The 112,484-nt window shown below is 69.1% G+C and carries 104 protein-coding genes, 15 tRNA genes and 4 pseudogenes (2 of these 123 only partly in view); 63 read left to right on the top strand and 60 right to left on the bottom strand.

Features of this window, described 5'->3' with window-relative positions; all coding sequences use genetic code 11:
* A protein-coding gene (locus HS104_27790; protein ID MBE7483753.1) for a hypothetical protein crosses the window boundary here: on the top strand, window positions 1–748 show its 3' portion. Its footprint begins 191 nt before the window's first position; the window shows 748 of its 939 coding nt (coding positions 192–939); its start codon lies off the left edge, out of view; the stop codon is at window positions 746–748.
* A 6-nt stretch (window positions 749–754) separates the two neighbouring features.
* Here the strand turns inward: HS104_27790 and HS104_27785 are convergent, their stop codons facing one another.
* Window positions 755–1,702 carry a YihY/virulence factor BrkB family protein gene (locus HS104_27785; protein MBE7483752.1) on the bottom strand — a complete coding sequence of 316 codons (948 nt, stop codon included), beginning with the start codon at window positions 1,700–1,702 and terminating at the stop codon, window positions 755–757.
* Window positions 1,703–1,747: 45 nt separating this feature from the next.
* Between HS104_27785 and HS104_27780 the strand changes: the two genes are divergently transcribed.
* Genes HS104_27780 through HS104_27760 form a run of 5 tightly spaced genes read left to right on the top strand, consistent with a single transcriptional unit; the run spans window position 1,748 to window position 5,982 of the window.
* Window positions 1,748–2,164, top strand: coding sequence for a YjbQ family protein (locus HS104_27780; GenBank protein MBE7483751.1), 417 nt, complete (start codon window positions 1,748–1,750; stop codon window positions 2,162–2,164).
* Window positions 2,164–2,655 (top strand): hypothetical protein, encoded by a 492-nt coding sequence (locus HS104_27775; GenBank protein ID MBE7483750.1) that lies wholly within the window; start codon window positions 2,164–2,166, stop codon window positions 2,653–2,655. The genes HS104_27780 and HS104_27775 overlap by 1 nt, the downstream gene beginning before the upstream one ends.
* A 16-nt stretch (window positions 2,656–2,671) precedes the next feature.
* Window positions 2,672–3,721, top strand: coding sequence for an alpha/beta hydrolase (locus HS104_27770; GenBank protein ID MBE7483749.1), 1,050 nt, complete (start codon window positions 2,672–2,674; stop codon window positions 3,719–3,721).
* On the top strand, window positions 3,718–5,172 hold the full coding sequence (locus HS104_27765) for a cyclic nucleotide-binding domain-containing protein (protein MBE7483748.1): 1,455 nt from the start codon (window positions 3,718–3,720) through the stop codon (window positions 5,170–5,172). Before HS104_27770 ends, HS104_27765 begins: the two co-directional genes overlap by 4 nt.
* Window positions 5,173–5,211: 39 nt before the next feature.
* Window positions 5,212–5,982: a class I SAM-dependent methyltransferase gene (locus HS104_27760; protein MBE7483747.1), complete on the top strand. Its 771-nt coding sequence runs from the start codon at window positions 5,212–5,214 to the stop codon at window positions 5,980–5,982.
* A 10-nt stretch (window positions 5,983–5,992) separates the two neighbouring features.
* On the opposite strand, the gene HS104_27755 is transcribed toward HS104_27760, so the two are convergent.
* Both HS104_27755 and HS104_27750 read right to left on the bottom strand, forming a co-directional pair.
* Complete coding sequence (locus tag HS104_27755) at window positions 5,993–6,868, bottom strand: radical SAM protein (GenBank protein ID MBE7483746.1); 876 nt, start codon at window positions 6,866–6,868, stop codon at window positions 5,993–5,995.
* Between the two features lie 218 nt (window positions 6,869–7,086).
* Window positions 7,087–7,233 (bottom strand): annotated as a pseudogene (locus HS104_27750) (peptidoglycan endopeptidase).
* A 28-nt stretch (window positions 7,234–7,261) separates the two neighbouring features.
* Here HS104_27750 and HS104_27745 point away from each other — a divergent pair.
* The 9 genes and pseudogenes from HS104_27745 to HS104_27705 all read left to right on the top strand — a co-directional run bounded on the left by HS104_27745 (window position 7,262) and on the right by HS104_27705 (window position 21,694).
* Entirely contained in the window at window positions 7,262–7,618 is a 357-nt protein-coding gene (locus HS104_27745) for a hypothetical protein (GenBank protein ID MBE7483745.1), read from the top strand.
* The gene (locus tag HS104_27740) at window positions 7,615–8,892 is read left to right on the top strand and encodes a PQQ-binding-like beta-propeller repeat protein (protein MBE7483744.1); all 1,278 of its coding nucleotides are present in this window, start codon (window positions 7,615–7,617) and stop codon (window positions 8,890–8,892) included. Before HS104_27745 ends, HS104_27740 begins: the two co-directional genes overlap by 4 nt.
* Before the next feature lie 125 nt (window positions 8,893–9,017).
* Window positions 9,018–10,817 carry a hypothetical protein gene (locus HS104_27735; GenBank protein MBE7483743.1) on the top strand — a complete coding sequence of 600 codons (1,800 nt, stop codon included), beginning with the start codon at window positions 9,018–9,020 and terminating at the stop codon, window positions 10,815–10,817.
* 107 nt (window positions 10,818–10,924) lie between these two features.
* Window positions 10,925–13,669: a protein kinase gene (locus HS104_27730; GenBank protein MBE7483742.1), complete on the top strand. Its 2,745-nt coding sequence runs from the start codon at window positions 10,925–10,927 to the stop codon at window positions 13,667–13,669.
* Between the two features lie 1,795 nt (window positions 13,670–15,464).
* Window positions 15,465–17,012, top strand: a pseudogene (locus tag HS104_27725) (hypothetical protein).
* A 112-nt stretch (window positions 17,013–17,124) separates the two neighbouring features.
* A complete protein-coding gene (locus tag HS104_27720) occupies window positions 17,125–17,628 on the top strand; it encodes a hypothetical protein (protein MBE7483741.1) in 504 nt (167 codons plus the stop codon).
* 138 nt (window positions 17,629–17,766) lie between these two features.
* Window positions 17,767–19,251 carry a hypothetical protein gene (locus HS104_27715; protein ID MBE7483740.1) on the top strand — a complete coding sequence of 495 codons (1,485 nt, stop codon included), beginning with the start codon at window positions 17,767–17,769 and terminating at the stop codon, window positions 19,249–19,251.
* A gap of 38 nt (window positions 19,252–19,289) precedes the next feature.
* Window positions 19,290–20,900, top strand: coding sequence for a DUF2254 domain-containing protein (locus HS104_27710; GenBank protein ID MBE7483739.1), 1,611 nt, complete (start codon window positions 19,290–19,292; stop codon window positions 20,898–20,900).
* A gap of 59 nt (window positions 20,901–20,959) precedes the next feature.
* The gene (locus HS104_27705; protein MBE7483738.1) at window positions 20,960–21,694 is read left to right on the top strand and encodes a hypothetical protein; all 735 of its coding nucleotides are present in this window, start codon (window positions 20,960–20,962) and stop codon (window positions 21,692–21,694) included.
* 1 nt (window position 21,695) lies between these two features.
* On the opposite strand, the gene HS104_27700 is transcribed toward HS104_27705, so the two are convergent.
* From HS104_27700 to HS104_27685, 4 genes are read right to left on the bottom strand one after another with little or no spacing between them, the layout of a single operon-like run.
* Complete coding sequence (locus HS104_27700) at window positions 21,696–22,346, bottom strand: HAD-IA family hydrolase (GenBank protein MBE7483737.1); 651 nt, start codon at window positions 22,344–22,346, stop codon at window positions 21,696–21,698.
* Entirely contained in the window at window positions 22,346–23,515 is a 1,170-nt protein-coding gene (locus tag HS104_27695) for a GNAT family N-acetyltransferase (GenBank protein MBE7483736.1), read from the bottom strand. The genes HS104_27700 and HS104_27695 overlap by 1 nt, the downstream gene beginning before the upstream one ends.
* Entirely contained in the window at window positions 23,512–25,029 is a 1,518-nt protein-coding gene (locus tag HS104_27690) for a DUF362 domain-containing protein (GenBank protein ID MBE7483735.1), read from the bottom strand. The genes HS104_27695 and HS104_27690 overlap by 4 nt, the downstream gene beginning before the upstream one ends.
* Window positions 25,030–25,059: 30 nt before the next feature.
* Window positions 25,060–26,511 carry an NADH:flavin oxidoreductase gene (locus tag HS104_27685; GenBank protein ID MBE7483734.1) on the bottom strand — a complete coding sequence of 484 codons (1,452 nt, stop codon included), beginning with the start codon at window positions 26,509–26,511 and terminating at the stop codon, window positions 25,060–25,062.
* Window positions 26,512–26,542: 31 nt separating this feature from the next.
* Between HS104_27685 and HS104_27680 the strand changes: the two genes are divergently transcribed.
* Window positions 26,543–27,397, top strand: a complete 855-nt coding sequence (locus HS104_27680) for a phosphate/phosphite/phosphonate ABC transporter substrate-binding protein (GenBank protein ID MBE7483733.1) — start codon at window positions 26,543–26,545, stop codon at window positions 27,395–27,397.
* 6 nt (window positions 27,398–27,403) lie between these two features.
* Here the strand turns inward: HS104_27680 and HS104_27675 are convergent, their stop codons facing one another.
* The 5 genes from HS104_27675 to HS104_27655 all read right to left on the bottom strand — a co-directional run bounded on the left by HS104_27675 (window position 27,404) and on the right by HS104_27655 (window position 32,746).
* Complete coding sequence (locus tag HS104_27675; GenBank protein MBE7483732.1) at window positions 27,404–29,503, bottom strand: sulfatase; 2,100 nt, start codon at window positions 29,501–29,503, stop codon at window positions 27,404–27,406.
* 88 nt (window positions 29,504–29,591) lie between these two features.
* On the bottom strand, window positions 29,592–30,746 hold the full coding sequence (locus HS104_27670; protein MBE7483731.1) for an acyl-CoA dehydrogenase family protein: 1,155 nt from the start codon (window positions 30,744–30,746) through the stop codon (window positions 29,592–29,594).
* A 13-nt stretch (window positions 30,747–30,759) separates the two neighbouring features.
* The gene (locus HS104_27665; GenBank protein MBE7483730.1) at window positions 30,760–31,560 is read right to left on the bottom strand and encodes an enoyl-CoA hydratase family protein; all 801 of its coding nucleotides are present in this window, start codon (window positions 31,558–31,560) and stop codon (window positions 30,760–30,762) included.
* Between the two features lie 14 nt (window positions 31,561–31,574).
* Window positions 31,575–31,979, bottom strand: coding sequence for a RidA family protein (locus HS104_27660; GenBank protein ID MBE7483729.1), 405 nt, complete (start codon window positions 31,977–31,979; stop codon window positions 31,575–31,577).
* Complete coding sequence (locus HS104_27655) at window positions 31,976–32,746, bottom strand: SDR family oxidoreductase (GenBank protein ID MBE7483728.1); 771 nt, start codon at window positions 32,744–32,746, stop codon at window positions 31,976–31,978. Before HS104_27655 ends, HS104_27660 begins: the two co-directional genes overlap by 4 nt.
* Window positions 32,747–32,917: 171 nt before the next feature.
* Between HS104_27655 and HS104_27650 the strand changes: the two genes are divergently transcribed.
* From HS104_27650 to HS104_27615, 8 genes and pseudogenes are all read left to right on the top strand, one after another.
* Window positions 32,918–33,850 (top strand): hypothetical protein, encoded by a 933-nt coding sequence (locus tag HS104_27650; protein ID MBE7483727.1) that lies wholly within the window; start codon window positions 32,918–32,920, stop codon window positions 33,848–33,850.
* A gap of 221 nt (window positions 33,851–34,071) precedes the next feature.
* Window positions 34,072–34,584 (top strand): annotated as a pseudogene (locus tag HS104_27645) (cytochrome c).
* Entirely contained in the window at window positions 34,522–36,132 is a 1,611-nt protein-coding gene (locus HS104_27640; protein ID MBE7483726.1) for a c-type cytochrome, read from the top strand. The pseudogene HS104_27645 and the gene HS104_27640 overlap by 63 nt, the downstream one beginning before the upstream one ends.
* Before the next feature lie 130 nt (window positions 36,133–36,262).
* On the top strand, window positions 36,263–37,453 hold the full coding sequence (locus HS104_27635) for a radical SAM protein (GenBank protein ID MBE7483725.1): 1,191 nt from the start codon (window positions 36,263–36,265) through the stop codon (window positions 37,451–37,453).
* A complete protein-coding gene (locus tag HS104_27630) occupies window positions 37,450–38,700 on the top strand; it encodes a protein nirF (GenBank protein MBE7483724.1) in 1,251 nt (416 codons plus the stop codon). The genes HS104_27635 and HS104_27630 overlap by 4 nt, the downstream gene beginning before the upstream one ends.
* Window positions 38,700–39,740: a hypothetical protein gene (locus HS104_27625; protein ID MBE7483723.1), complete on the top strand. Its 1,041-nt coding sequence runs from the start codon at window positions 38,700–38,702 to the stop codon at window positions 39,738–39,740. Before HS104_27630 ends, HS104_27625 begins: the two co-directional genes overlap by 1 nt.
* A 63-nt stretch (window positions 39,741–39,803) precedes the next feature.
* Window positions 39,804–41,390, top strand: a complete 1,587-nt coding sequence (locus HS104_27620; protein ID MBE7483722.1) for a hypothetical protein — start codon at window positions 39,804–39,806, stop codon at window positions 41,388–41,390.
* Window positions 41,391–41,487: 97 nt separating this feature from the next.
* Window positions 41,488–42,900: a sigma-54-dependent Fis family transcriptional regulator gene (locus HS104_27615; GenBank protein ID MBE7483721.1), complete on the top strand. Its 1,413-nt coding sequence runs from the start codon at window positions 41,488–41,490 to the stop codon at window positions 42,898–42,900.
* A gap of 25 nt (window positions 42,901–42,925) precedes the next feature.
* Here HS104_27615 and HS104_27610 read toward each other — a convergent pair whose 3' ends face one another.
* Window positions 42,926–44,329, bottom strand: coding sequence for a protein kinase (locus tag HS104_27610; protein ID MBE7483720.1), 1,404 nt, complete (start codon window positions 44,327–44,329; stop codon window positions 42,926–42,928).
* A gap of 75 nt (window positions 44,330–44,404) precedes the next feature.
* Here HS104_27610 and HS104_27605 point away from each other — a divergent pair, with 75 nt between their 5' ends.
* Both HS104_27605 and HS104_27600 read left to right on the top strand, forming a co-directional pair.
* Window positions 44,405–46,126, top strand: a complete 1,722-nt coding sequence (locus HS104_27605) for a hypothetical protein (protein MBE7483719.1) — start codon at window positions 44,405–44,407, stop codon at window positions 46,124–46,126.
* A 66-nt stretch (window positions 46,127–46,192) separates the two neighbouring features.
* A complete protein-coding gene (locus HS104_27600; protein MBE7483718.1) occupies window positions 46,193–46,849 on the top strand; it encodes a hypothetical protein in 657 nt (218 codons plus the stop codon).
* 1 nt (window position 46,850) lies between these two features.
* Here the strand turns inward: HS104_27600 and HS104_27595 are convergent, their stop codons facing one another.
* Together HS104_27595 and HS104_27590 are read right to left on the bottom strand one after the other, a co-directional pair.
* Window positions 46,851–47,432, bottom strand: a complete 582-nt coding sequence (locus tag HS104_27595; protein ID MBE7483717.1) for a DUF4126 domain-containing protein — start codon at window positions 47,430–47,432, stop codon at window positions 46,851–46,853.
* 49 nt (window positions 47,433–47,481) lie between these two features.
* Window positions 47,482–48,429 (bottom strand): hypothetical protein, encoded by a 948-nt coding sequence (locus HS104_27590; protein MBE7483716.1) that lies wholly within the window; start codon window positions 48,427–48,429, stop codon window positions 47,482–47,484.
* 187 nt (window positions 48,430–48,616) lie between these two features.
* Here HS104_27590 and HS104_27585 point away from each other — a divergent pair, with 187 nt between their 5' ends.
* The gene (locus HS104_27585) at window positions 48,617–50,104 is read left to right on the top strand and encodes a tetratricopeptide repeat protein (GenBank protein MBE7483715.1); all 1,488 of its coding nucleotides are present in this window, start codon (window positions 48,617–48,619) and stop codon (window positions 50,102–50,104) included.
* A gap of 261 nt (window positions 50,105–50,365) precedes the next feature.
* Here the strand turns inward: HS104_27585 and HS104_27580 are convergent, their stop codons facing one another.
* Together HS104_27580 and HS104_27575 are read right to left on the bottom strand one after the other, a co-directional pair.
* Window positions 50,366–51,538, bottom strand: a complete 1,173-nt coding sequence (locus HS104_27580; GenBank protein ID MBE7483714.1) for a hypothetical protein — start codon at window positions 51,536–51,538, stop codon at window positions 50,366–50,368.
* The gene (locus HS104_27575; protein ID MBE7483713.1) at window positions 51,535–52,185 is read right to left on the bottom strand and encodes a sigma-70 family RNA polymerase sigma factor; all 651 of its coding nucleotides are present in this window, start codon (window positions 52,183–52,185) and stop codon (window positions 51,535–51,537) included. The genes HS104_27580 and HS104_27575 overlap by 4 nt, the downstream gene beginning before the upstream one ends.
* 295 nt (window positions 52,186–52,480) lie before the next feature.
* On the opposite strand from HS104_27575, the gene HS104_27570 reads away from it, so the two are divergent.
* Window positions 52,481–53,428: a polysaccharide deacetylase family protein gene (locus HS104_27570; GenBank protein ID MBE7483712.1), complete on the top strand. Its 948-nt coding sequence runs from the start codon at window positions 52,481–52,483 to the stop codon at window positions 53,426–53,428.
* Between the two features lie 78 nt (window positions 53,429–53,506).
* Here HS104_27570 and HS104_27565 read toward each other — a convergent pair whose 3' ends face one another.
* Window positions 53,507–54,460 carry an SDR family oxidoreductase gene (locus tag HS104_27565; protein MBE7483711.1) on the bottom strand — a complete coding sequence of 318 codons (954 nt, stop codon included), beginning with the start codon at window positions 54,458–54,460 and terminating at the stop codon, window positions 53,507–53,509.
* Window positions 54,457–56,211 (bottom strand): thiamine pyrophosphate-binding protein, encoded by a 1,755-nt coding sequence (locus HS104_27560; protein ID MBE7483710.1) that lies wholly within the window; start codon window positions 56,209–56,211, stop codon window positions 54,457–54,459. Before HS104_27560 ends, HS104_27565 begins: the two co-directional genes overlap by 4 nt.
* 98 nt (window positions 56,212–56,309) lie before the next feature.
* Here HS104_27560 and HS104_27555 point away from each other — a divergent pair, with 98 nt between their 5' ends.
* Genes HS104_27555 through HS104_27545 form a run of 3 tightly spaced genes read left to right on the top strand, consistent with a single transcriptional unit; the run spans window position 56,310 to window position 58,805 of the window.
* Entirely contained in the window at window positions 56,310–57,182 is an 873-nt protein-coding gene (locus HS104_27555; protein ID MBE7483709.1) for a hypothetical protein, read from the top strand.
* Window positions 57,183–57,236: 54 nt separating this feature from the next.
* Window positions 57,237–58,307, top strand: coding sequence for a hypothetical protein (locus HS104_27550; GenBank protein ID MBE7483708.1), 1,071 nt, complete (start codon window positions 57,237–57,239; stop codon window positions 58,305–58,307).
* A 15-nt stretch (window positions 58,308–58,322) separates the two neighbouring features.
* The gene (locus HS104_27545) at window positions 58,323–58,805 is read left to right on the top strand and encodes a GreA/GreB family elongation factor (GenBank protein MBE7483707.1); all 483 of its coding nucleotides are present in this window, start codon (window positions 58,323–58,325) and stop codon (window positions 58,803–58,805) included.
* Between the two features lie 9 nt (window positions 58,806–58,814).
* On the opposite strand, the gene HS104_27540 is transcribed toward HS104_27545, so the two are convergent.
* Window positions 58,815–59,858, bottom strand: a complete 1,044-nt coding sequence (locus HS104_27540) for an NAD-binding protein (protein ID MBE7483706.1) — start codon at window positions 59,856–59,858, stop codon at window positions 58,815–58,817.
* On the bottom strand, window positions 59,855–60,433 hold the full coding sequence (locus HS104_27535) for a thermonuclease family protein (protein MBE7483705.1): 579 nt from the start codon (window positions 60,431–60,433) through the stop codon (window positions 59,855–59,857). The genes HS104_27540 and HS104_27535 overlap by 4 nt, the downstream gene beginning before the upstream one ends.
* Window positions 60,434–60,900: 467 nt before the next feature.
* Between HS104_27535 and HS104_27530 the strand changes: the two genes are divergently transcribed.
* On the top strand, window positions 60,901–61,266 hold the full coding sequence (locus tag HS104_27530) for a hypothetical protein (protein MBE7483704.1): 366 nt from the start codon (window positions 60,901–60,903) through the stop codon (window positions 61,264–61,266).
* Window positions 61,267–61,380: 114 nt separating this feature from the next.
* A complete protein-coding gene (locus HS104_27525; protein MBE7483703.1) occupies window positions 61,381–61,998 on the top strand; it encodes a hypothetical protein in 618 nt (205 codons plus the stop codon).
* Between the two features lie 43 nt (window positions 61,999–62,041).
* Here the strand turns inward: HS104_27525 and HS104_27520 are convergent, their stop codons facing one another.
* A complete protein-coding gene (locus tag HS104_27520; protein MBE7483702.1) occupies window positions 62,042–62,836 on the bottom strand; it encodes a fibro-slime domain-containing protein in 795 nt (264 codons plus the stop codon).
* A gap of 321 nt (window positions 62,837–63,157) precedes the next feature.
* Between HS104_27520 and HS104_27515 the strand changes: the two genes are divergently transcribed.
* The 3 genes from HS104_27515 (at window position 63,158) to HS104_27505 (ending at window position 67,897) form a co-directional block, all read left to right on the top strand.
* Window positions 63,158–65,047 (top strand): molybdopterin-dependent oxidoreductase, encoded by a 1,890-nt coding sequence (locus HS104_27515; GenBank protein ID MBE7483701.1) that lies wholly within the window; start codon window positions 63,158–63,160, stop codon window positions 65,045–65,047.
* A gap of 214 nt (window positions 65,048–65,261) precedes the next feature.
* Window positions 65,262–67,046: an NAD(P)H-dependent oxidoreductase subunit E gene (locus tag HS104_27510; GenBank protein MBE7483700.1), complete on the top strand. Its 1,785-nt coding sequence runs from the start codon at window positions 65,262–65,264 to the stop codon at window positions 67,044–67,046.
* A 2-nt stretch (window positions 67,047–67,048) separates the two neighbouring features.
* Entirely contained in the window at window positions 67,049–67,897 is an 849-nt protein-coding gene (locus HS104_27505) for a (2Fe-2S)-binding protein (GenBank protein MBE7483699.1), read from the top strand.
* Here the strand turns inward: HS104_27505 and HS104_27500 are convergent.
* Both HS104_27500 and HS104_27495 read right to left on the bottom strand, forming a co-directional pair.
* A complete protein-coding gene (locus HS104_27500) occupies window positions 67,894–68,691 on the bottom strand; it encodes a MerR family transcriptional regulator (GenBank protein ID MBE7483698.1) in 798 nt (265 codons plus the stop codon). The two genes, HS104_27505 and HS104_27500, sit on opposite strands and share 4 nt — an antisense overlap.
* Window positions 68,691–69,836: an acyl-CoA desaturase gene (locus HS104_27495; GenBank protein MBE7483697.1), complete on the bottom strand. Its 1,146-nt coding sequence runs from the start codon at window positions 69,834–69,836 to the stop codon at window positions 68,691–68,693. Before HS104_27495 ends, HS104_27500 begins: the two co-directional genes overlap by 1 nt.
* Before the next feature lie 175 nt (window positions 69,837–70,011).
* On the opposite strand from HS104_27495, the gene HS104_27490 reads away from it, so the two are divergent.
* Window positions 70,012–70,776 (top strand): autotransporter domain-containing protein, encoded by a 765-nt coding sequence (locus HS104_27490; protein ID MBE7483696.1) that lies wholly within the window; start codon window positions 70,012–70,014, stop codon window positions 70,774–70,776.
* A gap of 15 nt (window positions 70,777–70,791) precedes the next feature.
* Entirely contained in the window at window positions 70,792–71,802 is a 1,011-nt protein-coding gene (locus tag HS104_27485; GenBank protein ID MBE7483695.1) for a pirin family protein, read from the top strand.
* A gap of 220 nt (window positions 71,803–72,022) precedes the next feature.
* On the opposite strand, the gene HS104_27480 is transcribed toward HS104_27485, so the two are convergent.
* The 25 genes from HS104_27480 to HS104_27360 form a co-directional block, all read right to left on the bottom strand.
* On the bottom strand, window positions 72,023–72,718 hold the full coding sequence (locus HS104_27480; protein MBE7483694.1) for a hypothetical protein: 696 nt from the start codon (window positions 72,716–72,718) through the stop codon (window positions 72,023–72,025).
* Window positions 72,719–72,810: 92 nt separating this feature from the next.
* Window positions 72,811–73,719: a slipin family protein gene (locus HS104_27475; GenBank protein MBE7483693.1), complete on the bottom strand. Its 909-nt coding sequence runs from the start codon at window positions 73,717–73,719 to the stop codon at window positions 72,811–72,813.
* 181 nt (window positions 73,720–73,900) lie between these two features.
* Window positions 73,901–73,972: transfer RNA gene (locus tag HS104_27470), tRNA-Cys, on the bottom strand.
* Between the two features lie 364 nt (window positions 73,973–74,336).
* Window positions 74,337–74,423: transfer RNA gene (locus HS104_27465), tRNA-Leu, on the bottom strand.
* A 103-nt stretch (window positions 74,424–74,526) separates the two neighbouring features.
* Window positions 74,527–74,598: transfer RNA gene (locus HS104_27460), tRNA-Gln, on the bottom strand.
* Window positions 74,599–74,752: 154 nt separating this feature from the next.
* A tRNA-Val gene (locus HS104_27455) sits at window positions 74,753–74,826 on the bottom strand.
* Between the two features lies 1 nt (window position 74,827).
* A tRNA-Arg gene (locus HS104_27450) sits at window positions 74,828–74,901 on the bottom strand.
* A 97-nt stretch (window positions 74,902–74,998) separates the two neighbouring features.
* Complete coding sequence (locus HS104_27445; GenBank protein MBE7483692.1) at window positions 74,999–75,283, bottom strand: hypothetical protein; 285 nt, start codon at window positions 75,281–75,283, stop codon at window positions 74,999–75,001.
* Window positions 75,284–75,376: 93 nt separating this feature from the next.
* Window positions 75,377–75,445 (bottom strand) — tRNA-Trp (locus HS104_27440).
* A 4-nt stretch (window positions 75,446–75,449) separates the two neighbouring features.
* Window positions 75,450–75,520: transfer RNA gene (locus HS104_27435), tRNA-Ala, on the bottom strand.
* Between the two features lie 16 nt (window positions 75,521–75,536).
* A tRNA-His gene (locus HS104_27430) sits at window positions 75,537–75,609 on the bottom strand.
* A gap of 2 nt (window positions 75,610–75,611) precedes the next feature.
* A tRNA-Phe gene (locus tag HS104_27425) sits at window positions 75,612–75,684 on the bottom strand.
* Between the two features lie 9 nt (window positions 75,685–75,693).
* Window positions 75,694–75,765 (bottom strand) — tRNA-Glu (locus HS104_27420).
* A 5-nt stretch (window positions 75,766–75,770) separates the two neighbouring features.
* A tRNA-Thr gene (locus HS104_27415) sits at window positions 75,771–75,841 on the bottom strand.
* 5 nt (window positions 75,842–75,846) lie between these two features.
* Window positions 75,847–75,921 (bottom strand) — tRNA-Asn (locus HS104_27410).
* A gap of 169 nt (window positions 75,922–76,090) precedes the next feature.
* A tRNA-Pro gene (locus tag HS104_27405) sits at window positions 76,091–76,165 on the bottom strand.
* Window positions 76,166–76,282: 117 nt separating this feature from the next.
* Entirely contained in the window at window positions 76,283–76,855 is a 573-nt protein-coding gene (locus tag HS104_27400) for a ThiF family adenylyltransferase (GenBank protein ID MBE7483691.1), read from the bottom strand.
* Between the two features lie 14 nt (window positions 76,856–76,869).
* Window positions 76,870–77,121: a hypothetical protein gene (locus HS104_27395; protein ID MBE7483690.1), complete on the bottom strand. Its 252-nt coding sequence runs from the start codon at window positions 77,119–77,121 to the stop codon at window positions 76,870–76,872.
* Window position 77,122: 1 nt separating this feature from the next.
* On the bottom strand, window positions 77,123–77,494 hold the full coding sequence (locus HS104_27390; protein MBE7483689.1) for a hypothetical protein: 372 nt from the start codon (window positions 77,492–77,494) through the stop codon (window positions 77,123–77,125).
* 2 nt (window positions 77,495–77,496) lie between these two features.
* Complete coding sequence (locus HS104_27385) at window positions 77,497–78,450, bottom strand: hypothetical protein (GenBank protein MBE7483688.1); 954 nt, start codon at window positions 78,448–78,450, stop codon at window positions 77,497–77,499.
* A complete protein-coding gene (locus HS104_27380; protein MBE7483687.1) occupies window positions 78,447–80,207 on the bottom strand; it encodes a VWA domain-containing protein in 1,761 nt (586 codons plus the stop codon). The genes HS104_27385 and HS104_27380 overlap by 4 nt, the downstream gene beginning before the upstream one ends.
* Window positions 80,208–80,901: 694 nt before the next feature.
* A complete protein-coding gene (locus HS104_27375) occupies window positions 80,902–81,432 on the bottom strand; it encodes an HNH endonuclease (GenBank protein ID MBE7483686.1) in 531 nt (176 codons plus the stop codon).
* A 362-nt stretch (window positions 81,433–81,794) separates the two neighbouring features.
* Window positions 81,795–81,866, bottom strand: a tRNA-Asp gene (locus HS104_27370).
* 157 nt (window positions 81,867–82,023) lie between these two features.
* Window positions 82,024–82,094 (bottom strand) — tRNA-Lys (locus tag HS104_27365).
* 626 nt (window positions 82,095–82,720) lie between these two features.
* Complete coding sequence (locus tag HS104_27360; protein MBE7483685.1) at window positions 82,721–83,290, bottom strand: hypothetical protein; 570 nt, start codon at window positions 83,288–83,290, stop codon at window positions 82,721–82,723.
* A 74-nt stretch (window positions 83,291–83,364) separates the two neighbouring features.
* Here HS104_27360 and HS104_27355 point away from each other — a divergent pair, with 74 nt between their 5' ends.
* Window positions 83,365–84,861, top strand: coding sequence for a hypothetical protein (locus HS104_27355; GenBank protein ID MBE7483684.1), 1,497 nt, complete (start codon window positions 83,365–83,367; stop codon window positions 84,859–84,861).
* Window positions 84,862–84,929: 68 nt separating this feature from the next.
* Window positions 84,930–85,445 carry a hypothetical protein gene (locus HS104_27350; GenBank protein ID MBE7483683.1) on the top strand — a complete coding sequence of 172 codons (516 nt, stop codon included), beginning with the start codon at window positions 84,930–84,932 and terminating at the stop codon, window positions 85,443–85,445.
* On the opposite strand, the gene HS104_27345 is transcribed toward HS104_27350, so the two are convergent.
* Both HS104_27345 and HS104_27340 read right to left on the bottom strand, forming a co-directional pair.
* A complete protein-coding gene (locus HS104_27345) occupies window positions 85,442–86,155 on the bottom strand; it encodes a hypothetical protein (protein MBE7483682.1) in 714 nt (237 codons plus the stop codon). The genes HS104_27350 and HS104_27345 overlap by 4 nt on opposite strands.
* Window positions 86,156–86,158: 3 nt before the next feature.
* Window positions 86,159–87,304, bottom strand: a complete 1,146-nt coding sequence (locus HS104_27340; protein MBE7483681.1) for a hypothetical protein — start codon at window positions 87,302–87,304, stop codon at window positions 86,159–86,161.
* 85 nt (window positions 87,305–87,389) lie between these two features.
* Between HS104_27340 and HS104_27335 the strand changes: the two genes are divergently transcribed.
* Window positions 87,390–88,550, top strand: coding sequence for a glycosyl hydrolase (locus HS104_27335; GenBank protein ID MBE7483680.1), 1,161 nt, complete (start codon window positions 87,390–87,392; stop codon window positions 88,548–88,550).
* A complete protein-coding gene (locus HS104_27330) occupies window positions 88,547–88,804 on the top strand; it encodes a MoaD/ThiS family protein (protein ID MBE7483679.1) in 258 nt (85 codons plus the stop codon). Before HS104_27335 ends, HS104_27330 begins: the two co-directional genes overlap by 4 nt.
* A gap of 3 nt (window positions 88,805–88,807) precedes the next feature.
* On the opposite strand, the gene bla is transcribed toward HS104_27330, so the two are convergent.
* Window positions 88,808–89,698, bottom strand: a complete 891-nt coding sequence (gene bla, locus HS104_27325; protein MBE7483678.1) for a class A beta-lactamase — start codon at window positions 89,696–89,698, stop codon at window positions 88,808–88,810.
* A gap of 33 nt (window positions 89,699–89,731) precedes the next feature.
* Between bla and crcB the strand changes: the two genes are divergently transcribed.
* The 4 genes from crcB to HS104_27305 all read left to right on the top strand — a co-directional run bounded on the left by crcB (window position 89,732) and on the right by HS104_27305 (window position 91,860).
* Entirely contained in the window at window positions 89,732–90,115 is a 384-nt protein-coding gene (crcB, locus tag HS104_27320) for a fluoride efflux transporter CrcB (protein MBE7483677.1), read from the top strand.
* Window positions 90,116–90,126: 11 nt separating this feature from the next.
* The gene (locus tag HS104_27315) at window positions 90,127–90,483 is read left to right on the top strand and encodes a DUF190 domain-containing protein (protein MBE7483676.1); all 357 of its coding nucleotides are present in this window, start codon (window positions 90,127–90,129) and stop codon (window positions 90,481–90,483) included.
* A 90-nt stretch (window positions 90,484–90,573) separates the two neighbouring features.
* Window positions 90,574–91,410, top strand: coding sequence for a hypothetical protein (locus tag HS104_27310; protein MBE7483675.1), 837 nt, complete (start codon window positions 90,574–90,576; stop codon window positions 91,408–91,410).
* A gap of 270 nt (window positions 91,411–91,680) precedes the next feature.
* The gene (locus HS104_27305; protein MBE7483674.1) at window positions 91,681–91,860 is read left to right on the top strand and encodes a hypothetical protein; all 180 of its coding nucleotides are present in this window, start codon (window positions 91,681–91,683) and stop codon (window positions 91,858–91,860) included.
* 19 nt (window positions 91,861–91,879) lie between these two features.
* Here the strand turns inward: HS104_27305 and HS104_27300 are convergent, their stop codons facing one another.
* Both HS104_27300 and HS104_27295 read right to left on the bottom strand, forming a co-directional pair.
* Complete coding sequence (locus tag HS104_27300; GenBank protein MBE7483673.1) at window positions 91,880–92,170, bottom strand: hypothetical protein; 291 nt, start codon at window positions 92,168–92,170, stop codon at window positions 91,880–91,882.
* Between the two features lie 107 nt (window positions 92,171–92,277).
* Window positions 92,278–93,126 carry an SDR family oxidoreductase gene (locus tag HS104_27295; protein MBE7483672.1) on the bottom strand — a complete coding sequence of 283 codons (849 nt, stop codon included), beginning with the start codon at window positions 93,124–93,126 and terminating at the stop codon, window positions 92,278–92,280.
* A gap of 189 nt (window positions 93,127–93,315) precedes the next feature.
* Between HS104_27295 and HS104_27290 the strand changes: the two genes are divergently transcribed.
* From HS104_27290 to HS104_27250, 9 genes are all read left to right on the top strand, one after another.
* On the top strand, window positions 93,316–93,459 hold the full coding sequence (locus HS104_27290) for a type II toxin-antitoxin system RelE/ParE family toxin (GenBank protein MBE7483671.1): 144 nt from the start codon (window positions 93,316–93,318) through the stop codon (window positions 93,457–93,459).
* Between the two features lie 91 nt (window positions 93,460–93,550).
* Entirely contained in the window at window positions 93,551–93,943 is a 393-nt protein-coding gene (locus HS104_27285) for a winged helix-turn-helix transcriptional regulator (protein ID MBE7483670.1), read from the top strand.
* Window positions 93,940–95,112: a DUF4346 domain-containing protein gene (locus HS104_27280; GenBank protein ID MBE7483669.1), complete on the top strand. Its 1,173-nt coding sequence runs from the start codon at window positions 93,940–93,942 to the stop codon at window positions 95,110–95,112. The genes HS104_27285 and HS104_27280 overlap by 4 nt, the downstream gene beginning before the upstream one ends.
* Window positions 95,070–95,519: a hypothetical protein gene (locus HS104_27275; protein ID MBE7483668.1), complete on the top strand. Its 450-nt coding sequence runs from the start codon at window positions 95,070–95,072 to the stop codon at window positions 95,517–95,519. Before HS104_27280 ends, HS104_27275 begins: the two co-directional genes overlap by 43 nt.
* Before the next feature lie 3 nt (window positions 95,520–95,522).
* Window positions 95,523–96,188 carry a sulfite exporter TauE/SafE family protein gene (locus HS104_27270; protein ID MBE7483667.1) on the top strand — a complete coding sequence of 222 codons (666 nt, stop codon included), beginning with the start codon at window positions 95,523–95,525 and terminating at the stop codon, window positions 96,186–96,188.
* Between the two features lie 648 nt (window positions 96,189–96,836).
* The gene (locus tag HS104_27265; protein ID MBE7483666.1) at window positions 96,837–97,355 is read left to right on the top strand and encodes a hypothetical protein; all 519 of its coding nucleotides are present in this window, start codon (window positions 96,837–96,839) and stop codon (window positions 97,353–97,355) included.
* Complete coding sequence (locus HS104_27260; GenBank protein ID MBE7483665.1) at window positions 97,333–98,172, top strand: IS4 family transposase; 840 nt, start codon at window positions 97,333–97,335, stop codon at window positions 98,170–98,172. Before HS104_27265 ends, HS104_27260 begins: the two co-directional genes overlap by 23 nt.
* Before the next feature lie 610 nt (window positions 98,173–98,782).
* Window positions 98,783–99,034, top strand: a complete 252-nt coding sequence (locus tag HS104_27255; GenBank protein ID MBE7483664.1) for a type II toxin-antitoxin system ParD family antitoxin — start codon at window positions 98,783–98,785, stop codon at window positions 99,032–99,034.
* A gap of 7 nt (window positions 99,035–99,041) precedes the next feature.
* The gene (locus HS104_27250; protein MBE7483663.1) at window positions 99,042–99,350 is read left to right on the top strand and encodes a type II toxin-antitoxin system RelE/ParE family toxin; all 309 of its coding nucleotides are present in this window, start codon (window positions 99,042–99,044) and stop codon (window positions 99,348–99,350) included.
* Window positions 99,351–99,576: 226 nt separating this feature from the next.
* Here the strand turns inward: HS104_27250 and HS104_27245 are convergent, their stop codons facing one another.
* A complete protein-coding gene (locus HS104_27245) occupies window positions 99,577–100,698 on the bottom strand; it encodes an alpha/beta hydrolase (protein MBE7483662.1) in 1,122 nt (373 codons plus the stop codon).
* Window positions 100,699–100,839: 141 nt separating this feature from the next.
* Window positions 100,840–101,769, bottom strand: a complete 930-nt coding sequence (locus tag HS104_27240) for a LysR family transcriptional regulator (protein MBE7483661.1) — start codon at window positions 101,767–101,769, stop codon at window positions 100,840–100,842.
* A gap of 187 nt (window positions 101,770–101,956) precedes the next feature.
* On the opposite strand from HS104_27240, the gene HS104_27235 reads away from it, so the two are divergent.
* The 3 genes from HS104_27235 to HS104_27225 are packed head-to-tail and all read left to right on the top strand — an operon-like array spanning window position 101,957 to window position 103,790.
* Window positions 101,957–102,358 (top strand): cupin domain-containing protein, encoded by a 402-nt coding sequence (locus HS104_27235; GenBank protein ID MBE7483660.1) that lies wholly within the window; start codon window positions 101,957–101,959, stop codon window positions 102,356–102,358.
* 1 nt (window position 102,359) lies between these two features.
* Window positions 102,360–103,394: a zinc-dependent alcohol dehydrogenase family protein gene (locus HS104_27230; GenBank protein MBE7483659.1), complete on the top strand. Its 1,035-nt coding sequence runs from the start codon at window positions 102,360–102,362 to the stop codon at window positions 103,392–103,394.
* 9 nt (window positions 103,395–103,403) lie between these two features.
* Window positions 103,404–103,790, top strand: coding sequence for a DUF2255 family protein (locus HS104_27225; protein MBE7483658.1), 387 nt, complete (start codon window positions 103,404–103,406; stop codon window positions 103,788–103,790).
* Between the two features lie 66 nt (window positions 103,791–103,856).
* Here the strand turns inward: HS104_27225 and HS104_27220 are convergent, their stop codons facing one another.
* Window positions 103,857–104,033 carry a hypothetical protein gene (locus HS104_27220; protein ID MBE7483657.1) on the bottom strand — a complete coding sequence of 59 codons (177 nt, stop codon included), beginning with the start codon at window positions 104,031–104,033 and terminating at the stop codon, window positions 103,857–103,859.
* A 289-nt stretch (window positions 104,034–104,322) separates the two neighbouring features.
* On the opposite strand from HS104_27220, the gene HS104_27215 reads away from it, so the two are divergent.
* A complete protein-coding gene (locus tag HS104_27215; GenBank protein ID MBE7483656.1) occupies window positions 104,323–105,312 on the top strand; it encodes a hypothetical protein in 990 nt (329 codons plus the stop codon).
* A 56-nt stretch (window positions 105,313–105,368) separates the two neighbouring features.
* Here HS104_27215 and HS104_27210 read toward each other — a convergent pair whose 3' ends face one another.
* Window positions 105,369–105,620, bottom strand: coding sequence for a DUF433 domain-containing protein (locus HS104_27210; protein MBE7483655.1), 252 nt, complete (start codon window positions 105,618–105,620; stop codon window positions 105,369–105,371).
* A 438-nt stretch (window positions 105,621–106,058) separates the two neighbouring features.
* Between HS104_27210 and HS104_27205 the strand changes: the two genes are divergently transcribed.
* Window positions 106,059–106,460, top strand: coding sequence for a PIN domain-containing protein (locus HS104_27205; GenBank protein ID MBE7483654.1), 402 nt, complete (start codon window positions 106,059–106,061; stop codon window positions 106,458–106,460).
* A gap of 195 nt (window positions 106,461–106,655) precedes the next feature.
* Here the strand turns inward: HS104_27205 and HS104_27200 are convergent, their stop codons facing one another.
* Entirely contained in the window at window positions 106,656–108,428 is a 1,773-nt protein-coding gene (locus HS104_27200) for a DEAD/DEAH box helicase family protein (GenBank protein MBE7483653.1), read from the bottom strand.
* Window positions 108,429–108,446: 18 nt separating this feature from the next.
* Between HS104_27200 and HS104_27195 the strand changes: the two genes are divergently transcribed.
* The 3 genes and pseudogenes from HS104_27195 to HS104_27185 all read left to right on the top strand — a co-directional run bounded on the left by HS104_27195 (window position 108,447) and on the right by HS104_27185 (window position 110,741).
* Entirely contained in the window at window positions 108,447–109,136 is a 690-nt protein-coding gene (locus HS104_27195; protein MBE7483652.1) for a hypothetical protein, read from the top strand.
* A 139-nt stretch (window positions 109,137–109,275) separates the two neighbouring features.
* On the top strand, window positions 109,276–110,412 hold the full coding sequence (locus HS104_27190) for a hypothetical protein (protein ID MBE7483651.1): 1,137 nt from the start codon (window positions 109,276–109,278) through the stop codon (window positions 110,410–110,412).
* A gap of 236 nt (window positions 110,413–110,648) precedes the next feature.
* A pseudogene (locus tag HS104_27185) lies at window positions 110,649–110,741 on the top strand (RNA-binding protein).
* A gap of 1,328 nt (window positions 110,742–112,069) precedes the next feature.
* Here HS104_27185 and HS104_27180 read toward each other — a convergent pair.
* On the bottom strand, window positions 112,070–112,484 hold the end of the coding sequence (locus HS104_27180) for a PEGA domain-containing protein (protein ID MBE7483650.1). The gene runs 614 nt beyond the window's last position; only the last 415 of its 1,029 coding nucleotides appear in the window; its start codon lies off the right edge, out of view — the gene reads right to left on this strand; the stop codon is at window positions 112,070–112,072.

The raw sequence follows: 112,484 nt of genomic DNA, 5'->3' as shown, positions 1-112,484 counted from the left end.
CGCTCCAGACGCCAAGCCTTCGAGCGTGAGCCCGCTGTGCGGAAGCGGGTGCCTGCCCGACGACGCGGATGCTCCGGAGTGCGCCGCGAGCCCCGGTGAGGAGCCTCCGAGCGGCGACGACGCGGGCGACGCCGACCCCAGCGACCCCGACGCCGCGCTGACTCCGCCGGCGAAATACGCCTGCGTCGTGAAGAGCGTGAACGGCAAGCCGAGCGCCGAGTGCGCGCTCGCCGGAAGCGGCGAGAACGGAGCCCCGTGCGTGACCGAGGAGAGCTGCGCTCCTGGCCTCGCCTGCGTCAGCGACGGCACCACGGCCGCATGCCGTCAGTATTGCTGCGAGCAGACGACGACCTGCGCGACTGGGGCCTTCTGTGCCGAGCGCCCGCTGGCCGCTACGGCGGGGCAGCCGGCGCTGTCAGTTCCGGTGTGTGTGCCTGCGGACGATTGCAGCCTGGACGAGCCCTATCCCTGTCCGACGGGCAAGCAGTGCAAGTGCAAGAGTGGGACGGCCTGCGCCATCGTCAAGGAAGACGGCACCACCAGCTGCGTCGTGCCGGGCGCCGGACGCGCCGGCGAAGCCTGCCCCTGCGCCGCCGGCTACGTGTGCTCCAAGTCCACCAACACCTGCCTCAAGCTGTGCTCGACCACCGCGGTCAAGACCGAGTGCGGCACCGGCAAGTGCCTCAGCGTGGCGGGGCTACCGACTGGGTTCGGCGTGTGCGGGCTGGGCAGCCTCGACGGCGGCTGAGCTCAGTCAGACCTGGCTCGCCCGCTTCGCCGCCCTCACGGCCAGTCGCACGGTGCTGGGCGGTGCGATGCGCTCGCCGCCTTCGAGCTGCGCGTTCAGCTCCGCTCCCAAGAGCAGCGCGGCGCACCAGATCCAGAGCCAGGCCAGCGCGATGGCCACCGCCGCGAGGCTGCCGTAGAAGACCGCGAAGCTCTGCAGGGTCCGCGCGTAGTAGCCGAATGCGCTCGACGCCAGGCCACCGATGGCCACGGTCACCACCGTACCGGGCCAGATGCGCCGATTCAGCCCCGGACGATCGACCGCGATGCGGAAGAACGCGGCGAGTGCCAAGGTGGCGCCGAGCAGCGCCACCACGATGCTCACGAGCCGCTCCGCCGGCCCCACCAGCTGCTCGCCGGTGCGCAAGAAGCCGAGCATCTTGGAGGGGCCTCCGGCGATGGCCACGGCCAGCACGGTGATCCCGGCGAACAAGAGATTGGTCACCAGCACGCAGGCGACGGCGATCAGTCGCTTCTTCCACCACGCGCGGCGCTTCGCGCGCACCGCGCGCTCGAACACGCTCATCAGCATGTAGAAGGCGTTCGAGGCCATCCACAGCGAGCCCAGCACGGCGAACGGGGCCACGGCCCCGCCGGAGAAGCGTTGGAAGTTCTTCTGCACGATCTCGTGGATCTCCAGCGGAGTCAGGTTCATGTACAAGGACATGATGTCCAGGGCGTCTCGGCTCTGGCCCAGAAGGTTGGCCGCGAGCCACCCCGCCAGCGCCAGCATGGGGATGGCGGCCAGGAACAGGTTGAACGCCATCGCGCTGGCGACGCGCCCGGCGCTGTGGCGCGCCATGCCCTTCCAGAGCGAATACAGCCCACGTCGCGCCGGCCCCCGGTCGCAGAAATCGACCACGGCTTGCTCGGCGCGCCGCACCAGTTCGTCGGTCTTCGAGCTCAGGCGTTTCATGGCTCGGGGCTTGCTCGGTCGGGAATCATCGCATACGAAGCCCCCGTGGCGGTACATCAGGAGACGATCGAGGTTCGCACGACTGGCCGCGGCTTTTCCGACCTGACCCGCTCGGTGCAGGCGGTCGTGGATGCCAGCAAGGTCCAGCTGGGGTTGTGCACGGTGTTCGTGCAGCACACCTCGGCCAGCCTGGTGATCCAGGAGAACGCCGACCCCGACGTGCTCGTGGACCTCGGGGCGTGGCTGAGCGAGCTCGCGCCGGAGTCGCGCCGCTGGGTCCACGACGCCGAGGGCTCGGATGACATGCCGGCTCACGCGCGCTCCGCCGTCACCAAGACCTCGGAGAGCATCCCGGTGCGCGATGGCCGGCTGGCCTTCGGCACCTGGCAAGCGCTCTACCTGTGGGAACACCGCTCCCGTCCCCACACGCGGCGCCTCGTAGTCCACGTCGCGGGGGAGTGATGCAGACACCTCCGACCCCTGCTGCCTTCGAGCCCGAGTTCCTGGCGGACCTCCCCTACGACCCGACGGTGCTGCTGTTCGATCGGCTCTTGGCGGTGGACGCCGAGCAGAATCGAGTGATCTGCCGCATGCCGACGGATCGGCCGATCCCGTTCATGGTCGACCAGCGCGCCCACCCCGAGAGACACCCGCGTCACGTGGCGGGCGCGGCGATGATCCATGCCACGGGCATGCTGGGCTTCGTACACGCCTACTACCTGCTCGGCCTCCGGCACCGGGAGGGCTGGATCGGCTATGGCACCCACATCCACGGCGCGACCTTCCGCAAGCTGGTCCCGCCAGGCGCTCCCATCGAGTGCTCCTGCACCGCCACGAAGGTCCGCCTCGGGCGCTCGCGCCACATCGTGCGCTACCTGTTCGAATTCGTGCACGACGGCGACGTCTGTTACACCGGCGACCAGAGCGCGGTGTGGTCGCGGGTCAGCGGCTGACGTAGACTCCCGCGCCGTGCGACCCAAGCGCCCGCCGCAACGCCTGCCGACCCGCCTGCGCCGCAACGCCGGCGCATTCCTCGTGGACAACTTCTTCCGCGGGCTCTCCCGCGTCGGGAAGCTCCATCCGCAGGCCAAGCCGGAGCGCCACGACGTCGAGGTGATTCGCGACGTCCCCTACGACGACACGGGCCTGCCCGAGCACCGGCTCGACGTCTACCGGCCCGGCGGGCTGTCGCGCGGGGAGCTCGAGCAGGTCCCCGTGGTGCTCTACGTGCACGGCGGAGGCTTCCGCATCCTCAGCAAGGACACCCACTGGATCATGGGCCTCGCGTTCGCGCGTCGCGGCTATCTGGTGTTCAACATCAGCTATCGCCTCGCGCCCAAGCACCCGTTCCCCGCCGCAGTGCGCGACGCCGCGGCGGCGCTGGATTGGGTGCGAAAGAACGCCGGGCGCTACGGCGGCGATCTGGAGCGGCTCGCCTTCGCCGGCGAGAGCGCGGGAGCGAACCTGGTCACCTCGCTGGCCATGATGACCAGCTATCGCCGGCCCGAGCCTTGGGCAACTCGGGTCTTCGACAGCGGCGTTCGCCCCAGGGCGGTGGTCGCCGCCTGCGGCATCTACCACGTGAGCGACGTCGAGCGCTTCCGGCGCCGCTGGCCTCACATGAGCGGCTTCATCCACGATCGACTGAGCGAAGTGAGCGAGTCGTACCTGGGCGACGTGCAGCGCCACGAGCCCGGGCACCTCGAGCTGGCCGACCCGCTGACCGTGCTGGAGCGCGGCGACGAGCCGGCGCGCCCGCTGCCGGCGTTCTTCGCGCCGTGTGGCACGGCCGATCCGCTGATCGACGACACGCAGCGCCTGAGCAATGCCCTCGGAAAGCTCGGCGTGGAGTGCGAGGCCCGCTACTACCGAGGCGAGCTGCACGCCTTCCACGCTTTGGTGTTCACGCCCAACGCTCGTCGCTGCTGGGGCCACACCTATTCCTTCTTGGATCGCCACCTGGGTACGCCCGGGCCCGGCCTGGAGGTGCCGGTGGTCCGCTTCCGAGGTGGTCCGTGAGCGACGACGCGGCGACGCGTCCCACGGGCAAGCCCCGGCCGGAGCGCACGCTGGAGCTCGCGCGGGAGCCCGCGGGCTCCGGGGCCGACTTCGATACGCTGGTGCTCGACGCCGACGGCGCCGAGAGCGTGCGGGTGCACGGCGCCGAGGAGGTCCCGAGCACGCAGCGCTCCGCGGTCGTCCCGGTGCTCCCGTCGGAGCGCTTCGAGGACCAAGGCGAGATCGGGCGCGGCGGCATGGGCAGCGTGCACCGGGTCTTCGACCGCGCGATCCTCCGGACCGTGGCGGAAAAGCGCCTCCACGACTCCGTGCGACTCCTGCCGGGCGCAGCGGCTCGCTTCCTCGAGGAAGCGCAGATCACCGGTCAGCTCGACCACCCGAACATCGTCCCGGTCCACGACATCGGCGTGGACGAGACCGGCTCGGTGACGAGCTTCAGCATGAAGCTCGTCAAGGGCAGGACGCTGAAGGAGCTCGTGGCCCAAGCCCACGCGGAGCGGCTGAGCGGAGCGCACATCGAGGCGCTCTTGCAGGTCTTCTTGAAGCTCTGCGACGCGGTCGCGTTTGCGCACAGCCGTGGGGTGATCCACCGCGATCTGAAGCCCGACAACGTCATGGTGGGCAGCCACGGCCAGGTCTACCTGATGGACTGGGGCATCGCGCGCCTGACCGGCGGCTCGCGTCCGTCGGACTTGAGCGTCGATGCCGGAGTGCTCGGCGGCCGCGAGCCGGCGTCCCCGGAGCGCTCCAGGGCCGTGGTCGGGACTCCGGCCTACATGGCGCCGGAACAGGCGGAGGGTCGCGTCGCCGACATCGACGAGCGCACCGACGTGTTCGGCCTCGGCGCCATCCTGTATCGAATCCTCACCAACCGCGCGCCGCACTCGGCGGAGAGCTCCGACCAGGCCATCGAGAAGAGCATTCGCGGTCAGATCGAGCCTCCGGAGCGGGTGGTGGGAGATTTGCGCCTGCCGCCCGGCCTGTGTCGCATCACGCTGAAAGCGCTGTCACGGGAGCCGTCCGAGCGCTACTCGAGCGTGGACGAGCTCAGGCTCGCGGTCTCGGACTTCTTGCGCGGGGGCGGCTGGTTCCGCAGCATCGAGCTGCGAGCTGGGACGGTGATCGTGCGGGAAGGGGAGAGCCCCGACGCCGCCTACATCATCAACAGCGGGCGCTGCGAGGCGTATCAAGTCGTGGACGGCCAGCGGCGGTCGCTCCGGATCATGGGGCCCGGCGAGGCCTTCGGCGAGACCAGCATCTTCGCCGACCAGCCGCGCGCCGCCAGCGTGGTCGCGCTGGACGACGTCGTCGTGATGGAGATCACGCTCGACGCCCTGGAGCAAGAGTGCGGCCAGCGCTCGTGGATGCGGACGTTCGTCACCGCGCTGGCCCAGCGCTTTCTGGACGTGAACCGCGAGCTCGACGAGCTCCGGCAGAAGTCGGGCGGGTGAGCCTGCGCACGGCCGCGGCCCGTGCTATCGCCTGCCGACATGAAGTCTCCCCTCCTGCTCGCCCTCGCCAGCCTGATCCTGGTCCAGTGCGGACCGCCCCCGTCGCCGCTGCCGGCAGCAGGCGGCGAGAAGGAGCCCGCCGCAGCGCCGCCAGCGCACGCCGGGCACCACGCCGAGCAGCACCACGCCGGCGCGGGGGAGCACCCCCACGGCGGACACTCCGCCCCGACGGCAAACCATCGCTTCGACGACGCCGAGCGCTGGTCGAAGGTGTTCGACGATCCGAAGCGCGACGCCTGGCAGAAGCCGGACGAGGTCGTCAAGGAGCTGGGCCTCGCGCCCGCCGACGTGGTGGCCGACCTCGGGGCCGGCACCGGCTACTTCAGCGGACGCCTCGCGCGCGCGGTGCCAAAGGGCAAGGTCTTCGCCATCGACATCGAGCCCAGCCTGGTCGAGCACATGAAGAAGCGCGCGGAGCGCGAGGGCACCGCCAATGTGGAGCCAGTGCTCGGCACCGCGTCCGATCCCAAGCTGCCGCCCGGCGTGAACGTGGTGCTGGTGGTGGACACGTACCACCACATCGGCGAGCGCCCGGACTACTTCCGGCGCGTGCGCGAGCGGCTGGCCAGCGGCGGACGCGTGGTGGTGGTGGACTTCAAGTTGGGGAAGTTCCCGGTGGGCCCGCCGGACGACCACAAGCTCGCGCCGGAGGTCGTGATCAAGGAGATGGGCGGGGCGGGCTACCAGAAGTGCAAGGCCTTCGACGGTCTGCCTTACCAGTACATGTTGACCTTCGCCGAGAAGTGCTGAGTAGGCTCAGTCACAGCCCGCGCATCCACTCCGGCTTGAGCCGCGACTCGTCGCCCTCCGCGATCACCGCCTCCAGGATCTGCACCAGCTCCCGCTTGTCTCTCGGCAGCTCCGCCCGCACCGGCAGGTAGTTGCTGGCGTGGTTGGAGGAGAACCGGCACTTCGAAAGACTGCTGTCCCGCACCAGCGTGAGCAGCTCGCCGAGCAGGCCGAACTTGCCCGGCAGGGTGAAGTCGCCGCGCTCCTCGGCGCGCGCGAGGGGCGTGCCGGGCACCACGGTGGTGGTCAGCGCCCCCACGTAGGGCGGGTCCATGGCGGTGAGCAAGCTCGCCGTGTCCCGGGCGTGCGCCGCGGAGAGCCGCGTGCCGCCGATGCCGAGCAGCACGATGACCGAGTGGACGATGCCGGCGTCGCGGAGCTTGTCCGCTGTCGTGACGCACTCGGCGGAGGTTCCACCCTTGTCGATGAAGGTCAAGACCTCGTCGTTGCCGCTCTCGACCCCGTGGTACACGATGCCGAGGCCCGCCGCGCGAAGCTCGGCGAGCTCCGCCGGGCTCTTCCGGCCGACGCTGCGCGTGTCGCCGTAGCAGCCGACGCGCTCGACCCACGGGAGCTTCTCGCGCACGGCGCCGAGGATCTGGAGCAGGCGATCGGTCGAGAGGATCAGCGCGTCCCCGTCGCACAGGAACACACGCGAGAACCTGGGGCCGAGTCCCTCGGCCTCGGCGAGATCTCTCGCCACGCTCTCCCAGGGCTTCGGGCGGAACTGCTTGTCACGGTACATGTCGCAGTACGCGCAGCGGTTGTGGCTGCAGCCGATGGTGACCTGGAGCAGCAGGCTCTGGGCCTCGCTCGGTGGGCGAAAGATGCGACCGACGTAGTCCACGCGCGGGAGTGTACAGCTCGAGTTGCCCCGGAGCAGGGTTCGCGCCACTATTGTCGGGCGATGGCGGTCCTCGCGCGTCCGTGCCTCTTGGCAATCGGCGTTGCGCTCGCGGCTTGCGGCGGCGGCGACGAGGGCGGGTTGTTCGGTAAGGGCAGCGGCGGCGCCGCGGGCGCGAGCGCCAGCGGCGGCACGAGCGGGGGCAGCGGTGGGGCGCCGAGCGGGGGCAGCGCCGGGGCCGGACAAGGTGGCACGTCGAGCGGAGGCGCCTCGGGGTCGGCCGGGGCGAGCGGCGGCGCGCCGAGCGACGGTGGCGGCGCGACGGACGCCGGCGCGAGCGGCGGAACGGGCGGCGCTGGTGGAGCGAGCGGCGTCGGCACCGGTCACTGTGGCGCGTTGACCTGCGCGTTCAGTGCCGGCGACGCCTGCTGCAAGCCCGAAGGCGCTGCCCTGTATTGTTCGAACGCGGCGCTCTCGAACCCCTGCAAGTGCAGCGGCATTCTCTGCGACGCTCTGGAGATCAAGTGCGACGGCCCCGAGGACTGCCCGTCCGGCAAGATCTGCTGCGCCGAGCGCGGGCTGACCAGCTCGACCTGGGATGTGGTCGAATGCCGCGAGAAGTGCACGAGCGATCCCATCGTCGGCTCGACGCGCCGGGAGGTCTGCCACCCCGGGGGCCAGCCGTGCGCCAGCGGAGCAGCGTGCCAGAGCGACGCCGGCCTGCCGTCGGGGTACGCGACCTGCGCGCAGTGACCCGCGCTGCGTTCGGTCTAGCGCTCCTCCTGGTGACCAGCGGCTGCGAAGCGGAGCGCGTGAAGACGGCGGAGCGCGGCAAGGCCCTGGCGCACGCAGCCGAGATCGCCAGCGGGGTTGCGAGCAGCCTGCGCTGCGTGGACGACGCCTGGCCCGTCTACGCCCACGATGAGCAGCGCAGCGGCGCGAGCAGCGGCTGCTGCAAGGGCCCGCTCTCGCCGCTGTGGCGCTTCGAGCCGCCGCCGAAGCCGCCTCGGAACGCACGCACTTTTCACGCAGTGGTGACCCGAGACGCGGTCTACGTCAGTGGAGTCATCGGCGAGTCGCCCAGTGTGTTCGCGCTCGACCTCGAGGGGAAGCCACTCTGGACGTTCGACAGTCACGTGGACATCACTCGCCACGAGTGGCCCTCCTTCGTGCTCGACCGAGTCGTCCTGAACGACGACGGGCTCTACATCCTCGACTCACGGAGCGGCGAGCAAGAGGTCAACCGCGGGCTCGACTCCTGGGGTCAGGTGATCACCAACGGCAGGAATCTCTTGGCGGTGAACACCTGGTACATCGCCGGCCCCAAGACCTTTGTCGGTGCGCTGGAGGTCGGCGGCGCGCCGTTGTGGAAGAAGCACGAGTACGGCTTGGTGCGAGAGGACGTCCTCGATCGCCTGGGGGGCATCGCGCTCGCCGGCGAGCGCGTGCTGTTCGCGCCGAACTACGCGCCTTCGCCTGGCGCCGGCGTGTACGCCTGCGCGGCGGGAGACGGCGCCGAGCTCTGGCGCGCGGAGACGATCCCGAAGAGCCACCTCTCCGTCGCCGGAGAGAGCGCGTACCTGTTCGAGCGCCCCGACGGCGAGCCCATGCCCACCCTCGTCGCGCGTGACGTCGAGCACGGCAAGCGGCGCTGGACCTTCCAGGCCGAGTCGAGCGAGGCCACAGCGCCGCTCGCCGCCGGGAGCCGGATCCTGTTCCGCGAGCGGGGCGGCGGCGTGGTCGCGGTGCGTCGCGGCGAGGGCACGCTGGCGTGGCGCGCGCAGCTCTCGCTCCCCGAAGCGTCCGACGTCGCCTGGGCTACTTCGCAGGCGGCAGCCCTGGGCAGCGGCACGCTGGTGGCCGTGGACGGCACGGAGCTGGTCGTGCTCTCCCTCGCTGACGGCAGCGTAGAGTGGCGCGGACGCCCGAGCTCGCTCTCGGGCGCTGTCCACAGCCCGGTCGTCGCAGGGGGCCGGGTCTATGTGGTCGACCGGGCGGGCGTCGCAGCGCTCGGGTGCGCGCCGTGAGCCCCAGGACTGTCGCAGCCGCGGCACACGGCGCGAGCGGAACCGGCGTTCACGCCGGTCACCGCGAGTCCACGCCGAACCGCCAAAAACGGGCGCGGCACGATCGTTGCTGGGACCAGTGGCCGATGCTTCGCCGCTTGGCCTTGCCCCTGGCCCTCCTGGCCTGCTCGCTCCCCGCCCGGGAGTCGCACGCCGGCGGCAGGGTGCTCAGGGCGGCCGACTCGCCGCTCTTCGTGAGTGGGGTGCGCGTGGCGCAGGCCCGGGCACCCAAGTGGACGACGGCGTGGCTCTCCCTCGACGTGGACGGCGGCCCGGGGCGCTTCGTGTTGGTATTGCCGGTCCTCCCGGGCACGAAGCTCGATCCCGCGCTCGACGCCTTCTTCTCCGCCCTCGACACCTCCACGGCACCGCGCATCCGGCCGCCCAAGCCGGTGCTCGCTTGCGGCGCGACCCACGAGAGCTCCCTGGAAGACACCAGCGAGAGCGCCTCCCACACCCTCTCTCCCGCGACGCTCGCCGTTCTCGACAGCCTCTCCGCCGTCGACTCGTTCGCCGTGCAGCAAGGGGTGGCGTTCGACGCCCAGGACGCCGCCAAGCTGGGCAGCGTGAGCTCGTCGGGCTTCGTCGCCATCGTGTACGACCTGGGGCAAGGCGTGGGCACGACCGAGACCATTCGGGTCAGCCTGCCCGCACCCGCGAGTCACCTGGGCCTCGGGCTCCTCGCCAGCGACACCGCGCCGGAGGTGAGCGTGTTTTCCATCGCCGAAGGCAGAGCAGCCTTCACTGCCGGCATCGACGAGCTCGGGGCGTCCGCGCTCGGCACGGAGTGGCAGGTGCTCGCCGGCACCAGCAGCTACGCGGAGGACCGCCGGAGCACGCTGCTCGCCGCGCTCGGTGGCGTCGCCGTGATCGAGAGCAGCGGCAGCACGCCGCTCTTCGGCTGGAACGTGCTCCCGGGCGGCGCCGGTGCGCTGGCCCCCGGTGTGAAGACCTACTTCGAACGAGCCAAGAAGGAAGGCGCCGGCATCGCGTCGCCGGATCTGTGCGTCGAGCCGGTGTGGGGCGCCATCTCGGCCGGCAAGGGCGGGGCTCGGCTGTCGCGCGTGTGCGCGGCGGGCTCGCTGGTCGCCGTAGCGGGCGGTCAACCTTGCGACGAGCTCCCGGCGCCGGGTGAGATCTCCGGCGCCGCGCTGCGCTGCGGGGCCGCGGACGACGTCGCGTTCGCGTTGTCGGGCTTGCGCGCCGACGCCGTGCGGATCACTCGGCACGCCACCGTGGCCGGACCCGCGACTCCGACCCTCGCGGACGTCGGTGTGGGGGACGGGCCGGCGGTCTCGCTCGTGGTGACCGCCGCCTCCGCCGACACGACCGGATGCGTGGGTGGCGGCGGTGCTTCCGGCTCGGGAGGAACCACCGGCGGCGCCGGCTATGCAGGCTACGGCGGCGGCGGCGGGTACGGCGCGAGCACCGGGTACGATCCGGATCCCATCGTCGAGCCGGAGCCGCACGTCGACGTCAGCTGCTGGGTCCAGGTCGCCGATTCCTGCGGGAGCAGCGGTTCGGACGGCTCGGGCGAAGACTCGTGCTCGGGCGACTCGAGCGGCGACGCCGAGGGCGACACCTGCTCCGGCGACTCGTCCGGCTCGGACGCGGAAGGGGACACCTGCAGCGGTGACTCGTCGGGGAGCGCGGAGGGCGACACTTGCGGCGGCGACTCGGCGTCCGGGGCAGAGGGCGACACCTGCTCCGGCGGGGACACCGGCGGCGGCGGAGACAGCTGCAGCTCCGGCTCGAGCTCGAGCGGCGGCGACTGCTCCGTGCCGCGACGCCCCCGCCGCCTGCGCGTCAGCGCGCTTTTCCTGCTGTTTGCGGCGATCGCGCTGCCGCTCCGGCGCGCGAGCCGACAGCGCTACCGGCGGGCCTGAACGGGCGTGCCCCCCGGGCCCCGGAAAGCCCAGGACAATCCGCGGCCCCGCCGCTCTTGCCTCGCCCGGTGGCGCTTCTATGATGATCCGTCCCCTCAGGGCCACCCATGGCGGCAGAGCAGCCGGTTCAAGACGAGCTGAGCCTCGCCAAGCAGCGCATCGGGGCGGTGGTCGCGGGCAAATGGCCGATCGAGAAGCTGATCGGTCTCGGCGGCATGGCCGCGGTGTACCTGAGCCACGACCCGAACGGGGCCCCGGTCGCGATCAAGATCCTGCACAGCGAGTTCTCGACCAACGACGGGGTCCGCCAGCGCTTCATTCGCGAGGCGAAGCTCACGCAGGCCGTCGATCACTCCGGACGCGTCGAGGTCTACGACGAAGGCTCGAGCGAAGACGGCGACCCCTACTTCGTGATGGAGATGCTCGAGGGGGTCACCCTCGACAAGCTCTGGAAGCGCCACAACCGCGTCCTGCCCCTGGAGTACGCCCTCGAGATCATCGACCGCGTCTTGGACTTCCTGGCGGTCTGCCACGGGCAGAGCATCGTCCACCGCGATCTCAAGCCGGCGAACATCTTCGTCACGGACTCCGGGTACGTGAAGGTGCTCGACTTCGGCGTCGCGCGGCTGCGCGAAGCAGGCGTGGACCCGACTCTCGCCGGGACGGCCCTCGGCACGCCCGCGTACATGGCGCCCGAGCAGGCGCTGGGCTCGAACGATCGTATCGACGCGCGGACGGATCTGTTCTCGATCGGCGCCGTCCTTCACGCTCTGGTCAGCGGCAAGCGCCTGCACGAGGGACGCTCGCACCAGGAGGCCTTCGTGCTCGCCGCGACCCGCCCCGCGCCCAGCGTGGCCCGCGCCAAGCCGGATCTGCCGCCGGACGTCGTGGCCCTGGTGGACCGCGCGTTGCAGTGGGACCCGCGCAATCGCTTCCAGAATGCCCAGGAAATGCGCGACGAGATCGCGCGCGTCCTGGGGGTGCTCCAGGGCGCTCCGGCTGCGCCCCCCGCTGGCGCCGAGCCGGAGAAGAAAGCGGAGGTCGCGAGCCAGCTGGCCGCGCTCGCCGAGCAGGAACAAGAGGTCAAGAAAGAGGAGCCGCTCAGCCCAGAGGAACAGCAGGCCATCGCGGCGCTCCAGGAGGCGTTTCGTCAGATCGAGCGCGCGCTCACCGCCGTCCGCCAGTACACCTGGGATCACCCCGTCACTACCCAGCAGATCGACGCCACCACCCAGGTCTTGGCCCAGGTGCTGGCGCGGCACCCCGAGGACTTCGTCTTCGACGTGAAGCCGCACTCGTTCACCAAGCGCGGCGCCGTGCTGTGGGAGCCGCTGCACCCTTTCGACGAGATCCCGTACAACCTGTTCGCGAGCGGCTTCCGAAAGTTCACGTTCCTTCCCGGGCTCGACGCCGAGGAGCTGCGCGCCTGGCTCGAGCTTGTGCGCAAGGACCCGTATCGAGATTTCTCGCCCGAAGACGACATGGCCACGGCGTTCTGGGAGCGTGGCTTCGCGCACATCCGCTACATCGTGGTGATGTCGTTCCTGGCGCTGAACGCCTCGGACGACGTGGCACGACAATACGAGGCGCTGCTGGAAGACGGCCACCGAATCCTGGCGGAGATGAACCGCAAGCGGGGCGAGAACGCGGAGCCCGACGAGGCCATGGACCTCGAGGAGAAGGCGGCGGCCATCGCTGCTCGCCAGGTGGCGCTGCGAGCCGTCCGTGCCTCCGGCGCACTGGCTCTCGACGAGCGCTCCAGGGCGGCCATCGCCGCGGCCATGGACATGCCCGAGCACGAGTGGGAGGCGCGCTTCGTGGACGTCCTGGCCGACGCAGCCGGCGACGCGGTGGCCTTCGGCAACCTGATGCTCGCCGCCGTCCCGCTGAGCGGCGCGTTGCACGAGAACGCCGCCACGCAGACCCTGGAGTTCGCGCTTCGCATGGTCGTGAGCGTGGCGGAGAGCGTCACCCTCAGAGGCGGGCGCGAGGTGCGGCAAGAGCTGATCCGCAGCGTCTTCGACGCCGATACCATGGCACTCGTGGTCAAGGAGCTGACGCGCAAGGTGCCCGACGCGGAGAAACCGCGTCTCCAGCGCTGCGCGCCGTACCTCGCGGTCCTGCTCGAGGACGTCGGACCGGAGGCGTTCGACTCGGTGCTGGCGGCGATGGCGCGTGCCGAAATCGAGGACGTCCGGAACGCTCTCGTGCGCTACCTGGAGCGCCACGCCGTCGGTCGGGAGGAGAGCATCGGCGAGCTGCTCAACGACGCCGACTTGGCTCGTGGTCGCGTCATCCTCGCCATCCTGGGGCGGCTGAAGACCGAGGCCGCGGCCCTCGCTCTGCGCAAGGCGGAGACCAGCCCCCACCCCGAGCTCCGCGTCGAAGCCGTGGCGATGCGCGCGGCCGCGAACATGGAAGGACTGCGCGACGAGCTGGGCAAGCTGATGACCGATCCGGACCAAGCGGTGCGCATGGCAGCGCTGCGCACCCTGGTCCGCTACAAGGTCAAGGAGGCCGGCCCGCCGCTGGCGCTGCACATCCAGAGTCAGGCCTTTCACAAACTGGCGGTGGAGGAGCGCCAGCTCTTCTTCGAGACGTTGTGCGAGCTCTCACCCGCGCGCGGCGAGGCTGTGCTCAAGGATCTGGTCTCGAAGACCGGCATGTTCACCCGCGAAGACGTGGACGACACGCGCATCTTGGCCATGAACTTCCTGGCCAAGATGAGCCGCTCGCGAGACGTGTTGGAGGTGCTGGATCAGGCGGCGGGCAAGTGGGGTAACTCGGCGGCGGTGAAGAATGCCGCGCAACAGGCCGCGACGCAGCTCAGAGCGCGGTTGGTGGCGCGATGAGCGACGAGGTCCAGACGATTCAGACGGCGGACGAGGCCCAACAGAACGCCTACCTCCGCAACGTCGCCGAGCTGGCCCAGGCTCATCAGCAGCGCGAGCTCGGCGCGGCGCTGGCCTTGCAGATCTTCCGGCTCCTGAAGATCGTCCAGTTGCACGCCATCGACAACATGGCGGTGCTCCAGCAAATCGATCAGACCGTCGAGGCATTGCGTGGCTTCGGCGCCGCGACCGGGGAGCCGCTCACGCTGCTCTTCGCGAAGAGCACCGTGTTCGTGGCCGGTCACCTGCTCAAGGCGTCGCGCGGCGAGTACGAGAACGCGCTCGAGCTGGGCAACATGGTCCGCAAGCTCGGCGTCTCCGAGATCATGATCGAGACGGACGCGTCGCGCGCCGACCTGACGGCGCTGGCCCGCCTGTTCCAGTCGGGGGAGGGCGCGCGCACCGAAGCAGGCTTGATCGAGCCTTCGCCCCGCATCCGACTGCGCTACGTCAACCCGGCCCGCATGGGCGAAGGCGAGGAGGATCTCTCCGTCGAGGAGCAGATCGTTCGGACCTACGCCACCAGCGTGGTGGTGATGCGCCGCATCTTCGAGAACCTGACCAACGGGCGCTACCAGCTGCCACACCACGCCAAGCGCCTCGCGCAACGACTGGTGATGCTCTCCGAGGGAGACACGCCGGCGTTCCTCGGCATCACGGCGATGCGGAACCTGAACCACGACGCGGCGGGAAGGGCCGTGAACCGCAGCATCCTCGCGGTGTCCATGGCGCGCCAGCTCACGACCGACCTCGGCGCGCTGGCGCGCATCGCGATGAGCGCGTTGTTCTTCGACGTGGCGCACCCGTTGGTCACCGGCATCGTGGGTCGCGGCAACGAAGTCGTGGTGATGCGCATGACGGAGGACGCAGAGCGGCGCCTCCCGGCGGCGACGGCGCTGGTGCTCACGGCGCTCGGCCAGCTCCGCCCTGCTTCGATGGTGCGCACGGTAATCGGCTACGAGTCGCACTGGCTGCGCCAAGCGGAGCACCTGGGACAGCTGTACAACGGCGTCCGGCGCGCGATGGTCGCGCCGCGCATCGTCACCGCGGCCAATCGCTTCAACGAGCTGCTCGAGCCGGATCTGGCCGCCAGCACCACGCCCACCCCCGACGAAGCCCTCGAACAGATGCGGTTCGAAGCCAAGGACGCGACCGACCGCGCGCTCCTGGCGCTCCTGGTCGGCGCCCTGGGCATCTTCCCCCGCGGCACACCGGTCCAGTTGAACACCGGTGAGCGCGGAGTAGTGGTCAAGACCTCGGCCGAGCCCGCCGACTACGTGAACCCGACGGTGCGGTTGGTCTACGACGCGCACGGGCAGCTGCTGCGCGCGCGCATCGCCCTCGACCTGGCGAACGATCCGGCGCGCCAGGTCATCGGCGTCGTGGCCGCCGAAGGAGCGCTCGCCGAAGCGCGGGCCAAGGTGCTCGAGGCGGTCGCTGCCACCCGCAAGCAGCCCGAGCGCGCGCCCTCGGAACCGCCCGACAGCTTCGAGCCCGACAACGCGGTCCCGACGGTGCCGCCTGCCCCGCGCGCGCCGGAGCCGCAGCCCATCGCGCTCAGCCCGGATGTCGTGCCCACGAATCCGCCTCCGGCGCCTGCTCCGCGTTCGACGCCTGCGCCGCGTCCGCCGCCTGCGCCGCGTTCGCCGCCGGAGGTGAACAGTGCGCTGCCCTACGAGCCGGACCTGCCGGACGTGTTCCCAGATCTCGAGCCCGAGCCCGAGCCCGAGCCCGAGCCCGAGCCGATCGCGCTCGCGCCGGAGCCGGAGCCGATCGCGCTCGCGCCGGAGCCGGAGCCGATCGCGCTCGCGCCGGAGCCGGAGCCGATCGCGCTCGCGCCGGAGCCGGAGCCGGAGCTGCTCTCGCCCGACCTGGTCTCGGAGCTCTCGCCCGACCTGGTCTCGGAGCTCTCGCCCGACCCATTTGCCGACGTCCTGCCGGACGTCTTGCCGGAGCCCGAACCCGCGCCCCCGCCGCCGATGGCGCCGGTCGCCGCGGCGCCGCGGGTCCAGCGCCCGCTCAGCCCGGGAGTCACCCCCGTGGCGCCCCCGCGCCGCGTGCGAACGCCGAGCTCGGAGGACGCGACCGTGATCCACGACGCCTCGGATCTACGCAGCGCGGAGATGAAGAGCGCCGAGATGCGCAGCGTCGAGGTCACCTCACCGTCGTATCCGTCGGCACCGTCCATGCCGTCCGCGCCTTCCGTTCCGTCCACACCTTCCGCTCGGCTCAAGCGCTCGAGCATGGCGCCGCCGTCGATCGGACCGCCGCGCAAGTCCGGTGGCACGTTGCCCGGCATCGACGAGACGCCGAGCAAGAGTGGCTCGCTGCGCAATGCGCCACCGCAGAGCGGCCCTCCCGTGGTGCGGCGCGGCTCGGCGGCGGTCGCGCCGCCGAAGGCCGGCGTGAGCATCGACGAGCACAGCCTCGACCCCCACGAGATCTCCGAGGTGGAGCCGTCCGCCCCGTCGGCGCACTGGCGGCGGGCGCCCAAGACCATCCCTCCCAACGAGCACGGCGAGCGCGGCTTCGATCAGGTCCATGCCCCCAGCGCCAGCGGCTCTTTCGAGCGCACTCCGTTCTCGCACATCTTGCTCTACCTGCTCGACCGGACGCTCAGCGGCACGCTGATCTTCACCGAGCCCGTCGAGCGCAAGGAGGACTCTCCGGTCGAGCACGCGGCCTACTTCCAGGACGGGATCCCCACCAAGCTCAATACCGGCGTGCGGGTCGCGCCCCTCGGGGCGCTCCTGGTCGCGCACGGCGTGCTCGACCAGGCCCAGCTCGAGAGCGGTCCGATCTCGCAGCCGCCGACGCACGAGGCCACCCTCGAGGCCGAGCTCCTGGAGTTCGGGCTGGCGCGGCCGGAGCAGATCGCGGCGGTTCGCAACGACCAGCTGGGCGAGCGACTGATCTACCTGTTCGGCCTGCCGTCGGGCACGAAGTACTCCTTCTACAACGGTCTCGATCTGCTCGAGGCCATCTGGGGCAACATCCCTGGCCTGGCCGCGCCGATGGACATCCTGACGCGTGGCCTGCGCCAGCACCCGGAGGAGGCCTCCATGGACCGCGTGCTGACCCGAGTGGCCGGCAGCGCGCTGCACCTGCACCCGGAGTCCGATCTAGAGGCGTTCGGGTTCGACGAGGCGGAGCGCACCGTGGCCGATGCCATCGGCATGACGGAGGCGTCGCTGCCGGATCTGGTGGAGGCGGGGCACGATCCGGACGTCATCCGCCGCGTGGTCTATTTGCTCATGGTCACGCGCTGCATCGCGCCGGTTGCTGCGCCGGCGTCCTCGCGTGAGGCCTCGACCGTACGCAGGTCCGGCGCTCCTGCCAGCGCGGGGCGGCGCCCGAAGAAGCAGCCCTGACGCTGCCCGTTGGGGCGCGCGAGAAAATGCCCTATCGTCCCGGGGATGGGAGAGTCCACCTGGAAGGTCTGCTCGACATGCAAGCGCTCGATCGGCTTCGAGCAGAAGTACTGGGTGTGCAGCGTGTCGACCTGCAACCGGAAGCGTATCGGTCTGTTCTTCTGCTCGGTGCCCTGCTGGGACGCGCACGTCCCCGAAGCCAGGCACCGAGACGCATGGGCGGAAGAGCGTAGGGCCCCGACCGCGCTCGAGTGGCAGCGCCAGCGCGAGGCGGAGGAGCGCGAAGCCGAGCCGCGCGACGAGGCGGTCGAGGCGCCGAGGCGCCGGATCGTCAGCGGTGGGGGCGAGGACGAGCTGCCGAAGGACGTGCTGATCGTCGTCTCCAAGCTGAAGGCCTACGTTCGCGCGCGCTCCGGCATGAACACCTCCGATTCGGTGACCGCAGTCTTGTCGGAGCACCTGCGCAAGCTGTGCAACGAAGCGATCCGGAACGCAGCTCGCGACGGACGCAAGACCGTGCTCGACCGCGACTTCGAGCCGCTGCTCTGAAAGCGCCTGGTCGCACGCGCCGCCAGCGCGGAGCATTTGCTCGGGAGTCTCGTGACTTGCCGGGCGAGCACGCGCCGGGCTTGCACCGGCGCCTACATTGTGCCACATCGGCGCCCTAACAACGACATGGTGGGTGCGATGAGACAACACAGCGTTTTCCTCGGACTTTCTGCAACGATCATCGCAGCAGCCGTCGCCGGCTGTTCCTCCAGCGGCGGCGGCGGCGGGCAAGCCAGCGGCGGTACCCCCGGCTCGGGTGGCACCACGGGCGTCGGTGGCGCGGGCAGTGGTGGCGCCAACCTCGGCGGCGCGAGCGGTGGCGGTGCGGCCGGTGCCGGCGCGACCGGCGGCGGCGGTGGCGGCCCCGCGGCAGGCTCGATCGGCGCGCCCTGCACGGGTGCCGGCGACTGCACCGGCGGTGCCTGCATCACCGAGGACCAGGGCTGGCCCAACGGCTACTGCGCCGTCGAAGGCTGCTCGGCGGGCAGCTGCCCGGACGGCAGCGACTGCTTCGAGATGACCAGCGGCAAGACCTTCTGCCTCAAGACCTGCGGCGACAGCAGCGAGTGCGCCAGCGCGTACGCCTGTCACCCGACGGCGGGCGCCTGCGTTCCAGGCTGCACGGGCGACAGCGACTGCGAGTCGACGGAGGTCTGTAACCCGAAGACGCTGAGCTGCGAGCCCAAGCCCTGCACCACCGGCAGCTGTGGCTCGGGTCTGGTCTGCGACACGGCCTCCGGCAAGTGCATCCCCGACGCCGGCTCGAGCCCGGGTCCGGGCCCTGGCCCAGATTGCACCGGCAAGCTGCCGGTGCGCGACTGCACCGGCACCCTCAGCTACTGCGGTGAGCTCCTGCCGTTCGAGCCCGATCTGGGCCCCGGCTACGAGGACTATCCGCTGAACGGCGAGACTCAGTCGAACCAGTATCGGAGCTACCTGCGCCGCGACGCGCAGATGTTGGTGAAGTACGCCGCGGCCTACGTGGAGTGCAAAGCCAAGAGCTGGAACACCGGCAACGGCGGGTTGATCGGGCTCGGTGACATGAGCGAGTCGAACGGCGCCATCCCCGGCACGTCCATCGGCCAGCCCGGTCACCCCCAGGGCACGCACGTCAACGGCCACGACATCGACATCGCCTATTGGCAGGCCGGCACCGCCGACAACAAGCTGCGCCCCATCTGCTCCCACACTTCGGGCGGCAAGGACCAGTACCACTGCGTCTCCGCACCCGACAAGCTCGACATCTGGCGCACCTCGCTCTTCCTGGGTGCGATGTTCACCAGCGAGATCGTGCGCGTGATCGGCGTCGACGGGCAGGTCGGCTCGCTGGTCGAGAACGCGATGCCCGCGCTGTGCTCGACCGGCTGGCTCCCCGCCAAGGCGTGCACGGCCATGAATTCGAAGCTGGCCTACGAGGTCACCGACACCGGCAAGGGCTGGTACCTGTTCCACCACCACCACCTGCACCTGTCGGTCACCGGCAAGCTGCCGACGAACCCCAACACGATCGCGCCGGATTTCGGCGTCGGCAAGCTCCTGGTCCCCGGCCAGGAGACACACGCCAGCTCTCTCATGTCCCTGGCGAACGTGCCGGGTCACGCCCTCGTGACGCGTCGCAATTGAAGTAGTCCCGCCGGGCCAAGTAGACTGGGCGGCCGCCCATGCCGACCCGAGAGAGCCCGAGCACGCCGAATTTTCGGCGCCAGTGGCTGTTTCCGATCGCGCTCCTGACCTCGGCGGCGCTGGCCATCTTCTGGGCCTTCTACGCCATCGACTTCTTCCAGGTGCCGCAGGCAGCGGGGGGGCCGGAGGGGGGCCCGCTCGATCGCTATCTGCGCTTCGATCCCGAGCACATCAGCGACGCGGTCAGCTCGCTGGCGGGCATGACGGCGGCCGTGTTCGGCATCGTGATCACGGTGGTCAGCATCGTCGTGCAGCTCTCCGCCGAGCGCTACACCGGCGTAGCACGCATGTTCTTGCGCGACCGGGTGAACCTGACGGTCGCCGCCTACTACGTGGTCTGCTGCGTCTGCGGCGTCTGGCTCTCCGTCTCGCTGCAGCAGGGCTACGTCCCGCGGCTGACGCTGGTCGCGATGATGCTCGCGACGACCGGCGGGCTGGTGCTGATGGCGCCGTACTTCGGCTACGTGTTCTGGTTCTTGGAGCCGAACAACATCATCTCGCGGATTCGGCGCGAGGCGGTCAGCGTCGCCCAGGACGGCGCGGCGCTGGCCGACGGGCACTCGAGCGGCAACGCCCAGGCGCTGACCCTGGCCTCCATGGAGGAGCTCACCGACATCACCAGCAACTCCATCTCGGGCAAGGACAAGATCATCGCCAGCGGGGCGGTCGACGCGCTCAAGGACTTCACGCTCGACTACCTGAAGACGAAGTCCAAGGCCTCCGACGTGTGGTTCAACGTAGGCAACGGCATCCGAGGCAACCCGGACTTCGTGGCCATGGACCCCGAGAGCCTCCACGATCTGGAGCAGCGCCGCACCTGGGTGGAGTGGAAGGTGATGCGCCAGTACCTCGGGATCTACAACGAGGCCCTCGGGGCGATGCGCGACATCTGCTACCTGGTCGCCATCGACACGCGCTACATCGGCGAGGCCGCAGCGGAGGCCAAGGACGAGGAGCTGATCAAGCTGGTGTTCCGCTACATGAACTCCTACCTGCGCTCGACGCTCAACGCGCGCGAGGTGCGCACGGCGTACAACGTGCTCAACCAGTACCGCTTGCTCGTCGAGTCCATGCTGCGCCTCGGCCACGCCAAGTCGGCGCTCGAGGGCGTCAAGCACATGCAGTACTACGGGCACGTGAGCTTCGACATGAAGCTCACCTTCGTCACCGAGACCATCGCCTACGACGTCTCGACCTTGTGCCAATACGCTCACGAGCTCGAGTCGCCGACGGAGCAGGAGATGGTGGACTTGTTCCTGGAGCTCGACCGCCCGCTCTCCGTGCGCAGCCAGGAGCGGGGCCTGCTCGGCGTCCGCAAGGCGCAGGTGAAGCTCGCCGCCTACTACCTCCTGCACGGCGACGAGAAGAAGGCCCGGATGATCGCCGAAGACATGGCGACCGAGCCGCCGGAGCGCCTCTTGGCGATCCGGACGGAGCTCGAGCGGGTCACCACCAAGGACTTCTGGGAGATCATCGACCGGGGCAGGAACTTCGAGTACATGCCGCCCCGCCAGCGCGCCAAGATGGCGGAATTCTTCGGCTGGCTCAGCGTGGAAGCCCCAAGGATTTCCCAGGCTCCCGAGGCCTGAGGGGCCGACCGGGAAGCTTCGGTGCCCCCGCGTCGTACATGGACGTACATCGGGGTGTCATGGAAGCTCAGCTCAGCGGATTGGTCTGCTCGTTCAGGCAGGAGAACGGCTTCGGGACGCTGGAGCTCGAGGACGGCAGGGAGGTCCACTTCGACGTGACCGCCTGCGTCGACGAGCCTCTGGAGGGGCAATCCGTGCGGGTCGTGCTCGGCTCGGCACGCAACGGGGCGGTTCGCGCCGTGCTGGTCGAGGCTGCCTCGCAACCCGAGTCCACTCGCCCGGCCACCACCCTCGGAGAGGCCATCCGGCGCCTGCAGGCCGAGGGCCTGGCGCTCGAGCTCGACGACTGGGAGAAGAAGAAGCTGGCGGCCGAGCTCGGCATGCCTGGCGAGCTGCCCGCGGAGCTAGTCGCCATCCTGGCGGCGTATTACCGCCACTCGTTCGTAGGCGAGCGGCGTCGTGGCGCCGATCTGTTCATCGACCACGAGGGCGAGGTGGACGCTTGTGCCTTCGAGCGCGAGCTGGCGTTGCTCCTCGGTGGCAACGCGGTGACGTTCGACTCGTGCGAGACCAACCTCCGCTCGGTGGACGACGTCGTGGATGCCTTCAACGAGGAGCTGCGCGCGGCCGGCGACGCGCGGCGCATCGTCCCGCTCGCGACCCGGGGCGAGCATCGTGCCTACTTCTGCATGGCGCTCTCGCGGGCGGTGCGCCTCTCGGCCGTCGGCGTGCTGAGTGTGCGCTGGGATCGCCCGCACCTGACGCCCAGCGAGCCGCCGCCCCGGAACGCCTGATTCACACGCCGAAGCGCTCGAGGTCGAGCTCGGCGAAGCTCCTCACCACCCAGTCTGCGTCGGCGAAGAGCGCGGCATCGACCGCCGGATCCGGCAGCGCCACGACCTGCATGCCCGCCGCGCGCGCGGCCGCGACGCCGGAGAGCGAGTCCTCGAACACCAAGCAGCGCTCTGGCGCCGCGCCCAGCGCGCTCGCCGTGACCAGGAAGATGTCCGGCGCGGGTTTCGGGGCGGCGACCCGCGGGTCGTCCCCGCACACGACCGCGCTGAAGGCGTCGAACCAGTCGTGATGCGCGGTCTTCAGCCGGAACTGGTACTCCGCGCTCGAGGTCGCGACGCCGAGCGGGACTCCTCGCTCCGCCAGGCGACGGACCAGCGCGCGCGCCCCGGGCATCTCCGCTGCCGAGGCGAACAGGTCGTCGAGGATCGGCTTGCGCCGGCGCAGGTACTCCTCGGGCTCGAGGGCGATGCCGAGCGAGCGGACCAGGTGCCGAGCGCCCTCCAGATCGCTCCGCCCGATCATGCCGGCCTTGACCGACCAGTCGAACACGACGCCGAACTCGTCGACGACCGCCTGCGTGGCACGGGTGTAGAGCGGCTCGGTGTCGAGCAGCACACCGTCCAGATCGAAGATCACGTGAGTCGACCGCATCAGAACATGTCCGGCATCGTGGGCATCGGCAGCGCGAACAGGCTCCGAGCTCGCTCGAGCACGTCCGCGTCACCGGTGGCCAAGCCCGCTACGACCAGCGCGCGAGGTGACGAGAAGCCGGAGAAGAGGGCTGCCAGCCCCTTGACGTCCAGGCGAAGCGCCCCGGTCCCCCCGAGCCGCACCTCGGCTGCGCCGTCCGCCACGGACAGGTGCAGGCGGTGCCGCGCACCGAGGAGCTCGTCGATGACCTCCAGATCCAGCTCGGCGCGCAGGCCGAGCGGGTAGCCACGCGCGCCGAGCGCGGCGACCGGCTCCACCACGCGCAGCATCCAGTGGTGGTTCAGGCGCACCTGGACCCCGCACTCGGGCAGGTCGGTCACGAACGGGTCGGCTGGGCCGGCGTGCCAGAGCACACGCTCGGCGAGGGAGCGATGATCGCCGAGGAAGGTCCAGAGCCGGCGCAGGGCGCGGCGGTTGACCGCGCACAGGTCCGTCAGCAGCAGGTCGTACCTCGGGCCATTGGCCTTTTGGCGCAGGTACACGTAGCCCTCCGGCACCCCGTGGTGCTCCACCAGCCAGCCGCGGCAAGGCTGGTTGCCTGGTGCGCGCACCCGGCTCCAGATGTACTCGCCCCGGTCGAGGTAGCCGTTCTCCTCCACCGCGCGTGCTCGGTACAGCTCGGCCAGGCGAGCGTGATCGGTCTCGGCGATCGCGCGCACCTCGAGCTCGCGCTCCAGGATTCCGATCTGGCTCGGGCGTACCTCGGCCTCGAAGCGGCAGCCGGCGAGCTCGTAGCCCGCGCTGCGATATAGAGGCACGGTGGCGGGGTACAGCGTCGATAGCGCGACTCCCTGCTCGTAAAGCTCGCGGACCGCGTGCGCCATCATGCGGCGAGCCACGCCGCGACCGCGCGCCTCTGCCGCCACTCCGACGCCGGCGATGCCGGTCATGGGCACGCTCTTTCCGCCGAACCACTGCCCCATCGGGACCAAGAGCAACCCGCCGACCAGGCGCTCTCCCAAGAGCGCGACGCGCACGTGCTCGAGACCGCCGCGGGTGAGCCAAGCAGCGCTGTCGGCGCTCGGCACGCCGAACGACCAGCCTTCGATGTCGCCCAAGCGCGCGAGCTCGAGCTCGCCGTCGAGCGGGCGGAACCGGAGCTCGCTCATTCCGCGGGCTCGCCCGCGTCGAGCTCGGGTCGCGCCTCGCCGCGCGGGCCTGCCCCGGGGCGCTGGTAGGGCTTGCCGGTGAGGCGCTTGGCCATCGAGGCGGAGCGCCACATCAGGTAGTTCTTGGTGAATTTCAGCGCGTTCTCGCCGCTGGTATAGGGGCTGTTCAGCCCGCCCAGCTTCACCAGCGCGAGCGCCTGCTCCGCGACGCTCACCGGGCAGCCCTCGAAGCGGATCACCTGCTGGTCCTTGGCGGCGCCGAGCTTGCGCGTGACCTTGGCCATCTTGACGTAGATGTCGTCGTGCTTGGCGGTGTGCGGGTCCTTGCGCGAGCGATCCTGGTACTTGCTGCGGATCTGCACCAGCTGCCCTGCGACCTCGCCCTCGAACTTGGCGCAGTCGCCGATGAAGACGAGCTTCTCCCCGGGCTTGGCGTCGATCGGGCCGTCGTAGGCGCCGAACACCACGTGGATGCGCGGCATCTTCCGGTCGCACTCCGCGTCGTACAGGCGCAGGATCTCGATGGCCTCTTCGATGGCCCCGGGGCAGCCGCCCCAGCAGTAGTCCGTGTGCTCGGGCTCCGGCGGGGGACCGGCGTAGGCGGTGATGTTGGTGCCCTCGAAGTACTTCTCGACGCGGATCAAGCCGACCTTGAAGCCCTCCGCGCGCTTCCGTGCCTCGGTGAGGCTCACGTCTCCCGAGAGCTCGATGGCGCCGAGGTCCATCGGGCCGAAGCCGCGCTCGCTGGTCATGCGGATGTGGTCCACGGTCGCCGGATCCACGCCGATGATCTGACAGCACACGGAGTCGAACGCGACCTGGTTGTCGCCGATGATGATGAGGTTCAGGTTCCGCGGGACGGGCGTGAGCATGCGCCCCTCGCCGGCGATGATGGCGTCGATGCAGATCAGCTCCGGCTGCACGATGTACTGCAGATCGGCGATCTTCTCGTTCAGCCGGTGATCGTGGTCGATCAAGCGGTGGCGATCGTCCTGGATGCCGATGTACGCCTTGATCGAGAAGGTCACCGTGGTCCAGGGGTGGGCCTTGAACTTCGGGCAGTTGACGAAGAAGTCCGCCAGGGCGACCGGCTCCGGCGTGAACACGTAGTCGCGCAGGCGGCCCGGATGAGTGTAGGGGATCTCGACCTGCTGCTCCTCTTCGAAGAAGTAGCGTTTGACTCCCACACGCTCGAGCATGGGGAAGAAGCCCGCGCCCTCGAACGCCGCGCGGGACGGCACGGTGATGCCGCAGCGCTCGCCCACCGCGAGCTCCTTCATCTGGCCGGAGTCGCGGTCGCGCAGCGCCAGGAGCACGCCCTCGACGAACTCCGGGCGGGTGTGCGCGTGCTCGAAGAGGGGCCCGGAGGCCACGAGGTTGGGCTTGAGCAGGGTGCGCCCCCGCGGGCGCAGGTTCAGCTCCTCCATGCCCTCGCGGACGATGCGCCGGATCTTCTCCGGATCGTAGCTGTCGCAGTGCCGCAGGATGACCTTGGGTCGCTTGCTCGGGCGCATGGGCCGAGCCTAGCACGTGGCGCCTCGCGCTCAGCGCGGGAGGTCGAAGTCCGGCGCGACCAAGCGCCGGCGTCCGTCTTTGCTGCGCTTCACGCCGGGCGCGTCGAGGTCCACTCGATCCCAGAGCTTGCAGGTGACCTGCTTGTGTTTCTGGTCGAGGCCCTCGCAGTAGTTCGTGAACGTACAGCGGCGCACCGTCGCGCCGCAGCCCAGGCGGATCTTCTCGAACCAATCCGGATCCGCCAGGCTCTGCCGAGCGGAGCCGACCACGTCGGCGTCGCCGCGCGCGAGGATGGCTTCGGCCTGGTCGAAGGTCGCGATGCCGCCGCACACCACGACTGGCGTGTCGAGACCTGCGGCGCGGAGCTCGTGCCGGACGGCCGCGGTAGGCGTCACGTTGCGCCCGAACGGCCCGGCGGGGTCGGCGAGCGTCGTCGGCATGCACTCCCATCCGCTCGGCCCGGTGTAGGGGTAGGCCGAAGCCCCTACGGCCGGCTGCTTGGCGTCCTCGAACTTGCCCCCGCGGGAGAGCGAGAGGAAGTCGAAACCCGCGCGGGCGAAGGCCAACCCGATCTGCTTGGACTCCTCGAGCGAGCTGCCGCCGGGGACGCACTCTTCGCTCAGATAGCGACAGCCGACCACGAAGCCCGGGCCAACGCTGGCGCGCACCCGCGCGAACACCTCGAGCGGCAGGCGCGTCCGTCCCGCCAGCGTCGTGCCGTAGCCGTCGCTGCGGTCGTTCCGCGCCGAGAGGAACGACGCCATGGTGTAGGCGTGGGCATAGTGCAGCTCCACGCCGTCGAAGCCTGCGCGCTCGGCGCGGCAGGCCGCGTCCGCGAAGAGCTCGGGGAGCGCGCGGGGCAGCTCGCGGATGTGCGGCAGGTGCACGTCGGTGACGCGCTCGCGCGCGCCGAAGTCCAGGGCCTCGCGCTCGCGCTCGGTCAAGATCGCCTCGAGCTCTGGGCGGGAAAGGCGGCACAAGCGCTCGCGCAGCTCCTGGTCGGTTCCCGGGCCGAGCAGGCGGCGGTGGCGCTCGGTGAGCTCGAGGAAGGTCCCGAGGTAGCGCAGGGGCTCGGGCCGGCGGCGAATGGACAAGAAGTCGATCAGCTGGATGAAGAGCCGCGTGTGCCCCTTCGAGGCTCGGGAGACGGTCCGCGCGAGCTCGGCGAGCCCGGGCACGAAGCGGTCGTCCCCGATGCGCAGCAGCGGTCCGCTCGGCACGTCGCGGATGCCCGTGGCCTCGACCACAAGGGCGCCGGGCCGTCCGCGGGCGAAGCGTTCGTACCAGTCGAGCACGTCGTCGGTGACCAGGCCGTCGTCGCTGGCGCGCCACGGAACCATGGCTGGGACCCAGGTACGGCGCTCGAGCGCGAGCCGTCCCGCTCGCAGCGGGGAATACCACCGCGCACGTGCCGCCTCTTCGGCGCTCGGCCAGCGCGCCTCGGGCAAAGCGTGCCGGGTGGCGTTCTTCGGGTGCCACATCGGATTCGCGCTATTCTACCCGCGCTGACCCATGGCCGATCCGCCCAAGGTTCCGCCCCACGAGATCCGTCTGGGAACGACGCTGTCCGACGCGGGGCGGGTCACCATGCGGCCCACGGTCCGCGCGGCTGGGCCGACGCACGGCCGACTCGGCTCGCTGTGCGACGCGCTGAGCGTCGCCCTCGAGTTTCCGGTTCTGCCGCACGCCGTGGAGTCCTACACCGATCTGCTCGCGGGGCTCCACTGGGGCGAGATCCACTTCGCGTGGCTGCCGCCGATGATCGCGGTCCGGGCCATCGCCCGCGGCAGCGCCGTGCCGCTGGCGGTCCCCGTACGCTCCGGCTCCGCCTGGTACTGGACCGCGCTGTTCAGCCGGGAAGACTCGCCGATCCGCGACGTGACCCAGCTCGCGGGCTCGCGCGCGGCCTGGGTCGACTCGATGAGCTCCGCGGGGTACCTGGTGATCCGGGCATCACTGCGCGCCGCGGGCATCGACCCCGCTCGCGCCTTCCGAGGAGAGACCTTCTGCGGAACGCACGACGCGGTGATCGCTGCCGTGCGCGAGGGTCGCGCCGACGTCGGCGCCACCTTCGCGCACTTCGACGACTCCGGGAGGATCCGCACGGCGGGCTGGGGCAAGATGCCGGTCAACGTGATCAAGTGCGCCGGGCCCATTCCGTCGGACATCCTGGCGGCGTCGGTGCACCTGCCCCGGGAGATTGCCCAGGAAATAGCCGAGACGCTGACCGGCGACGGGCACTCGAACGTGCGGCGCGCGGCCTCCGAGCTGCTGGACGCCACCGGCTTCGTCGCCGTGAACCGCGAGCACCTCGCGCACCTCGAGGAGCTCGTGGCGCACCTGGAAGTGCCGCCGAGCTCGGGCTGAGAGCGTTCAGTTCTTGCGCTCCGGAGCCGGCTCGCTCGGAGCCTTCTCCGGAGGATCATCGGGCGATGCCTCGGGCTCGTCCGGCTCCGGCGCGGCGGCCCGCTGCACCTCGGGGACGTTCGGGCAGGTGAGCAGCCGCGGCGCGTAGCGCTCGGAGGGGGAGGTGCGGTCGCTCTTGTGGTACGCGAGCTGGGCCGAAACTTGAGCCGACAGCGTCGCCTTCAGCGCGGCGGCCAGCTTGGGGTTGCGCTCGACGCGGTTGTCGCTCTCCTCCGGGTCCTGCTCGAGCTGGAAGAGCTGCGTGGTCTTCTCGCTGCGGTTCTGCACCAGCTTCCACGGCCAGCACACGATGGCCTCGGCGCTCTTCAGCCCCTGAATGTTCATGTAGATGCCGGCCTGCTCCCGAGAGGGATCCGGAGGCTCCAGCATGCTCTTGCCCTGGAACGCCGGGTGCGGCGGCAGCTTCAACAGATCGAGGATGGTCGGCAAGATGTCCAGGTGGCTGACCGGCTCGTTCACGTCCGCCGGCGTGAGCCCCTTCGGCCAGTGAATCAGCAGCGGGACTCGCGCCTCCGTGTCGTACAGCGTCTTGCCGTGTGTGACCTGGCCGTGGTCATGGAAGTTCTCGCCATGGTCGGCGGTGATGACCCAGATGGTGTCGTCGAGCTTGCCCAAGCGCTCGAGGGTGCGTTCGAGCTTCCCGATCTGCTCGTCCACGTAGCGTAGGGCGTTGTCGTAGCGGTTGATCACGGCCTGGCGATCACCCTCGGGGTAGCTCAGGTAGTCGAAGCCGCCCGGGGTCAGCCGGGTCGGCTGATACGGCGCCGGGATGCCGGCCTGCAGCTTGTAGGGAAAGTGAGTCGCCTGGAAGTTCACGTACATGGACCAGGGGCGCGCTCCTTGCCTCTGGATCCAGTCGTTGGCGACGTCCACCGTGACGTGATCGAGCACCACCAGCTCGCTGCCGATGTCGAGGCGCGTGCCCGAGTAGTTCTTGGAGTGGCGGTAGAAGGTCGGGGTGCCCGTCTCCTGGAACTTGAGCATCCCTTGCCAGGTCTCGTCCTGGCTCGAGATCGTCGCCGTCGAGTGGCCCACGGTGTGGAACACGTCGTGAAGCAGCACGCGCGGGTAGTCGATTCGCTTGTACACGTCGAGCCCGGTCGTCCGGCGTGGAAACAGCGACGACAGGATGGCCATCTGCGCGTAGTTGGAGTGGGTGGCGGTGCTCCAGGCGCGCCGAGCGCGCAAGCTTCGAGCCGCGATGCGGTCGAGGTTGGGCGTCGTCCCGCGCTCGTAGCCGAGGTAGCCGAGGTGCCGGACCGAGATCGACTCGAGCGTGAGCAGGAGCACGTTCGTGCGCGTCTTGGGGAGCGCGCGTACCGCGTCGGCCCAGCGCTTCCCTTCTGTCTGGAGCGGACCCTCGGGCGGAGCGCGCACCACCAGCTGTTGCTCTCCGGGCCTACCTCGAAAGCGTTCGGCGACCGGCAGCGGTTCGGGCGCTTCCGGCGCCATCGACTCCACGAACGCGAGCTCGGGGCTGGCCAGTGCCAGATCCGGGGTCAGGGTGGCCGGCACCAGACCGGCGCTCGCGACGCCAGCGGCGAGCGCGAGGCTCGCGACGGTCGGCGAGCGCGAGGCGTGGTTCCTGAGAGCACGCCGCGCGTGCCGGACCACCAGCCACGCGACCGCCCCGACCACCAGCACCAGGAGGAGCAACCAGCGGCCGTACCCCAAGGCGATGGTCCGGAGCAGGTGGGGACCACCCGCCACGAAGAAGTCCACCGCGCCCAGCGTCAGATACGAGCCGGAGAGCGCCTTGAGCACACTGCTCGTGAGGTGAGTGCCGAAGAACGCCGACGCGAGCGCGGCTTGGAGCCCGATGGCCAGGGCGCGTCCGGCGCGCCAGCGCAAGAGCGGCGAGGTCAGCGCGGCGAGCAGGAACAGGCAGAGGCCCGCTCCCGCCGCGCTCGCGGTCGCCGCCACCAAGAGCTTCAGCGTCGGCGGCTGCGGGCCCGGCGCCCACACTGAGCTCAGCGCTGCGGCCGCCCCCGCCGCGCCGCCCACCAGCGCCCCCACCCGGAGCCCGAGCCCAGCCCAGCCTGGCAAAATGGGCGAAATGCGAGGCTGAGAGCCGCTGGACAAGGAAGCGCCAGGTTAGCAGCGGTACCGGGAAAGTCCCAAGAAATCAAAGGGCTCAGCCGCGGTCGCGGTGCGCCTTGAGGAGCGCCCGGGCGATCACCACGTGCTGGATGTCGGTAGTTCCCTCGTAGATGCGCAAGGGGCGGATCGCTCGATACAGCTGGTCCACACGGCTCTCCCGCAGGACGCCGCGACCGCCCAGGAGCTGTACGGCCGAGTCGATGATGCGCTGAGCGGCTTCGGTCGCGAAGGCTTTGGCCATCGCGCTCTCGACCGAGACCCGCGCGGCGCCGGAGTCCTTGGCCGCGGCGGCGCGGTACACCAGCAGGCGCGCCGCCGTCAGCTCCAGCGCCATTGCCGCCAGGCGGTGCTGCACCAGCGCGAGATCGGCCAGCGGCGCACCGAACTGCTGGCGCGAGGTGACGTGTGCCAGGGCCTCGTCCAGGGCTCGCTCGGCCATGCCGCACGCCGCCGCGGCGACCGTCGCGCGCAGGCTGTCCAGAGTGCTCATGCCGATGCGGAAGCCGTCGCCCTCGTTGCCCAGGCGCCGCGACGCCGGCACGCGGCAGCCTCGGAAGCTGATGTTCCCGAGCGGGTGCGGCGCGGACAGCTCGAGCGCCCCGTCGAACCCGAGCCCGGGCGCATCGGCGTCCACGACGAAGCAGGAGATCCCGCGGTGGCCCCCGTCGGGGTCGGTCTTGGCGAAGACGGTGTAGAAGTCCGCGATCCCCGCGTTCGAGATCAGCGTCTTCTCGCCGTCCAGCACGTAGCTCTCGCCGTCTCTCCGGGCGCGCGTGCCGAGCGCCGCGACGTCGCTGCCCGCCCCCGGCTCGGTCATGGCGAACGCCGCCATCAGCTCGCCGCTGACGACCTTGGGCAGGAGGCTCTCGCGGAGCTCCGGCGAGCCCGCCAGCGCGATGGGAGTCGAGCCCAAGCACTGTAGCGCGAAGACCTCGTCTGCCAGCGGCGACTCCCGGGCCAGGGTCTCGCGGATCAGGCAGCAGGCCCTGAGGTCCAGCGGATGGGCGTGGGCCACGAGGCCCGCGCGCCCCAGGAGCTGGACCAGGAACCGAGCCTGAGAGCGCGCGCTCGCGTCGTCCATCGCCACGGGCAGCGACGCGATCTCGCGCTTGGCGAAGGCCGCGACCTCGGCCGCGAGCGCGTGGTGGCGCTCGTCCAGAAAAGCTGCGACCGCTGCACAATCGGGCATGGTTCGGCTCGCGTCAGCGGAAGTTGGGTGAGCGCTTGTCTCGGAAGGCCTCGTACGCCTCGCGGAAGTCCGGGTGCATCATGCACGCAGCCTGGGCTTCGGCCTCCAGATCGACGGAGGCCCAGAGGTCCATGGAAGCCTCGCGGTTGAGCAAGGCCTTCGTCACCTCGAGCCCGTAGCCCGGTCCCTTGGCCAAGCGTGCCGCGAACGCCTGGGCCTCGAGCAGCACGCCGCCGCTCGCCACCACGCGGTTGTACAAGCCGATGCGGAGAGCTTCCTCGGCGCTGATGAAGTCTCCGGTCATGAGCAGCTCGCTGGCGCGCCCGAAGCCGACCACGCGGGGCAAGAGCCAGCACATGCCCATGTCGGCGCCGCTCAACCCGACCTTGGTGAACAGGTAGGCGATGCGGGCATTCTCCGCCGCGAAGCGCACGTCCGCGGCGGTGGCGATCACGGCGCCGGCACCGGCGACGGTGCCGTTCAGGGCCGCGACGATCGGCCGCCGACACTTGCGCATCGCGACGACCAGGCTCCCCGTCAGGCGCGTGAACTCCAGGAGCCCCTGCTGATCGCGCGCGAAGAGCTGCCCGATGATGTCCTCCACGTCGCCGCCCGAGCAGAAGCCCTTGCCGCGGCCCGTGATGACGACGGCGCGGACCCCTGGCTCGGTGTCGAGTGCGCGAAAGGTCTCGGCGAGCTCGCTGTAAACCTGGAACGTGAGCGCGTTCAGGCGGTCCGGCCGGTTCAGGGTCAGCGTCGCGACGCGGGTCTCGGGATCCAGCTCGTAGAGGAAGCTCTTGGGTTCGATGGGCATGGCGCTCTCCAGGATCAAGCGGGCAAGACCGCGGTGGCCTCGATCTCGACCTTGGCGCCCTCTTCCAGCAGCGCCTTGATCTCGACCAGCGTCATGGCCGGGTAGTGGCGGCCCATGCGCGAGCGGTACTCCGCACCCACGGCCCGGAGGCCCGCCACGTATTCGTCCTTGCTGGTCACGAAGATGGTCATGCGGGCGACGTGCTCCGGCACGCCTCCGGCGGCCTTCACCACCGTGAGCACGTTCTCGAGCGCTTGCCCGAACTGCTTGGCGAAGTCCTCGGAGACGACCTCTTGCTTCTCGTTCCAGGCGACCTGGCCGGCGACGAACAAGACCCTGCCGCCCGCGGGGGTCAGCATGCCGTTCGAGTAGCCCTTGGGGGCGCCCAGTGACTCGGGGTTCACCTGCACATGGCTCATGACAACAATCCTCCAGCGTCGATCACGATGGCCTGGCCGTTGATGCCGCCCGCCTGCTCGGCGCACAGCGACGTCACGACGAACGCCACCTCGTCCACGGAGATCAGCCGTTTCTGGTTGACGGTCCCAAGTATGGCGGCGAGGGCTCGCTCCCGGTCCATACCCGTCCGCGCCATCACTCGCGCGACGGACTCCGTCGTCATCTCCGTGTCCACGTAGCCCGGGCAGACGGCGTTGACGCTCACGCCTTTGCCGGCGTATTCGGCCGCCGCCACCCGGGTGAAGCCCAATACGGCGTGCTTCGACGCGGTGTACGCGGCGATGTACGGCGAGCCCATCCGCGAGGTGATCGACGCGACGTTGACCACGCGACCCCAGCGCCGCTCGGCCATGCCGCCGATGAACGCACGCGTGCACAAGAACGGCCCCGTCGCGTTCACCGCCATCACGCGGTTCCAGTCCTCGAGGCTGGTCGATTTGATCGGCGCCGAGGTCGCGGTCCCGGCGTTGTTCACCAAGATGTCGACGTGCCCCAGGGCGGAGCTCGCAGCCTCCTGCAAGGCCCCGACGCTGTCCTCGCGCGTCACGTCGCAAGCCGCGGCGTGAGCCTCGAAGCCGGCCCTCACGAGCTCGGCAGCGACGCTGGCCACCTGATCTTGCGAGCGCGCCGCCACCAGCACGCGGGCCCCCTGCTCGGCGAGCGCACGTGCGACCGCGGAGCCGATCCCACGGCCGCCCCCGGTCACGACGGCGGTTTTCCCCGACAGCAACATGCGGCGGGACCATCGCCGCATCCCAGCCTGGGAGCAACGCGAAGACTGCGGGGGAAGGTGTGTTTTGGCGCTTGCGTACCAGGGTGCGTCTTGGTAGGAGGCGCACGCACCTTTGCTTACTGCTTCCTACGTCCCCCGACGGGGCGAAAGTCTGGAGGTTTCCCGATGAAGATCGCATTCCTGGGCGTCGCGGCGCTCGCCACCCTGGCCCTCTTCCCTGCCTGCGCCGTCGACACGGCTCCCGACTCGGGCATCCCCGGCGAGGAGGAGCCGGCAGACGTCGGCAAGGCCGACGGCCTGAGCTCGGACAACTGGACCTACTACTCGGCCCGCCCCGACTACCGGAAGTGCATGTGGCCGATGTGCGGTGGCGTCTTCGTGAAGCGCGTGAACCAGCCCCAGACCAAGTGCGCCGACGGCAAGTGGGCCAAGGAGTGCTACGTCGCCGACCTCGACTGGAGCGCGCTCGCGCTCTCGGAGGCCGAAGAAGGCGAGGCCGACAGCCTCGCTCGCTCGGGCCAGGTCGTGCTGCGCGGCAGCATCGGCAAGGTGAACCAGAAGACGCTGAGCTACGCCGTGTTCAAGGTGAGCGAGGGTTGGCGCTCCGCTACGCAGAACGAGCCCAGCGGCATCTTCTATCGCGCGGAGAGCTCCGGCATCGTGTGCATCACGTTCCCCTGCCCGGTGGTCGAGGCCACCCGGCTGAACCGCAACCTCAAGCCCACGGCGACCTACGCCGGCGTCGATCTCACTCCCAGCGGCGCCACGGAAGAGCAACTGAATGCGGGTTGGCAGGAGCTGAACGAGAACGGCGTGATCGTCGCGGCCAAGATCGAGAAGGTCACCGGTCCCGCGGGCAGCATGGACGGCCTGAGCGCTTCGCAGTTCTACACCAAGATCAGCGCGGCCAAGGCGAACCCCTGCTTCACCAGCGGTTGCTCGGGTCAGATCTGCTCCGACACGGACGTGATGAGCACCTGCGAATGGAAGCCCGAGTACGCCTGCTACAAGCAATACGGCAAGTGCGAGCTCCAGGCCGGCGGCAAGTGCGGCTGGACGAAAACCGACGAGCTCGCCGCGTGCCTGGCGAATCCGTGAGGCTGGGTTAGTTGTCGCTACAGGTGATCCCAGGGCTCGGCTGAGCGCCGAGCGGCGCGAATCGAGCCGCTCCGTCGCACACCCAGTTGGGGACACCCCCTGAGTGCCATTTCGCGAAATCCGCGCGCCTGGCCCGGGGCTCCGCGCAAGAAGTTCGCGAAATCTGGCCGCCGGGACCAGCTCCCGGGGCGCGGCTCCGGGGCGGGCCTGTCAATCGACAGATGTGTCCGTTGATGCTGACGTCCATCATCGGAGCCGGACCAGCTTTTGCTTTACACCTCTCGCCAGGCACTGCGTGCGAGTGGGCGCGAGCGCCGAGGAGGCATCAGATGCGAGTTCGAGCAATGTTCGGCTTCGTGGCAGCAGCTGCTCTGGCAGTGGGCCTCGTCGCGTGTGACAAGAAACCCGAAGGTGGCCCTCAGCCCGCGACGAGCGGCAGCGCGGCGGGAGGCCCTGCGTTGAGCGCCGCAGCCCAAGCCGGGAAGACCATCTACGACACGCAGTGCCAGGCCTGCCACAGCATCGGCGCTGGCGACCGTGCGGGGCCGGACCTCAAGGACCTGAGCAAGCGTCGCCAGAAGGACTGGATCGTCAAGTGGATGAAGGATCCGGTCGGAATGGCCAAGGACGATCCGGTCGGCAAGGAGCTCCTGGCGAAATACAAGACCCAGATGCCCCCGCTCAACCTGACGGACGCGCAGATCGACGGCGTCATCGCGTACGTCGACACCATCAGCGCCGCGGGCGGGTTGCAGGAGAAGCTCGAGCCGGTCAAGGAGCTGACCGGAGCCGACTTCGAGCGGGCCAAGGGCATCTTCTTCCAGCGCTGCGCGGGCTGTCACGGCACGCTGCGCGCCGGTGCCACCGGTCCGAACATCCAGCCCGAGCGCACCAAGAAGCTCGGCACCACGACCATCAAGAACACGCTCATGAACGGCCTGCCCGGCGGCATGCCGCCCTGGGGCAAGATCGGCGTCTTGAACGACGAAGAGATGACGCTGATGGCCAACTACATCCAGATGCCGGTGCCCGAGCCGCCGCAGATGCCGCTGGAGAAGATCAAGGAGACCCACAAGGTGCTCGTCCCGGTCGAGCAGCGCCCGAAGAAGCCCGAGACCAAGCGCAAGTGGGAGAACTTCTTCGGCGTGGTGCTGCGTGACGCCGGCCAAGTCGCGATCCTCGACGGAGACACCAAGGAGAAGCTCGCCATCATCCCGACGGGCTACGCGGTGCACATCCTCCGCGCCTCCGTCACCGGTCGCTACTTCTACGCCGTGGGTCGTGACGGCAAGGTGAGCCTGATCGACCTCTGGACCGAGACTCCGACCCTGGTGGCGCAGGTCCAGGGTTGCGTCGAGGCGCGCAGCGTGGACGGCAGCAAGGCCAAGGGCTGGGAGGACAAGCTGGTCATCGAGGGCTGCTACTGGCCGCCGCAGTACGTGGTCTACGACGGTCTCACGCTCGAGCCGAAGGGCGTGCAGAGCGTGCTGATGCCGGCCATCGACAAGGAAGAGCTCAAGGAGAACCGCGTCGCGGCCATCGTCGCGAGCCACCACGAGCCGCTCTGGATCGCCAACCTCAAGGAGTCCGGCTTCATCGCGCTGATCGACTACAGCAAGCCCGACTTCCCCATGGTCGAGAAGCTGGCGACCCAGCGCTTCCTGCACGACGGCGGCTTCGACCACAGCAAGCGTTTCATCATGATGGCTGCCAACATGAAGAACGAGATGGTGGTCATCGACGTGAAGGAGAAGAAGTTCGTCACCAAGTTCGAGACCGGCAACAAGCCGCACCCCGGGCGCGGCGCGAACTGGCAGGACCCGCAGTACGGCTGGGTCAACGGCACCACCCACATCGGCGAGCCGAAGTTCAGCATCTACGGCGCCGATCCGGCCAAGAAGGAGCACGCCTGGAAGGTGGTGCGGGAGCTGAAGGTCGGCGGTCCCGGCAGCTTGTTCGTCAAGACTCACCCCAAGAGCCCCTGGGTGTGGATGGACTCGCCCCTCGCCAACAAGGAGGAGGAGACGCGCCAGATCTGCGTTTACTCGAAGAAAGAGGCCAAGATCGAGAAGTGCTGGACTCCGATGGATCGCGGCCGCTCGGTGCACTTCGAGTACAACAAGGACGGCACCGAGGTGTGGCTGTCCGGTTGGGACAAGAAGGGCGCGATCATCATCTACAGCGACAAGGATCTGAAGGAGATCAAGCGCATCGAGGAGGACTGGGTCGTCACGCCGACGGGCAAGTTCAACGTCTACAACACGGCGCACGACGTGTACTAGGAGTCGGATCCCACCATCCACGACGCACGGGGCCGGCTCGCTCGGCCCCGTCGTCATTTGGGGGGAGCTGTACTGACGGATCGCAGCTGACGGGATTGACGGCACGTAACTTGTAAGCAAAAGGAACAGCATGTTGATGGTCAGCGACCTGTTGCGCGCGGCTCGTGATCCGAAAGCGATCGCGGAGCTCGAGCGCAGGTCTCCCGACCGTTACGCGAGCCCCGAACGCGGCGTGCCGGTGGTGGTCTGGAACGTCGTCGGGCACTGCAACCTGTCCTGTCCGCACTGCTACGCCTCGGCGGCCAAACGACCGTCACCCCGCGATCTGTCTCCGGCGGAGGGGCTCGCGCTGCTCGACGAGCTCGCACGGGCGGGCACGAAGGTCGTGATCTTCAGCGGCGGCGAGCCGCTCTTGCGCGAGGATCTGTTCGACCTGATCGCCCACGCCAAGGGCCTCGGTCTCGTGCCTCAGCTCTCCAGCAACGGCGTGTTCATCGACGACGCCGTCGCGGCTCGATTGAAGCACGCAGGCGTCCAGTACGTCGGCATCAGCATCGACGGCATGCGGGACTTCAACGACCGCTACCGCGGTCTGCCGGGCGGGTTTTCGCGCGCGACGGCGGGAATCGTCGCCTCCAAGCGAGCGGGTATCAAGACGGGCTTGCGCATCACGCTCTCCAAGATCAACCGGGCCGAGCTCGACCCGCTCCTGGATCATGCCAGCGAGATCGGTGTGGACCGCTTCTACGTGTCGCACCTCCTGTACTCCGGGCGCGCCTTCCGCATGGGCGAGGACGACCTCTCGCCGGCAGAGTCGCGCGCGGCGCTGTCCCAGCTGTTCGAGCGTGCGCTCCGCCAGCTACAGGCGGCCAAGGGCCCGGACATCGTCACCGGCGGCAACGACTCGGACGGGCCGGCGCTCTTGCTGTTCGTCGAGCAGCGCTTCGGGCGCGCTGCGGCAGCTCGGCTGGAGCGGCTCTTGGTGCTGCGCGGGGGCAACTCCGCGGGCGAGAAGATCCTCAACGTCGACCACCTCGGCCGCGTGCACCCGGACCAGTTCTGGCAGGCGGCCACGCTGGGCGACGTGCGCGAGCAGTCGTTCGCCGAGATCCTGGCGCACCCGCTGCGCGCCGAGCTCGCCGAGCGGACGCGGCACCTGAAGGGGCGATGCGGCAGCTGCCGCTTCCTCGCGCTCTGTCGCGGCTCGCACCGCGAGCGCGCGTTGGTCCAGCACGGCGACGCTTGGGCTCCGGATCCGGCTTGTCTGATGACGGACGCCGAGATCGGCACCGCCGTACAGGAGGCACGGACGTCAGCATGAAATCCACGAGTCTCCTCGCCGTCTTGCTCCTGGGCGCTTGCCAATCGCCAGCTCCGACTCCGGCTCCGGCGGCTGCTGCCTCCGCCGAGCCGCCCCCCGCCGCCGCGGCGGCGCCCGCCCTGCCGGGTGGCATCGGCTCGCGCGTGTTCGTGGTCGAACGCGAGACCGAGAGCCTGGGTGTCTACGACCTCTCGACCAAGACCTACCAGGCTTCTCTGATCAAGGGCCTGGGCAACATGCGCCATGCGACGATGACGTTCTCGTCGGACCTGCGCTGGGGTTACGTGGCCACGCGCAGCGGCAAGCTGAGTCGCATCGACCTAGCGAAGGTCGAGCGCGCGGGCGACGTCGAGGTGTCCAAGAACAGCATCGACATCGCCATCAGCCAGGATGGCCGCTACGTGGCGACCGCGGAGTATCAGCCCGGCGGCGTGACCATCCTGGACGCCCAGACCCTGGAGGTGAAGCAGCGCCTGCCGGCGGAGATCGAGAAGAACGGGAAGAAGACCACGTCGCGTGTCACCGGCGTGGTGGACGCTCCGGGCAACCGCTTCGTCTGTGTGCTGATCGAGGGCGCAGAGATCTGGGTCATCGACGCCTCCGGGACCGAGCCGAAGGTCGAGCGCAAGGTGAAGACCAGCACCGACGAGCCCTACGACGCGATGATCACCCCGGACGGGCGCTGGTACGTGGTCGGCCACATGGGCAGCGAGCACGTGTCGGTGCTCGACCTCCGGAACCCGGACGCAGGCGTGAAGGAGATCAGCCTGCGCGACCCGAAGCAGAAGTTCGTCAAGGGCGCGCCGGTCAAGCTGCCGCACATGGCCTCGTGGGCGGTGGCGGGCAGCAGCGTGTTCGTCCCGCTGGTCGGCGAGCCGCGCATGGTCGTGCTCGATCGCGACACCTGGGCGTTCAAGAGGAGCGTGCCCGTGCGCGGGCACCCGGTCTACTCCGTGGCTTCGCCGACGGGTAGCGAGATCTGGGTGAGCTTCTCCGGCGAGCCGCACGACGCATTCCTCGAGGTCATCGACGCCGACAAGCTCGAGGTGAAGAAGAGCATCCAGGTCGGCGGTCGGGTCTACCACCTCGATTTCACGCCACGCGGCGCCTACGTCGTGGTGAGCGCCAACAAGGACAACAAGCTCGCGCTGGTCGACGCCAGCACCTACGCCATCGTCGACCAGGAAACCGTCAACTCTCCGTCCGGCGTCTTCGGCGCCTGGCGCGCGTTCAGGATCGGTCTGTGATGCAAACTTCGACCAACGAGACTGCCCTCTCCCTCGAACAGGAGAACGCGCTCGCGCACGCCGTGCAGTCGAACGTGCCGTTCGTGAGCCGACCCTTCGCGGAGCTCGGCAAGAGCCTCGGTATCACGGAGCGGGAGGTGCTCGCGCAGCACGAGCGCTGGCGCGGCGAGGCGAAGCTCCGAGAGATCTCCGCCATCCTCGAGGGCAGCGCGCTCGGCTACGACAGCGCGCTGGTCGCCGGGCAGGTGCCGGTGGAGCGGCTCGACGAGGTGGCGGAGATCGTCAACGGTCACCCCACCGTGACCCACAACTACCTGCGCAACCACGCCTACAACCTCTGGTTCACCATCGCGGTGCCGCACCAGATGGGGCTCGAGAAGACGCTCTCGCTGTTGGCCGCGCGCGCGGGTGTGGAGCGGTTCCACGCCCTCCGCCGCACCCACACCTTCAAGGTGGGGGTCAACTTCGACCTGCTCTCGAAGACCAGCACCACGCCCGTGGTGAAGCTCGAGGCGGCGGTGCCGGTGTTGCCGAGCGCGCGGGACGAGCTCCTGTTCCGCGCCATCCAGACGCCGCTGCCGCTCGGGGAGCAGCCCTTCGCGCTGCTCGGGCAGCGCTTCGGCGTGAGCGAGGAGGAGCTCTGCGCCTTCGCCCGGAGTCACCTCGGCAACGCGATGCGACGCTACGTGGCCACCTTCCGTCATCGCCAGCTCGGCGTCAGCGGCAACGGCATGGTGGTCTGGCAGGTGCCCGACTCGGAGCTGCCGCGTCTCGGACCGCAGCTCGCGCAGGCGCCGGAGGTGAGCCACTGCTACGCACGCAACGCCATTCCCGGCTTCCCGTACACGCTCTACAGCATGCTGCACGGTCCCAACGAGGACGCCTGTCGGGACATCGCCGCGGGCATCGCGCGACGGCTCGGCGTCCCCGAGTACCTCATCTTGTTCAGCTCGCGCGAGTACAAGAAGTGCCGGCTGCGCTACTTCTTGCCGGAGCTCGATGCCTGGTGGCAGGAGCACACCGGCGCGCGCCCGAGCTGAGCCCGTAAAATTCCCACCGGGCTCGGGCGTTCGCGCAACCCTTGCAGCGCGCGCAGGCGCCGGATGCGTGGATTTCGCTGGCACACCGGTTGCGTGCCGATCGGCATGGCCCGCGCGAAGCTCCTGGGACTCCTGCTGTCCGCAATGTCGCTCGGCGTGTCACCTTCGGCCCGAGCTCAGACCGCGGAGGCGCGCCCCGACCTGATCATCGGGGCGCTCGCCCTCAGCCACGATCGAGCTGCGCCGGACAGCGCCGTCCAGGTGGAGCTGAGCGTGGAGAATCGGGGCACGCTCGACGCGGGGCCGTTCCGCGTGGCCATCTACCACAGCGACGGCTTGGTGGTGCCCAAGCGCGGCAACGTCACCCGCATCGGAGCGCTGCTGGTCGACTCCGGGCTCCGGGCGGGGAAGAAGGCCAGCTTCTCCGCGCGGGTGGTGCTCCCGCCTTGCGAGAAGTGTCGCCCCGGCAGCTTGTACGCGTTCGCGGACGCCTGGGGCACGGTGCTCGAGTCGTCCGAAGAGAACAACTTCAAGGCGGTGCCCATCGCCATCGATCCGGGGTTCCGTCCCAACCTGCGCGTGGGGAGCGTGAAGCTGACTCCGGATCGCGGTCCCGCGGCGCGCGAGGTGCTGCTCTCGGCGGTGGTCGAGAACACCACGGCGTTCGCAGCGCTGGGCCCCTTCCGGCTCGGCGTCTACTGCTCCGACGATGCCGAGATGACCAAGAGCGACCTGCTCCTGTCCGCCTGGATTCATCAGGGCCTGGCCGCCCAAGGCCGGCTGGCGATCACGCGCAAGGTGACCGTGGACACCCGCTGCCCGGTTCGCGGCCAGCATGTCGAGCTGGGCGTGGTCGCCGACGTCGAGGGCTCCGTGGCGGAGGCGGACGAGGGCGACAACTCCGAGTCGGCGCCGTATTGGGTGTTCCGCTCCCCCGATCTGGTCCCCGGGCAGCTGGCCATCAGCCGAGACGCGGCAGCGCCCGGTTCGCGCGTGGTGATCTCCTACCGCGTGCAGAACCAAGGCAAGTCGGCGGCCCTGCCGTTCAAAGTTGGCGCCTATCTCTCCAAGGACGCGACCATCACCGCGACGGACAAGCTGATCGACACCTTCGAGATCGAGGGTCTGGCGGCGCAGACGACGAGCGGCACGTTGCACCACGAGCTCACGGTGCCGGAGCTGGCGAGCGGCTCCTACTTCGTCGGAGTGATCGTGGACGTGGACGACCAGAACGGCGAGCTCCGGGAACGCAACAACCTGAAGGCCGTTCCCCTCAGCGTGCGCCGGGTCGACATCACGGACCGCTACTTCTTCCTCGACAAGTCGTCGGCGCTCGCCGGCGATCCGCTCGAGCTCAGGTTCTCGCTCCGCAATACCGGCAGCGACACCAGCGGGCCGTTCAAGGTCGCCTTCTATTACTCCCAGGACCCACGCCTCGACTCCAAGGACGAGCTCCTCGCGAGCTTCGAGCTGAAGAAGCTCGCGAAGGGCTCGGAGGCCGGCGAGCACGTGCTCGCGGGCAAGGTTCCCGCGGGCGCCGCCGAGGGCTACCGCTACGTGCTGATGAGCATGGACGACGGGGACGCCGTGGCCGAGACCGACGAGCACGACAACATCGCCCTGCGCCCCGTGCTCATCCGCCGGAAATGACCCAGGTTCCGGGCGGTGTACGGAATTCGACCGGGGTGTGCCCGATCATGACATCCGTCAATGACCCGGGGCCCGCAGGGCGGCACGCTGGCCCCAAATGGCATCGATTCTCGTGGATTGGGGTGACCTGACCGCGCTGACGCCCCTCATCGAGCGGAGGCGCGAGTTTCTGGACGCGTGGCGGCAGGTTTGCGCGAGCGAGCTGGGCGGCACGCTGGACATCGAGGACAAGGACTTCGACGGGGCGTTCGAGAGCGAGCTGGCGCGGCTCGCCGATCCGGAGGTCGGGCGTTCGTCGGCACGGGTCGACGCGGCGCTGCAGGCGACCGCAGCTTGTCTGGCGCGCCGGGGCGTCCCGCTCTCCCACCTGCTCGCGCTGTCTGCTTGCGGAGCAGCGGCAGCCCAAGACGTGCTCGGGGACGACCTCACCCCCGACATGCTCAAGTCGCTGAACACCCTTCAGGCCCTCCGCGCGAAGGTCTACGCGCGCGCTTACCGTGAGTACGGGGAGAACGACCGCGGGCGCTGCGGACAGCCACTGGTCCCGCTGCGTCGAAACGGAACAGACGCCGCCGGCGGGCGACCGATTCTGGTCGGCCGGAGCCCGGCGCTCCAGCGTGCGCGCGAGGCCGCCGAGCTCGCCGCCAAGAGCCGGCGCGACGTGCTCATCACGGGTGAAGACGGCGCGGGCAAGGAGACGTTGGCGCGCCTCATCCACGAGCTTGCGGGTGAGGAGCGCTCGGCGTTCGTCCCCGTGAACTGCGCCGGCCTGCCAACGAACCTGGCGCAGAGCGAGCTGTTCGGGCACGCGCGCAACGGTGCGGGGCAGGAGTACGCCGGGCTGTTCCGCGCCGCCTCGCGCGGGACGCTCTTCCTCAGGGAGATCACCGAGCTTTCCCCGGAGGTCCAGGCGAAGCTCGTGCGCGTGCTCGACGAGCGAATGATCCGGCCGGTGGCCGCGTCCAGCGACGTGCCCATCGACGTCCGGGTGGTGGCTTCGACCAGCCGAGACATCGAGTCGGTGATCGCTCGCGGCGAGCTGCGCAGCGACCTGTTGGGCAAGCTCCGGAGCTCGACCATCCACATCGCGCCTTTGCGGGAGCGCAGCGAGGACATCGCGCCGCTGGTCGAGCACTTCTTGACCACGTTCTGCCACCGTCGCTGCGGCTGCATCTGGGGCGTCTCGCAGCGCGCGCTCGACGTGCTGCTCGCGGCCCACTGGCCCGCCAACGTCCGCGAGCTTCGTAACGCCATCGAGCACGCGGTCACCACCGGCGAGGGCGGCTTGATCGAAGCTCGGGACCTGCCGAGCTACCTGGGTCGAAGCGCCGAGGCTTCGCCGTCGCGCGAGGCCAACGCCAGCGATCTGCCGAGCCTGGCCGAGGCGGAGACTCAGCTGATCCGCACGACGCTCGGGCATTTCGGCGGTAACAAGGTCCGCGCCGCGATGTCGCTCGGGATCTCGCGTCACAAGCTCTACGACCGCCTGCGCAAGCTCGGCATCCAGTGAGCGTCGACTCCCAGTGAGAGTCGAGTCATGGCCCGGAAGGCGCGGGAGCGCTCTGGGGCCCGCGCACCTTGGCGAGCCAGAGCCCTGCCCCGGCCAGCGCGAGCAGCACCGCGCCGAGCATGAAGAGGATCACCGGGATCAAGAGCAAGCGCCTGGGGCGACCGGGAGGCGCGGGCGCGCGCACGGGGACCGCCGCCGGCGCGTGCGGGCGCGGCATCGGAAGCGGGGCGGCGGCGTGGGTTGGCGCCGGTGCGGGGGTTGGGGTCGGAGCGGAAGGAGCGCTCGGCGCAGGGGCGGGGATTGCCGCCGCAGCCTCCGCCTGAGCCATGCGCTCGCGCACCGTGCGCAGCGCGGCCGCGTCCTCCGGGGAACCGTAGACCCGCGTCGCTCCCAGGCCCACCGGCTGGCGGCGTGCGCTGGCTGGGGCGACGGCCTCCGAGGCGATCGCGGGCGGAGCCGGCTCTGGCTGAACGACGGCCGGTGAGCGCGGCTTGTCCGAGACCGGGGACGAGGCCAGCGGCTCCGGCCCATCCATCACCAGCGTGCTGCCGAGCGCATCCATGCGCTTGAGCGCCTGCCGCACTGCCTGCTGCATCTCCCGCGCGCTCTGCCAGCGCCGAGCCTGATCGAACTCCAGCGCGCGGTCGACGACATCGACGACGGACTTCGGCAGGCTGGGCAGCACGCTGCCGATGGAGCGCGCCGGCTCCGACACCGCCGCGATGATGCGGTCTTGTGGCGTCGCGCCTTCGTGTACGGGACGGCCGACCAGGAGCTGGAACATGGTCGCGCCCACCGCGTAGAGGTCGGTGCGCGCGTCCACCTTCCCCCATTGCCCGGCCGCCTGCTCGGGCGCCATGAAGGCCGCCGAGCCCAGGAGATGTCCCGCGCTGGTGAGCGCGCCGGTCAGGTTCGCCTCCGCGACGCGCGCGATGCCGAAGTCGACCACCTTGATGCCGCGGTTCGACGTCAAGAACACGTTGCCGGGCTTGATGTCGCGGTGAATCACGCCCTTTTCGTGCGCCAGGGAGAGCACGTCCAGCACGCCGTCGGCGCTGGTCAGCACGAGCTTCGGGTCGAGGCGCCCGCCGCGCTCCCGCCGGAGGTCCGCGAGCGTCTTTCCCTCCAAGAGCTCCATCACCAGGAACACCAGCCCGTCGTCCGTCACGTCGTCGTCGAAGACCTGTACCGCGCCCGGGTGGCCGATGCTGTTGGCGGCGTAGCCCTCGCGCAGGAAGCGCTTCCGGACCTCGTCGTTCGACGACAGCTCGGGGAACAGCAGCTTGATGGCCACGCGGTTCTTGTTGCGATGGGTCGCGGCGTACACCCAGGCCATGCCGCCGACACCCAGGAGCGCGTCCAAGCGCCACTTGTCTTTGAGCACGGAGCCGACGCGTCCGGCTCCGGCTTGATTCGCGCGGGATGCCACCGAGAGTCGAGTATACTCGGGGTCGGCCGCGCTCCGCGATTGACGCTCGAGGGCGCGGGTGTGAGCTTCTCTTCGATGCCGTGCGCGCTCGTGGAGATCCGGCTGCCGAGCCTCCCGCTCGGCAGTTCTGCGGATGGCGGTGCGTGGGTCCGCTTTCCGAAACAGAGCGCGGCGCCGCAGAGCGATGACTGGCAGGAGATCTCTCTGCGCTCGGACCAGGCGCTGCGGCTCGGGCCGGGCGGCGAGCCGCCGGAAGCGCTGCCCATCCCCAAGCTCGTGCGCGTGATCGACGCCCACGGGGCCGTGGTCGGGCTCCTGCCGGGCGCGGACGCGGATCTCTTGGTGCGGACGCGCCTCGCCGATGGCAGCGAGACCTTCGACCTGAGAGGCGCGCACGCTGCTCGACCGCTCGCGGCGCTGCGGGCGCTGGTCGATGGGCGCTACGCCGTCGTGGACGCCGCCGACCCCGCGCAGCCGTGCCCGATCTGGGATCTGGGCGCCGCGACCCAGCTCGGCGCGTGGTCGGCTCGGAAGAGCGAGCAGCTCTTCTGGGCTTTGGACGGCGAGCGCGTCTACGCGAGCAGCGCGAAGACCTCCGCCTGGAGTCGCAGCGGAGCGGCGCTCTGGAGCGTGCCGCTCCGCAGCCGGCCTTCGGCGGGGATCGCCGCTTTTGCCGGCGACGTGTGGTTGGTCGTACCGACCGACAAAGGACAAGAGCTCGTGTGTCTGGACGGCGAGTCGGGCGAGGTGACGCGCCGCGCCCGGGTTCCAGCCGTGCACGCGCTCGTCGCCACCGACCACGGTCTCGTGGTGGGCCACGAGCTGGGCGTTTGGCTGGTGCGCGCGCGCGCGGGGCGGCCGTCGACCTTGCTCAAGGCGCGGGTGGACGCGGTGATGACCGACGGCCGAGGCTTTGCCGCGCTCGCCCGTGACACGCAGCAGCTCTTCGCGGCGAGCTCGTTTCGCAGCACACCGGTCCCGATTACGCTGTCGCCGGAGGCGGTGGGCGAGCTCGACCTCTGGTTCGTGGCCTCGGGGCACGCGGCGCTGCGTCCGGCGACCGAGCTGGAAGAAGAGCGCACCGCCGCCTTGCTCGGGGACGAGCGTTCGCCGCGCATGGGGCGCGTGCTCTGCTGGATCCCGCTGGCGTTGCCCCGAAAGACCAGCGACCTCCGCGCCGGGCGCTGGGTCGCCGAGCTCGCCAATGACCAAGTGAGATTGAGAGCGGCCGGCGAGCGGGTCCTGGGGACGGTGGCCGAGCTCCCCGAGCTCGAGCTGTCCGACGCCGATCGCCGGCTCGCGTCGGCGCTCGAGCGCCAGGGCATCGTGCCGAAGAGCTGGCGCTCGAGGCTCCAGGCGGCGCTCTTGAAGGGCGAGACCACGAAGCTCGGCTCGCTACTCGGCGAAGTGTTCGCCGACGCGCCGGACAAAGGCCATCGGCTCGGTTTCCTGCGCTGCGAGCGCCTGCGCCAGCGCGGCGCTGCCGGGCTCACGGCGGACCTCGAACGCTTGCTCAGGGACGAACCGGTGAGAGTCCGTCAGGTAGAGCTCTCGCCGACCGAGACCACGCTGGTCTTCGCTCGGGGCAAGGAGCAAGAGCGCGTCGAGCTCGCCGGGAGCGACGATCCGCTGGCTCTGGCGCGCGCGCTGAATCAGGCCCTCGAGGGCGCCGGCGCCGTGCGGCGGCTGCTCGTCCTCGAGAGCGAGCCCGCCGAGCGCGCGTTCCTGCTCTGGGATCCGAGCAAGGCTACCGGCCTCAAGCGCAGCGGCGTCAAGGGCGTGGGGAAGCCCGCCTGAGGCGAAATCCGAGCGAACCCGTCGTTCAGCTTGTGTCGGCTGTCCCGGCAGCTCAAAATCCAGAGCATGCGCTGGGCCAACCTAGGGGCGTGTTTCGTGGTGCTCGGATGCAGCAACGTGCTCGGCTACGACGAAGTGTCGTTCAGTGACGCGGGCACGCAGTCGAGCGGCGGCAGCGCGGGCACGGGCGGCGCTGCCGCGGGCGGCGGTGCTCCAGCCGGCGGCGGTGCTCCAGCCGGCGGTGGCGCTCCCGCGGGAGGAGGCGCCGCGGGCACCGGCACGGGCGCGAGCGGCGGTACCCCGGCCGGCGGTGGCGCCCCGGGCGGCGGCGGGGCCAGCAGCGATCCGTTGGAGAGCTACCGGCAGAAGTGCGTCGATCAGATCAACACCTACCGCGCGACCTTGAGCCTGCCGCCGTACCAGCGCTGGACCAGCGCCGAGACCTGCACCGACGGCGAAGCCAAGAGCGACAGCCAGACCGGACAGGCGCATGGAGCGTTTCCGTCCTGCGGGGAGTCGGCGCAGAACGAGTGCCCCGGCTATCCGGGGCTCGACTCCACCGTGACGACGTGCCTCGCACAGATGTGGGCCGAGGGACCAGGCGCCGACTTCCAGAAACACGGCCACTACATCAACATGTCGAGCACGAAGTACAGCAAGGTCGCGTGCGGTTTCTACCAGACGAGCGGCGGCTCGGTGTGGGCGATCCAGAATTTCCAGTGAGCTAGGCCGCTGCGGGGGCCGCCTTGCGGCGGCGGCGGACCAACAGCCAAATCACCGTGGCCAAAACCGCCACGGAGATCACCGGCAGGATCACCACGGCGATGAACAGTCCGATGGCGAGCGCGTCCTCGACGAAGCTCACCAAGGGGTTGGCGATGCCAGCCGTGGTCGCCGACGACGCCGCGCGGAGCGCGGACTTGGCCGCGTGCGGCCCGAGCGCCACCGGTGCGCCGACACAGAGGCCGATGACCAGGGCCACCAGCGGGTCCTTCACCTGGTAGAGCGCGGACGCGGCCAGGAGCGCGCCGGCCGCCGGGCGTACGACGGTCGAGATCACGTCGAGCGCATGATCGATCGCGGGGACCTTGTCCGCGACGATTTCGGCGATGGTCGCCACTCCGAACAGCACCAGGGCCGGCGTCGACGAGACGAAGCCGAACGCCTCGCCGAGCTCCAGCACGCCCAGGCGCGCGAGCCCGCCCGCCAGGAGCAGCGGCAGCCAAGCGCGCAGACCCGCCGTGGCGGCCAGGCCGATACCGAGCGCCACGGCGGTGACCAAGCCCCAAATTTCACCCAGCTCCACGGCCGCTCAAGCTTGGGCCATACTCCACCGATTTCAAGGGGCGCGCCCGCTACTGTGCGCAACCGAGGGCGACGTCCGGCTCTTTTCGGTGCGGATAGGTGAACTTGGCGACGTAGTCGAAGGCCCCGCCGCGGACCTCGAAGTCGATGCTGCCGTCCAGAGTGCCGGACGAGCTCGACGCCTTGTACTGCATGGCCCAGTTCTTCATCACGATGCTCTGTCCGGTGCTGGCGCTGCCGGTGACCTTGACCAGCTGCATGTCCATCGGCCCGGACTCCAGGAATTGAGCCAGGAGGGTGGCCGGGCTGTCGAGCTCGTAGGAGATGGTGCTGCTCTCGCGCTCGTCGTTCATCCAGATCTTCGACTCGATCAGGATGCTCGCGCCGAGGTTCTTGGCGATGGTCTGGAGGTCGGTCTGGATCTTGCCGTCCGCGCCGGCCTCGAGCCCCAGCAGCTCGAAGGCGTTGCCAGTGCCCTCGAACTCGATCGACAGGCTGGTCTTGGCCTTGCCGCTGGTGCTGACGGATGCCGACGCCTCGATGGTCGCGTGAGTGAAGTAGTTCGCGAGGTTGAAGAGGTCGAAGTCGATGACGTCGCCGGCTTTGCCGAAGCTCGTGTCCTTGGCGAGCCTGAGCGTGAGCTGCATCTGCGTTCCGGCCAGGTAGCGTCCCTGTCCCGTGTACACGAAGCCGCTGGGCGAGGTCGAGTTGCCCGACGCGGCGTTGACCAGCACCTCCACCAGCGTGATGGTGAACGCCGCCGACAGACCCCCGCAGATCACCATCTCGTGGCAGCTGTCCTCGAAGTCTCGCGCGATCTGCAGCTCGGCTTCGACGTCGCCGGTGACGCACGCCTCGATGCCCGGGTGCGCCGGATCGTCGAGGGCGTTCACGGGCGGCGCCGTGTTCTCGGGGTCCTGGGGTCCCTGCGGCAGGTTGCAGCCGCCGCTCTGCAGGGCGGAGAGGAGGGCGAGGGTGGCGAGCGGTCGGCGAAGCATTCGGTGTCTCCTGAGGTCGAAGCGAAGTGTTCAGCTTGGTGCTACGGCGGCTCGATTCAGCGGCTTCCCCGTGACGAATCTGGGTGTCTTTTCAACGGGTTCGCGCTGTGAACCGGCGTTGCCGGGTGTGGTGGGTTTGCGACAGCAGCGCTTCCAAGGCTCGCCTCACTCGTGAGAAACCGTCAGCGTGCGCGAGTCCAGCCCACCCGAAGCGAGCGCCTGGTCGTCGAGCCCGACGGCGCTCTTGCTCGGCGTGTACGTGGTCGCGCACGTCGCCATGATGCTGACCGGCGGGCGCGCGGAGATCGCTTCGGCCTCCAGCGAGACGCTGATGAAGTTCGGCGCGAGCTACGCGCCGCTGGTGCGGGAGGGACAGCTGCACCGGCTGGTGGCGTCGATGTTCCTGCACATCGGCCTCTTGCACCTGTGTTTGAACTCCGCGGCCCTGGTGTCCATCGGGCCGACGCTGGAGCGTGACTACGGTCGACTGCGCTTCGTCGCCATCTACCTCGCCTCCGGCCTGGTGGGCTCGGTTGCCTCGGTGCTGTGGCACCTCGAAAACCCAGTGGTGTCGGCCGGAGCGTCGGGCGCGTTGTGCGGGGCCATCGCGGCCGGCGCCGTGCGCGCGCACCTGGCCGGCCGAGAGCGCGCGGGCGAGCGCCGCATGCTGGTGTCCTGGGCCATCGCGACCTTGGCCTTTGGCGTGCTGGTCCAAGCCGACAACGCAGCACACCTCGGCGGGCTCGCGTCGGGCGCGCTCTTCGGCTTCCTCGCGCGCCGAGGGGCACCGCGGCGGGAGCCGACTCAGGGCCCGGCCGCGCTGGTGCTCGCGGTCGTGCTCTTGGCGTTCGGCGGCTCGGTGCTGGCGCGGGAGCGCTCCGAGACCGCACCCAGCCTGGTCAATCGCGGTGTCGAGCTCGCGCAGGGGGGCGACCTCGATCGGGCCATCTCGGCCTACCGGCGCGCGCTCCAGCTCGAGCCCCGGGACGCCATCGCGCACTACGATCTCGGCCTCGCGCTGCAGCGGAAGGAGGATTGGGAGGGCGCCATCTTCCACCTTTCCCGCGCCCTGGAGCTCGAGCCCGACGAGCAGCACCGGCGCGCGCTGGTGGGCGCGCACGTCAACCACGGAGTGTCGCTGTCGGAGCGCGGCGACGTGTCCGGCGCCATCGCCGCCTACCGGCGTGCGCTCGAGCTGGACGACCAAAACGCCAACGCGCACCGCAATCTCGGGCTCGCGCTCGAGAAGTCCGGAGATCGCCCGGGCAGCATTTCGGCGCTGCGGCGCGCCGTGGAGCTCGCCCCGAACCCAGAGATGAAGGGCACGCTGGCTTCGCTCTTGACGAACGACGCCCTCGATCTGGCAGCCGCGAAGCAACACATTCAGGCCGTCGCGCGCTACCGGGAGTCCATCAGCCTCGACCCCACGGAATGGCGCACCCACTTCAACCTGGGCCTGTCCTTGCTCGAGCTCGGCGACGCCCAGGGCGCGGTCTCGGCGCTCGAGCAGGCTCAGGAGCTGGAAGACTCCGAGGTGGTGCGCGCGCTCCTGTCGCGAGCCATCGAGGCTCGCCGCGACGCGCGCGTCGACGCGGGCGATCTGAGCGGTGCCCTGGACGACCTGGGGCGTGCGACCCTCATGCGCCTGCAATCCCCGCGGGACGCCGGCGACTAGATGAGCGACCGCTCATCGGCGACGAGAAGTTGCGCCACGACGCCACGACGCAACGACGCCACGAGCAGAACTCGAGATGATGGCGCGAAACGCGCCGAGAACTTCTGAGTTCTGCAAGGACAAGGACTGCCGCTTCCAGGTGGCGTCCGTGGCGCCGTGGCGTCGTGGCGAAGAGACTCGGCTTGCCGAGACGTGGATGCATGACCCGAGTGGGCACGAGCGCGAGAGGGCGTGCCGTGTCGGCGATGCGTGGCCGACGATCTACGGGAGCGCCTTCGGCTCACCCTGGTGGTCCTCGCCGACCGAGAGCCGAGCCTCCTGGCCTTTCTCCAGCACCGCCCAGCGCAGGCGCTCTGCGCTGGGCTTGTCGACGGGCCCGAGCACCAGGGAGAATTTCCGCGCTCCCGCGGCCCGGGTCTCGAACAGCTTGGCGCCCACGTCGGCCAGGGTGAAGCGTTTGCGCAGCTCGGAGAGCTCCGCGACGCTCGCGGCCCGGCCGAGCTCGACCCAGTGGGCATCCTCGAGGAACACCGACACCACGCCCAGCGCCTCGTCCTTCGGCGTCTTCGGCTTGAGCGAGAGACCTCGGCACAGCACCGTCGGGTTGATTTGAACCGGGCTTCGCCACTCGCCGATGGGCGCGGCGCCAGCAGCGCGGGGGCGCACCTCCAGGACGAAGCCAGTGAGCAGGTCCTGGGCGTTCGCGACCAGCGGCAGCATCGACCAGAGCTCGGCCTCGTCGGCCTTGGCGTGAGCCGGCACGCAGGCAGGCTCGCCGCTGCCGACCCGCACGCACAGCTCGAGACCACCCGGGCCGGCCGCGCGCTGGGCCCTCGCCCCGGCCTCCGTGGGCGCGAAGGCGCCGAGCCGCAGCCGGTAGCGGCTGGCGGCGAGGTCACTCGCGGAGCAGCTGATGCACTTCCGGCCCGAGCTGCACGACGAGAGCTCGGCCTTGGCAGCGCTGCAGCGCTCGCCCGCGCAGCAGCCCGCTCCGCAGCCGAGCACCGGCGGCAGCGCGATCGCCTCCGGCGCCGGGGCCGCGGCGTCCATCCGAGGCGCCGCGGGCTCGCCGGTCGGGACGGCGCCGCCGGGCCCGGCCTCGGGCTTCTTCCCCAAGAGCAGCACGGCGGCCGCGGCGGCGCCGACTGCCGCCGCGAGCGCGTGAGTGAGCCAAGGGTTTCGGCGGCCCCGCTCGTCGGCGAGCGAGACCACGCGGGGGTCACGGGTGGTGACCGGGCCAGCGGCAGGCGGTGCTTCGCCTCGCGGCCGGAGCTCGCGCAAGCTCTCCGGCAGCTCGCCCTCGTACTCGACGCCTTCCTCTTCCGCTTTGCGAGCGGATGCCGCGCTGGTTGGCAAGAGCTCTCCCTTCGCCTCGAAGGCGTCCGCGAGCAGCTCTTCGACACGCGCTTCCTGGTCGTCTCTCTTGCTCGTCATGGGACGTTCTCCTGGCCGATGCGTCCGGTCACGAACTCGGTGAGCTTCTTCAGGGCCCGGCTGCGGATGGCGCGGATGTTCTCGTTGGTGGTGCCCCAGCGTGCCGCGAGCTCCGCCGAAACGGCGTTGGGCAAGCGCTGGTGCTCGCCTGCGCGGTGATAGAGCGCGGTGACCCGGAGCACGTCTTGCTCGCGTTCGCTCAGCGACTCGAGGCCCGCGCTGACCAGGTCGAGCTCACGCGACTCGCTCGGCTCGGCGTCGATGCCGTCACACGCCACGCGTTCGAGGTAGGGGCTGGCGGACACTTCGCGGAAGCGCTCGAGCTGATCGGCGAGCAGGTTGTGCGCCACCCGCCCCAGCCAGGCGCGCGTGCGATGGCGCTCGTGCTCTCTGTCCTCGACGTCGCCGCGCTGAAAGGTGTGCGCGCGCTCGAAGGCGCGGTGGAAGGTCTCCTGCACCAGATCCTCCGCGCTGATGCCCGCCAGTGACAGGAGCTTGGCTTCTCGCTGCCGCAGCGCGCCGTACAAGTAGCGAACGTGGCGGGCATAGAACGTCGCTTGCGCTTCGTTCCTGGCGACGCGATCCGAAGCGTTCGACGCGATGGCGGCGAGCAGATCTGCGTCGCTGGGCTCGGCGTCGTTCGTCATCGCGGGAAGGGCTGTAGCACCGTCTTACGCGGAACCGTGACAGCGCGTCCAATCGCTGAAAAACACGCTGGTCTGGTCGCGCCGGACGCTGCCCGACACCCCGGCGGAGGGTGTCACGCTTCCCCGTATCCGCTGCGAGATGGAAAAGCTCCGCAGCGTCTTCTTCCTGGTCGCCTTCGTCACCGCTTGCTCCCCCCGTGCCCCCGAGCTCCGCGTCGCGGCGCCGGACGCGCCTTCGGTCGCGGTCGAGTCGGCGAAGCTCGCGAAGGTCACGGCGCCGCGGCTCTCGCCGTCCTTGCCGGAGAAACCGCCCGCGCCGGAAGCGCCCGAGCCCGAGCAGTGCAAGCTCGAGGTGAAGGAGAAGCACCCGGCGGGCTTCTACCCGTCCGACGCCTGGCCCAAAGGCGAGGTCGTGCTGACCTTCGACGACGGTCCGCATCCCGGCAAGACCCCGAAGGTGCTCGAGCTCCTGAAGAAGCACCAGATGCCGGCGACCTTCTTCCTGGTTGGAAAGAACATCGACAAGCGCACCTATACGCTGGTGCAACGCATGGTCGCGGAAGGGCACACGCTCGGTACCCACAGCTACAACCACGACGTGGGCATGGCGGTGCGCAACCTCGGCGAGCGGAGCGTCGAGTACATCCGCGGCCAGCACGAGACGACCCGGGTCCTGATCGAGCTCGCGCTGGTGGCGACGTCGCCGGAGGACTTCGACGCGCTGTTCGTGCGCGTGTTCGAGGAAAAGGCCGGCACCTACCTGCCGGCGGGCTCGCTCAGGACCAAATGGCGCGCCTTCGCCGAGCGCCACACCGAGGTGCTCGCCGAGCGTGGCGGTCGCCCGTACCCCATGATCTTCTCGCGCCCGCCCGCCGGAACGCCCTACGTGGGCCTCTCCACGCCGGACCAGAAGAAGCTCTACGACGCCGCGCTCGGCCGGCTCGGCTTGCTGAACGTGATGTGGCACGGCGAGTCGGGCGACACGAACCCGAATCGGAAGCACGAGCTCGGCTTCCTGACCGACAACCTGGCGCGGTTCTCACGCAAGGGCGGCGTGCTCCTGATCCACGACTACATCCGCACTGACGCGCTCAGCTCGGCGCTCGCCGGGATGGCGAAGAACCCCGAGATCCGCGTGGTGCCCATCGAAGCCGCGGTGAAGCGCAAATACGGCTGCAGCTCGGCGGTCCTCGGGCAGTCGCTCGCGGGCAGCGGGTCTGCGCTAGTGGCGGCCAAGGACTAGGGGGTGTCCCTAGTTCGGTGCGAGACCGAGCGGCTCGATTCGCGCCGCTCGGCGGCGGGAATCAGGGACACCCCCTAGTCAGCGCCCGAGCGCTGCGGCGTACGTCTCGAAGGCCTGCCGCGAGGTCTTCTTCGGCGTGTAGCCGAAGCGCTCCTTGAGCGCGCGGTTCGAGAGCACCGGCCGGTAACGCAGGAACTTCACCTGCTCGGGCCCGTAAGCGGACTTCCCAAGCCGCTTCAAGAGCGCCAGCGCACCGGCGATGAGCGGCGCCGGCACCGGCAGGTAGGGCTTGCCCAGCCGCTCGGCGATCTCCCGCGGGCTGAGCGCGCCGTCTCCCGCCAGGTTGTAGATTCCGGTCTCCGACCCGAACACGCCCCGCACGATGCACTCGACGACGTCGGCGTCCCAGATGAACACGAAGGGCGAGTCCGAGCCGAGCACGCCCAGCAAGACCTTGGCCTCGAACAGCTCCGTGACGGGCGTCTTCACGCCGGCGCCGATCACCGTCCCCGGGCGGAAGATCAGCTGCGCGAGCTCGGGGTGCTCCTCGCGGCAGCGCTCGAGCTCCCGCTCGATCAGGCGCTTGTTCCGCGAGTACGCGATCTCCTCGTTGCCGCGGACGGGGTGGTGCTCCTCGAGCCACTTCGGGTTGTCCGGGTAGTAGCCGTAGGCCGCCCCGCTGGTGGTGACGACGAGCTTCTTCACCCCGCACTTCACCGCGGCGCCGAGCACGTTGCGCGTGCCCTCGACGTCCACCCGGTAAGCCAGATCCTCGCCACCTTCTCTCGGTGGTTTCAGGATCGAGGCCAGGTGTACCACCGTGTCGATGTGGTGCTCGGCGAAGAGATCGGCGAGCCCGGCGTCGCACACGCTGCCGGTCACGTAGGTCACGCCCTCGAGGCGCTCGCTCGAGGGAGGCTCGCGCACGTCGAGCGCCACCAGCGCGCCGAGATCGGCACGCCGGGCCGCCAGGGCGCGCACGGTGAGGCCGCCGATGTAGCCCGCTGCGCCGGTGACCAGCACCGACGTCATTCGCCGGCGGGCTCCTGGTGCATGTCCTTGAACAGCTGAAGCCCCGGCGCCCACAGGTGCAGCATCGGATCCACGTCCACGTGCACCACGGCGGGCCCGCCGCAATCGAGGGCGCGCCGGAGCGCTGCGGTCAGGTCGTCGGGGGAAGCGACGCGCTCACCGTGGGCGCCCATGCTGCGCGCGAGGTCGTCGAAGCGGATCTCCTCGAAGTCGGTGTTGATGGTGCCCTCGCGCTCGCTGCCCAGGACTTGGCGCATGCCGCCGAGGCCGACCTGCTGGGTCAGCTTGACCATGCCCCACTGGCGATCGCAGAGCACGACGTAGGTCACCGCGAGCTTCTGCCGCACAGCCGTCTCGAGCTCCTGGGCGTGGAAGCCCATCGCGCCGTCGCCGAGCACGCACACCACGCGGCGCTTGGGCTGGGCCACCTTCGCGCCCAGCGCCTGCGCGACGCCGGCGCCCAGCATGCCCAGCTTGAAGGTGCCGAGGAACGTGTTGGGCACTCGCACCTCGTGGAAGAACTGCGCCCAGACCGCGGTGTTGCCGCCGTCCACCACCAGGATGGCGTCGTCCTCGAGCAGCTTCCGCAGCGTGTGGGGCACGTGAGCCGGCGGCATCGGCGCGGAGCGGTTCTCGAGGGCCGCGGACAGCTCGCTCGCGGCCTTGACGCGGAGCCCGGCGAGCTCGGCCAGGCGGGCGTCGCGGCTCTTCGCGCGCTCGGCGCCGAGGCCCTTCTTTGCCAGCTCTTCGCCCAGCGCGGCCAGGAACTGCCGGCAGTCAGCCAGCACGCACAGCTCCGTGCGGCGGTTCAGCCCAAGGACCTCCTCGTCGTTGTCCACCTGGACGAAGCGCTGCTCGCTCGCCTTGCCCCAGTAGGGGGGCTTGCCCCAGAAGTCCGTCTCGCCGAGCCGAGAGCCGAGCACCAACACCAGATCGGCGCCGGCGCGAGCGGCCTGCACCGCCTCGAGGGCGTTGGTCGGCAGCGCCAGCGCGTGCGGCTCGGGGATCGCGCCGCGGGCGCCCCAGCTGGTGCTGACCGGAGCGCGGAGCAGCTCGGCCACGCGCAGGAGCTCCTCGAAGGCGCGGGCGTGCACGACCCCGCTGCCGGCGTGGAGCAGCGGGCGCTCCGCGGACAGCAAGAGCTCGGCGACGCGCTCGACGTCCGCACGGGAGGGCGCGATAGGCGAGGTGACCCGGTACGACGACGGTTCGGCCGCGAAGCTCTCCGTGGTCGTGAAGGTCCCGTTCATCACGTTCTCGGGGATGTCCACGTGCACCACGCCGGGCCGGCCGCGGTGGGAGATGCGGAAGGCACGGCGCATCATCTCGGGGATGCGCTCGAAGCTCGATGCCGCCCCGCTCCACTTGGTCATCGGACGGGTCACGGCGACCTGGTCGAAGTACTGGAAGGTGCCCCCGCGATCCGGGTAGGCGATGCCCTGGCGCCGGCAGCTCGTGATCAGGAGCACGCGGTTGCCCTCGCCGTTCTCGACGGCCACGCCTGGCAGGATGTTCGCGACGCCCGGGCCGTTGCTCGCCATACACACGCCGAGCTTGCCCGTGAGGCGCGCATACGCGCCGGCCATGTGCGCGGCACAGGTCTCGTGTCGCGGGGAGACGAGCTCGATGCCGTACTTCTCGAAGCTGGCGTAGAAGCCCAGGTACGTTCCGTCGACGATGCCGAAGACCTTCTCGACACCTTCCTTCGCCAACATCGCCGCGACCACTTCGCCGCCGACCACCGTCTGCATGGGATTTCCTCCAGGGTTCTGGCGTCCTAGCCCATAACCGTGCGGGCGAGCAGGCGATTGGTCCGGGTCCACCCTGCTGGCTACAATTCGGGGCGATCATGACCCGTGCCGGAGTGGCTCTCTCCACCGTCCTGCTCGTCGCTTGTGCGGAGGCTTCCGCACCGCGAGCACCCGCACCGGTCCCGGCTCCTCGACCCGCAGCTTCACCAGCGCCGCGGCAGCCTGCGCTGCCCAGCGCCGCCGAACCCGAGCCGCAGGAGCGGAGCGTCGCCTGGCCCCCGCGTACACCTGCGCCGGTCTCGACCGACTGGTGTACGGAGTCGGTGCAGGGGCTCGACGCGACGACGTGCTTCTTTCTGCCGGAGGCGCCGACCCAGACCTTGCTCATCTACCTGCACGGGGTCGTCCCGCCCGAGAAGACCAGCGTGCAGAAGACCAACTACCAGGCCGTGGTGGCGAACGCGTCGCGTCGAGCCGGCGCGGCGGCGCTGATGCCCCGCGGCAATCAGGGGCTCGCACCCAAGGGCCTCGAGAAGTGGTGGGGTTGGCCGACGGCCCCGAACAGCCACAAGCGCTACGGGCCGGAGCTGGTGGAACGCGTGCTCTCCGCCCGGAAGAGCTTCGAGGCGGCGACCGGGATCCAGTTCCAGCGGGTGTACCTGGCAGGCTCGTCATCCGGCGCGTACTTCGTCGCGACGCTGGCGCAGCGTGGCGGCATCGAGGTGGACGGCTTCGGCGCCATCTCCGGGGGCACCACGGTGCTCGACCCGGCCCTCGGAGAGCGTCGGCCCCGACCCGTCTACATCGGCTACGGGCTCTACGACACGGTCGGCGAGTCCGCGCGGGAGCTCGGCCGGCTGCTCGAGAAAGCCAAGTGGCCCGTCCGCGTCGCCGAGCATCGCGTCGGCCATGGTGCCCGAGAGGTCTACTTGGACGAGGCCTTCCCGTTCTGGAGCGAGCACGCCAAGTGACGGAGCCAGGATTTTCCGCACTCGTCCGCCGAGCCGTGCTGAAATGCCACCGTCATGCGCCAGATCCCCTTCGGTGCAGCCTCGCTCCTGGTCTGCGCCTGCATGGCGTGCGGCGAGTCTTCGGGCGGAGACGAAAAGCCCTCAAGCGGCGGCTCGACCGCCAGCGGTGGGGCGCCTGCCGGCGGCAGCACGTCGAGCGGCGGCGCACCGAGCGGCGGCGGTAGCGGCGGTGGCGGCGGTAGCGCCGGGTCGGCGACGGGCGGCGCGCCGAGTGGGGGGGCTGCCGGCAGCGGGGGCGGAGCGTGCCCGACCTTCGCGGGCGGCGTGAAGACCGGCAACGTCGCCTTCGCCGGCGTGACCGAAGCCAGCGGCATCGTCGAGAGTCGCAAGAACGCGGGCGTGTTCTGGCTGCACAACGACTCCGGCGACGGCCCGAAGCTCTACGCCATGACGAAGGACGGTACGCACTTGGGCGTCTTCACCTTGGACGGTGCAACGGCCCAGGACTGGGAAGACCTCGCCGTTGGCCCGGGGCCCAGCGCAGGGGAGAGCTACCTCTACGCCGGCGACATCGGCGACAACGCCGAGGCGCGAGCGAGCATAAGAATCTACCGCGTCGCCGAGCCCGTGGTGAGCGCGGCCGGCCCCGCCGCGGACAAGACCTTGACCGCAGTCGAGACGTTCACGTTCACCTACCCCGACAAGGCGCACAACTCCGAGTCCTTGATGGTCGATCCGAAGACCTCGGATCTGTTCCTCGTCACCAAGGCGTCGAGCGGGGTGAGCCCGGTGTTCCGGGCCGCGGCGCCGCTCTCGAGCGGCGTGCTGGAGCAGGTGGGCTCTCTCAGCTTCGGCGCGGGTCCGCTCGCCGGAGGCACGCTGACGACCGCGAGCGACATCTCACCGAGCGGCGACGCGGTGTTGATCCGCACCTATTCGAGCGCATTTCTCTGGCGGCGGGGCGGCGCGACGACGGTGGCGCAGGCGCTGGCCGGCGAGCCCTGCAAGGTCCCGCACCAGAGCGAGCCGCAGGGCGAGGCCATCGGCTTCGCAGCGGACGGCACGGGGTACTACACGGTGAGCGAAGGCGCGAATCAGCCCCTGTACTTCTTCGCGAAGCAGTGAGGCGGGGGGGCCGGGGTGGTCGACAAGCGAGAGCTCACCGCCCAGGTGGCCGCGGCGCTGGAGCACGAGCGAGAGACGCTGCTCGCGGCGCACCGCGCCAGCGCGGCCGGCGCGACCCACGAGGAGAACCGCGCCGAAGGGGACAAGGACATGCGCGCCACGGAGGCTTCGTACCTCGCGCGGGGCCAGGCTCTGCGGGTCGCCGAGCTCGGCGACGAGCTCCTGCGCCTCTCGGCGGTCGAGCTCCGGACCTTCGGCGGCGACGAGCCCGTGGCTCAGGCCGCGCTGGTGACGCTCGGATCGGCGTCGGGAACGCTGCGGGTCTTCTTGCTCCCGGCCGGGGCAGGGACGCGGGTCAGAAGCGGCGGGGTCGAGGCGCGCGTGGTGACGCCGGCCTCTCCCCTGGGCTCGGCGCTGATTGGAGCGCGGGCCGGCGACGTCGTCGAGGTCGAGCGCGCGGGGCAGCTCCTGGAGTACGAGATCGAGCTCGTGGAGTGAGCTCCCGAGTCACAGCACGTTCAGCCTATCTTCCCCGATGCTGATCACGGCGTCGCCCTTCGAGAGCTTGCGGTCGTCGGTGATGTTCAGCTGAGTGACCCCGTCGATACGCGCGCCGATGGCGATGTGACCGTGCTTCTTGCAGTGGTCCGCCAGCTTCGAGAAGCTCAGGCCCTCGCTGCGCGCGACCTCCGTGACGAAGATCTGCTGACCCTGGGTGGAGGTAAGCTCCTCCACGATCTCCTGCACGCCGGGGTTGAGCAGCTCGTTCGAGAGGAAGTGGGCGTCGAAGCGCGAAGTGCACACGATTGCGTCGCAGCCAGCCTTCTTGAGCAGCTCCTGCGCAGAATAGTCCACGCACTCCACGACCGAGTGGACCTTCCGGTGCCGCGCCTCGATGGCGAGCGTGATGGCCACGTTCTGGTTGTCGGAGTGCGGGTTTCCCGGAACCTTCGTCAGCACGATCACGTAGGCGCTGTGATCGATGTTGGCACGGCTCAAGGTCTCGTCCCGGGTGGGATTGCCTCGGACGAAGCGCACGCCCCGAGAGCTCAGCTCGGGGGGTATCTCAGGGAGATCTTCGTCGATCAACACGACGTCGCGCTGACCGAAGCTCGGGTCGCCGTTGAGGTCGTCGAGTACGCGCTCCACCTTGCTCAGGTTCGGATAATTGATGATCACCAGGTGACCTTCGACGGACACGTCTGCCATGCCATGGAGCTCCTTGTTCTTGGCCTGAACCAGCGCGCTAGCGGCGATCGAGAGCACGTAGCCGAGCAGGCCGATACCGAAGAACATCAGCGGCACCGCCACGAGCAACCGACCACCGAGCGACTTCGGGAAGAAGTCGCCGTAGCCGACTGTGGTCATGGTCACGATGGAGTACCAGGCGCCGTCCATCCAGGTGAGGCTCGGGTTCTCGGGCAGCTCGAAGTAGAGGTACCCGGTGGTGCCGTACGCGAGGATCACCGCCATCAGCACGCTGACGCGCAGCGGTGCCGGCGGGTGCCGCAGCACGCGCCGCGAGAAGAAGCGCATCAGGACCTGGATCATTCCGCGCCTCGGCTCCACTCGCGGGAGAGCTGAACGGCCCGGGCTGCGACCGCTTCGTCGCCCCAGAGCCCGCGCTCCGCCGCCTGCGCGTCGGCCTGCGCCTCCAGGTAGATCTGCGTCTGCGGTACGGGGTACGCGGTGTAAGTGAGAGCGAGCCCGCGCTTCACCAGCACGAGGCCGATGTCTTCGTCACCGACGTATAGGGTGGCCAGCGTGCGGCCGTGTTTGTCCTTCTCCGTCGAGTGGACCAGCACGCGCACCGGCTCTTCCTTCGTCATCTCTTCGATGGCTGCGACGGCGTCGCGGCCGAAGCGCGTCGCGGCGTCACGGTCGGCCTTGGCGCCGAAGGTCTTGATACCCAGGATGCGGACGCCGACGTTCGCGCCGCTGGCGTCGGCGACCACGACGGAGTCCCCGTCCACGACCTGGGTCACCTTGACGAGATCCCCGGTCTTGAGGCTGATCTCCGCGGCCTTCGCCGACGCGAGCTGCTCCGACGCGCCGCGGGCGTAGAAGAGCGTTGCCCCGGACAGGACGACGACCAGGCCCCAGAACACGCGAGTTCCCCGATCCACGGCCGCCACCCTAAAATGCCGGGCTGCGGAGGTCGAGTAGTCTGTGATCGTGTTCGTCTTCGCCTTGGCTCTCCTGGCAATGGGCTGCGCCGCGGCAGCGCCGCCCGCGGAACAGGCTGAGAAGCCCAAGGCCGCGCCCCAAGTGCCCGCGCTCGCGCCACCGGTCCCGGCTCTTTCGGGCAGCGTCGCCGCGCCCCCGCCTCCGGTGTGGGAGGAGCTGCCCTCGCGCCGATTACCGCGGGAGTTCACGACCCCGGGGTCGGAGCCCGCGGGCTCGTTCACCTGTGGCGGCTTCCAGGTCGAGCACCTCGCCGACGCCACGAGCGGCAACGAGCCCTACGTGCGGGTGCGCGACGCGAGCGGCAAGCGCGTCTACCAGGCCAAAGGTCGCGAGTACTCGCTCGGCCCGGGCGAGCCGAAGCAGCGCATGTCGCTGATGGTCGAGTGGTGCGGCGATCTCGGCGGCGATGGCGTGCCGGAGCTGTTCCTGCATCGTCCCGCCATTCAAGGTGGAGGAAGGCGATCCGGTGCTCTCCTACGCGACCACGCCCTCGTTTCCGGTGGTCTTCGAGCTGGTCGGCGGGCGGTACCAGAAGCGCACCTTCGCGTTCAAGGAAGGGCTCGCCAAACGCCGGGCGGAGGAGCGCGCGGAGTGCAAGGCGGAGCCCCAACGCTGCCGCGTCGACGAGCTCATCGAGTGGGGCTACGGCCTGATCATCGGGGACTGGGACCAGGAGAAGCTCACTCTCGTGCCGGACGAGGCGCTGCGGAAGCGCCTGGACGCGAGATCCGCGGCGATGAAGACGCTCCTGCAAAAGCGCCTCGGGCACTGACCAGCTGACCCACGTCATCGGGCGCATCCAGCGGAATTGACCAGCGCGTTTGCAGGCGAGTATGGTCACGAGTTTGATGAGACGTGTCCATCCAAGGCACGCCGGAGGAGAGTCATGAGCTTTGCAAAGATCGTGGTGACGGTGGTCTCGGTGGTCGGAATGACGATGATCGGCTGCGGCGGCGACGACGGCGGCGGTAGCAGCAGCACCGGGGGCTCCGGCGGCAGCGGCGGCAGCGGCACCGGTGGCAGCGGCGGCTGCGATCCGGCCAAACAGGGCGGCAACGACTGCCCGGCCTACACCAACTGCGCGCAGTCCAAGTGCGACGCCGAGTACAAGGACTGCCTGGGCGCGAGCTACAAGACCGGCAGCTTCGCGGGCGGCAAGTGCGAGACCTACATGAACTGCGTGGTCGCCTGCAACTGCGACACGACCTGCACGCAGAAGTGCCAGATGGACGCGACCTGCCAGACCTGCATGACCACCACGCTCAGCGGCTGCGTCACCTCGCAGTGCTCCGCGGAGCTCCAGCAGTGCGCGGGCACCGGCGGCGCGACCGGCACGGGCGGTGCCAGCGGTGGCGGCACCTGCGCGGATCTGGCGGCTTGCTGCGCCAGCCTCAGCGGCAATGACAAGACCAATTGCGAGACGACCTACAACCAGATCAAGGCCGGTGGCGACAGCGTCTGCAACACATTGCTCCAGACCTACAAGTCGTCCGGCAAGTGCTGAGTCGAGGTGCGAAGGCGCGTCGTCACGTGCGGCGCGCCTTCGCCTACTTCACGATCCCGCAGTCCACGAACTCGAAGTTGGTCTCGAGCCGGAAGTTCGACGCGCAGCAGTTCCGCTCGGCGAAGAAGAAGTCCATCGCGTAGATCTCGTTCTCGGTCAGGCCCAGGTTCACGGTGCCTGCGACGCCGTCGGTGATGGACTCGGTGAAGCCGAGGCCGCCGTTCACGCCGAGCGTCGGGAAGCCCATCGGGGAGGTGATTTCCACGCGACCCTTGTCGAGGTCGATCTTGCCCTCCATGGGCACGTGGATGCCGCCGATGTTCACCGCCAGCTTGCCGTTGATGTACACGAACACGTCGTCGTCGCCGCGGAACAGGAACGTGCTGCCGGGCTTGTAGCGGAAGGTGGTGTGGAGCTCGTAGGTGAAGTGGAAGTTCCGCTTCTTGCCGTCGTCGGAGGGGTAGAAGTTGCTGTCGGGGTTGTTCGGCTCGGCGTCGAACAGCTTGCCGTCGATGGGGAAGAAGAAGCTGGTCTCGTACACGAACGTGCCCTTGCCGGTCGAGACGAGCTGGAACAGCACCTCTTGGGAGGCGTTCACGCCCGCGGTGTCGTTGAACCACTGGGCGAAGTTGGCGGCGCCGGTGGTGCTCGGCGTCTTGGCGCCGCCGGCGTAGGCGGGCTTGCTGTTGGGACCGATCGCCGTGCCGAGCGGGCCGACGATGGCCGGATCCCACGGGCCGCAGTCCTTGTTGTCGGGATCGACGACCTTGACCGGAGTGTCCTTGTTGCACTCGAAGTCGGGGTGCGACGCGCGAAAGTCGCGGACTACGCCCTTCACTTGCCCGCAGCCGACGCCGCTGTCCGCCGCGCTGCCGCCGGAGCCGCTGGCGCTCGAGCCGCCGGCTCCACCCAGGTTGATGGCGCCGCCGCTGCCGCCGGTCCCTCCCTTGCCGCCGCCGCCGCCGGTGTTGCTCGGGGACTCGCCGTCGTCCGAACCGCAGGCGGCGACGAGCGCCACGAGGGCGGCCGTCATGGACGAGAACCGGGCGAAGCGAAGGGCGTGCATGCGGGGATCTTCCGCCGAGGCATCCTCGCGGGCAAGCCCGAGGGTTGCCGAGCGGGCAGCTCGGCCCCTATGATTTTCAGCGAGAGGTGAACTTTGAAGCACGGCTTGCCCCGACTGACTCGGCCGCTGGTGAAGGACGCGGGGAAGCTCCGCGCGGCGACGTGGGACGAGGCGCTCGACCGCGCCGCCGTGGGGATCCGCGCGGCAGTGGATCGCCACGGGCCCCGGACCTTCGGCATGTTCAGCTGCTCGAAGGCGACCAACGAGGTGAACTTCGTCGCGCAGAAGCTCGCGCGCCTCGCCATCGGCAGCAACAACATCGACAGCTGCAATCGAACGTGACACGCCCCTAGCGTCGTCGGTCTGGCGACGGTCTTCGGAGCGGGTGGCGGGACGAGCTCCTACCGCGAGGTGGAGGAGGCGGACGTCATCCTGCTCTGGGGCTCCAACGCAAGAGAGACGCACCCCATCTTCTTCCACCACGTGCTGCGCGCGGTGCGCCGCGGGGCGAAGCTCTACGTGATCGACCCGCGCCGCACTGCCTCGGCTCAGTGGGCCGACGGCCATCTGCCGCTCCGCGTCGGCACCGACATCGCGCTTTCGAACGCAGTGGCCCGCGTGATCCTGGAGGAGGGTCTCGAGAACCGCGCCTTCGTCGCGCGGGCGACGCAACACTTCGACGAGTACCGCGCCTCGGTCCAGGGCTGGACCCTGGAGCGCGCGGAGCGCGAGACGGGGGTGCCGGCGGAGCTGATCGTGCGAATGGCTCGCGACTACGCGCGGGCGGACAAGGCCCAGATCTGCTGGACGCTCGGCATCACCGAGCACCACAACGCCGTGGACAACGTGCTCGCGCTGATCAACCTCGGCCTGCTCACCGGGCACGTCGGCCGCGCCGGCTCCGGGCTGAACCCGCTGCGCGGGCAGAACAACGTGCAGGGCGGCGGCGACATGGGCGCCCTGCCGCACAAGCTGGCGGGCTTCCAGGACGTCGAAGACGACGCGGTCCGCGCCAAGTTCGAGGCGGTTTGGGGCGCGAAGATCCCGCCCAAGAAGGGCTGGCACCTGACCGAAATGTTCGAGGCCATGGAGCGGAAGGAGCTCACGGCCCTGTACGTGCTCGGCGAGAACCCGGCGCAGTCCGAGGCCGACTCGCACCGCGCGATGAAGCTGCTCACGGGGCTCGAGCTCATCGTGGCGCAGGACATCTTCCTGACCAAGACCGCCGAGCTCGCCGACGTGGTCTTGCCGGCATCCGCCGCTTGGTGCGAGTCCGACGGCACCGTGACCAACAGCGAGCGTCGCGTGCAGCGTGTGCGGCGCGCCGTGCCGCCTCCCGACGGCGCGCGCGACGACATCGAGATCCTGTGCGAGCTGTCCCGGCGCCTGGGCCGGGACCTCGGCAGCCCCACGCCGGAGGAGATCTGGAACGAAGTACGCCAGGTGAGCCCGATGCACGCCGGCATGAGCTACGCGCGTCTCGAAGAGCTCGGCGGGATCCAGTGGCCGTGCTGGGACGAGCAGCACCCGGGCGAGCCGTTCCTCCACGGCCGGCTCTGGGAGGAGCCCGTGCGAGGCCCGCTGGCGCCGTTCTCGGTTGTGGAGCAGGTGCCGCCGGTGGACGCCCTCGACGACGAGTATCCGCTCCGCCTCACCACCGGACGCCGGCTCGACTCCTACAACACCGGCGTGCAGAGCGGCGCCATGGCCTCGCCGCTCCGCATGGGGGAGACCATCGACCTGCACCCCGACGACGCGCGGCGCCTCGGCGTCGCTGCCGGTGACGAGGTGCGCGTGCGCTCGCGGCGCGGCGCGGTGGTGGCGCCGGTGCGCCTCGACGCCGGGCTCCAGCCCGGGCTGGTCTTCATGACCTTCCACTTCCCCGACCAGGTGGACACCAACCTCCTGACCATCGACGCCACCGATCCCAAGAGCGGCACCGCGGAGTTCAAGGCCGCGGCGGTGCGGATAGAGCGAATCTAAGATCGACCCGGACGGTCTTGGCTCGATCAGATCTCGATCAGCAAGAGTAGCGAGAACCCACGAGAATGAGCGGCGAGGCCGGCGGATGCCTCCTCGCGGGCACGGGCGGGCCGCGCGTCTCCCGCCGGTCACTCTCTGCAGGCGACCACCAGGAAGCCCGGCTCTGGCGGCGTTTCCGGAGCGCTCGACGCGTGTCTAGAGTATCGTCTTCGCCGTGGATCTGCGCGCCCTGGAAGCCCCACCGAGCGACGAAGAGCGTGCGGCCGTGGACGCGGTGCTCGGCGCGACCGAGCCGGAGGCCACGACCCCGCTCGCCGTCGCGCGCTCTCGGCGCCACCTGCTCTTGCCGGCGCTGCACGCGGCGCAAGGGCGAGTCGGCTGGGTGTCGCCCGGCGCCCTCGGCTACATCTGCCGGCGACTCGCGGTGCCGCCGGCGGAGGGCTTCGGCGTGGCCAGCTTCTACGCGCTCTTCGCCCTTGCCGAGCGCCCCCCCGTGGCGCTGCACGTGTGCGACGACATCGCGTGCAAGATGGCGGGGGCAGACGCGATCGTCGCGGGTCTCGCGGGCGAGCAGCGCGTCCACCGGAGCCCGTGCCTGGGCTTGTGCGAGCAAGCGCCCGCGGCGCTCTACACCCGCGCCGGCGAGCGCCCCGTAGAGCGAGGCCTCGGCCAGCTCACGCTGGCGCGGGCGAGCGATCTCCTGGCGCGCGGCGAGCCGGGCCACGACTCGCACGCTGCCCTGCCCCAAGCGGGCGAGCCGGGCCTGCGCCTGCTCGCGCGCGTTGGCGTCGTCGATCCGTCGAGCCTGGACGACTACCGCGCGCGCGGGGGCTACCGCGCGCTGCGCCTGGCCCTGGAGATGGGCCCCCTCGAGGTGATTCGCGCGCTAACCGAGTCGGGACTCGTCGGGCGGGGCGGCGCGGCCTTCCCCACCGGCAAGAAGTGGGATGCGGTGGCGCACGCGCCGGCACGGCCGCACTACGTCGTCTGCAACGCCGATGAGTCCGAGCCCGGCACCTTCAAGGATCGCGTGCTCATGGAGCAGGATCCCTTCGCGCTGGTCGAGGCCATGACCATCGCGGGCGTGACCGTCGGCGCGGAGCGCGGCTACCTGTACGTGCGGGCGGAGTATCCGCTCGCTGCCGAGCGCTTGCAGCGCGCCATCGATCTGAGCCGCGCGCGCGGGCTGCTCGGCGACGACGTGTTGGGCCGGGGCGTGCGCTTCGAGCTGGAGATCCGCCGCGGCGCAGGCGCCTACATCTGCGGCGAGGAGACGGCCCTGTTCAACTCGCTGGAGGGCTTCCGCGGCGAGCCCCGCAGCAAGCCGCCGTTCCCCGTCGAGGTCGGCCTGTTCGGCAAGCCGACGGTGGTGAACAACGTCGAGACGCTGGTCAACGTGCCGTTCATCGTCGAGCACGGCGCGGCTGCCTATCGCAGCGCGGGCACGGCGGGCTCGCCGGGCACGCGCTTGTTCTGCGTGTCGGGGCGCGTCGAGAAGCCCGGTCTGTACGAGCTGCCGTTCGGCGTCACGCTCTCGGCGCTGCTCGAGCGCGCGGGTGGCGTGGCCGCCGGCAAGGCTCTTGGCGGTATCCTGCTCGGCGGCGCGGCGGGCAGCTTCGTCGGCAAGGAGTCATTGGAGCTGCCGCTGACCTTCGAGGACACTCGCAGGGCCGGGGTCACGCTGGGCTCGGGCGTCGTGCTCGTGCTCGACGACAGCGTCGACCTCGGACCGCTGCTCCTGCGCATCGCGGCGTTCTTCCGCGAGGAGTCCTGCGGGCAGTGCGTGCCGTGTCGGGTCGGCACGGTGCGACAAGAAGAGCTGGTCACGCGCCTGGTGAAGAAGCAGCCCCAAGGCGGCCTCGACGCCGAGCTCGCGCTGCTCGGTGAGCTCGGCCAGGCGATGCGCGACGCCTCCATCTGCGGCCTCGGGCAGACGGCGTCGAGCGCCATCGAGTCCGCCGTCCAGCGCCTGGGCGCCCTTCGCGGAGGGCGCCCGTGACCGTGCGCCTGCCCCTCTTGCCGGAGCGCCAGGTCGAGCTCAGCGTGGACGGCACCCCGGTCAGCGTGCGCGAGGGAGCCACCCTGCTCGATGCGTGTCGCAAGCTCGGCATCGACGTGCCGACGCTGTGCCACGCGCCGAACCTGACCCCGGTCAACGTCTGCCGCATCTGCGTGGTCGAGCTGGAAGGGGCGCGCACGCTGGTGCCGGCCTGCTCGCGCAAGGCGGAGGCCGGCATGGTCGTCAAGACGGACAGCGAGCGCGTGCGCCTGTCGCGCAAGCTGGTGATGGAGCTGCTCGGCTCGAGCGTGGACCTCTCCACGGCGCCGGAGGCGCAGCGCTACGCTGAACGCTACGGCGCCGATCCGGCCCGCTTCGGCAGCGAGCGGAGGACCCTCGAGCAGCCGGTCAAGGTGGACAACGAGCTCTTCGTGCGCGACTACGCCAAGTGCTTGCTCTGCTACAAGTGCGTGGAGGCGTGCGGCGCGGACGCGCAGAACACCTTCGCCATCGCGGTGGCCGACCGAGGCTTCGGCGCGCGCATCGCCACCGAGCTGGACGTGCCGCTACCGGACTCCGCCTGCGTGTTCTGCGGCAACTGCATCGGCGTGTGCCCCACCGGCGCGCTGATGTTCAAGTCCGAGCACGACATGCGCGCCTCCGGCACCTGGGACGAGAGTGCGCAGACCAAGACCGACACCGTGTGCCCGTATTGCGGCGTGGGCTGCGTGATCACGCTGCACGCGCAAGCTGGCCAGATCGTCAAGGCGACCTCGCCCCACGACTCCGAGGTGACCGACGGCCACCTGTGCATCAAGGGTCGCTTCGGCTGGAGCTTCGTCAGGGGCTAACGCCCGCGGCGTCTGCGACGCGCCGGCAGCTTGGCCAGCTTGCCGTTCTCGATGGCGTCGCGCAGGACGCGCTCCATCTCCTGACCGAACACGATGCGTACGGCCTCGATGCCGGTCGGACGCAGCTCCTCGAGCAGGCGAGGCCAGTCGCCGTCGGGCGGCGGCTCGACGTGGCCCCGCTCCGCCTGCTTGAAGAACAGCGCCGCGAGCTCCTTGGCGACACGACCCAGGTGCTTGCGCAGGATGGCCTCGCCCGCGAGCGCGGCCTCGAGGTCCACCCCGTTCTGCTCCAGACGGAGCGCGATGGAGAGCAGTCCCGGGCTCCGCACCAGGTACACGTCTCCCTGCCGCTGCACTACGCGCAGGCGCAGGAGATCGGCGAGGAGACCCGCTCGGGGCTTGCCGGCGAGCTCCCCGAGCTCCTTCTCGGTCATGGTGCGGGGCTGATCATTGGCCCAGGAGGCGGTGAGCTGGGCTTCGAGTCCCAGCCACTCGCCGACGTCCACCTCGCCGCGGTCGACCCGCGTGAGCAGCGCGCGGATGGCGTCGATGCGCAGGCCGCGGTCCTGCAGCTTGGCGATGAGCTTCAGGCGTTCGACGTGCTCGGCGCGGTAGTACGCGACACGACCATGCTTCTCCGGCGCCGGCAGCACCCCCTTCGACTGGTAGAAGCGGATGGTCCGGCTCGGGACCTCGGACTCTGCGGCGAGCTCGTCGATGGTGTACTGACCGGCCTCGGGCACGTCTTCGTCCAATACTCCTCTTGCCTCGGGGAGGGGTAGCGCTACTTCCATCACATCGCTCCCAGTACGGCGCGGGTCGCGCCCAGCGTGCCGCGGTCTCGGCTCAGGTCACGGATCCAGGCGACAGCCTTGCCCAGGGTGCGGCCCCAGCTGTCGGTACGGTAGGTCACTCCGTGCGCCGCGCAGAGCGCGCGGACCTCGGGCGCGATCTGGCGCAGGCGCTCGGGTGGCAGCTTCGGGAACAGGTGGTGCTCGATCTGCCGGTCGAGGCCGCCGCAGAGCACGCTCACCGGCCAGCTCACCTCGAAGTTGTTGCTGGCCTCGACCTGCATCGCGTACCACTCGCCCTTGCCGCGGGCCTTGGTGCCGGCGGGGTAGCTCTGGGTCTCGCTGCCGACGTGGCCGCAGAAGATGGTGGCGGCGGAGTACACGTCGCGCAGCGTCTCGGCCAGCCAGTTGCCCAGCATCACCTTCCAGAAGAAGGGACCCGCCAGCGCGGGAAACAGCAGGTACTCCTTGGCGTAGTAGGGCACGTACTTGCGCAGCGCGCGCCGCCACGCCAGCCGCCGGCTCTCTGGCGAGCGGTCGGGCAAGAAGTCGAGGCGCCTCTCCAGGCCGTTGTCGAAGTAGAGATCGTTCAGCCCGGTGAAGTGCAGGTTCATCAGGAAGCCGAAGTTCGGGAACAGCACCAGGAGCGCGAACGGCAACTGCCAGCGATTGCGCCGAGCCCAGGGCGTCTGCTCGGTCAGTCGGATCGGCCCGAAGTGAATGTCCGGGTCGCGCCCGGCGACGTTGGTGTTGCCGTGATGCCGGCCGTTGTGCCCGAGCCGCCAGGACTCTTCGTCGATGGGCGTCTGCCAGCGGAAGCTCTCCGAGCGAAAGCGTGCGGGCACCGGCAGCTTGTCGTAGGCACCGTGCAGGGCGGTGTGCCCGATCTCGGTCGCTTGGAGCTGCTTGTGCAGCCAGAGCGCGATCACTCCGGCGCCGAAGCTCACGGGCTCGAAGCTCACGTGGATGAGCACCCGGCCCACCACCTCGCAAGCGCGGCTCACGGCGTCCATGCGCCGGAGCCGCTTCACATCGGTCTCGCCCATCTCCGCTTCGACCCGCGCCTTCAGGCGGTCGAGCTCTCGGCCAAACTCCGCGAATCTCTCCGGGTCGCGCTGGCGCAGCACGACCGTGTCAGTCGTCGACATGACAAACGTCTCCTTCTCGGGGCCCCCGCCCCGCCGGGGCTCGGGCCAGTTGGCGGCCACGAGCAACTGCGCCAGTAATAACCGTAACAGTATGAACTGTCAATCTGGAATTTGGAACGCTCGTCTGCCCCGTGTAGGTTGGAGCTGCCCTCGTCGGGCGAGGAGTGGTGGGCCCATGAAGACCAGCGTCAGCGTCTCGATCATCGCCATTGTGTCGTCGTTTGCTGGGCTCGCCCTGGCTCAGGGGGAGGCGCCGCCCCCACCGCCGGAGGCGCCCCCGGCCGCAGAGGCCCCGGCTCCGCCGGCCGCCGCGCCGGCGCCTGCACCGGCACCGGCACCCGCACCGCCACCGCCACCGCCGGCAGATCCAGAGGCCGGGGGTGCTCACACGCACGACGGCTTCTACTTCCGCATGGGACTGAACTTCGGGCCCATCATCATGAAGGAGAACCTCGAGGGTGGGGGTGCCACCGGCCCCGACATCAAGTACAGCGGCCTTCACACCGGCCTCGACCTCATGTTCGGCGGCTCGCCGGCGCCGGGTTTGGCCATCGGCGGTGCGCTGATAACGGGCTGGACCTCAGACCCCAAGGTCGAGCTCGGCGGTCAGAGCAATGACGCGAAGGGCACCCTGATCTTCTCGGGCGTCGCTCTGTTCGGCGACTACTACCTGGACCCGCACAAGGGCCTGCACATCTTGGGTATGCTCGGCTTCTCGTCCGTGGACTTCATCCCAGACGAAGGCAGCAACAGCGGGAAAAGCCCCTCCGGTATCATGTTCGGCGCCGGAGTCGGCTACGACTTCTGGATCGGCAACGAGTGGAGCGTCGGTCCCGTCGGGCGCGTGATCTACTCGTCGATGAGCGCCGAGGAGAGCGGGATCACCGACAAGGTGAGCTACCTCTACCCCAGCATCGGGGTGGCCTTCACGCTGCACTGAACTAAGTTTCGCCGCATGGCGAGAGACGTGCTCGAGACCCTCCCCCTGGGTTTTCCCTGGGTCACCGCGGATCCGTTCCTGTTCTGCGTCCACCACGACGACGCGTATCCGGCGGGGAACGAGCAGTTCGGTCCCAAGGCCTCGCTGGCTGGCCGGAACCTGGGCCAGGATTTCGAGCTCCGGGACGGCTTCCGCATGTACCACGGCGAGGTCGTGCCCGGCTTCCCGCAGCACCCTCACCGGGGCTTCGAGACCGTGACCATCGTGCGGCGCGGGCTCATCGACCACTCGGACTCGCTGGGAGCCGCGGCGCGCTTCGGCTCCGGTGACGTCCAGTGGCTCACGGCCGGTGGGGGCATCGTGCACTCGGAGATGTTCCCGCTCCTGAACCCCGACGCGCCGAACCCCGTCGAGCTGTTCCAGATCTGGCTCAACCTGCCGCGAGCCGACAAGATGGTCGAGCCGCACTTCTCGATGCTCTGGAGCCGGGACATCCCGGTCAACACGCTCACGGACGCTGCGGGTAAGCAGACCGAGGTCAGCGTGGTGGCGGGCTCCCTCGACGGGCGCCGCGCACCGCCGCCGCCGCCGCACTCCTGGGCGTCTCGAGCCGACTCCGACGTCGCCATCTGGACGATTCGCATGCAGGCCGGGGCGCGTTTCTCGCTCCCACCGGCTGCGGGTCAGGACACGCTGCGCACGCTCTACTTCTTCGTCGGCAAGGACCTGCGCATCGGTGCGGACGCGCTCGAGCGACACGCCGCCGCCGTGGTCCGGAGCGACTCGACGCTCGAGCTCGTGGCCAGCGACGCCACCGAAATCCTGATGCTCCAGGGACGGCCCATCGGCGAGCCGGTGGTGCAGCACGGGCCCTTCGTGATGAATTCCCGGGCCGAAATCCAGCAGGCCATCGCCGACTACCAGCGCACGCGGTTCGGCGGCTGGCCCTGGCCGAAAGACGACCCGGTCCACGGCCGCGAGGGTCGCTTCGCCCGACACGCCGACGGGCGCACGGAGCGCGTCTAGCAGGGGGTGTCCCCGGTTCGGTGTGCGACCGGGGGGCTCGATTCGCGCCGCTCGGCGGTCGCCGCGGAATCACTTGAACAGTCTGGTCATGATCAGATCTCGATCCGCCAATGAGGCGTGAGTGCGAAAACCGGCCGGGGCCGGCGCCCGGCCGGTTCGACCGAACGGAAGGGTCGCGTGGCGTCTGCTGCCGCCAGCGGAGCGCGAATTAGGAACGCGTCTAGTTGGGCGGCTCGTCCTCGCGCACCGACAGATCCGCCACGAAGGCCGGAAGGGGCATCGCGACCGGCCGTGCCACCAAGAGCGTGGGCGTGCGCTCGAAGCGCCACTCGCAGCCGGCGAGATCGAACGGCTCGTCGGGCGTGAACACGCCGGCGGCGAGCCCGGACACGACCGCGTCCAGCACGCCCACCAGCGTGTGCTCGTGCGCTTCGTCGACCCCGACGGACGGGATGGCGACATCGGGCAGCCCGAGCTTTGCCATGCCGAGCGTGCGAGCCTCCGTATCGAAGAGCGTGTAGCTCACGTGGTTGGCGATCTCCGGCTGGCAGGAGCCCGCCATCTCCTCGGCGTCGAGCACGCGCTCCGCAAGGGAGTCGAGCACCCAGCCGCCGGACGCCTCGGCGATGGTCGCCGCGACCTGAATGGCGGCCTGGAGGTGTGAGTCGTGCTCCGGCCGATTCGGGGGCGCGACGCGGACCCGATACAGCATGGCCGCCCGCTCGAGGTCCGCCAGCACCTCCGGCTCGACCTGGCCTTCGAGCCAGACCGGCAGCGCAAACTCTCCGGGGGAGTCCGCCCTCGAGATGGCCCCGAGGCTGAGCCAGCCGGGTGCCCCCTCGATCACGGTCTCCGGGCCGACGATGGGCTCCGCGAGCGCGCTCCAGATTTCGAAGGTGACGTCGATGCCGCCCATGACGGGCGGTCTAGTCGTCGCAGGCCCGCCCGTCGAGGGGCAGCGGGGCCCGGGGCCGAGGGCGCCCCGGGCCGCGTGTCCGTTGGTGGGTCTCACGACACACCGCGCTTCGCGTCGGACTCGCCGTCGCCCAGCAACGTCGAGCCCGCCGGCGCCCGGAGGCCGATCGCGAAGCGACCACCCGCGTGCGCCATGTCGGTCAGCGTCTGCAGCTCGCGGAGCTTCAGGAGCTCCGGGTTCTGCCGCAGCGCCGTCGCCTGCTCGAGCTCGAGCGCCAGCTTGAGCTGGGCCCGCTCGCGCTCGACCCGCGCGTCCTGGTGCGCCTTCTCCAGGCCGAGCTCCAGGTCGAGCTTCGCCCGAGCGCGCTCGACATCGGCCTGACGCCGCGCCCGCTCGATGTCGTGCTCCATCTGCAACACGGCCTGGTCGCGCGCGGCCTCGGCCTTGATGCGCGCGGACTCGGCGTCCTTCTTGGCGCGGATGATCTCCGCCTCTGCCCGGCGCTCGGTCTCGAGCACCTGGTTCATGATCTCGCGGAGGTTGCCCGGGAAGACCAGGTCCTTCACGTCTGCGCGCAGGATCGCCACGCCGTAGCCGGTGGCCGCGGCACGCACGTCCTCACGCACGGTGTCGGAGATCTCGTTGCGGTCGCTCAGGATGGCCTCGAGCGTGCGGTTCGCCAGGAAGCGCCGCGCGGCGAGCTGCACGTCCTCGTAGATGCGCTCCTCGTAGCCCGCCACGTTGTGCAGCGCCGCCACCGGGTCGACCACCTTGAAATAGACGAGCAGCGAGACCCGGATCGCGACCTTGTCGGCGGTCAGGATCTCCTGGCCCTTCAGCGTGAGCGAGCGCTCGCGCAGGTCGACCAGCTCGATCTTGCGGGAAATCCGCTTGAAGAACGGCTGCGGCAGCCGGTGCTTGCCCGGCTCGAGCACGCGCGCGAAGGCGCCGTCCTGGTAGAGGAGGCCGACGAAGGACTGGGGAACGAGGAACTGATTCATGACACGACTCCTGGTTGAAGAAAGGAAATGGACGGCTCCGGATCCGACGCACTCAGCAAGGTGTCGTACGAGTTCGGGTGGACGACGTGACCTGATCTCTTGGAAGGAGACAGTCGCCCCGATTCGCGATCGGCTCGTGGGGCCGAAGCCGTGATCTTCGGAAAACTCGTGCGACGAGAGGTGGAGACCCGAGCGAGAGTCGAGCTCGCCCACGCGGACTTGCAAACCGCGCCGGCCACCGGGCCATCGGGTCTGAGCGACGAGCGGGGATTGCACCCGCATCTCGAGAGTGGCGCTCTCGGATCCTGCTGTTGGACGATCGTCGCAGAGAGTGGCCAGCGAGCGCGGACGCACTACGACGTGCGCGCCAGCCAGCAGCGGAAGCCGGAGGGCTCGCACCCCACGCCATTCATCGGGCCCCGCGCGGAGGAGCACGGCGACGACGTCTGGCGACGACTCCGACGGGCCAGCGGTCATCGCTGGCCTCGCCAGAATTCGCGTGAGGTGATTCCCTCACTTCCAGATCGTGATCTGATCGTGCCAAGACCGCTCGGCGCGTTCCATGGCGCACACCCGTTAGCAACGGGGTCCGTCCCTGTGGACGGTTCAGCTTCCAGTGCTCGAGGAGAGAGTCGAACTCACACGCCCACCAAGGAGCGCCAGGGTCTGAGCCTGGTGCGTCTGGCCATTTCCGCCACTCGAGCGAAGGGAGGAAGGCGGAGGTCTCGAGCCCCAAACCCCGCAGGGTTCGCGCTGCTTTCGAGGCAGGCCCGGTCCCACGACCGGTTCACCTTCCAAGACGGTCGGTACGGGGACCAGGATTCGAACCTGGACCTGGAGGTTTCAGAGACCTCTGTCCTGCCGTTGGACCATCCCCGCGTGCGGGACCCGAGGATCGAACTCGGCCAGTCCACCTCGTCAGGGTGGTGTCGTCACCAGACGACGCGTCCCGCCTGGACGCTACGCGCGGACTCGAACCGCGACCCGGATCCGTATGAGAGATCGGTCCCGCCTGGGGCGTAGCGAAATCGGGTGCGGGACCCGAGGATCGAACTCGGCTGCTCCACCTCGTGAGGGTGGCGTCGTCACCAGACGAACACGTCCCGCGTGCCCCCGGCAGGACTCGAACCCGCATCGCCTGGTTTAGAAGACCAGCGCCCTTCTCCCTTGGACCACGGGGGCAGCGAGAGTCCGCTCGCCAGGAATCGCACCTGGAGACGGCCTGCGTATCAGACAGGCTGAGGCCACTAGCCTCACGAGCGGCGAGGTCCCACCTCGACTACTTGACGAGCCTGACGCCGAGCTCCTTGCCGTCCACGCTGATCGCGCACTTTCCCTCCAGCTGGGAGAGCCCACCCCAGCTGATGGCGACCCGCACCTCGACCGGCTTGCCGTCGAGCTCGGCGGTCGCGTGGAGCTCACCGAGCCCGATCCACGACCAGGACCGTTTCGCGATCTCGACGCCGTCCCACTCCAGGCTGAAGCCCTTGGTCAGCTCGTTGCGTGACACCACCAGCGCGTGGCCCTCGTGCTCCGCTTCCCAGCGCGTCCCCAGAAGTCCCATGGCCTGGAGCATACAGCGTTCCCACGGGGATTCGAACCCCGATCCCGAGACTGAGAAACTCGGATCCTGACCGTTAGAAGATGGGAACGGAGGCGGGTCCGCGAGGAGTCGAACCTCGGGGGCTGGACTTGGAAACCAGCTGGTCGCCGCGACCACGGACCCAAGGTGGAGCGACCGGGAATCGCACCCGGATCTCTGGTTTGCGACACCAGCATCTTCCTGTTGGACGATCGCCCCTACACATCGAAAACCAGGTGACCGACGAGATTCGAACTCGTGCCTGCAGGGCCACGACCTGCCGTGCGAAACCGCTACACCACGGCCACAGTGCGCCGGGTTGGAATCGAACCAACACCTCTGGTGCTTCAGACCAGCGCTTCCACCAGGTCAGCTTCCGACGCGAATTTCAGCGACCCGTGAGGGACTCGCACCCTCGTCATCGGTTCGAAGGACCGAGATCCTGGCTGCTAGACGAACGGGCCGTCGGAGCCGTCAGTGAGAATCGAACTCACGGTAGACCTCATTACGAAAGAGGGTCCCAGCCATTGGGATGACGGCGGAGGTGGCTGCACGGGAGGGATTCGAACCCCCGGATGCGCGGTTAACAGCCGCGTGCCTTTCCGCTTGGCGACCGTGCAATTCTCATTCGCGTGTTGCCGACGATCGACGTCGGGCGTCAGTGGCGGAGAGAGTGGAGGGCTCGGCCGGCCTCGCCGCCATTCTCGGTGGGGCTACGCCCCACGCCCCGCGTGGGGACCCCAACACCACGCCGCTTCAGTGCCGGTCATTCGCTCATCTCCAAGACAGTCTGGGCGGCAGGATTCGAACCTGCGATCTCCGGTTCCCGAAACCGGCGCTCTTGCCAGGCTGAGCTACGCCCAGAGATTGCCCGTTTTGCGTCCGGGCCAGACGGGCGACGACTCGGCGGTGCGCGGGTGCCGCGTTTCTTGTTGCGGCCTCGGGCTTGGGGAGGGCCCGCGCAGAAGTCGTGCCAGGGTCTCAGGTCTCGCTCACACCAGACAGGCTCACCATGAAGTCGCGCTCGGTGGCGCTCTTCACGAAGTCCTGGATGCTGCGGGCGAGGGTCGCGGTCAGGAGGCCGATCAGCGGCAGGTGCTCGTCCCCCTCGCAGGTGGCTTGCCCCTCGTGATCCTCGGGGTCGGCGACGAAGCGCGCGTCCCAGCGCACCAGTCCGAAGCTGCCGTCGGCAGCCAGGGCCGCGTGGACCAGGGGCTTGCTCTTCGCCCGGCAGAAACCGCTCACGAGCAGTCGGCTCCTCTGGTTGTCGAAGCAATCGACGACCAGATCGGCCTTGTCGAGCAGCGTCTCGACGTTGTCGCCGGTCAGCCGCACACCGAAGGACTCGGCCTTGATGCCGTGGAAGTTCGAGAGCTGGAGCTTGAGCGCCTCGGCCTTGTTCTTGCCGACGCTCGGCTTCACGAAGGCTTGCGACGCCAGGTTCTTGCTCTCCACGCGATCGAAGTCGATGAAGACCAGCGTCGCGTCGAGGTTGCGGCACAACATCGCGGCCGTGGAGCCGAGGGCGCCGACACCGCAAAATACGATGCGCATGTCAGGGCCCCGGCTCACGAGTCCGCGCCAAACGGCACCTTCGGCCGCAAGTAGATGCGCTTCTGGCCCCGCGGGCCGTCGAAGCGGTCCACCACGAAGTAGTCGAAGGCGTTGTCCGACAGGTTCGCGATGTGGAGGCCGCGCAGGCCTCCCGAGCGCACGATCTCCACCGCGAAGCGCCGGACGTCCGCGTCCGACGACCAGTCGTCGATCGGCCGGCCCCAGTCCGCGCTCATGCCGTTGTAGGTGATGTTCAAGATTGCCATGTCATTCCTCCCCGGGTTTTGGGTTGATTCCGGAGGCGAGGCGCAGGAGCGCCGTCCACCAGGGTTCGTTCTCCGAGTCGATGCGGCTGGTGGCGCCGTCTTCGCGGCGGATCATCCCTTCCGGGCTGACCACCGAGAAGCAGAGCTCCTGGCCGAGGGCGCCCTCGAGTGCCTGCATCGTGGTCTCGTCCTCGCTCGAGAACGCCAGGGGGCCGTTCGGGTGACTGTGCGCGAGCTCTTCGAGCTCGGCCCGGTTCTCCCAGATGGCTTCCCAGCGCCGGCGCGAGTCGGGCAGGGCGCTCGGGCTCGTCGAGGCGTCACTCCAGATGAGCGCCCCGCCGCGTCCGATCAAGAAGAAGACTTCCCGTGCCATGCTCACCTGCGCGTGATGTTGAGCTCGCCGTTCTCGTAACCCTCGCGGATCACCGACGGCAGGCTCTCCAGCGTCACCAAACGGTCGCTGCCGGAGAGACAGATGCCCGCGTCGATGACCTGCAACGACTGCTCGTCCACGACGCTGATGAAGCGCTGTCCGAGGAAGCGATAGGTGACCTCCAGCATGCCGTCGCCCAGGCTTCGGCAGGCCGAGAGCTCGGCACCGGCTTCGTCCAGAGCGCGCTCGGCGCGATCGATCGGCGTGGGGCCGGCGCGTCGCGCTTCGCCGCCGGGCGCGGGCAGAGGCTCGCGGCCCTCGCTCCGAAGCCAGGCTTCGACGCGCACCGCCTCGAGCCGGCGCGCTTCCGCCAGCTCGCGGAGCAGCGTCTCCGCGCGCGCGCGGCCCTCCGATGCCAAGGCGAGGGCGGCTCGCACGGCCTCTCGGGGCGATATCGCGACGTCCAGGCGCTCGCTCACGCGGGCGACCAGGGCGTAGCCGAAGGCGGCGCGCAGCGACGCGCCGACGTTCTTCACGTCGTCGATGCCGCGCTCCTCCTCGAGCGCCTGCCGGCACTGCTCTTCGCTCTCGCTCTCGAGCTCGACGTTGTCGAACACCAGATCGCCGGTCCCCCAACGCCGCGTCACGACCGGTGCCAAGACCGGCGGCTCCTCCGCGGGCATGAGCTGAATGGGCTCGAGCACGCTTCCTCCGCCGAACAGCCAGCCGCGCGCGAAGTGTCCGCGCACGGCCGGCAGTCCGGAGAGGTCCGGGGCCTCGGTGCCGTCGACGGGCGTTGCGAAGCGCCCACCGAGCTCGAAGCGGTACCAGCCCGGCGGTTGCTCCACCTGAATGGACCAGCGCCGCGCCGCGCCGTAGACGTGCCGGCCACCGAAGTACGGCAAGACCTCGCTGGAGGGCTTGCCGAGGAACTTGCGGTAGTCGAGCGTGCTCACGACGAGAGCTCCAGGAGCGGCGTGGACATCACGCGTTCCACCCAGCCGAACTGCTTCTTCGGGGCGGAGCGCGGCGCGTCGAGCAGCGCCTGGAGCACCCTCGGCACCTGGTACGGATCGTCGAACTGGCCGACGGACACCTCGCTGAACGGGATGTCGAGGGCCAGCGCGGCGTCGCGCACCGTGGTGCCTCGGCTGACGGCGACGTTCACGAGCAGCGCCAGCGCCGACGGGTCGTAGCCCGCGCGCCGGAAGCTCTCGGCGAAGTTGCCGCCGGCCTCGCCGGCCTCGTCGCCGACGACGATCACCACCAGCTTGGCGTCCGGCGGCAGCTCCACTCCAGAACGCCGGAGCGCGTGCACCGCGGAGGAGTGAAGCGTCCCGCCCTCGGCGCGGATGCCGCTCAGCATGTGCTGGACGGCGGCGCGAGAGGGCGCCTTCGGCACGAGCACCGTGCCCAGGGTGTCGAAGGCTGCGATGTGGAGCTTGTCCGGGGGAAAGCCGGCCAGGATGCGCGACAGCGCCTCCTTCGACTGCTCGATGGCGCCGGACATGGAGCCGCTCTTGTCGATCAGGAACAAAACGCGCACGTCCACCTCGCGGGTCGCGGCCTCCACCGCCTTCTTCGCGGCGTGGTCGGCGGCCTCCTCCAGCTTTTCGCGCACGCCCTGGTCGCGCACGTTCTTGGCGATGTTGAGCGCGCGCTGATCGGTCGCGCTCTGAACCGCACGCTCCCAGCGATCGCGGATCTCCGGGAACACCAGCAGGCCCAGCGACTCGAGGGTCGGGGTCAGGATGCGGAGATCCCGATCCGAGAGCGTCGGCAGCACGGCCACCATGATGGCGGGCGTGAGGCCCACGTCCGGCGGCAAGCGACCGATGACGTCCTTGTACTTCAGCCGCTGCGAATCGATGGCCTCGCAGATCTCGGCTTCGGTGAGCCCGTCGAAGCGCTCGCGCTTCTGAAGCACGAGCCCGTCCAGGCCCACCGTGCGATGACCGGCGGACGCCTGCTTCTGCTTCCAGCCCAGGATCTCGAAGAACGCGGCGCTCTCCGGCTTGTAGCCGGCCTTGCGCGCGATCTTCTTGATGGTCTCCTTGTAGCCGGCGCCGACCAGACCCTCGAGCATCGGTCGGTTCGCCTCGCGCACACGCAGCCAGCGGCTGGCCGCGCTCTTCCAGCGACCCAGGGCCGGCTTCTTGGCGGCCGGATCGGAGAAGCCCGCGATGCGGTTGAGCTCGGCGATGTCCGGCGTCTCGAGCAGCTCGGCCACGCGCAACACGCCCTTCGGGGTCATCATGCGCGCCGACTTCTGCTCGTAGTGGAGCAACATGGCCTCGCCGATGCGCCGGTAGTCGTCGTCGTAGAAGGCGACCGAACCGTCGTCGTCGTGCACCGGCTGACCCGAGCGCTGCTGCACCAGCATCAGCGCCGCGCAGGCGACCTTCAGGTCGCGCCACTCGGTCTCCTTGAGCGCGTAGCTCGCGAAGTGAGCCATCAGGTCCACGTTGAGCTGGTAGATCTCCAGCAGCCGCGAGTACAGCGACGCCGCGGCCGGCACGTAGAGACCCGGACGGACAGGCGTGCCTTGCGCGAGCGCGCGGTTCTTCGAGAGCTCGCGGCGCGGATGCCAGACGCCGGCGACGTCGAGACCCGGGCGGTTGTGCCACAGGTGAGCCGACGAGCTCAGCACGAGGTCGAGCAGCTTTTCGGCCGGGCCGAGCTGGCTCTCCGGCAGCGGCGATTGGGTGGTCATGACGATCGTCTCCTCAGGTGAGCTCGGGAACACCCCGAGATTAGAGAATTCCGCGCCCGAGTGAAGAAGCCGTCGGTTTCGGTGTGAACGACCGGGTGCCCTACCATTGGGCGAGAGAAGCGCGTTTGGTGCTTCTCGGCGGATTCGAACCGCCAACATCCAGGGTGCGTGTAGGGCCTCGTCGGACGAGCGCGGAAGAGTGAAGGCCGGAAGCACGAGCGTGCCTCGACGGCCCGGCGACGGGCTCGACCCTCGATGGAGCAGTGCCTTCGTGTCGCCAAAGAGCTTCCCGCGCCCGAGTGAGGAAGCCGTTGACTTTGGTGTCAGTTCCAATGACTGGTGCCCTACCGTTGGGCGACAACCTCGATGAGGCTGGATGGATTCGAACCATCAACTCGTTTGCGTGTAGGGCCTCTTCGGCCGGGCGCGGAAAAATTTTCGGAAGCATCGCATCCGAGTGTGAAGGTCATGGGTCCTTTCGGAGGCCGCGGAGCACGCTGGCTCCACGGCGACTTGCGTGTAGGACCTTCACGGCCGGGTGCCGACTTCCATTGGCGGAGACGAGTGGTCTCGATCCACACACTCGCGTGCGAGTGCGCTTCGGCTTCCACCCGAGCCCAGCGCCATGCTGGTTTCGTCTCCGAAAAAAAACCGAGCTTCGCGCGGGCCGTCCTTCCGAACGGCCCGCGCGAGCTCAAGCGACGCCGACACGCGGGAGGGATGCCGTGAAGTCGCGCCACTCGATCGGCGCCGTGTCCGGGTCGATGAGCGGCGGCATCAGCGGCAGCGTGGTCGGGCGGAACGGCGGCCTCTTCGGCCACATGCCCGACTCGTCCGGCGTCTTGTTGGCCTTCTTGGCGTTGCACGGGGCGCACGCCGTCACGATGTTCTCCCACTCCGTACGGCCGCCGCGCGAACGCGGCAGCACGTGGTCGTAGGTGAGCTTGGACATCGGCAGCTTCAGCTGGCAATACGCGCAGGTGAAGTCGTCACGCAGGTAGACGTTCAGCCGCGAGAACTTCACGCCACGCTTGGTCCGGGCGATCTTGCGCTTGAGCCGCACGACCGCCGGCATGCGCAGGGTCGTGGACGGCGAGCGGATCTCGTCGGCGTAGGACACGACGACGTCGACCTTGCCCAGGTAAGAGAGCGTGATCGCGTCCTCCCAACGGATCACCTTGTGCGGGAAGTACCAGGGCGTGAGCACGAGGGTTCTCGTGTGCATGATGGGGCCTACTTTCGGGTTCTTGGGTTTGATGGGTGTGAGCTGCAATTCCTCCAGTCTCCCTGCTTGGAGTCGAACCAAGAACGATCGGCTTCGGACACCGATGCCTGAGGATCCGTCAGGACAGGGAGCGGGCTCGGGTGTGACGCGAGTCGCGTCGGGGTGGATGGGGCTCTTGAACGTCGTCTCCCTGCTTGGAGTCGAACCAAGCGCAATCGGTTTCGTAAACCAAAGCCTGCAAATCCGGCAGGACAGGGAGGAACTCCCCGCGCGATCGGAGCGAGTCGCGTCGGGGTACGGGGCGGTGTGCCCCCGCGGAAGGATCCGGTGGGGGTGGGTCCGTGGGACCGTGAAACAGTCAGCGCCCGCGAAGGGAATCGAACCCTCCTCGCCGGATCGACAATCCGGTCGCCTCGCCAGATGCGTACGCGGGCAGCTTGGGCAGCCGTGGCGGGCTGCCCTGAGAAGGCGGACGCGCGCCCTGGTCGGGAGCGCGCCCGTCTTCTCGTCGCACGAGTTTTCAAACAGCAAGGCGCACGTGTGCGCCGACCCGCGAGGGGCCAAATCGAATCGCCCGACGATGTCGAGCGGTGGGGCACCGGAGAGTCGAACTCCAATCGACCGGTTAAGAGCCGGCTGCTCTGCCATTGAGCTAGTACCCCGAGCGAACGCGGTCGCGGTCGCGCGGTGTGTCGTCGTGATGTGGGATCGTGGGATGCTTGGACAAACCTCTCCTCGTGCGCGGGGCGTTCGCGCGCGCGCCGCGCCAAATGCAAAAAAGCCGCCTGGTGGGTCACCGAGGCGGCTTCTCGCGAGCTGCGATGAGAGCGCGCGCCGCCCCTAGGTGGTGACCTCCTGACCTTCGAGGTTGCAATCGCCGAATGCGCCGATGCCCCACGACGTGCTGCGTGCACGCGTCGAAGCGCTTCGGCTCATCCGATACGGATGCAACTCGGCGATGGCTGGTTTCCTGAAGGACATGTTCGGATTCTTCTTCTGACGAGTGAGCCGCGGATTCGATTCGCGGCGAGCGCTGTTTGTTCCCGTTGCCTGAAAAATGGCGATATCTGCCCGGAATTGGCCCCAAATGCAGCGAGGCCGCCGGGGGTTCCCTGGCGGCCTCGTGAGCACGCGGTACGCGCTCCGATGACCGCTAGGTCTCGCCTCCGACGCTCGGTCGATCGCAAGCGAGCGACTCGGGCTGGGTTTGATTCGTGAGGTGCAAAAACATTCGAACGAGTTTCACATTACGCGAGGACACTCGACTTGTCAACTCGCGAGCGCGCGTTCACACGTCGAAGGGAACGCCGAACCACTCGCCGAGCACTCGGGAGAGGATTCCGGCCCACGCGCTCTCGTACAGGATCTCGTTCCAGGTGTGCGTCGGGTCCTTGTGCGACGGCAGGGCTCGGCTGATGACGCGGAAGCTCGAGCCCGATTGATCGATGACGTCCAGCCAGGCGTAGCCGGCGTCGGCATCGACATCCGCAGTGAAGCGCGCGATCTCGCTGACGGGTACGCGGGCCCCCGAGTCGATCTCCAGGTGGCCGCTCCGCGTCGCGCGGGCCTCGAGCCCCTCGTAGGTCCAGACCCAGACCGAGTCGTCGTCCAGCGCGACGGAGATCCAACGATCGATGGTCCAGGCCAAGCGGATGCCGCGCTGCTTGGCGAGCTCGACGGCTTCGCCCAGCCGAGCTTCTGGGATCTCCAGCGCGAGGAGCACACGGAGGCGCGCGTGGCTGGTGGAGAGCAGCTGCACCTCGCGCTGGCCGTTCCGCCCGAGGAGCTCGCGGCCGAGCAGGGTCGTCTCGCTGGGCAGCGTCCTGAGGAGCTTCAGGAATTCGTGCGGCGTGCTCACCGTGGAGCCAGCAAAACACGGGTATCCGTGCGGCGACAGAGGCGCCGGGCGCGGGTCCGGCTAGAATTCGGGCCGTGGCGCGCTGGCTGGTTCTGGTGGGGCTCCTCGGGTTGGCGTGCTCGACTGGGGCTGGAGCCCCGGACGATGGCAGCGGCGGTGGGTCTGCTGGCTCCGGGGGCAGCGGAGGCGCTGCCGTCGGTGGCTCGGGCAACTGGCCGAGCGGTGGAGCCGCCGGTGCTGGTGCGGTCGGCGGCACGAGCAGCGGAGGCACCAGCGCTGGCGGCGGTTCCGGCGGCAGCGGTGGCGCGCCGCTGCCGTGCGACTCGCGCTTCAGCTTCTCGCAGAACCCCGCGACCGCGGGCATTCCGTTCGACGTCACCTTCAGCGACGGTCCTGGCTACGTCTACATCGGCATGGACGTGACGGGTCCGGGCTCGCCGTCAGCGGGTAACCTGAAGATCAGCGGTAACGGACCGTACAGCTGGACCTGGCAGATCTCTGGTCACGGCGCCGGCGTTCTGAAGCTCGCCTTCACCAAGGACGACGGCACCCCCGTCGCAGGCTGCCAGATCTACTCGAACGCGGGCTCGGGTAGCGGCGGCTCGGGTGGGACGAGCGGCGCCGGAGGGACGAGCGGCTCGGGTGGGACCAGCGGCAGCGGCGGCACGGGCGGCGGCCCGGTGGGCAACTGCCCCGATCAATCCACGCGCAACCGCTTCGCGATGAACATCGATCCCGCCAATCCGAAGGGCAATCCGAGCGCGAACGACCTGCGCAACATCGGGGCACGCTGGGCGCGAGTGGAGTGGAAGGTCGGTGTCAGCGCGGCCACGCAGAAGGGCCAGATCGCTGCGCTCCGCAGCGGGGGCGTGCGCGTGCTCGTGATCTTCGACTACGCGAGCGTGTCCGTCGGGTCCCCCGGATCGTCCGGCAGCAGCGCCGCCTGGGCGAGCTACTCGGCGCAATACGTCCAGGAGCTCGGCAACCTGGTCGCCTCGCTCGGCAACGGGGTCGACGCCTGGGAGATCTGGAACGAGCCCGATCTCCCGCCCTCGGCCGGCTACGATCCGTACGTGCCGCCCGCGACCTACGGCACGCTGCTGAAGAACGCGCACGCCAAGGTGAAGGCGGGCTCGTCGGCGCCGGTGATCGTGGGCGGGCTCGCGTCCGGGGATCCCAACTACCTGACGCAAGCCAAGAACGCGGCCGGCGGCCTGTTCGCCGACGGCGTCGGGATCCACCCCTACGGCCAGCGCGCGCCGGACAACTGGCCCAACTCGAGCTGGGGCTTCGGCAACATGAGCGCGCTGTTCAGCGCATACCTCGCCTTCGGCAAGCCGGTCTGGGTGACCGAGATCGGCACGGTCGATTCCACCAATCAGGCGCAGTACCTGAAGAACGTCTACGCGCTGGCGGCGAGCTACGGCGCTCAGGTGCCGGTTGTGTTCTGGTTCTGCTGGAGCGACGGCATGGTCCCGCCTTTCGGCGTGCTGGACAGCTCCGGTGGGCAGAAACCCGCGTATGGGGCGTTCAAGTCGGTCGCTCCGGCCTGGAATTCGAGCTGCGAGTAGTCGGGGTTTCCCCGGACATCCGCGGCGCTCGGGAAGATCGACGGCGGCCCGCGCGTACTTGGGCTGCCATGACCGCCCCTGCATCCGGCCCGGAGAGCTTCGGACCTCGCCGCACTGCGCAGGGGACCATCGTCGGCATGCCGCCGGTGGTCCGCGAGCCCGTTCGCCTCGGACAGCTCGGCTCGATCACCCTGCGCAGCGTTTACAAGGCAGAGGAGGGGCCCTGCTCGGACGCCTTCCACCCCGATCGCTGGAGCACGCCACCCGCGACCGACCTCGCGCCCATCGTTCCCTGCGAGGAGCCGGAAGAAGAAGAGTCGGTGCAGGTGTTGCCGCGGCTGGCGGCGGAGCCGCTGCCCGCGAGCGAGCCGGTGCTCGACGTCGCTCCGGTGTCCGAGCCCGAGGCCCCCGAGCCGCCGACGGAGCGCTGGCAACCGAAGGCTGCCGTGGTCGCCGACGAGCCCGTCGTGCTGCCGTTCCGCGAGCGCGAGCCCAGCCCCGAGCGCCGTTTCTTGGTCATCGCTGCGGCGGCCAGCGCCACGCTGCTCTCGCTGTTGGTGGTCGCGGCCCTGGTCTGGGGTTAACCCCGGCGGAACAGCGCTCGCTCGAGCTCGTCGGCGGCGGTGACCAGCTCGTCCAGCTCGACGCCGAGCTCCTTGGCCGCCTTGACGTCGGTGACGGCGCCCTCTTCGAGCAGCAGCGCGCCGTAGTTGCGGGCGTTCGCGCTCACCGAGTGAAGCGCCGCCTTGACGTCGATGGCGACGCGCACGTCGTTCACCGCGCGCTCGAGCAGCTTGAGCACGCGGAGCGCGCGCACCTCTCCGCCCTTCGGGTCGCGACGGGCAGGCGCCCGGCGTTTCGGCGGCGGCGCCTTGCCGAAGCCCTTGGCGCCGGGCACTCTCCCCAGTCGGGCGAGGAGCGCCTCGCCCTTCTCGAACGGGTAGTCGTTCAGGAGCACCAGGCTCTCGCCGGTGCGCTCGAGCAGGAAGCGCAGGATCGAGACCTGCAAGCCCCCGACGGTGTCGATGTCTCCCGGGTTGTCGATGCTGAACACCGAGCGGCAGCGCTCGAGCCGTTCGAGCACGTCGGGTTCGAGCTCGAGCCCGTACTTCTCGTAGGCGGCGCGCACCTCCTCCGGTCTCGGCATCGGACCGCCCGCGCTCATCTCACCCCACTCGTCGTCGCACTCGGGGTGTTCCTCCAGGAATTCCTCCACGGCGCCGATCGCCGCTTGTTCGAGCTCGAGGATCGCCTTCGGCTCGAGGGTGGTCAGGATGGAATAGGTCGCGCTCATCGCTCAGTCCTTCAAGAAACGGGTCTCGGGGTGTTCCCGGCGCCAGATCACGTGGTCCATGAAGTAGTGGTGAATGTTCACGAAGGCGAAGAAGGCGGCGAAGTACGGGGTCACCCCGAGGTCGCCCATCTCGGCCAGACCGCGCCGCCCCGCTGGAATCAGCGCGCCGTCGAGCAGCGAGGGTGCGGCGTGGAACAGGAGCCAGCCCAGGCCCAACGCCGCGGCGGCCAGGAGCCCGAGCTCGGTCCGCGCCGGGCGCCCGAACCGCGGCGGGCCCTCCGCGGCTCGCGCCGCGTTTCGCCGGAGGAGCCAGACGAAGTACAGATACTGCACCGAGTGCAGCGCCGGAATCAGGTACACCATCAGCGGGTCGGCGCTGGAAAAGACAGTCCACGCCCAGACCGTAATCAAAAAGCCGGAGAGCGGAGCGAGCGGTGGCAGGCGCCTCTCCCGCTGCCACTTGAGCGCCAGCACGCCGATCAGGGCGAGCGTGCTCAGCGCGAAGACCGAGAGCGTCAAGAGCTCCAGCCCAGGTCCGTGCGCCAGCGTGCGGTAGACGACGCCCTTCTCCTCGACCAGCTTCCCGGAGTCGGCGGGGCTCGCCCAGGCGTACGCCCAGGCGGCGAAGCAGTGCAGGAGGAACACCTTGCGCTCGAGCGAGCTCAGGCTGACCCCGCGCCGCGCCGAGAGCACCGTCAGCACGCCGAAGCCTTGCTTCACGTAGTGCCAGCCGACCAGCAAGAACATCAGCTGAAGCATGAAGCCCAGGAGCGGCGCCGAGCGGGTCGCCAGCGCGACCGCCGCCCAGATCCCGAGCCCCAGCGGGATCACGAGGCCGGCGATCCAGTAGCGCGCACGCTGCAGCGGCGCATAGACCGAGCCGAACGCCCGCTCCTTCGCCTTCTCGTAGAACAGGAAATAGGTCACCGAGAAATGGGGGTCGTTGAGCACGAAAGCGGCGTGGAACGCCAGAAACCCGATCACGAGCTCCGAGGTGTCGAGGCCCAAGCCACTCCTGAGCAGCCACATCAGCGGGAAAAGCACGAGCGTAGCGCCGCCGACGAGCATGAACTCGGCCACACTTCCCCGCACGGCGCCGGCGGCCTTGGGGAGAGCAGGCTCGAGCAGCGTCGGGCTCGCGCTGGTCACCCCGCCACGCTAGCACAGCGCTGCGACTCGACGCTTGACGAGGTCGCGACCCTGCCTGATGAAGGCAGCGGAGGTTGGGACGGCGATGGCGAAGAAACCTGGTGCTCGCGGCAAGAAGGCTTCTCGGGTGGCGGTGCTGGTGGCCACGCGCAAGGGCGCTTGGGTGTTTCGCAGCGACGCCAAGCGCAAGAGCTGGCGCGCGGACGGCCCGCACTTTCTGGGTCACGTCATCCATCATCTGGTGCTCGACCCGCGGGACGGGCGCACGCTGCTCGCCGCGGCGAAGACCGGGCACCTCGGCCCGACCGTGTTCCGCTCCACCGATCTCGGCCGCACCTGGAAGGAGGCGAAGAAGCCGCCGGCGTTCCCGAAGGCCAAGAAGGGCGACACGGGCCGCTCCGTCGATCACACCTTCTGGCTCACGCCGTGTCACGACGACGAGCCGAGCGCCTGGTACGCTGGCACCTCGCCGCAAGGCTTGTTCCGCTCCGACGACGGCGGCGTGAGTTGGGAGCCGATCTCCGGCCTGAACGACGACCCGAAGTACCGCGAGTGGATGGGAAGCGCACAGGACGGCACGCCGGACGGGCCGAAGCTCCATTCCATCATCGTCGACCCGCGCGATCCAAAGCACCTGTACTTCGGCATGTCCGGCGGCGGCGTTCACGAGTCGTTGGACGGCGGGAAATCCTGGTCTCCGTTGGTCCAAGGCATGCAGGTCGTGGAGGGATTCGACGCCGCGAACATCGCGTTCCACGATCCACACTGCGTGCGTTTGTGTCCGACCAACCCCGACCGGCTGTACCAGCAGAATCACTGCGGCATCTACCGTATCGACCGCCCGAGCCAGGAGTGGCGCCGCATCGGCAAGCGTATGCCGAAGGAGGTCGGCGACGTCGGCTTCACGATGGTGGTGCACCCGCGGGACGCCGACACGGCCTGGGTCTTGCCCATGGACGGCACGACCGTGTGGCCGCGGACCAGCCCGGGCGGCAAGCCCTCGGTCTACGTCACCAAGAACGCCGGCAAGAGCTGGAAGCGCCTCGACACGGGTTTGCCCAAGAACCAAGCCTGGTGGACCGTCAAGCGTCAGGCCATGAGCGCCGATCAGCGGGACCCGGTCGGCCTCTACTTCGGCACCACCAGCGGAGAGCTGTGGATGAGTCGGGACGAGGGCAAGCGCTGGAGCAACATCGCGCGGCACCTGCCGGAGATCTACGCCGTGGAGACGGCAGAGCTCCGATGAAGGTGCTGATCCCCGGACCACTGCTCTCCTACACGAAGGTGAAGGAGGTCGAGGCGAGCGGGAGGAACCTGGCGGAGCTCTTGCTCGATCTCGACCGGCAGTATCCCGGCATCCGCTTCCGCGTGATCGACGAGCAGGACCGGATGCGGCCTCACATGCGCTTCTTCGTCAACGGCGAGCAGGTCTTCGACCTCACGGGTGCGCTCGCCCCGAGCGACGAGGTCACGCTGGTGCAGGCGTTGAGCGGCGGCTGATCGCTAGGAGCCGAGCTCGGCAGCGACGATCCGGCCGATTTCCGCCTGCGCTGCGAGCAGCTCGGTCAGCGGCCGGGTGGAGTCGCTCAGGTACGCAGCGACCAGGATCGGTGGGCGAGCCGGTGGCCAGATCACGGCGACGTCGTTCACCGCCCCGCGGTTGCAGGTCCCGGTCTTGTCGCCGGCCTCCCAGTTGGGCGGCAGGCCCGCCCGCAGCCGCTCGCGGCCCGTCGGGGAGGCACGCATCCAAGCGAGCAGGCGCTCGCGGCTCGCGCGTGAGAGTGCCTTGCCCGTGAGCGCCGCGCGGAGCGCTCCCGCCATCCCTCGCGGCGCGGTCGTGTCGCGGGCGTCACCCGCGAGGTTCTCGTTCAGCGTCGGCTCGTCGCGGTCGAGGCGGGTCACGTAGTCGCCCAAGCTCCGGAAGTAGCGAGTGAGGCCTGACGGGCCGCCGACGAACGGCAGCAGCAGGTTCGCGGCGGTGTTGTCGCTCAGCGTCACCGCGGCGCCGGCGAGCTCCTCCACGCTCAGCGACCCGCGCGGGAGGTGCTCGCGGGTCACCGGCGCGTACTCGAGCACGTCGGCCGCGCCGTAGCTCACCCGCTGCTCGAGCCCGAGCTCGCCACGATCCACCCGTGAGAGCACCGCAGCCGCCAGCGCCCACTTGAAGGTCGAGCACATCGCGAAGCGCTCGTCCGCCCGCCGTGCGAGCCGTCGGCCGCTGCCGGTGTCGAGCGCGAAGACCCCGACGCGCCCGCCCACTCGGGCCTCGACCCGGTCGAACGGATCCCACTCCAACGGGGCTTTCGGCGGCGCAGCTGCCGGCGCGCAGGCGCCGGCGAACGCGACGGCCAGGAGCCCGCGCCGCGACAGCTGGGGATTGCGGGGAACGACCACGGGTTTCGCAGTATGGTCTAGCCTTCGACGGCGATGGAGCGGTTCTTGTGGGTTTGCCTGGCGGGTGCAGCGGGCTGCGGCACCCGTTACCTGGTCGGGCTCTGGGCGGGCGGACGGTTCGGCGCGTCGTTTCCGTATGGCACCTTGATCGTCAACGTGGCGGGCTGCTTCTTGATCGCGGTGGTGATGCAGACGGCGCTCAACGTGGTCAGCTTCTCGCCCACGCTCCGCCTGGCGCTCACCACGGGCTTCCTGGGCGGGCTCACCACCTACTCGAGCTTCGCCTACGAGACGACCAAGCTGGTGCAAGATGGCGCGCGGGGCGCCGCGCTCTGGAACGTCGGCATCACGACGCTGGCTTGCTTCGCGGCGGTGGTGCTGGGGCTCGTGGTGGCTCACGCGCTCACGAAGGCTTGAAGGAGGAAGCGATGCGAACGCTGGACGGCGAGCAGACCTTGGTCCGGATCTTCATCGGCGAGGGCGACAAGTGGCAGAAGAAGCCGCTGGCGCGCGCGCTGCTCGAGCGGCTGCGTGCCGAGGGTTTCGCCGGCGCCACGGTGGTCCACGGCGTCGCCGGCTTCGGCGCGAACAGCGTCATCCACACCGCCAGCCTGGTGGATCTCTCCGCGGATCTGCCGGTGCTGATCGAGGTGGTGGACGACAGCGAGCACGTCGATCGGCTCCTGCCCATCCTGGACGAGATGCTGACCGGGGGAGCGCTGGTGACGCTGGAGAAGGTGCGAGTGCTGCGCTACGCGACCCGACCGGCTCGCAGAGAGGGGTGACGTCGGTTGTAACGCTCACTCCGTGGTGTAGGCTCAGGGGACGAAAGGGCGGGACCGAGCATGTCTTCACGGAGTAGTCGAAGGCGACGGGTGCTCGTGCTGGTCGGTGCGACGGGGTCGCTGGCCGTGGTTCACGCGCTGGGTGTAGCCTGCGCCCCTCAGGCCAAACCCGCGGGTGCCAGCCCGGAGAGCCCGCCGCCAGCGGCAGAGCCGCCGAGCGCGCTCGGCCACTGGCGCGGATACCTGGAGGCTTCTGCGGACGTGGCCAGCTCGGACGAGATTGAGCTCGTGCTGACGAGCGCTGCGCCCGACAGGCTCGGCGGAAGCGTTCGGATCGGCAGCAGCGATGCCGCCCTGCCGCAGGACCCGACGCTGGACGCGGGCCCCCGCCGGTTCGCGCAGGTCGCGCTCGACGAGGGCAAGACCCTCGCCATCACCGAAGGACGCGCCGACGGCGCCCGCGTGCGCTTCGACGCCGTGGATCGCGGCTCGCAAGAGTGGTGCGTCGCGCAGGTTCCCGGTGAGTCGGGGCCAGGGCTCGACGACTTCGGATGTCCCCTGTTCGGTTCGACTCACGGTGGCGGCGGCTGCAACGTGGCGCTCGAAGCATTCACGCTGGGGGCGAGAACGGACGGAGGCCTGGAGCCGGACGCTGGCCGCAGGCTTCCGCCCAGGCGGGGGACGACGCCGGGCGCTGCCGGGGATCCGGACGCTGGACGCTGGGAGCCGCCGTCGCGGCCGATCGACTGCGCGGTCCTCGAGCGTTGTCGCGCAGTGCAGCGACACTGCGAATGCACGGGTCGCGCCTGTGTCGGACGGCCCACGCTGCGCCTGCGCTTCGACATCCGCATCGAGGGGGCCAGCGCCGACGGCAGCCTCCAGCTCGACCACGTGGTCCGGCGCGTGCGGCTCGAGAGGGTGCGCTGAGCGCCAGTTCTCGACCAGCGCGTCCCCCGATGGCGAGATCGACGAGACATCTCGGCGCTCGAGCGGCCTGATCCGCGAGCAGGCCGTGGCCGCCGTGCTCCTGGACCCCGAGGACCCCGGCGGTGCGCTCTTCCGGATGTGGCGCGTGACGCCGAGGCTCTCGCCGCTGATCCGGGCGGAAGCCTTCATGCGGTACCTGACGAAGCAGGAGCCCCAGCGGGCGCTGGCCTGGTTGAGCGCGAGCCGCCGCATGATGTGCGACCACGGTGAGTGGCGCTTCGAACCGACGGGCCGCGCGGCGGGATCCTCCACTTCGTGGAGGAGTACGTCTGGCTCGAGCACGCGAAGCTCGGCGGCCTGACGGGGACCCTCGACCGTTGCGGAGTCAAGCCGTCGATAGCCGTCGAGCTCGACGGCCCCTACTCGGGGCGACTGGTCGCGAGCTGGTGAAAGCGCCGGCGCGTGCTCGTCACTCGTCGGGGCCCTCGCAGCTGGCCATCGCATCCTCGATGCTGCCGCTGAAGTCGCTGCAGCCGAAGCTGTATTGCTCCAGCACGTATTGGCAGGCGTCCGAGTCGTCTTTGTCTGCGATGGCGCTGAGCGTCGAGTAGTCCGAATCCGAGCCGCATCCTGCCAACATCTTGTCGAGCGCGCAGCAGGTCACCGGCCTCGGGTCCTCGCCGCAGCCGAACGCCACGACCCCCGCGATGATGACCAAACAAGCCGTCGCCGCGCCCCGTACCACCCTCACCCCGTTCATGGAGAGCAGACTAGGCGACGCGACGCCCGGGGGCAATCCAAGCTCGGCCGTGTTCCCGATCCGTACGAGGCGTGGTTGCGACACCCGCTGTCGCAGCGGGCTACCCGTCAAAGGAACGCACGAACGTACTCTCGGCTCCGCGCCTCGAGCTCGTCCTGGAGCTTCACGTCGCGGGCGAGCGGCGACGCTCGTTTCGGGCGCTCCTTGTCGTAGTAGAGCCCGGTCTCGCTGGCGAGCTCCGGCGCGATCTCGCAGCGGAGCTGCGTCTTCGCCCCCTCTTCATTCGAGATCAGAAACGGGCGGAGCAGCACGGCGAAGACGCCCATGCGACGCTTCCAAATGTCGCTCGCGACGCCGCCGGGGTGGAGCGAGTAGGTCGTGACGCTCGTGCCCGCGAGCCTTCTCGCGAGCTCGCTCGCGTGCAGGACGTTGGCGAGCTTGCTCACGCAGTACTCCGGAAACGCGGTCAGCGTGGCGGAGGGCTTCCTGACGGCGTCCCAGTCGATGCCCTGCCTCGCCCGGTAGTGGGCCTGGCTCGCCACGATGACGATGCGCCCCTGCTTCGCGCGCTTGACCAGCGGCAGGAGCTTCTCCGTCCAGAGGTAGTGGCCCACGTGATTCGTGCCGAAGGCGAGCTCGAAGCCGTCCTTCGTTTGCCCCTGCACGCCGGCCACGCCGGCGTTGTTGATCAGCGCGTCGATGGTGACGTCTCTCCCGAGCAGCTCGTCCGCGGCCTTCCTCACCGACGCCAGGTCCGACAGATCGAGCGCCACGAACGAGACCTCACCCTCCGGGTTCTTCGCCCGGACCTCGGCGAGTACAGGCTCGGTGCGTTCGAGACTCCGCGCGGCGATGATCAGCCTGCCGAGGCCGCGTTCGGCCAGCGCCAGGGCGTTCGCGCGGCCGATGCCGGTGTTGGCGCCGGTGATGACGAAGGTCTTGTCCCCGAGGTCCATGCGCGCCGCATACGCCGGGACGCGGCGGCGGGCTAGCGCCCGCAAGCCGTGGAGCGCTGGTCGCGAATCCCGAGCGGCCGAGAGAGGTGCGCTTCGTAGGCTGTGGTGGTCTGCGCTGCCGCGTCAGACTCTACGGGCGGAGTCGCCTGCGGCGAACTGACCCCACCTACGACCAGGGGTCCGAGCCGCATGCCCGCCGTACTAGCGTCTTCTTCGGGGAAGCATGCTCTGTTCGTTCGCGTCGAGCTCGACGGAACGGTGATCGTCGTCCGCATCCTGCATGCCGCGATGTTGCCGGAGCTGCACCTCCCGGACGCAGACGAGGACGGGTGAGCCGCGTCGTCCGCGGCGCTCATCGCGTGGGCTCAGTCACGGTCGGCGCGCGCTTGACCCCCCGCCATTTCCCAGTCATTCATATACTCATATGAATGAACGAACAGCTGCGGCGCCTGCGGGTGCTTGCAGCGACCTCTGCAACGTCCCCTGCTTCAAGGAGAAGCTCGTCGCGCGGCTGCGCGCCGAGCTACCCGCCGACGACGCTCTCGAAGACGCGCGCGGGCTCTTCGCGTCGCTGGCCGACAAGACCCGCCTCCGTCTGCTCTTCGCGCTTCGAACGGGCGAGGAGCTCTGCGTGTGCGACGTCGCGCACGTCCTCGGGATCAGCGTTTCGGTAGCGTCCCATCATCTGCGTAAGCTCCGGGACCTGAAGGTGCTCAAGTACCGCAACGACGGCAAGATGGCGTACTACTCGCTGAAGAGCCCGCTCGCGCGCGAGCTCGTCGGTCGCGTCCTTCCGGATGCCAAGGCGCGCCGATGACCGCGGCCGTCGACACTCGCCGGCGCGCGCTCGACGTCATTCGGGAGCAGCTCGACGAGGCCGTCCGGGCCGGCAAGTGTCATGGCTGCGGATGCCTCCAACAGACCGTGGCTGCACTCTCGGGCACCGAGGCTGCGCCGCTGCTCGAGCCGACGCTGCAGGCGGCGCGCGCCGTGTTCGTCCCCAAGAAGTACGACTGCCTCGGCTGCGCGGTCTGCTTCCCGGCCATCGCCGCGAATGCGTTTGCTGAAGCCTTCCCCGCGGCGAGCGCGAATCTCGACCTCTGCCCCACGGAAGCACCGGAGGCACGCCTGGGTTGGCCGCCTCTTCCGGGCGACTATCGCGCGCTCCGGTACGGCGCTCCTGTCGCCGTGTGCACGTTGAACGACGCATCGCTCGCGTCCCGCGTCGCGGACACGCGCCACGAGCACCTCGCGATCGTGGGAACGATGCACACGGAGAACCTCGGGATCGAGCGGCTCATGACGAACGTGCTCGCGAACCCGCACATTCGTTGCCTCGTCCTTTGCGGCGACGACACTCAGCAGACAGTCGGGCACCTTCCCGGGCAGTCCATCGCGAGCCTACTCGAGAACGGTGTCGATGACGCGCGGCGCATCCGAGGCGCGAGGGGAAAGCGACCAGTACTGAAGAACGTCAGCCAGGAAGAGATCGACGCCTTCCGGGAGCAGGTCGAGCTCGTGTCAGCGATTGGCGAAACTGACATGACGCGAGTGATCGAGCTCGTGCAGAGGGCGGGGCGCTCCGCCCGCGGTCCGTTCGAGGGGGCACCGCGCCCCGTCGCCGTCGAGCGCGTCGGGACGAGCGAGCCGCGGCGCCTCGTGCAAGATCCCGCGGGTTACTTCGTCGTCTACCCGGATGCGCGCCGGAGAATGATCTCGGTGGAGCATTTCACGAACGCGGGCGTGCTCACTTGCGTCTTCGAGGGGAAGACACCGGCAGCACTCTATGCGGGAGTCGTCGAGCGCGGTCTGGTCACGCGGCTCGACCACGCCGCCTACCTCGGCCGCGAGCTCGCGCGCGCCGAGCGTTCCCTCGAGACAGGCGAAGCGTTCGTCCAGGATCGCGCCGCAGGAGCGCTCGAAGAAGGCGGGGCGACTGCGGAGTGCGGCTGCGCGCAGGTCTGCAAGACTGGAGAATCGACATGAAGACACTGACACCGTGGCTGGTCGCGGCAATCGCACTGCTCGGGGTGGCAGGTTGTCGTTCGGGCGAACCATCGCGCGATGGCTCGCCCTCGGCGAGCGCGGCTGCTCCGCTCGCCGCGGGCGGCACCGTCGTCTTGGTGGCGAACCTCGGCGAGGCGGAGGACGAGTGCGGATGCGGGGAGATCATTCGCGATGTCCGCGCGGCCGCACAGAAGGGCGTGTCGACGAAGGAGATCGACACCCGCACGAACAAGGACGAAGCGAAAAAGTATCACGTGTTGGTCGTCCCGGCCGTCGTCTTCCTGGACGCATCAGGCAAGGAGCTGCGCCGGTACGAAGGCGAGTCGGAGGAGACGATCAAGAACATGAAGGTCGACCTCGACACCCTCGCCTCCGCGAAGAAGTGACGGATGGATCTCGCGAACGCGCTTTCGTCCGGGAGCCTCGTCGCGCTGCCGCTGGCGTTCGCCGGCGGCCTTGCGATGGGGCTGAACCCCTGCTGCCTGGCGCTCTATCCGGCGGCTGCAGCCACGTGCTGCGCCGGCGCGTGCGATGCCGACAGCCCTCGTCCCGCCGTATCCAATGCCATCGCGTTCGTCCTCGGAACGGCGACAGCGACGACGATCCTGGGCGTCGTCGCGGCGCTCGCGGGGCGCACGCTCGAGGGGTTCGGCGGATGGGTGCGATATGCCATCGCGCTCGTTCCCATTGTCATGGGACTTCATCTGGTCGGATGGATGCGCCTCCCGATGCCGCGCGGGGCCATCGGCCTCCGCGGTCGTGGCGTCCACGGCGCCTACGCGAGCGGTCTGCTCTTGTCGCTCGTGATCGGGCCGTGCGGCACGCCGGCGCTCGCGGCGATCCTGTCGTATGCGGCGTTCCAAGGGAGCGTGCCGTTCGCCGCGCTGCTGCTCTTCCTCTACGGAATGGGGAACGGCGTGCCGTTGGTGATTGCAGGGACCGCGTCGGGGCGGCTCACGACCTGGCTGTCGAAGCTCGGTTGGCGAGCATGGACGGAGCGGGTCGCCGGCGTCCTCATGCTGGCCGTCGGTGGCTTCCTGCTGTGGACGGCGTAGACCGGATTCCCGCGGTCGGAAGCACCAGGAAGAGGAGCGACGTTGCCGATGACGTCCACACTTCGGGCCACAAACGCGAAACCCCCAGCCCGGGGGCCAGGGGTCGTTGCGTGATGGACCGGTTGGTTGCGCGGGGGCGATACGCGGGCCGTACCACGCAGATTCCTACTGGCCGACGCTCGGTTCGGTTCGTTTGCAGCTCCACTCGCCTTCGATGATCGGGAGGCCACGCGGAGTGAACTTGGTGAGCCCGCAGTAGACGAATCCGTCCGAGTGATAGCGGCACCCCGGGTGCGCATTCGGCTGCACCTTTCCACAAAGGCAGGGACAGACCCTCTCGCTGGCCATGGCCAAGTACATCCGGTTGATCCCAATGCCGGTCCAATTGAAGCGACTCGAGTTCAGCCACGCTGGTGCGAACGGGATGGCGCCGGCGCACGCAGGATCGTCCCACGGGCTGTCGGTCGAACGGACGCGCGGATAGGAGCTCAGCGAGTCCTTGCTGTGACGACCATGGGTGTTCGGGTAAGCGGAATCCTGGATCATTCCGATCGCTTGCGCGCGTGATCCACCGTTCGCGCGGTGCGCGGAGTTGTGGAAACGGGGCAAGCGTGCGACCTCGCGGTTGCGACACAGCTCGGAGGACGCATGCCCCGCTCGCCATCGGTACCGATTCACCGCACGCTCCGCAAGTTCCTTCCGCCGGCGCTCGTCGAAGCGAGCGCTCGGGCGACGGGCGCGTTCCAGCGCGTCCGGAAGGTCGACGCCTACGCCCTGGTCTGGAGCCTTATCCTCGGCTTTTCCGCCGGGAAAGTCCGGACCATCGCGGGCCTGCGTCGCGTCTACGAGAGGGTCTCGCGGACCACGCTGGAGGAGAGCAGCTTCTACTGCCGGTTCACGCCGGCGCTGGTGAGGCTGCTCCGGCAGCTGCTCGACGGCGTGCTCCAGCAGTCCTGGGGGCTGAGCCGGCCCGCATCTGGGCGGCTCAATCAGTTCCGCGACATCCTGATCGCGGACTCGACGGTCATCCGCCTGCACGAGCTGCTGGGCAAGGCGTTTCCGGCCTGCCGCACCAACCACACCCGGGCTGCCGCGAAGGTGCATGTGGTGATGTGCGTGGCGGGGGCTGGCGCAGACCGTCAAGGTGACCGCCGAGCGCCGCCATGATCGCCGTGCCCTCGTCCTCGGCCCGTGGGCTCGCGGCAAGTTGTTGCTCTTCGACCTCGGCTACTTCGACTTCCGCCTCTTCCGCCGGCTCGACGAGATCCGTGGCTACTTCGTGTCCCGGCTCAAGCGCAGCTCCAACCCGGTCATCGTTGCTCAGAATCGACGCTGGCGCGGCCGGTCGGTCGCCGTCGTCGGGCAGTGCATCTGGGATGTCGTCGACCGCCTGCAGCGCGAGGAACTCGACGTCACCGTACAGGTTCGCTCCCGCCATCGCGTCTACGCCGGGCGCTGCTCCAGCGAGGTCCGCACCTTCCGTGTCGTCGGCGTGCGGGACGAAGCCTCCGGCGAGTACCACCTGTACATCACCAACATCGGCGTCGAGGCGCTCCAGCCGGCCGATATCGCCCGCGTGTACGCCGTCCGCTGGGAAGTCGAGTTGCTCTTCAAGGAGCTGAAGTCGCACTACCGGCTCGACCAGATCCCGAGCCGAAAGCGCGCCGTCGTAGAGGCCATGCTCTACGCCGCTCTTCTCTCGCTGGCCGCGAGCCGAGCGCTCCTTCACGCCTTGCGCAGCGCGGTCCGCCCGGGATTCCTTCTCCCGGCACGACGCTGGAGCGTGCTCATGAGCCAGCACGCAACCGACCTGCTCGCCGTCGTCATCGAAGGCCGCGACGACCCAGTCTTGCTCGACCTGCTGCTCCACGAGGCCCCAGACCCGAACCGTCGTCGCCTTCACCTGCTTCAGTCCGTCGAGCGCCGTGCACATGCCTATCGAGCCCCCGGAAACTCAGCGAGTTCACGTCGTGCAGCGGCCTAAGCGATCACCGATGCTGTGACGACCTAGCAGGACCAGCGTCTCGGTCCAGCCGTCGGCTCGCTCCCGCCGCATGAGCTTCTCGTATCCGGACCAGCGCACGGCCGGCACGTCCACCCCCGGTTGTGGGCTTCCTACCTCTCCGCCGGGGGCGACGATGGACCCCAACATGCAGAGCCCGCAGCGGCACTCGACCAGGCGCACTCTGGAAACGTGGGGGTCGAGCGCGGTGAGCTGGCTCCGCAGCGTCGCTTCGGTCGGCTTCGCCCACTCCTCGTCGATCCGTTCCTCGCGGAACGCGTCAATGTATCCAGCGAACGTATTCGAGTAAGGGAACTCGGCGGTCGGCTCGGGTGGCACAGGTCGCGGCGGGCGCCCCGAGACGGCGCCAGCGTCAGGCGTGGGGGCGGTCGGCTCTGCCGGATTCGGCTGGACCATGCGCGGAGGAGCGCCTTCCGCGCACGCCGAGGCGGCGAACATGACTACACCTGCGACGAGGGGTCCGAGCCGCATACCACTTGGGTGTTCGGCGGCACGCCGAGCTTGGGTCCGCGAAGCGACGAGTTGTCGGAGCCGCCCGGAGGTGACAGAATCACGAGAACGAGTCGCCGCCATGGCACGCCCGATCCAAGCCGCTGACCTGCCCGAGGACATCGCACGCATTGCCGAGGCGCAAGTCGCAGCGGGCCGCTTCGCAAATATCGACGAGGTCGTGCGCGCCGGGGTCCTCGCCGTGCAACGAGAGCAGGAGAAGCACGATGCATTGCGTGCGGCGCTCGAAGAGGGGGAGAACAGCGGGATCTTCGACGGCAACCCGTTCGACAGCGTCCGGGCCGAGCTCCGTGTGAACCGACATCAACCTTAGGTGGGTCGTGAAGTATCGGTTTACGGCGCAGGCGAGAGCGGACCTGCGGGACATCGCGGCGTACACGCTGGAACGGTGGGGACCCGAGCAGTGCGACCGCTACCTCATAGGGCTCGAGTCTGCCTGCCAGGCGCTCGCGGAGCGACCCGAGCTTCGCCGGGGATTCCCGAGCCACCCGCCGTACTACCGTCTGCTTCGGGGAAAGCATGCTCTGTTCTTCCGCGTCGAGCTCGACGGAACGGTGGTCGTCGTCCGCATCCTGCATGCCGCGATGCTGCCGGAGCTGCACCTTCTGGACGTAGACGAGGACGGGTGACCGGCGCAGCGTCCGAAGAAACGAAACCCCCGGCTTGCGACCGGGGGTCATCGTGCCGTGGTACGGCGAGGGTTGCGCGGGCTCGCAACTCGACTTTCCGACCCAAGAATTTCAAGGGGTTGCGGAGGCGTGGGTGCCGTTCGAGGAGTCGATCGCGATTGGGTGGTAGGTCACGCGCCGCCATCGGCAAGCCCGGCTTCCAGCCACGGGGACGTGTCGACGCCATTCACTTCAGGTTCTTGTCGAAGAACCCTGTGATCTTGTCGAACGGAATCACGTCCTTGCGGTCGTAGAGGTCGGTGTGGTTGGCGCCCGGGATGATCATGAGCTCCTTCGGCTCCGCCGCAGCCGCGTAGGCGGTCTCGCTGAAGTAGCGCGAGTGGGCCTTTTCGCCGTGGATGATCAGGATGGGGCGCGGCGAAATTTCCGCGATGTAGGTCAGGATCGGCATGTTCATGAACGACAGCGGCGTGGTGAGCGCCCACGAGGCGTTCGAGTTCACCGCCCGCGGATGGAAGCCGCGCGGCGTCCTGTAGTAGTCGTGGTAGTCGACGAGGAATTGCGCTTCGCCGCCTTTCAGCTCGTTGGACACCGGGCCATGCGCCGGACTTCCGCTCTCCGCGTCCAGCCAGCGCTGCCGGCCCAGTTGCTCCAGCGTTTGCGTGCGCTGTCCCGGGGTCACGCTGTCGTTGTATCCCTTCGACATGACCCGGCTCATGTCGTACATCGTGCTGGCGACCACGGCCTTGATGCGCTTGTCCACAGCGGCGGCGTTCAAGGCCAAGCCGCCAAAACCGCAGATGCCGATGATGCCGACGCGCTCGCGGTCGACGGACGCGTGCAAGCCGAGAAAGTCCACGGCCGCACTGAAGTCTTCGGTGTTGATGTCCGGCGAGGCGATGTTGCGCGGCTCCCCGCTGCTCTCCCCGGTGTAGGACGGGTCGAACGCCAGCGTGCCGAATCCGCGTTCGGCCATCGTCTGCGCGTAGAGGCCCGACGACTGTTCCTTCACTGCGCCGAACGGACCGCCGACGGCCAGCGCCGCCAGGCGTTTGCCGGTACGGTTCTTCGGTAGGTACAGGTCGGCCGCCAGGGTGATGCCGTAGCGGTTCTTGAAGGTGACCTTCTCGTGATCCACCTTGTCGCTCTTGGGGAAGGTCTTGTCCCATTCCTGTGTCAGCTGCATGGCGGGCGCCCCGTTTGTCGTGGAAGTTGCAGGTTTCAGGGTCGACTGCTCGGCTCGACAGCCGAGGAGCGCCACCGAACCAACCAGCGCGCCGAGAAAGCACCGTCGTCGCAGGGCGGCAGAAGGTTGCCTTCGGCTGTTCGTCGTCGCTGCGTTCGTCATGGCGTCATCTCCTGGACCTTGATCCACGTCGGCTTCTTGCAGCCACAACATGCGCGCGGCGCCATCGACGGAGAAGAGGCCGGTTGCTGGACGAGCTGTTAAGTGGAAATTGACAATCGTTTCCAGCCGGCGGGCGCTCGGTCAACGTGGGCGCGCCTTGCTCTTGGTGGTCGAGAGCGCGGATGGTTCTCGAAGCGTCTCGATGAACGACCGCAGCGGCGCAGAGCTCTGCGCGCGACTCGGGTAGTAGAGGAAGAGCCCGGGCACCGTCGGCGCATACGGCTCGAGCACACGGCGGAGGCGGCCGGCGCGAAGCGCGTCGCTCACGAGCGGCTCGAACACGTACGCGAGGCCGAGGCCCAACTCGGCGAGCGCCATGCAGAACAGGCCATCGTTTACGACGACGCCTCCGCGCACCGGCACGCGCCAGCTCCGCCGTCCGCGCTCGAGCTCCCACGCGTACAGCGAGCCCGTGGTCTCCGAGCGAAACGTCAGGCATTCGTGCTGGAGTAGATCCTCCGGGCGCTCCGGAACTCCGCGGGCGTCGAGATAGCTCGGCGCGCCGACGACGACGAAGCGAAAGGCGTCGGTCAGTCGAACGCCGATCATGTCGCGTTGCACGTACTCCTCGAGCCGAACCCCCGCGTCGAAACCTCCGCCGACGATATCCACCATGCGATCGTCGAACACGAGCTCGACCTCGATGCGCGGGTGCCGCTCTCGAAACTTCGGCAACGCGGGCGCGATGACGAAGGGATACGCCGCACGAGGCACCGAGAGGCGCAGGCGGCCGACGGTCTCGCCCGGCGCTGCGCCGACCTCGCGCAGCGCGGAGACCACTTGCCCGATCGCCGGTCCCGCGCTCTCGACGAGCCGCCGGCCCGCGTCGGTGAGCGCCACGCTCCGCGTCGTTCGCGTGAGGAGCACGACGCGAAGCTGCTCCTCGAGTTGGCTCACCGCCTGACTCACCGCGGAGCGCGAGACGCCGAGGTCGCGCGCGGCGCCGCTGAAACTGCGAAGACGCGCGACGGAGAGGAATGCCTGGAGCTGCGAGAAGGGAGCGGCGTTCATGCGGCGCGGGGACCTCGATGGGGATTGTTCACCGTAGCTTAACAGGCCGTCGCGACCGGGCCGTCTAGTTCAACGACGGCCGGGGGCGCATGTTCTTCCTCGCGGCGGTCGCGCGGCGCGCCTCTTGCGGCGCTTGCACGAGGGCAAGGCCGCACTGCGGTCGAGGCATTTCGCGACGAGGTGGACCATGGAGATCAAACGGAGCGGCTCACAGCCGTCGGAGAAGGGGCCGGCCGAGCATTTCACGGGAACCGTGCGGATCGACCCACTTTTCCAGTCGAGCCCGCCCGCGCGCGCCGCCGGCGCCTGCGTGACGTTCGAGCCTTGCGCCCGAAGCGACTGGCATACGCACCCCCTCGGTCAGACGCTCATCGTCACGGCCGGATGCGGTCTGCACCAGCGGTGGGGCGGTCCTGTCGAGGAGATCCGCCCCGGCGATGTCGTCACCGTCGGGCCCGACGAGAAGCACTGGCACGGCGCCGCGCCGACGACGGCGATGACGCACATCGCGATTCAGGAGGCGCTCGACGGAAAGGTCGTCGAGTGGCTCGAGAAGGTCACTGACGAGCAATACCAAGGGAAGGTGTGAGATGCGCGCAGCCATCATGTACGGCGCCGGCGACGTCCGCGTCGAGAACGTCCCCGATCCGTCGATCGTCGAGCCCACCGATGCGATCCTGCGTGTCGTCCGGGCGTGCGTCTGCGGCAGCGACCTCTGGCCGTACAACGACATGCCGAAGACCGAGAAGGGCCAGAGCATGGGCCACGAGGCGATCGGCGTCGTCGAAGCCGTGGGCAGCGGCGTTCGCAACGTGAAGCAGGGGCAGGTCGTCGTGATGCCGTTCGCGATCTCCGACGGCACCTGCGACTTCTGCAAGGAGGGGCTCCCGACCGCGTGCGTGCACGTCGGCTTCGTCGGCAACGGCGGCATGAACGGGGCGCAGGCCGAGGCGCTTCGCATCCCGTTCGCCGATGGAACTCTCTACCCGATCGACGTCACGGAGAGCGATGCGCGCATGCCGTCGCTGCTCACGCTCTCGGACGTCATGGGCACTGGCCACCACGCCGCGGTGGTCGCGCGCGTGGCGCCCGGAAAGAGCGCGGCCGTAGTCGGCGACGGCGCCGTCGGTCTCTGCGGCGTGATCGCGGCGAAGCGACTCGGCGCCGAACGGATCATCATCATGGGCCGACATCCGGACCGCATTGCGCTCGCGCGCGCGTTCGGCGCGACCGACGTCGTCGGCGAGCGCGGAGCGGATGCCATCGAGCACGTGAGGCAGCTCACGAAGGGCCAAGGCGCGCACGCTGTGCTCGAATGCGTCGGCACGCGCGACGCGGCGCAGACCGCGGTCCAGCTCGCGCGCGCGGGTGGCGCGGTTGGCCGCGTCGGCGTCCCGCATTACGACGCGATCCCGGGCGCAGACGTGACGTTCTACAAGAACGTGATCGTCGGCGGCGGACCTGCGCCCGTTCGCACGTACATCAAGGAGCTCCTTCCCGACGTCCTCGCGGGTCGCATCGAGCCCGGTCGTGTCTTCGATCGCACCGTAGGCCTCGACGGCGTGCCCGATGGGTACCGCGCGATGCAGAACCGCGAGTCCATCAAGGTGCTCGTCACTCCCTGAAGGTGAGCCATGCGCTGGAAAGACACCGAGCTCACGAAGATCGCCGCGACCGATGATCTGCACATCGCGCCGCTCCGAGACGACGGCGTGACGTACGGCACGCCGACGTGGATCTGGTCGGTCGTCGTCGACGGGGAGCTCTACGTGCGCGCCTACAACGGCACGAGCTCGCGCTGGTACCGGGCCGCGCTTCGACAGAAGTCTGGCCGCATCACCGCCGCAGGGATGACGAGAGAGGTCGCGTTCGATCCGGTTCACGGAGCGAGCAACGACCGGATCGATCACGCCTATCGCGCCAAGTACGGCGCGAGCCCCTACCTCGCGTCGATGATTTCGACGGGCGCGCGTGCCGCGACGGTGAAGATCCTGCCGCGGGAAGCCGGGGCGACGCGATGAGCACCGCCTCGGGTTTGGCGGAGAGGGTGAGGGCGTGACGGGAAGTCGTCCTTGATTGAGGTCGGGTCAACCGTCGACGTCTGCGCGTTGTGAGATCCCGAGCTCTCCTCGGATCTCTGCGACGAAGTCTTCGACTGTCATCTCCTCCCCGAGACCTGCATCGAGCTCGGCGATCCCTTCGTCGATCGCTGCGCGAATCAGCACCACTTCGCGATCGGTTCTGATCCTCTCCTCGTCGCTCATCGCCGCCTCGCGGTCGAAATTCAAAGCAGGTTGCAGAAACGAGAAAGCCCTGTGATTACAGGGCTTTCCAGGGTTGCGCGGGCAGGATTTGAACCTGCGACCTTCGGGTTATGAGGAGGCGGAGAGAATCTTGCCGGGATTGATGTGCTTTGCAGACGCGAGGTTAGCGCGCATCGCATCACTGTCAACCTTGCTGACCTTGTGACGCGTCGTCTCCGGTTGGCCCAAGATTGGCCTAAGGCGAGTCGAGTTTGCCGTGTCAGTTCGGTCCACGTCATGCTGGTAGTGCATGGCCAAGGCGAAAGCGAAAGCGAAAGCGATTCTGACACGGGAAGACGTCCACGCTGCGCTCCTGCACTTCGCGGAGCTGGCCGTAGCCTTCGAGGGTGGCGGCATCGAGGTCGTCGACCCCAGAGCCCCGCTTGACGTACCGGCCACGGACAAGGCGGCGCTGGCCTGTCTCAAGACGGTAGTCTCGCGCCTCGAGCGGCATCGGGAGCGGCAACAGGAGGGCCAACGCAAGAGGGTAGCGGTCGCGCTCCACGACGAGCTGGAGGCGGTGTACGAAAAGCTCACCGAGTCCCCGGACCTCGACTTGGACGCCGAGCTCTCGGCGGTGATCTCGAAGCAGGGATTCCAGCCGTTTCAGGTCGACGTCAACGACCTCGTGCCCGACAAGGACGAGTTGAAGGGCGGCCCGGCGGTGGGCGCTGCCAGGAACCTCTCCGAGTTCGTGGGCAGGGCGGAGAAGTCGTTCTTCAACTACAGGAAGAAGCGCTCGTCGCTCGAGGTCTGCCGGACCGCCTGGCGCCGCTGGGTGCCGCCGCGGCTGGCTCGGGCGTACGTTGCGGACGTCATGGGCGCCGCGATCGCCGCCCGGGACGCCGCGCCCCCGCCGCCGCTCTCGGACGTGAAGGACATGGCGCCGGCTTTCCTGGCCATGTTGGAGCGGCGCACGGAGACCCTGTTCCGCGACCATCTACGCGCGATGTTCGAGATGATCTTCCTCGGCGACCTCGAGGAGGTACGCGCGGGGGCGCCTCAGATGGCGGACCAGCTCGCGGCGAAGAGGGAGGAGGGTCTCAGGCTGCTCCGCCAGCACTTCGACGGCGATGAAGAGCGTGTTCAGGCGGAGTACAGGCGCGCGGCCTTGGAGGACATCGATCGACAGATGGACGGGCTGGGCTTGCAGGCGCCGAAGGCGCCCGGCGCCCCGCCGAAGAAGCGGGTCAAGCGGCCGCTGAGGAGGCGGAAGCACAGCAGGCGGTTCCGCATCTGAGGCCGCTATGTATTTCGAACGGCGGCGGGTCAGCAGCTCTCGCCATGGCGTCAGCTTCACGCGCTGCGTAGCCAGCTCGGCACGGGCGGTGGGGAAGGGAGATCCTCCGCTGCCGAAGAAGCCGCAAAAGCAATCACAGCGCGAACGTCCTCGGGCGTGAGCGCGGGGAAGTCACGCAAGATGGTCTCGGTCGTTTCGCCGTGGGCCAGGTAGCCGAGGATCGCGCGCAGCAATACTCGCGTGCCGTTGATCGTCGGTTGGCCGTGGCAGATTGCCGGGTCGCGGACGATTCGCTCCGCGAAGGTCATGCCCAAATGGTCGTCCGAACTCCTCGGTCCTGCAAGTACCAGGTCGAGTGCCTCAACCCGACGGGGCGCGCGGGTTCGCCCAGCAGCAGGTGCGACAGCGCCTTGGGGGGCCAGCTTCGCGCCAGTGGTCCTCGCCGACCAGCTCCGATGCGGCTATGCTTGGAGCGTGTCAGCCAACGCCCGCTCTCTTGACGAAGCCGTAGAGGCTCTGAAGCGCGATCCGACACGCCCAGTTCGAGCCCGCGTGGACGATCTGACCGTGGAGCTTCGGGCGGTGGAGGCGGGGGTTCAGCCAGAACCCAGCTCACGCCCGGAGGGTGAATCGGCGGCGGACGTGTTCCGAGAAATCGGAGCATGGGAGGGCGAGTCCTTGGAAGAACTGCTCGCCTTCTTCGTCGAAGCGCGTCGCCACGGCGGTAGCCGGAGCGTGCCAGAGCTGTGATCTACGTCCTCGACACCAACATCGCGGCCGCCGCGCTGAATCTGCATCCGGCCGTAACATCACGACTCGCGCAGCTCGTGCCGAGCGACGTCGGGTTTTCGCTGATCGTGGTCGGTGAGCTCCTCTACGGCGCCCGGAAGTCGCAGAGGGTCGCAGAGAACCTCGCGAGGGTAGAAGCGCTGCGAGCGCGGTTCCCGGTTCTGCCGATAAGTGACGCCGTGATGGAGCGTTACGCGGTTGTTCGGGCAGGTTTGGGCAAACTTGGCCGCCCCAAGGGGGACTTCGACCTGCTAATCGCCGCGACCGCCGTCGAACACTCCGCGGTACTGGTCACCAATGATGCCGGTCTCAAGGACGGCACTATCGACGGCCTCACTGTCGAGGACTGGCTCGCGTAGTCTTGGTGCGTTCCGCCAGAAAACCGTAAGCTCGACACCTACGCGACGGCGCGTGAGTGGAACATGAGCGGGACGGGTCCTTCAAAGCCTGCCTCTGACGCACGAGACGCGATCGCCAGCGCGATTGTAGAGGAGGAAACGCGCATTCGGCGGCTCGAGGCCGAGCACGCCGGCGCGAAGGAACGCCTTGCGAGGCTACGTGACGACCTGGCCAGTCTCGCAGAGCCGGACGTCGTCCGGGCGGTGCCAAGCCCGTCGATGGCCACCGCGCCGCGATCGCCTGCCGAGAAGGTCACGTTGTTTCGGCAGCTCTTTCGGGGCCGCAGCGATCTCTATCCAACCCGGTTCGTCAGCAAGAAGACGGGCAAGGCGGGCTACGCGCCCGCGTGCTCGAACAAATGGGAGCCCGGGCTGTGCGCACTGAAGACCGGTGGCAAGTGCAGCGACTGCGCGAACCAAGCGTTCCGCCCGGTCGATGACGCCGCCGTGCTCGGGCACCTGCGCGGCCAGCACGTGATGGGCGTCTATCCGATGCTCCCGGACGAGACCTGCTGGTTCCTCGCGGTCGATTTCGACAAGAGCACCTGGCAGGAGGACGTCCGCGCGTTCGTGGCGACCGCTCGCGGGATCGGGCTGCCGGCGCTCATTGAGCGATCGCGATCCGGAAACGGCGCACACGTCTGGTTCTTTTTCTCGGAGCCGGTTTCGGCGGCGACGGCGAGGAAAGTGGGCTGCCACTTGATCACAGAAACGATGGTGTCGCGTCACGAGCTCAGCATGGAGTCGTACGACCGGCTCTTTCCGAGCCAGGACACCATGCCCCGCGGCGGATTCGGAAATCTCGTCGCTCTGCCGCTCCAACACGGGCCTCGCCAGCAAGGGAACTCCGTGTTTCTCGACGAAAACCTGAAAGCGTATCCCGACGACCAGCAGTGGTCCGTCCTTGCGGCCGTCCAGCGGGTCGATGCCGCCGCCATCGACCGGGTCGCAATTGACGCGACACGCAGCGGGACGATCGTTGGTGTTCGCAGCGCCGAGTCGGCAGACGCCGAAGAGGAGGTCACGGCGCCCTGGATGCGCCCGCCTTCCGGGAGTCCGCGCGTGCGCCGCATCCCGGGGCCGATGCCGGCGCGTGTCTCCGCGGTGCTCTCCCAGCGGCTGTTCATCGCAAAGCACGGTGTGCCCTCGCCACTCTTGAACCAGGTCAAGCGTCTCGCCGCCTTTCAGAATCCAGAATTCTACAAGAAGCAAAGCATGCGCCTCTCGACGGCGCTGACACCGAGGGTGATCTCGTGCGCCGAGGATCTGTCCAAGCACGTCGCACTTCCGCGCGGCTGCAGAAGTGACCTCGAAGAGCTGCTTCGCGTCCACGGCGTTCCGCGCCTCGTCGTGCGCGAGTGTGGCGTACAGATACTGGATCCCAACCTTCTCGTCGTGACCCGGAGCCCGGAAGCCCGTATCGCGCACGATCAGTCGATGCTCGAACGGCCGCGCCGCCGCCTGGGCCTTCGCGTCGACTTTGAAGCGCACGGGGCCGATCTGCATCTCGGTAATCGGGTGATAGCCGTCGCGGCGCTGCGGCGTCGCTGTGAGCCCCACGACATACCGTGCCTTCACCTCGCGGAGGACGCGCTCGAACTGCACCGCGGGGAGGTGATGGCACTCGTCGACGATAACCTGCCCGTAGCCCGCGACGAGGTCCGCGACAGAGTCTTTCCGCACGAGGCTCTGGATCATTGCGACGTCCAGCCAGCCGGTTGGAGTGCGCTTCGCTCCTGCGATCACCCCGATCGCCTTCCGCTCGACCCCTAGGAACAACGCGAGCTGTGCTAGCCATTGCTCGAGCAGCGGTCGACGGTGAACGAGGATCAAGGTGCTGCATGCACGCTTCGCGACGAGGTACGTCCCGATCACTGTCTTTCCGATGCCCGGCGGAGCGACGAAGACGCCAGCGTCGTGCGCGAGCAAGGCGCGTGCCGCTAATTCTTGAACGCCAGTGAGCGTTCCCTGGAAGCTGAGCTCGACCGCCGACCCGGCTACGCGTTCGTCGGCTACATCGATCGCGACGCCATGATCTTGAACGACGTCGTCCGCGCGCTCGAACAGGGGCGATCGCCGATCCTGCTCACTGAACGCAAGGATCACCTCGAGTACTTCGCGCAACGACTCGAGCGCGTCGCGCGAAACCTCATCGTGCTTCAAGGAGGCATGGGCGCGAAGGCAAACCGCGAGGTGCGGGCGCAGCTCGATGCCGTCCCATCGGACCGGGAGCGGCTTCTGCTCGCGACCGGGCGCTACATCGGGGAGGGGTTCGATGACGCTCGGCTCGACACGCTGTTTCTCGCGCTTCCGGTGTCGTGGAAGGGCACCCTCATACAGTACACGGGGCGGCTGCACCGACTGCATCCAGGCAAGCGCGATGTGCAGATCTTCGATTATGTCGACCGCGACGTCCCGATGCTGCTGCGCATGTTCGAGAAGCGCTTGCGCGGGTACCGCGCCATTGGCTACGCGCGCGGCGAGGCACCGCTGGGGTACGCGGAATCCAAGGAAGACATGATCATCGAGTACGATGACGACGTGCTCCGCGCGCTCGACCACGAGTCCGCGACCGATCGAGGCGACGACTTGGAGGACGCCGTAGACGAAAGTGAAACTGCGCTTCTGGGGCGATAGATGTCGATTCTGCGTCGGGTCACGGCGCAAGGATGGGGCGGAGTTGTTCCATGCGTCCACAGCCGGCCGCGACCCGGTCTCCCGAGTCTGACCTTGAATGTCCGAGCCCGTTCGTCGGCGCGTGTATCGTCGTTCTCGCATGTCCCGCCGTTCCCAGAAGACCGACGGTCGAATCTACGGTCCGGAACCGTGGGCGGTCGTTCGCGGGGTCGAGCTTTGCCATTGGGACCTCTGGTTCTTGGTGGTCATCTGCGACCTCTCCGGCGGAAAGCGCGAGCTGGTCGCACTCCTGGAGGGCCACCGCCGATGTCACGACGCGGAGGCGAAGCTCAGCCACCTGCTCGATCTCGAAACGCGCCTGACTGCGGGCGGCGTGTCGCATGACGAGGTGCTCGACGGCGTCACCGTCGACCGTGCGCTGCTGCGCAAGGCGCGCAATAAGGTCATCGAGCAGAGCGCGTGGCGGCCGACGAAGGCCATGATCGACACTCCGCGCAAGCTGCTCCGCGATCGCGCGATGCGCGGTCATTGGGCCAAGTTCCCGGTGGATCCGGCGACGTGCGAGCGCGCCTTCGACCGGTTCTGCCGGCCCGAAGGGGACTACGGTTGGCGCTTCACACCGCTGGTTGCGCACACCGTCGAGCGCACGTGGAGTGAAGAGCGGCTGCGTGCCGAATCGGCAGCCGGCCGGGTGGCCGCCGACCGCGCCACGATGACCCGGATCATCGACCTGATGGAACACGTCGACGATTCCATGGCCGACATGAGCACCGTGTTCGAGGACGTGCTCGCGCATTACGTGGCGGAGGTGTGGGATGCCGGACTGGATCCCGAGGTCGCGCTCCGTGACGGCATCGAGCTCGGAGTGTGGGAAGACTATGGGCTGACGGACGACATGCGGCCCTTCCTCCGCAGCATCAAGGCGGCGCACGTCGAACCCGCGATTCAGCTCTTCTCCGAGACCACCGCCGAGCTGTTCATCAATGGTCTCGAGCGCCCCTTCGCAACCGCGCACGCGATGTGGGCAACGTTGCTCGTGGCCAACTCGCGCTTCGCCGAGTTCGAAGGCCTCGCACTGCGCTTCGGGCCGGACGCCTGGCGGCCAGTGATCGAGCTAGCCGAGACCGCCGTTCGTGCCGGCCGTCGGGACGTGGCGCTCGCGGTGTTCGCGGCCGTGAACCGCCCAGGACCCCGCCGTGAGCAATTCCAGGAGAAGTGTCGCGAGCTGACAGGCGAGAATGCGCCGCCGTACGTCCCGCGTGCACGCCCTGTTTGAACGCGGAAGTCCGGTTCGCGTCAGGGCTGTGGCCGCGGGGGGGGACACACCGACACGCTCTCGCGAGCTCGCTTCGTCATTTCACTTCGAGGGTGTTCTGGGCGACGCCGTCGATGCCATCGTTGGTGCCGGGCTTGCCACCGGCACCCTTGGTGCCCTTGTTGCCAAGGGTTACCTTCGCGCTGCCATCGAGGGTGGGGGCGGCGGTGCCTTTCCAGACAACGGCGACGCTGATGCCGCCGGCGCCCCCGCCGCCGGCACCGCCGGCGCCGCCGGGGGCGCCCGCACCACCCATGCAGCCGAGGGAGCCGGGAAACCCTCCTCCGCCCACGTCTGTTTGTCCCGCCTGTCCCGCAGCACCGCTTCCGCCGTTGCCGGCATCCGCGGTCGAGAGCTCGCTGCCCGCGTCGACGGCGATGGTGGAGTCCACCGCGATCAACGCGATGCTCGCTCCGCCGCCACCACCACCGGGACCGCCTGCTCCGCCGCAACCGCCGCAGCCTCCACCTCCACCGCCGCCCGACGCGGAACTGGTGCCCCCGCCCCCTCCCTGCCCGGGTCCGCCTGCCGTTCCGGCGGCACCCTTCTCAGCAGTCCAGCCAGAAGTGTTGAGTGCGCCCAGCGTCGAGGCTCCAGCTGCCGCTGCCGCCGCGGGGGCGGGGGCGCCGTCCTTGCCCGTACCGGTGCTTCCGCAGCTACCCGGTGTACCGCCTTGCCCCGCACCGAGCGCGGGAAAACCGTCATTTCCTTTTGTCGCAGGCGGTGCGCTTCCACCCGCTCCACCGATGCTCTGGGCGCCGCCCGGGCAGCTGCACGCCTTGACCGCGCCACCCGCCAACACGCTTGCGTTGTTCCCGTCCAGAGTGCCCTGCGCCGGATACGTGTACGCCGTCACCACCCCGTTCGCGCCCGCCACGCCCTTCCCGGCGGCGAGCTTCACGCGATGAAGCTTCACGTCCGTGGAAGCATTCACCATCGCAGCCACGCTGCTCTCGCCGGCCGCGGTGCCGTCCGCGGAAGCAAACTCGAGGTCCTCGAGCAACACCGGCGCGGTCACGCCATCGATGGCTAGCGCGTTCCCCTTCGCCGTGGGCTTCACCACCGCCCGCTTCCCGGTCTCATAGGACCAGTCGGTGCAAGAGAACCCACCGTAGGCCTTCACGCCGGCCGTGACCTTCACCTGCTCGTCGTAGGTGGTGTCGCAGATCAGGATCATCTTGCCGCTCGCCGCCGCGAGCGCTTCCCCGATCGTCTTGAACGGGCTCGCCTTCGTACCCGTCCCGGTTGCGGAAGCAGTGCCGTTGACGAAGACGGCGTACTTGTCATCCACCAAGCAAGCTTCTGCACTCGGCGCCTTGGTGGTGTCGCACTGGCCGGCGTCGGTCCCCGCGGTGCCACCGCCCCCCGATGCTCCGCCGCCACCGCCGGTCCCGCCTGTCCCCGAGGTCCCGCCCGTCCCCGAGGTCCCGCCCGCTCCACCGGTTCCCGCCGTTCCGCCCGTGCCCGCGGCTCCGCCCGTGCTTGCCGCGCACGTGCTGGTGCCTTCGCACGAGTCGTCCGTCCCGCAACCGAGCGCGAAGGCGCTGCCGATGCCTGCGAGAATCGAAAGGGTTGCTAGCGAAGTGAAGCGCATCGTGTCCTCCCTGCGTGACTCGAATCAGAACTGGCCGTGGACGGAGAGCCCGCCCCTTTCGGCCAGCCACGGTGAAACTCGAATGGCGCGCGCGTTTTCGGGGCTCGGCTTCGTCGTGGGCCATGCGAACCAGATTGCGGCTGTCGCCGCGCCGAAGACGCCTGCGCCGATGAATCCAACGGTGGCGATCGTCGCGTTTCGATTCGCCCTGTCGCGCGTGTCCTTCAGGCTCGAGCACTCCGCGGCGTTGGCTCCGCCGGAGCAGCCGTTCGTGCCCAGCTTGCTGCTCAGATCGTCGGCGTCGCTCGACGCGGCTCGCGAGTCGAGGCCAAAGCCGATGCCCACACCCAGCGACACAACCGTGAGCGCCGTACCAGTGACGAGCAACGCCGTCTTCGTTCCCGAACGCTCCCCGCTCGTCGTATCCGAACCGGCCGGT

This window comes from Polyangiaceae bacterium, assembly GCA_015075635.1.
GTDB lineage: Bacteria > Myxococcota_A > Polyangia > Polyangiales > Polyangiaceae > JADJKB01.
The sequence above is the reverse complement of the archived record's forward strand: the minus strand, read 5'-3'. Positions and strand labels throughout refer to the sequence as shown.

Excerpts from the sequence above, each read along its gene's own strand:
- HS104_27335 (MBE7483680.1), top strand. The coding sequence starts at position 87,390 with ATGGCGAAGAAACCTGGTGCTCGCGGCAAGAAGGCTTCTCGGGTGGCG.
- HS104_27210 (MBE7483655.1), bottom strand. The coding sequence starts at position 105,620 with ATGACCTTCGCGGAGCGAATCGTCCGCGACCCGGCAATCTGCCACGGC.
- HS104_27715 (MBE7483740.1), top strand. The coding sequence starts at position 17,767 with ATGAGACAACACAGCGTTTTCCTCGGACTTTCTGCAACGATCATCGCA.
- HS104_27670 (MBE7483731.1), bottom strand. The coding sequence starts at position 30,746 with ATGCCCGATTGTGCAGCGGTCGCAGCTTTTCTGGACGAGCGCCACCAC.
- HS104_27285 (MBE7483670.1), top strand. The coding sequence starts at position 93,551 with ATGAATGAACGAACAGCTGCGGCGCCTGCGGGTGCTTGCAGCGACCTC.
- HS104_27445 (MBE7483692.1), bottom strand. The coding sequence starts at position 75,283 with ATGGGACTTCTGGGGACGCGCTGGGAAGCGGAGCACGAGGGCCACGCG.
- HS104_27395 (MBE7483690.1), bottom strand. The coding sequence starts at position 77,121 with ATGGCAATCTTGAACATCACCTACAACGGCATGAGCGCGGACTGGGGC.
- HS104_27500 (MBE7483698.1), bottom strand. The coding sequence starts at position 68,691 with ATGGAAGTAGCGCTACCCCTCCCCGAGGCAAGAGGAGTATTGGACGAA.
- HS104_27600 (MBE7483718.1), top strand. The coding sequence starts at position 46,193 with ATGCGCTGGGCCAACCTAGGGGCGTGTTTCGTGGTGCTCGGATGCAGC.
- HS104_27400 (MBE7483691.1), bottom strand. The coding sequence starts at position 76,855 with ATGCGCATCGTATTTTGCGGTGTCGGCGCCCTCGGCTCCACGGCCGCG.
- HS104_27330 (MBE7483679.1), top strand. The coding sequence starts at position 88,547 with ATGAAGGTGCTGATCCCCGGACCACTGCTCTCCTACACGAAGGTGAAG.
- HS104_27265 (MBE7483666.1), top strand. The coding sequence starts at position 96,837 with ATGCCCCGCTCGCCATCGGTACCGATTCACCGCACGCTCCGCAAGTTC.
- HS104_27350 (MBE7483683.1), top strand. The coding sequence starts at position 84,930 with ATGACCGCCCCTGCATCCGGCCCGGAGAGCTTCGGACCTCGCCGCACT.
- HS104_27735 (MBE7483743.1), top strand. The coding sequence starts at position 9,018 with ATGCTTCGCCGCTTGGCCTTGCCCCTGGCCCTCCTGGCCTGCTCGCTC.
- HS104_27255 (MBE7483664.1), top strand. The coding sequence starts at position 98,783 with ATGGCACGCCCGATCCAAGCCGCTGACCTGCCCGAGGACATCGCACGC.
- HS104_27720 (MBE7483741.1), top strand. The coding sequence starts at position 17,125 with ATGGGAGAGTCCACCTGGAAGGTCTGCTCGACATGCAAGCGCTCGATC.
- HS104_27625 (MBE7483723.1), top strand. The coding sequence starts at position 38,700 with ATGCAAACTTCGACCAACGAGACTGCCCTCTCCCTCGAACAGGAGAAC.
- HS104_27760 (MBE7483747.1), top strand. The coding sequence starts at position 5,212 with ATGAAGTCTCCCCTCCTGCTCGCCCTCGCCAGCCTGATCCTGGTCCAG.
- HS104_27240 (MBE7483661.1), bottom strand. The coding sequence starts at position 101,769 with ATGAACGCCGCTCCCTTCTCGCAGCTCCAGGCATTCCTCTCCGTCGCG.
- HS104_27615 (MBE7483721.1), top strand. The coding sequence starts at position 41,488 with ATGGCATCGATTCTCGTGGATTGGGGTGACCTGACCGCGCTGACGCCC.
- HS104_27700 (MBE7483737.1), bottom strand. The coding sequence starts at position 22,346 with ATGCGGTCGACTCACGTGATCTTCGATCTGGACGGTGTGCTGCTCGAC.
- HS104_27550 (MBE7483708.1), top strand. The coding sequence starts at position 57,237 with ATGCGCCAGATCCCCTTCGGTGCAGCCTCGCTCCTGGTCTGCGCCTGC.
- HS104_27190 (MBE7483651.1), top strand. The coding sequence starts at position 109,276 with ATGTCCCGCCGTTCCCAGAAGACCGACGGTCGAATCTACGGTCCGGAA.
- HS104_27300 (MBE7483673.1), bottom strand. The coding sequence starts at position 92,170 with ATGAACGGGGTGAGGGTGGTACGGGGCGCGGCGACGGCTTGTTTGGTC.
- HS104_27495 (MBE7483697.1), bottom strand. The coding sequence starts at position 69,836 with ATGTCGACGACTGACACGGTCGTGCTGCGCCAGCGCGACCCGGAGAGA.
- HS104_27705 (MBE7483738.1), top strand. The coding sequence starts at position 20,960 with ATGGAAGCTCAGCTCAGCGGATTGGTCTGCTCGTTCAGGCAGGAGAAC.
- HS104_27245 (MBE7483662.1), bottom strand. The coding sequence starts at position 100,698 with ATGACGAACGCAGCGACGACGAACAGCCGAAGGCAACCTTCTGCCGCC.
- HS104_27215 (MBE7483656.1), top strand. The coding sequence starts at position 104,323 with ATGGCCAAGGCGAAAGCGAAAGCGAAAGCGATTCTGACACGGGAAGAC.
- HS104_27380 (MBE7483687.1), bottom strand. The coding sequence starts at position 80,207 with ATGACCACCCAATCGCCGCTGCCGGAGAGCCAGCTCGGCCCGGCCGAA.
- HS104_27220 (MBE7483657.1), bottom strand. The coding sequence starts at position 104,033 with ATGAGCGACGAGGAGAGGATCAGAACCGATCGCGAAGTGGTGCTGATT.
- HS104_27785 (MBE7483752.1), bottom strand. The coding sequence starts at position 1,702 with ATGAAACGCCTGAGCTCGAAGACCGACGAACTGGTGCGGCGCGCCGAG.
- HS104_27345 (MBE7483682.1), bottom strand. The coding sequence starts at position 86,155 with ATGAGCGCGACCTATTCCATCCTGACCACCCTCGAGCCGAAGGCGATC.
- crcB (MBE7483677.1), top strand. The coding sequence starts at position 89,732 with ATGGAGCGGTTCTTGTGGGTTTGCCTGGCGGGTGCAGCGGGCTGCGGC.
- HS104_27315 (MBE7483676.1), top strand. The coding sequence starts at position 90,127 with ATGCGAACGCTGGACGGCGAGCAGACCTTGGTCCGGATCTTCATCGGC.
- HS104_27685 (MBE7483734.1), bottom strand. The coding sequence starts at position 26,511 with ATGTGGCACCCGAAGAACGCCACCCGGCACGCTTTGCCCGAGGCGCGC.
- HS104_27565 (MBE7483711.1), bottom strand. The coding sequence starts at position 54,460 with ATGACGTCGGTGCTGGTCACCGGCGCAGCGGGCTACATCGGCGGCCTC.
- HS104_27660 (MBE7483729.1), bottom strand. The coding sequence starts at position 31,979 with ATGAGCCATGTGCAGGTGAACCCCGAGTCACTGGGCGCCCCCAAGGGC.
- HS104_27650 (MBE7483727.1), top strand. The coding sequence starts at position 32,918 with ATGAAGATCGCATTCCTGGGCGTCGCGGCGCTCGCCACCCTGGCCCTC.
- HS104_27635 (MBE7483725.1), top strand. The coding sequence starts at position 36,263 with ATGTTGATGGTCAGCGACCTGTTGCGCGCGGCTCGTGATCCGAAAGCG.
- HS104_27230 (MBE7483659.1), top strand. The coding sequence starts at position 102,360 with ATGCGCGCAGCCATCATGTACGGCGCCGGCGACGTCCGCGTCGAGAAC.
- HS104_27555 (MBE7483709.1), top strand. The coding sequence starts at position 56,310 with ATGACCCGTGCCGGAGTGGCTCTCTCCACCGTCCTGCTCGTCGCTTGT.
- HS104_27680 (MBE7483733.1), top strand. The coding sequence starts at position 26,543 with ATGGCCGATCCGCCCAAGGTTCCGCCCCACGAGATCCGTCTGGGAACG.
- HS104_27560 (MBE7483710.1), bottom strand. The coding sequence starts at position 56,211 with ATGCAGACGGTGGTCGGCGGCGAAGTGGTCGCGGCGATGTTGGCGAAG.
- HS104_27620 (MBE7483722.1), top strand. The coding sequence starts at position 39,804 with ATGCGTGGATTTCGCTGGCACACCGGTTGCGTGCCGATCGGCATGGCC.
- HS104_27375 (MBE7483686.1), bottom strand. The coding sequence starts at position 81,432 with ATGCACACGAGAACCCTCGTGCTCACGCCCTGGTACTTCCCGCACAAG.
- HS104_27575 (MBE7483713.1), bottom strand. The coding sequence starts at position 52,185 with ATGACGAACGACGCCGAGCCCAGCGACGCAGATCTGCTCGCCGCCATC.
- HS104_27280 (MBE7483669.1), top strand. The coding sequence starts at position 93,940 with ATGACCGCGGCCGTCGACACTCGCCGGCGCGCGCTCGACGTCATTCGG.
- HS104_27730 (MBE7483742.1), top strand. The coding sequence starts at position 10,925 with ATGGCGGCAGAGCAGCCGGTTCAAGACGAGCTGAGCCTCGCCAAGCAG.
- HS104_27710 (MBE7483739.1), top strand. The coding sequence starts at position 19,290 with ATGCCGACCCGAGAGAGCCCGAGCACGCCGAATTTTCGGCGCCAGTGG.
- HS104_27775 (MBE7483750.1), top strand. The coding sequence starts at position 2,164 with ATGCAGACACCTCCGACCCCTGCTGCCTTCGAGCCCGAGTTCCTGGCG.
- HS104_27295 (MBE7483672.1), bottom strand. The coding sequence starts at position 93,126 with ATGGACCTCGGGGACAAGACCTTCGTCATCACCGGCGCCAACACCGGC.
- HS104_27630 (MBE7483724.1), top strand. The coding sequence starts at position 37,450 with ATGAAATCCACGAGTCTCCTCGCCGTCTTGCTCCTGGGCGCTTGCCAA.
- HS104_27665 (MBE7483730.1), bottom strand. The coding sequence starts at position 31,560 with ATGCCCATCGAACCCAAGAGCTTCCTCTACGAGCTGGATCCCGAGACC.
- HS104_27485 (MBE7483695.1), top strand. The coding sequence starts at position 70,792 with ATGGCGAGAGACGTGCTCGAGACCCTCCCCCTGGGTTTTCCCTGGGTC.
- HS104_27390 (MBE7483689.1), bottom strand. The coding sequence starts at position 77,494 with ATGGCACGGGAAGTCTTCTTCTTGATCGGACGCGGCGGGGCGCTCATC.
- HS104_27270 (MBE7483667.1), top strand. The coding sequence starts at position 95,523 with ATGGATCTCGCGAACGCGCTTTCGTCCGGGAGCCTCGTCGCGCTGCCG.
- HS104_27590 (MBE7483716.1), bottom strand. The coding sequence starts at position 48,429 with ATGCTTCGCCGACCGCTCGCCACCCTCGCCCTCCTCTCCGCCCTGCAG.
- HS104_27690 (MBE7483735.1), bottom strand. The coding sequence starts at position 25,029 with ATGCGCCCGAGCAAGCGACCCAAGGTCATCCTGCGGCACTGCGACAGC.
- HS104_27525 (MBE7483703.1), top strand. The coding sequence starts at position 61,381 with ATGAGCTTTGCAAAGATCGTGGTGACGGTGGTCTCGGTGGTCGGAATG.
- HS104_27475 (MBE7483693.1), bottom strand. The coding sequence starts at position 73,719 with ATGAATCAGTTCCTCGTTCCCCAGTCCTTCGTCGGCCTCCTCTACCAG.
- HS104_27530 (MBE7483704.1), top strand. The coding sequence starts at position 60,901 with ATGGCGTGCCGGAGCTGTTCCTGCATCGTCCCGCCATTCAAGGTGGAG.
- HS104_27225 (MBE7483658.1), top strand. The coding sequence starts at position 103,404 with ATGCGCTGGAAAGACACCGAGCTCACGAAGATCGCCGCGACCGATGAT.
- HS104_27290 (MBE7483671.1), top strand. The coding sequence starts at position 93,316 with ATGCCCGCCGTACTAGCGTCTTCTTCGGGGAAGCATGCTCTGTTCGTT.
- HS104_27480 (MBE7483694.1), bottom strand. The coding sequence starts at position 72,718 with ATGGGCGGCATCGACGTCACCTTCGAAATCTGGAGCGCGCTCGCGGAG.
- HS104_27695 (MBE7483736.1), bottom strand. The coding sequence starts at position 23,515 with ATGAGCGAGCTCCGGTTCCGCCCGCTCGACGGCGAGCTCGAGCTCGCG.
- HS104_27540 (MBE7483706.1), bottom strand. The coding sequence starts at position 59,858 with ATGATCCAGGTCCTGATGCGCTTCTTCTCGCGGCGCGTGCTGCGGCAC.
- HS104_27235 (MBE7483660.1), top strand. The coding sequence starts at position 101,957 with ATGGAGATCAAACGGAGCGGCTCACAGCCGTCGGAGAAGGGGCCGGCC.
- HS104_27640 (MBE7483726.1), top strand. The coding sequence starts at position 34,522 with ATGCCCCCGCTCAACCTGACGGACGCGCAGATCGACGGCGTCATCGCG.
- HS104_27605 (MBE7483719.1), top strand. The coding sequence starts at position 44,405 with ATGCCGTGCGCGCTCGTGGAGATCCGGCTGCCGAGCCTCCCGCTCGGC.
- HS104_27580 (MBE7483714.1), bottom strand. The coding sequence starts at position 51,538 with ATGACGAGCAAGAGAGACGACCAGGAAGCGCGTGTCGAAGAGCTGCTC.
- HS104_27490 (MBE7483696.1), top strand. The coding sequence starts at position 70,012 with ATGAAGACCAGCGTCAGCGTCTCGATCATCGCCATTGTGTCGTCGTTT.